Below are 111,205 nucleotides of genomic sequence, written 5' to 3' on the forward strand. Positions count from 1 at the left end.
TCCTTTCTAAGGAGACCGGGCATCGGACAGCGTCTTCGGACGCAGTAGGCGATGCCAGTGGCTTTCGAGCCACGTCAGGTCAACCAGGTCAACGTTTCCGAGTCACAATCTAGCTACTTACTTCGGGCTTGCTGTTTGGTTTTGAAGGACTGAGTCGAAAGCGACTTGGCTCTTTGAGAATGAAGGACGCTGTAGGGTTTGCCGACGCGGTAGCCCCCTGGGCCTATAGCTCAGCTGGCTAGAGCGCGCGCCTGATAAGCGCGAGGTCGGTGGTTCAAGTCCACCTAGGCCCACCATTTCCCCTCCAGGAGGAGGGAAGCGGTGACGCGCACCAGCATGGTAGAATGGCCGTGGGCAAGTTTCCCGGGGCTGTAGCTCAGCTGGGAGAGCGCCAGCTTTGCAAGCTGGATGTCGTCGGTTCGAACCCGATCAGCTCCACACAAGTTTTCCCTGAAGCAGTAGAGGGAAGCGTTCTTTGACAAGTGCATACGAAGGGTAAGTTCAATTTCTGCTGAGAGAAGTTCTCGCAGAGGCCCTGACGAAGTACCCAAGCCAACGTCGTGAGGCGAAGGTGAGGGGAAGGAAAGTCAGGTGCCCAATCAAGCGTAAGTAACAAAGAAGTCTTCCAGGCTTGCTGCGAAGAGCAGGAGTCTGGGCCTTGGTTTCGAGTTTCGACAATCCGCCGGGAGGCGGGCGTGAAAACAAGAGATTAGGGCAAGTAAGCTACTAAGGGCGTGCGGTGGATGCCTAGGTGCCAAGAGGCGATGAAGGACGCGGGTGGCTGCGAAAAGCTCCGGGGAGCTGTCAACCGAGCGTTGATCCGGAGGTGTCCGAATGGGGAAACCCAGCGCTGTGAATAGCGGCGTTACCTTCCACTGAATACATAGGTGGAATGGAGCTAACCAGGGGAAGTGAAACATCTCAGTACCCTGAGGAAGAGAAAACAACGAGTGATTCCCAAAGTAGTGGCGAGCGAAATGGGAGAAGCCCAAACCGCAACCACGCAAGTGGTGGCGGGGTAGTGGGTCCACGGTAGGACTTTGACTTGCTAGCGGAAGCTTCTGGAAAGAGGCACCAAAGAGCGTGATAGTCGCGTACGCGAAAGCGGGTTGGAGCTGAGTGGGGTACCCAAGTAGGGCGGGACACGTGCAATCCTGCCTGAATCAGCCGGGACCATCCGGTAAGGCTAAATACTCCTTGGCGACCGATAGTGAACTAGTACCGCGAGGGAAAGGTGAAAAGAACCCCGGTGAGGGGAGTCCAAAGAACCTGAAACCGCATGTCTACAAGCAGTTCGAGCACTACGGGGCAACCCAGTGCGAGAGCGTACCTTTTGCATCATGATTCGGCGACTTAATATACGTAGCGAGGCTAAGCCGTTAGGTGGAGCCGTAGCGAAAGCGAGTCCGAACAGGGCGAATAGTTGCGTGTATTATAACCCGAAGCGGGGTGATCTACACATGGCCAGGTTGAAGTGCGGGTAACACCGCATGGAGGACCGAACTCGTGAAAGTTGAAAATTTCTGAGATGAGCTGTGTGTAGGGGTGAAAGGCCAATCAAACTCCGTGATAGCTGGTTCTCCCCGAAAGATATTTAGGTATCGGCTCGGGCAATTCAATACCGGAGGTAGAGCACTGGAACGGCTAGGGGTCTCACCAGATTACCAAACCGTACCAAACTCCGAATGCCGGTAATTGTTATCCCGGGACGCAGTCAGTGGGTGATAACGTCCATTGGCAAGAGGGGAATAACCCAGACCGACAGCTAAGGCCCCCAAATCTAGTCTAAGTGAACACTAGAAAGGATGTGGCAGGTCATTGACAACCAGGAGGTTGGCTTAGAAGCAGCCATCCTTTAAAGAAAGCGTAATAGCTCACTGGTCAAGACAGGCCGCGCCGAAAATGTAACGGGGCTCAAGACTAGTGCCGAAGCTTCGGGTCACACGTAAAGCGTGTGGCGGTAGGGGAGCGTCCCAGTTGCAGCGAAGGTCGACTGAAAAGGCGGCTGGAGCGGCTGGGAGTGCTGATGCCGAAATGAGTAGCGATAAAGGGGGTGAGAAACCCCCTCGCCGTAAGCCCAAGGTTTCCTGGGTCAAGTTAATCTTCCCAGGGTTAGCCGGAACCTAAGCCGAGGCCGAAAGGCGTAGGTGATGGAAAGCGGGTTAATATTCCTGCGCCATCTTGTGAGCGTTGAACTAAGGGAGGACGGAGAAAGCTAGGCGAGCTGACCGGTGGTTGTGTCAGTCTAAAGGTGTAGGGGTGTCGCGTACGAATAAAGGCGCGGCAGCCATCCCCGAGACCCGATGGCGCCCCGTCAGGGGTAAGTCGCTGATGCTCTGCTTCCAAGAAAAGTCCCGTAGGGAGCTTACAGGGTGTCCGTACCGTAAACCGACACAGGTGGGCGAGGAGAAAATCCTAAGGCGCTTGAGAGAACTCTCCTCCAAGGAACTAGGCAAATTTCCACCGTAACTTCGGAAGAAGGTGGGCCTCTGGTAGGTGTAGGCGTACAGCCGAAGCCGAGAGAGGTTGCAGAGAAATGGCGGTAGCGACTGTTTACCAAAAACACAGGACTCTGCGAAGGCGACAAGCCGACGTATAGGGTCTGACTCCTGCCCGGTGCTGGAAGGTTAAGGGGATTCGTCAGCCGCAAGGTGAAGCGATGATCCGAAGCCCCAGTAAACGGCGGCCGTAACTATAACGGTCCTAAGGTAGCGAAATTCCTTGTCGGGTAAGTTCCGACCTGCACGAATGGAGTAACGACTTCCGCGCTGTCTCGGAGAGGGACTCAGCGAAATTGAAATAGCTGTGCCGATGCAGTTTACCCGCAGCAAGACGGAAAGACCCCGTGAACCTTTACTATAACTTGACAGTGACACTAGGGATTGACTGTGTAGGATAGGTGGGAGCCTTTGAAGCCGGGCCGCTAGGTTCGGTGGAGGCAACGGTGAAATACCACCCTGTTGATTTCTGGTGTCTAACCATGTCCCGTCAGCCGGGACTGGGACACTGTCTGGTGGGTAGTTTGACTGGGGCGGTCGCCTCCCAAAAAGTAACGGAGGCGCGCGATGGTTCCCTCAGCCCGATTGGAAACCGGGCGTCGAGTGCAATGGCATAAGGGAGCTTGACTGCGAGACGGACACGTCGAGCAGGTGCGAAAGCAGGTCATAGTGATCCGGTGGTCCTGAATGGAAGGGCCATCGCTCAACGGATAAAAGGTACTCCGGGGATAACAGGCTTATCTCCCCCAAGAGTTCACATCGACGGGGAGGTTTGGCACCTCGATGTCGGCTCATCGCATCCTGGGGCTGGAGCAGGTCCCAAGGGTTTGGCTGTTCGCCAATTAAAGCGGTACGCGAGCTGGGTTCAAAACGTCGTGAGACAGTTTGGTCCCTATCTGCTGTGGGCGTAGGATACTTGAGAGGCTCTGACCTTAGTACGAGAGGACCGGGTTGGAGGCACCGCTGGTGTACCAGTTGTCTCGCCAGAGGCATCGCTGGGTAGCCATGTGCCGATTGGATAACCGCTGAAAGCATCTAAGCGGGAAACCGACCTCAAGACCAGGTATCCCGGGCGCAAGCCCCTGAAGACCCGTCGAAGACTACGACGTTGATAGGCCGGGTGTGTAAGCGTGGTAACACGTTCAGCTAACCGGTACTAATTGGTCGTGAGGCTTACTTCCCCCATTCTCTTGCATGCCCCCTCGTGGGGAGTAAGGGACTCGGGGCCAAGGCCGAGGCTCGAGTGCGACGCGCACTCGCCTGGAAGACTTGAAACGCACAGCGAGACTTCGCTCAGCAATTGAAACTTACCCTTTGTATGCACTGTCGCTTGTTTTCCGGTGGCTATGTCGGAGGGGTCCCACCCGTTCCCATCCCGAACACGGAAGTTAAGCCCTCCAGAGCCGATGGTACTTCGCGGGAAACCGCGCGGGAGAGTAGGTCGCTGCCGGATTCTTTTTGAGAAGCCCTCGCGTGTCCCTTTGCGGACGCGCGGGGGCTTTCGCTTTTTGTGGGCCTCAACGCGTCCGCCGCGCCTGGCGCCACCGCTGCAGCCGGCGCACCCCGCCCCAGGCCAGCGCCCCCGCCACCCCCGTCAGCACCACCAGGTGCTCGGCGTGCGCGGCGCCCTTCGCCACCGCGTCCACGCTGTGCGAGAAGGCGTAGCCCAGCCCTACCGCCAGCGGCACGCTGAGGCATAGCGCCAGCCCGTCCCACAGCAGGAAGTGCCGCGGCCGCATGCCTTGCACCGCCGCCAGCACGAAGACGGCGCCTCGCAGCACCGAGAGGAAGCGCCCCACGAAGACGCACCGCCCTCCGTGCCGCGCGTACAGCCGCGCCAGTTGCTCCCGGCGCGCGGGCGGTAAAAGCCTCTTCAGCCGCGGACTCTCATACAGCGCCGGCCCCAGCCTGCGCGCGGTGAGGAAGAGGGCCATGTCCCCGCAGAGGACGCCGCCCATTCCTACCGCCAGCGCCAGCGCCACAGGCAGCACATCCCGGTGCACGAGGATGCCCAGGGAGAGCAGCACCAGGTCCTCCGGGATGGGGACTCCCAGTCCTCCAGCCACCAGGGCCGCGAAGAGCAGGGCCGCTGAGCCATGTGTGAGCAACCAGGGGAGTGGACCTGCGGCCATGGCGTATCCCTCCCGGGCGTCATGCCGGGCCTTCAGGGCGGCCCGGAGGCAACGCGCTGCGCTCCTGCCGGAAGAGCAGGACTTCGCGGGTGATGATTTGAACGGTGGCCACCACGGGCACCGCCACCACCGCGCCGACGATGCCCGCGAGCTCGGCGCAGAACAGCACGGACAGCAGCACGAGCAGCGGATTGACGTGCACCGTGCGTCTGAAGATGAGCGGCGCCAGGACGTTGCCCTCGAGCTGGCCGTACAGCAGGAAGTAGACGAGCGCGACCACCGCCACCCAGGTGCCCTGGGTGGCCCACGTCAGCAGCGTGATGAAGCCGCCCGCGATGAGGGGCCCCACGTAGGGGACCAGGCTGGAGAACCCGCTGGCGATGCCCAGCGCCAGGAAGTACGGCAGCCCCAGGATGGCCAGCATCCCCGTCGTCAGGGTCGCGTTGATGGTGCAGATGAGGGCAAGCCCCGAGAGGTAGCCCCCCGTGGCGCTGTACACGTTGCGGAGGACTCGCACGTACCGCATCCGGTGCTGGGGCCCCGCCAGGGCCAGCCCCGTGCGAATCAGGTCTCCTCCGAATGTCAGCATGAACACGACGAGGAAGAAGACGGTGAGGGCTGAGGCCACCAGCCCCACGGCACCTCCGATGGCGCGCACGAGCAGCTCGGGCAGGGCTCCCGTGGCGAGCCCCGGCGTTGCCTCTTCGAGCCTGCGTTTCCAGCCGAGCGCTTTCAGGCGCTCGCTCATCACGCGGAAGGGCCGTGAGCTCCGCAGTTCTTCCATGAGCTGGGGCCACTGACGCACCAGGGCGTCCAGTTGGTCCGCGGCGGCGGGAATCACGAGCAATGCGAGGGCGGCGACCACGGCGAGGAGCGCCGTCATCATCAACGCGATGGCCGGCAGCCGGGGCAGCCGCTTCCGCGTCAGCCACGCGACCCCGTGCTCCAGGGCCAGCGCCATGATGATGGCGATGCCCGTCAGGGTGAGCGCCACCCGCGTCTTCACCACCAGGGTGACGAGCGCGACCACCCCGAGCACGGAGGCGCAGACGGTGAATACCGTCGTGGGGGTGACCTGGGAGCGTTGTCGCCTGCCGTCGCGCTCCGTCACTACCGCCCCCGCTCGAGCCCCGTGCCGCTCCTCCCGACGTGCCCACCCTTCCCGGGACAGGCGACCCGTCCTCGCGTCCAGGGCCGGTGCGGACCTGGAACGAAAAGGCGTCTCAGCGTCGGGGCCGTGCTGGACCGGGGGCAGGAGGACTGCCGCGGACGCGCCTCGCGCTCCATGACGAGAGGCGAGGCGGTCGCCGTCAGGGGCGCTCGGTGCTTCAGTTCCGCGACGGGTAGATGCCTTCCAGCGCGATGATGAAGTTGATGCAGAGGAAGGGCGACATGTTGTTGTGCGGCTGGGAGCCACCCGCGGCCCCGATGGCCGCAGGGTTCATCGTTCCGTCAATGGGAGCGGCCCGGTAGTTGAGGATGGTCGCGTTGTTATCCGCCGCGAGCACGGTCCCCACCGGGGTCTCTGTGTCGCCTTGCTGGCTGCTCACGTTCAGCGAGTGGTTATGCGCCGGCATCTGGTTCGCTAGCAGGGTCACTGTCTCCGAGCCGCCCTGCTCACCCAGCGTCCGCGGCGACAGCCCGGGGCCTTGTCCCGGCTGCATGGGGTACCGGCCTCGCAGGTCCGGCAGGGCGAAGGTGGTCTGCCCGTTGCCTCCATAGGTCGTGCCCAGGATGGAGAAGAGCGCCGTGTTCTGGGCGATGGAGAGCAGCTGTCCCTGGCAGAAAGCCCAGCCCCGCGGAGGGAAGTTGCCTGCGAACATCATGATTTGACCGATGAAGGGCTCTGACACGTGCGTCTACCTTTCGAGAAGAGAGCTGCATGAAACGGGAACCGCGACGGTTTCATGAGCAAAGGTCCGGCCAGTGCTCTCCGCGTGCGTGTTTCATGTGCGTGTGACAGCGGGATGCAGTGAAACGTGAGGCGCGGTGGCTGAATGTCTCGGTGTGTCACGCGCCGCGATGCGTCCGAACCCGACGCGGGTGCGTTCAGTCCTGACGCTCGCCTCCTGCGTGCCGGTGAAACGCGGATGCGTCCGGCCCCGACGCTCGCGTCGTTGCGTGCTGGCGAAACGCGGATGCGTCCGCCTCGTACGCCAGGGCGCTATTTCGTGAGGGTCCCTCCACGAGAAAATGCGCCGGGTTGGCGCTGAACCTTCTGGGTTGCCCTCGGGCTGCGCGGAGTGGCGTGAGGCTTGCTCAGAGGCCCGTGGCATGACGTTTCACCACGAGGAGAGCGGCAGATGACGCACGTGAACTGGCGACGCCCGCTGTATCAAAAGTGGTTTCAGGCGATGCCCCTGACGGCACTGCTGGTGCTGTCGGCTTGTGAGGAGGGCACGCCGGGACCGCAGGGGCCGCAAGGTCCTGCCGGTCCCGCGGGGGCTCAAGGGCCACAAGGTGAGCAGGGGCCACAAGGTCCTGCTGGCCCTCAGGGGGAGCCCGGCGCCATGGGGCCTCAGGGCCCCCAAGGCGAGCCCGGTCCCGCGGGGACGCCGGGTGGTCCCGAGGGCCCGCCGGGCCTGACGGCGCTGGTGCGCACCGCGGCGGAGCCCTCGGGTGAGAACTGTGCCCAGGCGGGCGTCGTCATCGAGACGGGCCTCGACCTCAACCGCAATGGCGAGCTGGAGGATGCGGAGGTCGACGCGGCACTGACCCGCTACGTGTGTAACGGGAGTCAGGGCCTGGTGGGCCCCGCCGGGCCACAGGGCCCTGTGGGGCCGCAGGGCCTCCGTGGCGAGCAGGGTGTGCAGGGCCCGGCAGGGCCGCAGGGTGAACAAGGTGTCCAGGGCGAGCAGGGCCCGGTCGGCCCCGCGGGAGCAACGGGACCTGCCGGTCCGGCCGGCCCGCAGGGCCCCACCGGTCAGCAGGGCCCGGTCGGCCCCGCTGGCGCCATGGGTCCGCAGGGCCCGGTTGGCCTGGGAACGGTGATGCGGACCACGGCGGAGTCGGCGGGCGGCAACTGCGCAACCGGGGGCGTGCGACTGGAGACGGGCGTTGACGCCAACAGCAACGGCACGCTCGACGCGGGCGAGGAGAACCTCTCGCTCACCCGCTTCATCTGCAACGGGCCCCAGGGACCTCAGGGCGTCCAGGGCCCCGCGGGCGCGACGGGACCTGCCGGACCGCAGGGCGCCACGGGGCCGAGTGGCCCGAGCGGGCCGCAAGGCCCGCAGGGGCCGACGGGGGCAGTGGGCGCGTACGGTGACGGGTCGGGCGGGTCCTTGACCATCCCCAGTGGAACCACCATGGACCTGACCACGCTCCCTGGCTACAACTCGTTGGCCGGCCGGCACCACCTTCAGTTCACGAACGTCACCATCGACGGCACGTTGATCGTCCCGAGTGGCACGGTCATCCGGGCCACCGGTGACGTCACCATCAGCGGCACGGTCATCGTGGACCAGAGCGCCGAGGACACCGGAAATGGACCGGCGGAGGCGGGTGTGGCGCGTGCGGCCGCGGCCGAGCCCCAGGGTGGACGTGGGCTCCAGCCGCTCCAGGCCGCGCAGCTCCTGAGGCCCGGTGGCCAGGGGGGCGGCTCAGGTGCCAAGCAGATGGGGTTGTCCGGGGGCGATGGCGGTGGCTCCCTGGTCATCCTCTCGCAGGGCACGCTCCGCGTTACGGCCATCGGCGCCATCAACGCCAACGGTGACCCGGGTGGGGGGGGCGCCAACCTTCCCGGCTCGGGTGGTGGCGCGGGGGGCGTGGTCGTCCTGGTGGGCAAGGCCGCCGTCACGGTGCAGGGCTTCGTCCGAGCGGTGGGCGGCAACGGGGGGCCGGGCAACAACCAGGGCGGTGCGGGCAAGGGCGGTGGTGGCGGCGGTGGCGGTGGCATCGTCCATCTCCTCTCCTCCACGACGCCCGTCGTGACGGGCGGCATCCTCGTGAACCCCGGGGCCGCGGGCACCACGGCGAATCCCACGGGCGCCAGTCAGGCCATCACCGCGGGCGGTGGCGGAGGTGCGTGCGGTGGAAACGGTGGCTCGGGTGGTGGCGGGCTGCTGTCCGCGCCGCAGGTGCCCGAGGCGGGGGCTGCCGGATACGACCTGAGGACCGTCACGCCCACGCCGGAGAACGTGTTCCTGTAGGTCAGCGCGGTTTGGGGGGATGCGACGGCTCGCGGGCAATCGGCTCGCGGGCCGTTCGTGTTTTCAGGCGCATGGCGCGGGCTTCCACGCCATGGACACGTAGGGGTCGGCCGTCTCTTCGGCGGAGACGGCGTCCACCTCGAAGCCCAGGCGTTCGTACAGCCTGCGCGCGGGGTTGGTTCGCAGGACTCGCAACCGCAGGGGGATGCCTGCCTTCGCGGCCTCGTCCTGTATGCGGCGCAGCAGCCAGGTTCCCGCGCCGCTGCCGCGATGTTGGGGCAGCAGGGCGATGTCCACCACGCGCCACTCCGCGGCGCTTCTGGCGACGAGGAGACGGCCCGCGGGCTGTCCGTGGATGCACACCACCTGGTGGTCGGCGCCGGGATGGCGGGCCGCCCAGTCATGGGATTGCGCCATCCACTGCATGCGCAGGAAGGCGTCGCGCTGGGCAGGCGCCCAGCCCCACGCGGCGAGCTCGGGCTCTCGCGTGCTGGCGTACAGCGCGAAGAGGAAGGGTTCGTCCGAGGGCGTCACGGCACGCAGGTCGATGGACACAGTGGCCGCGAGCATGGCGCTCCGGGCGATGACGCGTCCACCACCCGACGCGCAGGCGCCGCACCGTCATCCGCCCAACGGCGGATGCAAGCAGCCGTAAATCCAGACGTCCTGGTCTTCGTGGTCAGACGTCAGACCCGGATGAGATTTTCGCAAGCAGGTCCCGAAGGAGCCACGCCATGAAGAAGACGCGAGACGAAGCCCCACTCCTCCAGGAAGCCGGTGAGATGGAGACGCGGTGGCGCGGCCTCGCCGCCCGGTTGATGGAGCTGGGGGACGATGCGATGGACGCGCAGCTGCTCGTGGCCTTCCGGGCCGCTCGCGAGGAGGGCGCGGTGCCTCCGGATGCAGGCTTCTTCCTCGTGGCCCACATCCTCACCTCCATGGCGGACGAGGCGATTGCCGAGGTGCCGCGGGTGTGCCGGCTGGCGCTGGAGCTGGAGCTGATGGAGCGCGAGTACGGCGTGGAGCAGGGGGCCTGGCTCAGCGGAGAGGAGACGCCCCCCGAGGACTGGGAGGCGCTCCGCGCGGCGTATGAAGCCGCCTGCGACGAAGCGCGCGCCACCTTCTTCACCGCCTACGGTGAAGAGGAGATGGCCCGGCTCTACCTGGATGACCGATTCACCTTTCACCGCCGCTTCGAGAGCGGGCGCCGCTTCTTCCACGGCCTGCCCATGCTGCCCGAGCATTTGCACTGACTCTCAGTTCTCGATTTCTCTCATTCAGATGATGTGAGTCGCGGACCGCGCATCCCCGGTGGAATGTTGCGGTCACAAAGTGTGAATTAGCAGGACTTCAAGGTAGCTCAACAGCCCGTTGGTGATGCCCCTTGCGTCGCCCTGGCGTTTTCCGCCCGCACACCCTATTTCGGCGCCCACTTCCGGGTGGCGGGAGCGGTGGCGGGGAAGAAGTCAATGCATACCATCGGTGTGAAGACTCGAAACTCCAAGGCGAGTCTTCAGCAGCTTCGCTGCTCGGCGGCGCGCGTCTCTGGTTGAAGTCCCCTCCAAGGACCCGGGGCCGCGCGCCGCCGCTCTTTTTTCCGCCGGGCGACGGGTTGGGGAGGTGGGGCGGTCTTCGGTGGGGTGGAGCGCTAGATTCGCGCGCCATGACGACCGACTCCGCCAGCCGCCTCCTCGACCTGCTCTGGGAGCGATACGCCGCGGAGGTGCCCTATGCGCGCACCTTCGTGCAGCTCTCCGGGGGCAGCTTCCGTAACGATCATGTCGCGCTTCGCTCCCTGGCCCGGCCCGGTGGCGGCATCGCGCTCTTCTCCCAGCCCTTCGAGCGGCTCGGGTGGAAGGCCGCGGGCGCGTACACCTTCCCCGATGCGCACCTGTCCGCCATCTACCTGTCACATCCGGCCGGGCTGCCTCGCGTCTTCATCTCCGAGTTGAAGCAGGAGGAGCTGTCGCCCCGCGCCCGCGAGCTGCTGGCCGCGCTGCCCGAGGACCCGCCTCCTCCCGAGGACGTGGAGGCGCTCGCCGCGTGGTTCTCCGCGCCCGCGACGCCGCCGGACGAGGCCGCGTTGCTGGCGCTGGAGAAGGAGTCCCAGTACGGCGCCTGGCTGCTCGCCTTCGGCCGGAAGGTGAATCACTTCACCGGCTCGGTGGATGACGTGGAGGTGTGGCAGCGGCGCATGCGCGAGGCCGGTGTGCCCATGAAGGCGGACATCGAGGGGGCAGCCGGCACGTCGCTGCGGCAGACGGCCACGCAGGCCGCGCCCCTGCCCGTGCAGCTCAAGGGCGGTGGCACCCGCTCCTGGCCCTACGCCTACTTCGAGATTGCCCAGCGCTCGCCGGGCTTCGATGGCTTCCTGGGGCCCCAGGCCCGCGCGCTCTTCGACATGACGAAGCGAGGCGGATAGTTCGGGTCAGCCGTCGCGGCGCGGCCCGGTGGGCTCGGGCTCGCCGCGAGGGGCAATCAGCGCGTTGAGCACGTGGTCGCGCCACTGGCCGTTGATGAGCAGCAGCTCGCGCGCGTAGCCCTCCACCTGGAAGCCCAGGCGCTTCAGCACGGCGGCGCTCCGCACATTCTCCGGCAGGTGGTTGGCCTGGATGCGGTGCAGGCCCATGACGGTGAAGGCGTAGTCGCAGAGCGCGCGCAGCGCCTCCGTCATCAGTCCCTGCCCCTCGTAGCGATGGTCCAGGCCATAGCCCAGGTCGGCGGACTGCAGGGGGCCTCGCCGGATGTTGGTGAGCGACGCGTTGCCGATGATGGGCGCGAGCTGGAACGGCTGGCCCCGGGGCAGGAGGAACACCCGCAGCGACAGGTCGAGCCGGAAGTCCTCGCGGTCCTGCGCCAGCCGCGTGCGCCAGTATGTCACCGAGAAGAAGTTGGCGGGGCGCGCGGGCGTCACACCGGCGACGTGCTCCCGGTTCGCCTCATGGTAGGCGAGCACCCGCCACGCGGCATCGGGTGGCAGCTGCACCAGGTGCAGGCGCTCGGTGGTGAGCAGGCTGGGGACGGCGTCTGAGCCCATGGCGGCCGGCATTCAACCCCGGCGCCCGCTGGATTTCAGCGGGCAGGTCGCGTGTCACCTTCCTCGGCCGGGCTCGGGGCCTGGACGCCGCTGCCGCCCACGGCCTCGTCGCCTCGCGAGACGATGATTTCCACCCGCCGGTTGTTGGCGCGCCCTTCGGGCGTGCTGTTGTTCGCGATGGGACGGTACTCGCCCAGGCCGCGAACCTCGATGCGGTCGCGGCTCACGCCCTGGCTGACGAGGAACTCACGCACGCGCTCCGCGCGCTCATAGGACAGCGCTTCGTTCATGGCGTCCGAGCCCAGCGAGTCCGTGTGGCCCTCGATGACCAGGGCGCTGTCGGACGCCTTCAGCGCGGTGGCGACCTCGGTCAGCCGCTCGCGCGCCGCGGGCAGCAGGTCCACCGCGTTGGACGCGAAGAGCACCTGTCCGGAGAGCGTCAGCACCAGCCCTCGCGGCTCCTCGCGCACCTTCACGTCACGCGTCGTCGACTCCAGGCGCGTCAGGGCCTCCGTGGCGCGCTGCTCCGCCTCGAGCCGGGCCTGGCGTTCGCGCTCCAGCTCCCGCTCCGCCTGGCGGCGCGCTTCCTGCTCCGCCTCCAGCTCCGCGGTGCGCTGGAGCAGCTCGTGGCTCTCCTGCGCGAGGCGCTGCGACTCGGCCTCGGCGCGCAGCCGGCGCTGCTCTTCCTCCTGGCGCCGTGTGGCCTCCCCGGAGAGACGCTGGGTCTCCGACCGCTGCTGCTGAGCCAGGCTTCGCAGTCGCTCCGCCTCCAGCTGGCGGCGTTGGGCATCCCGTCGCAGTCGCTCCGCCTCCTGCTGCTGCGCCTGGGCCTGCTGCTGGGCCGCCAGCCGCAGGCGTTCAGCCTCCTGCTGCTGCGTCAGCGCCAGCTGCCGAGCCTGCTGTTGCTGCCGCAGGGCCGTCAGCCGCTCGCGCTCCGCCTGCGCGAGCTGCTGCCGTGCCGCGTCCAGCTCCGCCTGGGAGCGCTGCCACTGAAGTGCCTGGGCCTGGCGCAGCGCGGCCTGGGCCTCGGCCTGCCGCCGCGCGGCCAGGTCCGCGGTGCCGCGCGCTTCGGCAATCTCCGCCTTGCGCAGTGCCACGTAGGACAGTGAGCGCGTGCGGGGGGAGTCCTCGCTGCGGTCGTACTCCCGCTCGGCTTCCAGCAGGGCGTCGCGCGCCTCCGCCACGTCCCGGGGACGCACGCGGCCCTGCGGACTGGTGGAGACCTCCTGGTACGCCGCGCGCGCGTTGAGGAGCTCCTGCGGTGGAGGTGCGTGCGCGCAGCCTACGGCCACCAGCGCCGTGGCCACCGCGAGGGCCTTCCATCCATGCTTCAGCATGTCTCGCTCTCCTCTCGAGGTTGTCGGCTCATGGGAGGGCCCGGCGCAGCGACTCCGCCTGGGCGGCGGTGCGCGCGGCCTCTCGCTCCAGCGGCACGGCCCGGGCCAGCGCGTGCGCCAGCTCCGCGTCCGCGGCGGCCTGCCTGAAGCGCAGCTCCGCGGCCTCCTCCTCACCCTCCACCCACAGCCGCTCCGCGTCGGCCAGTTGCTGACGCGCGAACTCCAGGTGAAGGGCGGCTTCGGGGACACGCGCCGCGCCAGCGCCTTCGGCGGCCCGCAGCGACGCCTCGGCCTGGACGCGCTGCTCGTTCGTCGCGGGAAGCACCTGCCGCCCGGCACATCCCATCATCGTCAGGCCCAGCAGCACCGCCAGCAGCTTGGGGCGCATGGTCTCCTCCTCAAGACGCTCAGGACGTGGACGCGCGACACCGCGCCCAGCCCAAGAGGTGAGGCCGCGCTGACAGGCCGGCAATCCAACCGTGGAAGGGCTGCCCGAAGAGCGGCCGGGCAGCCACGCGAGCGCGGCATTCCGGCCCGTGGGGATTGACCACGCAGACCGTGCCGCGAGGCTGGCCCGGGGCCCTCGCCAGGAGGTAGACAGGGCCCATGCGCCTCCACCTGGTCGATGGCACGTACGAGCTCTACCGCGCCCACTTCTCGCCCCGGCCGGGCCACGTCTCACCCCAAGGGCAGGACGTGAAGGCCACGGTGGGGCTGCTGTCCTCGCTGCTGGCGCTGCTCCACGACGCGGACGAGGCGGTGACGCACGTGGCGGTGGCCTTCGACAACCCCATCCGCTCGTTCCGCAACGCGCTGTTCGACGGCTACAAGAGCGACGAGGGCGTGCCGCCCGAGCTGCACGCGCAGTTCGACCTGGCGGAGGAGGCCGTGCGCGCGCTCGGCGTCACCGCGTGGTCCATGAAGGAGCAGGAAGCGGATGACGCACTGTCCACGGCGGCGGCCCGCTGGGCGGATGAGGTGGAGCAGGTGCGGCTGCTCACCCCGGACAAGGATTTGGGCCAGTGCGTGCGCGGCAGCCGCGTGGTGCAGGTGGACCGGCGGCAGGAGAAGGTGCTCGACGAGGAGGCGGTGCGCGCGAAGCTGGGCGTCCCGCCCGCGAGCGTGCCGGACCTGCTGGCGTTGATGGGCGACGCGGCCGACGGCATCCCCGGGCTGCCGGGCTTCGGAGAGAAGGGCGCGTCGGCGCTGCTGAGCGCGCATGGCCACCTGGAAGACATCCCCGCGGACGCGGCCGAGTGGAAGGTGCGTCCCCGCGGGGCCGAGAAGCTGGCCGCGACGCTGCGCGAGCACCGCGAGGCCGCGCTGCTCTACCGGCGGTTGGCCACGCTGGTGACGGATGCGCCGCTGCCAGGCACCGCGTCGCTGGCGGACCTGGAATGGAAGGGCGTGCCGGCCAGCGCCTACGAGGCCTTCTGCGACCGGCTGGGGCTCACGTCGCTCAAGCGCCGTCCCAAGCGCTGGGCGCCTTGAAGCGCCGCTACCCCGTGGCCTCGCCGCCGTCCGCGCGCACGGGCAGGGCCGTGGGCGCATGGCGGGGCAGCCGCACGGTGAAGGTGGTGCCGGACGCCTCGGAGGAGCGCGCCTCCACCGTGCCGCCATGGGCCACGACGATGCTGCGCACGATGTAGAGCCCCAGGCCGATGCTCCGCCGGCCGTGGTCCTCCGGGCGCACCGTGGCCCGCTCCAGCGGCTCGAAGATGCGTGACTGCCGCTCCGGCGGAATGGGAGGGCCCTGGTTGTGGACCTCCAGCACCACGCCGTCCTCGTCGCCCCGGGACGTCACCCGGACGGGCGTCCCGGGTGGGCTGTACTGCAGGGCATTGCCCACCAGGTTGCCGATGAGCTGCGCCAGCCGGTCCGGGTCCCAGGTCCCCATGCCGCTGCCGCTGCGCTCCATCTCCAGGTGCCGCTCGGGCCAGCCGGCGTGCACCTCGTCCAGCACCGAGCGGACGACCTCGTGCAGGTCCATGGGCTGCGGATACACAGGGAGCCCCGTGCCCTGACGCGCCCGGGTGAAGTCCAGCAGGTCGCGAATCATCCGCGTCGCGCGGTCCGCCGAGTTGCGGATGCGCTGAGCCTGCCGCTCCTGGCGCTCGTCCAGGGCGCCGCGCTGGAGCATCATCGACACCGCCAGGGTGATGGCGCTCAGCGGGTTGCGCAGGTCGTGGCTGACGATGCCGATGAGCTGTCGCTCGAAGTCGGCGCGCGCGCGCATCTCCTCCGCGCGCTCCGACTCCCTTCGCCGCGCATCCACGGCGTCGGTGACCTCCACCGCGAACAGGATGACGGCCGTCACCTGCCCGCTGGCGTCCAGCATCGGCTGGTACATGAAGTCGAAGTAGCTCTCCGTCAGCGCCGCGCCCGGCGCCTGGGCGATGCGCACGGGCAGCTCCCGGGCGCTGAAGGGCTCGCCCGTGGCGAACACCGAGTCCAGCAGCTCTAGGACGCCCTGGCCCTCCAGCTCCGGCAGGGCGTCTCGGAGCGTGTGCCCCACCAGCGGACGCTGACCGAAGCGCTGCCGCAGCCGTGCGTTGGCCACCACGCAGCGCTGGTCCGGCGCGCTCAGCACGCCGAGGAGCGCGGGCACCTGCTCGAAGAGCGTGGCGAGCAGGGTGCTCTGCCGGTCCGACTCCTCCCGGGCGCTGCGCTCCAGCTCCAGCAGCCGCGTCCGGGCGGCTTCCGCCTGCTGGTCCTCGGTGATGTCCTGCATCGCGCCGACGACCTGGATGGCCCGGTCGCTGGCGTCGCGGATGATGTGGCAGCGGTCCGCCACGTAGGCCCAGGTGCCGTCGCCGCGCTGGAAGCGGTAGGTGTCCTGCCACTCGTGCACGGAGCCGTCCAGGGTGGCCTTCAGCCCCGCGACGACGCGCGCGCGGTCCTCGGGGTGGAGGCGCTCCTCCCACCAGCGGCGCTCGTCCCGGATGGTGCCGGAGGCATAGCCGAACACCTCGTGGAGGCCGGTGGTCCAGTCCATGAGGCCCGTGCGCGGGTCCCACTCCCACACCGCGTCGCGCGTGGCTCGCGCCGCCAGCCGGAAGCGCAGCTCGCTGCGCCAGGCGCGCTCCTCGGCGGCCTGGACCTCCGTCAGCGTGCCTTCCAGCAGCCGGCGTCGCGCGCGTTCCTCTTCCAGCGCCTTGCGCCGCGTGCGCTCCCACTGCGCCAGGGTCTGGACGCGCGCGGCGAGCTCCACCGGGCGGAAGGGCTTGAACACATAGTCGTTGGCCCCCGCGGACAGTCCCTCCACCACGGACTCCGCGAGCGTGTTGCCGGTAATCAGCAGCACCGGGACGTGCTGCGTGGCGGGGTTGCTCCGGATGAAGCGGCAGACCTCCAGCCCGGACATGCCGGGCATGTACCAGTCCAGCACGAGCACTTCGGGAGAAGGCCCCTGGGTCAGCGCCTCCAGGAGCGATGCGCCATCCAGGAAGCCGGTGACCTGGCAGCCGGGCTCCAGCGCGCGGCAGATGGCCTGGGTCTCTACCGGGCTGTCGTCGAGCACCCAGACCACGGGGGGCGACGGTGCGACGAGGGGGGCGGATGGCACGGGTGGCCGTGGCTCTAGCAACCGCCTCTTGCCCAGGTCAAATCTTCCAGGGCAGGTGGAGCGTGTGGCCCTTGCCTCCCTGTTCGCCTTCCGTCAGACGGAGAGAACGGCTCGCACGGCGAGTCCGCATGAACCTGGTCGCGACCGGCGGTAGAAGGAAAGTCATGCCCGTAGAACTGAAGATGCCTTCGGATGATGACTGGGTGCCAAGCCCGGAAGACCTGCCCTACCAGCGACTGGGGGGAATGGAGGCGGCCAAGGCCCTGGCCGAGGCCTTCTATGACGCCATGGACGCCCATGAGCCGGAACTGGCGCGCCTGCACGAACTGGACGAGCAGGGCCGGGTGAACCGCGGGACGCGGGAGCGCTTCGGCCTGTTCCTCGCCGGCTGGCTGGGGGGACCCCAGGACTACACGGAGCGCCACGGCCACCCCCGGCTGCGCATGCGGCATGGCCACCTGCCCGTCGGAATCGCCATGCGTGATGCGTGGCTGCGCTCCATGCAGCGAGCCATGGACGCGCGCGGCATCACCGGCGGGCTGCGGCGTTTCCTCGATCAGCGCTTCGCCCACGTGGCGGACTTCCTGCGCAACGTCGAGGAGTGAGCCCCGCGGCGGGCACGGCCGGTGGGCATGCGGGCGGCGAGGGCGGGGAGATGTCCTTCACGCCGCAAGCAATTCCCCGGAGCGACAGCGGGGTGAATGACGGGGCGGTATCCGGTGGCCACACTGACGTTATCCCGCCGGGGATGAGAACCGTACGAGGAGGTCTCCACATGAAGCGCGTGTTGATGCCGCTCCGCCGGAGCGTGCTGGTGATGGGGGTCCTGCTAGGGGCGGGCGCGGCGGTGGCCGAGCCCAAGCAGGACGCCATCAACCTGAAGATTGCGTTCCAGTCGTTCAACCTGGAGATGACGCCGCAGTCGGTGACGGGGGCGGACTTCCAGATGGCGCGCTCGCCGGGGATGCTGAAGGGCCGGGCGCTGCGAGGGGACTTCACGCTGACGTTGAAGGACGGGCTCGTGGAGGGGGCCCTGGGCGGCGCGCCCGTGAATGTGAAGGTGACGCGGGAAGGGGACGCCATCGTGGCCAAGGGCGGCTTTGGCGGACGCCCGGTGAACCTGAAGCTGAGCCCCAGCGAGCTGACCGTCTACGTCCGCGACTGCACCTACCGGCTGAAGGCGGAGGACTCGAACCGCTTCTACACGGGCCGCAGGAGCTGCGACCGGGCCATGACGCCGGGGTCCGAAGTCTGGCTGCCAGACGAGTTCCTCGCGGCGAGCCCCGAGGAGAAGGTCGCCATCCTGTTCCTCGCGCTGTGAGCGCGGACGCGGCGCGGGTGGGGCCCGGGCTCCCTCACCCGCGCTGACGTGGCAGCCGCACCGTGAAGGTGGAGCCCACATCCAGCTCGCTGTCCACGGTGATGTCGCCGCCCATGGCTTCGACCATCTGCCGGACAATCCAGAGCCCCAGGCCGACCCCCTCGTAGGCGCGGCCGGCCGCGGCGCGCTCGAAGCGGTGGAAGAGGTGGGGCAGGCGCTCGGGCGCGATGCCGATGCCTCCGTCGCGCACGTCCAGGCGCACGTGCGCGGCGGTGCCCGTCAGCTCGACGTGGACGGGGTTGCCCCGCCCGTACTTCAGCGCGTTGGACAGCAGGTTGGTGAGCACCTGGTCCAGGCGCAGCCGGTCCCAGTGGCCCTGGCTGTCCGGGGACAGCGTCAGCGTCAGGCGGGAGCCGGAGCTCGCGAGCTCGGGTTCGAAGCGCTCCGCCACCTCTCGCACCAGCGCCTCCAGGTCCATGGGCTCCGGACGCAGCTCCAACTTCCCCGCGTGGATGCGGGACACGTCCAGCAGGGTGTCGATGAGGAGGGCCTGCCGCTTCGTCAGCCGGCCCATCAGGTCCACGCCGCGCTGAATGCGCTCCCGGGGTGGGGCGTCGCCGGAGCGCTCGAGCAGGGCGCGCAGGTTGTGCAGCTGGAGCTGGAGCGCGCTGACGGGTGACTTCAGCTCGTGGCTGGCGATGGCGAGGAGCTCCTCGCGCGCGCGGATGGTGTGAAGCGCCTCCTGGTAGCGCCGCGCGTGGTCCAGGGCGAGCGCGGCCCGGCGGGCGAGCTCGCTCGCCATCGTCACATCCCTGGCGTCATATGCGCGCTCACGGGTGGTGAACGCGAGCGCGCCCAGCGGCTGGCCCCGCCGTCCCAGCGGCACGCACAGCCAGGAGGGGGGGCCCCGGTGCAGCTCCGCCTCGCCGGAGGCGATGACGCGTGAAACCACGGCGTACGCCGGCGTCCGTGGCTCCCCGTCGAGGTCGGCCACGCGCGCGTCCAGCCCCGAGGCGACGACGCACCGGACCCGGCCTTCCGCGTCCTCCAGGTACACGCGACAGGACTCGGCGTGGGCGGGCACGGCCAGCCGCGCCAGGTGCTCCAGCGTGGCGTCCTGCTCCAGGCTGGCGCCGAGCACGTCACCCGCCTCGGACAGGAGGCGTCGGAAGGCGTCGTTCCGCCGCCGCTCGGTGAGGTCCACCAGCATGCCCAGGCACTGCGCCGGGCCGGACGCCGAGGGCACCCGCGACGTCCACAGCTCCACGTGCAGGGGCGTGCCGTCGCGCCGGTGGAGCGCGAGCTCCAGGCCCGGCGGCGTCTGCCCTTGCGACACCTCTTCGAGGTGCCGGTGGAAGGCCTCCCATTGGATGTCGGGGACCCAGGGCACGCGGCGGCCGAGCACCTCGTCCTGGGGCCACCCGAACAGCCGCTCGGCGGCGGGATTCCACAGCCGCACCGTGCCATCCAGGTCCAGCAGGTGGATGGCCACGGGGGAGGCCTGGAGGATGGCTTCCAGCAACGCTGGACCTCGTGCTCCGGACCACCGGGCCTCTGCCTGACCGAGCGCCGCCACCGTCGTCATCGCGTCCCCCCACTCATTCACTCAAGGGAGCATGGCTGGAACCATCCGAGGAGCGTCCGCGCGGGCAGGTTCTCCGGGGGGCGTGGCTGGCGAACATCCGCGCCCTGGCATGGTGCGTTCCGGACGCACTCCCCGCCCTGGCGCCCTGTGACGCCGAGGCGGGGGCGAGTCAGGCCCACAGGGGAGCACTCGCGGGGCAACGCCGTGGCCGTTGCTCCGGGCCCGCTTTCAGCTAAAGCGGGGCTTGTGAAAGCGACCACCACCGGAGTGCCGGGCGGCGAAGAGGCCAGACACGGCCCGGACACCTTCAAACGCTCGGCGCTGCTGGCCCTCGGGGCCCTGGGCATCGTTTATGGCGACATCGGAACGAGCCCGCTGTACGCGCTGCGCGAGTGCTTCACGGGGCCACACGGCATTCCCCCCACCCCGGCGAACGTGCTGGGGGTGCTGTCGCTCATCTTCTGGTCGCTCATCACCATCGTGTCGGTGAAGTACCTGCTGTTCGTGATGAAGGCGGACAACCGGGGCGAGGGCGGCATCCTGGCGATGATGGCGCTGGTGATGCAGCGCCAGCGCGGGCAGCCGTCGCACCGTTCGCGGCCGGTGCTGATAACGCTGGGCATCTTCGGCGCGGCGCTCCTCTATGGCGACGGCATCATCACGCCGGCCATCACCGTGCTCAGCGCGGTGGAGGGCCTGCACGTCGCCACGTCCGTCTTCGACCCCTACGTCATCCCCATTGCCCTGGTCATCCTGGTGGGGCTCTTCCTGGTGCAGCGGCACGGCACCGCGGACATCGGCGCCGTCTTCGGGCCCCTCATGTGCGTGTGGTTCCTCACGCTGGCAGGGCTGGGCGTGAAGGAGCTGGTCCACAACCCGGCGGTGCTGGGGGCCTTGTCGCCCTGGCATGCGGTGCAGCTGTTCCAGCACAACCACCTGCACGGCTTCCTGGTGCTGGGCGGTGTGTTCCTGGTGGTGACGGGCTGCGAGGCGCTCTACGCGGACATGGGCCACTTCGGCCGCAAGCCCATCCAGCTCGCCTGGTTCTCCATGGTGCTGCCGGCGTTGATGCTCAACTACCTGGGGCAGGGGGCGCTGCTGCTGCGCGACGCGAGCGCCGCGCGCAACCCCTTCTTCCTGCTGGCGCCCTCCTGGATGCTGTACCCGCTGGTGGCGCTGGCCACGGTGGCGGGTGTCATCGCCTCGCAGGCGCTCATCTCCGGTGTGTTCTCGCTGACGCGCCAGGCGATGCAGCTGGGGTACAGCCCGCGCATGGAGGTGGTGCACACCTCGGCGGAGGAGATGGGGCAAATCTATCTGCCCGGCCTCAACTGGGCGCTGCTGGTGGGCGTGGTGGCGCTGGTGCTCGGCTTCCGCTCCTCCAGCGCGCTGGCGTCGGCCTATGGCATCGCCGTGTCCACGGCGATGGTCATCACCACGTGCATGGCCTACGTCGTCGCCCGGGAGCTGTGGAACGTGCGGCGGTGGGTGGCGGTTCCGGTGGTCGGGCTGTTCCTGGTGGTGGAGCTGGCCTTCTTCGGCGCCAACGCGGTGAAGGTGGCGGACGGTGGCTGGTTCCCGCTGCTGATGGCCGTCGTCGTGTTCACGCTGATGACGACGTGGAAGCGGGGGCGCGACATCCTGGCGGCCAAGCTGCGCGCGACCAGCATCCCCCTGAAGCAGCTGCTCGACAGCTTCGGAGACCACCCGCCCGTGCGGGTGCCGGGCACGGCCATCTTCATGACGGGCAACGCGGAAGGCACGCCGCCGGCGCTGCTGCACAACCTCAAGCACAACAAGGTGCTGCACGAGCAGGTGGTGCTGTTGACCATCCTCTCCGAGGAGCTGCCGCACGTGCCACCCGCCGAGCGCGTGGAGGTGGAGCCGCTGGAGCAGGGCTTCGTGCGGGTGGTGGCGCGCTACGGCTTCATGGAGAACCCGGGCATCCCCGACGTGCTGAAGCGCTGCCGCGAGAAGGGGCTCCAGTTCCAGCTGATGGGCACCAGCTTCTTCCTGGGACGGGAGACGCTGATTCCCACCAAGCGCCCGGGCATGGCCGTGTGGCGCGAGTCGCTGTTCGCCTGGATGAGCCGCAACGCGCGCAGCGCCACCTCCTACTTCCGCATCCCCCCCAACCGGGTGGTGGAGCTGGGCGCGCAGGTGGAGTTGTAGCGCCGCGAACGCCCAAGGCAGGGCGGGTGGGCTTCGCCCCATATCCGTCCTTGACTCTTTGCGTTGAATGGGGTTTTTGCGACCTGGGCTGCGCCTCCCTGCCACACTTGTGCCCGAATTTACCTTTCGGGCGTAAAATTACGGCAGGACGCAACAATTCGGACCGTATGCCGAAAATCATTTTCGTCCGGCGGAATTAATCCTCCGCGGACGGAGCGAAGCTCGGTATCACGCAAACCGGTGTCCCCCGACACCCCTCGTCCGAAACCAGGTCAGTCCCATGCTCGACATTGCGCCCGCGTCCGCGAACTCCGCTGTTGCCCCTGCTTCCGCCTGGGCTCCGCCGGGGCCGACGCTGCAGACGCTGACGGGCCTGGCGCCGCACACGGTGCTGACGCACGCGGACCTCTACCCGCGCATCTGCGTGCGCGACCCGTACTTCGCCCTCAAGGACGTGACGGTGATGGGGGAGGGGGAGGTGGTGGCGCGCATCCCCGTGCAGCAGGACCCGGACGCGGAGGCGGGCCCCATCGGCCTGGGCGAGGCGGGGCGGCACCTGGCCATCCTGGGCTCGTGCGCGTCCGCGCTGATGGCGGCCAAGGACGGGCAGCACTTCTACCTGGCGTGCGGCGCGCGCGGGCAGTGGCTGCGCCCCGAGCCCATGACCCGCGCCACGGATTTGCTGTGGGGGCTGGCGAAGGCGGAGTTCACCGGCCGCCGCACGGCCACGGCGCGCACCCTGCTGTCGCTGCCGGACGGCACGCCCTTCTTCCGGCTGGAGGTGGACTACAACGTGCTGTCGGCCGCGGCCTTCACGCGCCTGTTCGGTGAGGCGCGGGTGGACATGCGCCGCGAGCCGCGCCGCGACGACGGCGTGCAGCGCTCTCCCGAGGAGTGGGCGAAGCTGCGGCAGAACCCCTACAGCAAGCCGCTGGCGCTGCGCGACTGGCGGCCGGACGGCGAGAGCCTGTCGGCCACGCTGGGGCCGGTGACGGCGGAGATGTGCAAGGGGCACTTCGCGCTGCACCCGGTGATGCCGGTGGCGGTGGTGGCCAGCGGCATGACGCGCGTGGCGACCACGCTGCTGCGCCGGCTGGAGGGCGCGCCCTGGGCCCGTTGTGTCGCCAGGAGCGTGCGCCTGTCGGCGGACAGCCTGGCCTACGCGGGCCAGACGGTGACCTTCGGTGCGCACCGCCGCTCGCACGACGGCGACGCGCATGCCTTCACCTGCCAGGCCTCGGTGGGCGAGCGCGTCGTCGCCGAGCTGGACGTCACCTATACCCGCGTGGACTGAGCGCGGGCGCCGGCTCCCACTGGATGTCGTAATCCGCGCTGTCGATGCCTCGCGGCGTCGCCCGCGCGGTGCCGCGCAGGCCCAGGACCTTCAACGCGCCGGTGAGGATGCCCTCGTGGTAGGCGGGCGGCAGCATGTCCCGGCGCACGTGCAGGGTGCCGGAGCAGGGGCCGGTGGGGACGTACTCGCGGCTGCCGTAGCTGACGGCCGCGCTGTAGCCCATCTGCGCTCCGGCGAAGAGCTTGTGCGGGTCCCCCCGGGAGATGATGCCGAAGATGAGCATGCCCGGCCCCGAGGAGAAGCGCGCCACGTCCCGCTCGCCGCAGGCGTGGAAGACGGCGTCCTCGGCGCCCAGCAGGGACTCGAGCGCGTCCGCCGCTCGGTAGAGCAGCGTCAGGAAGTCGCGTGCCGGGTACGTGAGCAGGTCCGAGTACGCCGCGGTGAGCGCGCCCTCGCGCACCGCTTCCAGCGCCGCCAGCCCGGCCCGCTGCTGCACCAGGCCGAGCACCGACTTGAAGAACAGGCCGCGCACCGAGTCACCGGGTTGCGCGGCGGCGATGCGGGCCGCGAGCTCCGTCTTGTTGGACGGCATGGGGCGACTCCTCACACCTCGTCGAGCAGCACCGGGGCGAAGCCCGCGGCATCACACGAGGCCAGCACATAGCGTACGCCGCCGCGCTCGCCCGTGAATCCGGCGGCGATGCCGGCCGCGTGCAGGTGGCCATAGACGCACACCTTCGGCTGGAAGGCTTCGATGGGCCCGCTGAAGGCGGTGGACTTCTCGTTCGCGTACACCGGCGGGAAGTGCACCGCCACCACGCGCACCAGGGGCGAGGGGCTGGCCGCCTCCTTCTTCTTGGCGTCCTCGATGGACGCCGTCAGCCGGCGCGTCTCGCGCTCCACGTAGCCGGTGTCCGCCGCCTCGTCGCCCATCTCTCCGCCGGGCATGGGGGGCGCCTCGGGCGCGGTCCACAGGCGGCTGCCCGCAATCACCCAAGGGCCCATGACGACGGCGTTGTTGTGGAGGAAGCCCTCCAGGGTGCGGAACGGCTCCAGCAGCTTGCGCAGCTTGGAGGCGGAGTCGCCCCACCAGTAGTCATGGTTGCCGCGCACCAGCACCTTGCGGCCCGGGCGCGCGTCCAGCCATGCCAGGTCGTCCATCACCTCGTGCGCCCGCGTGGCCCAGGAGATGTCTCCGGCGACGATGACCACGTCTTCCGGGGCCACCCGCTCGTCCCAGGCCCGCTGCAGCGGCAGCGGGTGCTCGTTCCACCCGAAGCGGTGCATGTCCTTCTGTCGCGTGGAGGGTAGGTGGGTGTCGCCGATTCCGAAGAGCCGCATGGCCCCCTCATAGCGGAAGCCCTCGCCCCTGTCGGCCCCTGCGTCCCCGTCCTGGCGTCCGCATCCCTCCCGGCCGACAACGTGTGTGTCCGGTGTCCCGCCAAAAAGCGAGAAGCGCTGGAATGAGAGTAAAGAATATTTACGTATGGCTGTCTCGAAACGCGCCAGTGCGACATGGGCTGGCCAGTTCTGGGGCTGGAATACGCAGGCATACATGTCGGGTCTGCCTGATTCCAAGGGGTTGGAGTGTCGCCTCGCGGTGTCGGCGGCGGATTTCTTGACGGGAGGGTGGTGCATGGATGCTCCACCTGCGTCTCCGGAAATGAAGTGTTCCCTGGGAAGGCACGGCTGGCATGCATGGTGCTGGTGGGCCGCTCCCTGCGCCGCTCCCGAGGACGGGAGCGACCGTGGAGCTGCTGACCCCCCTTCAAGGAGTTTCCATGCACGTGTTGCGCAAGACGTTCGCGGCGACGGCCGCGGCCATGGCCCTGTCCGCCTGTGGCCCCCAGCCCGAAGCGTCTCCGGAAGAGACGGCCCCTGAGTCGCAGGTTCCCGCGGGCGTGGCGGACGACGCCGCCCGCGCCGTGGCCGACGCGGCCCGCCGCACGCCCAACGAGCTGGACGCGCTGTTCGCCAAGGCGGCGGCGGAGTTCAACGTCCCGGCGAGCCTGCTCAAGGCCATCTCCTACGCGGAGACGCGCTGGGAGCACGTCAAGGGTGAGGAGGAGTTCGAGGGCCGTCCGGCGGCCTTCGGTCTGCTGGCCCTGCGCGGCCAGCACATCACCGACGGCGCGGCCCTGGCGGGCGTGTCCGCGGACGCGGTGCGTGACGAGCCGCTGGCCAACCTGCGCGCGGGCGCCGCGCTGCTGTCGAAGTTCGCGGACGAGGCGGGCATCGACCGCCAGGACCTGGGCGCGTGGGCTCCGGTGGTCGTGCGCCTGACGGACATCTCCGACCCGGACATCCAGGCGCACTACGTCCACAACGACGTGTACGCGGTGCTGCGCGAGGGCGCCGGCGCGTTCACGCCGGCGGGCAAGGTGGCGGTGTCGCTGGAGGCCACCCCCGTCGAGGCGAAGTTCGCCCTGCCGAAGATGCAGGCCCTGGCGGCCGGTCCCGACTACGCGGCCTCCATCTGGCGCCCGTCGCCCAACTACAACGCGCGGCCCTCCGGCATGGGCCAGCAGATGGTCATCATCCACACCTGCGAGGGTGGTTACTCCGGGTGCTGGAGCTGGCTGACCAACTCCTCCGCGGGCGTGAGCGCGCACTACGTGGTCAACGAGAGCGGCACCGAGGTGTCCCAGCTCGTGCGTGAGACGAGCCGCGCCTGGCACGTGGGCGCTGCCTACCGCAGCAGCCTCAACGGCGGCGTCAAGTCGAACCTCAACGGCCGGTCGACGAACGACTTCTCCATCGGCATCGAGCACGGCGGCTACGCCAGCTCGGCCTCGTTCTCCACGGGGATGATCAACACCTCCGCCAGGCTGACGTGCGACATCACCCGGGACCGGGGCATCCCCCGCGACAGCTACCACATCGTGGCGCACGCCCGGCTGCAGCCGGAGAACCGCACGGACCCGGGCCGCAACTGGCCGTGGACCACCTACATCAACCAGATTCGCAGCTACTGTGGTGACGGCGGCGGCACGAACCCCGTCATCGTCGTGGACAGCAACAACGCCAACAACGACTCGAGCAAGGGCTACATCGCGGTGCCGTCGACCTGGGCGCGTGGCACCAGCGCGGGCTACTACGGCAACGACTACTACTTCGCCTCCACGCAGCCCATCTCCGAGCCGGCCGTGTTCCACTTCCACATGCCGTCGGCGGGCCGCCGGACCATCCAGGCCTGGTGGGTGCAGGGCACCAACCGCTCTCCCGCGGCGCCCTTCATCATCACCCACACGGGTGGCAACAGCACGGTGACGGTGAACCAGCAGACCAACGGCAGCAGGTGGGTCACCCTGGGCACCTACGACTTCGCCGCGGGCTGGAACAAGGTGCAGCTGAGCCGCTGGGCCAGCGAGGGCTACGTCGTCATGGCGGACGCCATCCGGATTCAGTGAGGTGATGATGCGGGGCCTTGAACGGCTTCAGCGTTCCTGGCCGTGGCGGGCGCGGTGTCTGACCGCGCTCGCCGTGCTCGGTGTCGGGTGCTCCGGCCGGTGTGGCGGGACGTCCGGCGCCGGGCCGCTGTCTCAGGAGGAGGCTCGCGCCATTCCGGGCGTGGTCATCTTCTTGTCGGAGCGGGCAGGGCAGAAGGATGTCTGGAAGGTGAGTCCAGACGGGGTGGAGACGCAGGTGACGCGCGGCGAGGAGGACGAGTATCCCGGTCCCGTGTCGCCGGACGGCACGTCACTGCTCATCATCTCCGCGACGGAGGAGGGTGGGCTGCACCGCCAGCAGATGCGCGTGCTGCCGCTGGATGGCAAGGGCCCGGCGGTGCCGCTGCACCCGCCCCGGGCGCGGGCGCGCAATGCGAGCTGGGCGCCGGACGGCACCTGGCTGGTGGCCGAGTCCGACGCCCAGGGCTTCAGCGACGTGGTGCGCCTGGAGCCCCGCGAGGGCGTGCCCGAGGTGCGCCTCACGCAGGTGCCGCAGGGCTGCTTCGAGCCGGCGGTGTCTCCGGATGGCAAGGAGGTGGCCTTCGTGTGCAGCCGCGAGGGCGACCCCGAGGTCTACGTGGTGAACGCGGACGGAAGCGGTGAGCGCCGACTCACCTTCTTCCACCATGAGGACCGCACGCCGAAGTGGAGCCCGGACGGGAAGTGGCTCGTCATCGTCAGCGACCGGGAGCGCAAGGACCGGCTGTACTTCCTCCGTCCGGATGGCTCGGACCTGCGCGCCGTGTCAGGTGACTCCTTCGCTGGCGACGAGCGCGAGGCCGCCTGGAGCCCGGATGGGCAGCGGCTGGCCTACGTGAGCCGCCTGCCGGATGGGAACACCCGCATCTGGGTGGTGCCGGTGACGGGCGGCGCGCCGGTGGCGCTGACGGACGGCAAGCACCGGGACGACATGCCCGCGTGGAGCCCGGACGGGAAGTACCTGGCGTTCGTGTCCGAGCGCCAGGGCGACACGGACGTGTACCTGATGCGCGCGGACGGCTCCGGGCAGACGCGGCTCACGAGCGCGAAGGGGGCGGACTGGCTGCCTCGCTGGACGGCGACGCGCTGAGGGCGGAGCCGCCTGTCGCCGCCGGGGCCGAGCTGCCCGGTGGCGGCAGCGGACGCTCACCGGGGGGCTCCACCGGCAGGCAGAAGCTGAAGGTGGAGCCCTTGCCGGGCTCGCTCTCCACCCAGATGCGTCCGCCATGGGCCTCGATGATGAGGCGGCTGATGTAGAGCCCCAGGCCCAGGCCCTTCGCGTCCATCACCCCGCTCTTCCGCGTGCGGTAGTACTTGTCGAAGACGTGCGCGGCGTCCTCCGGTGTCAGGCCGGCCCCCCGGTCCGTCACGGACACCACCACCTGCCCCTGCTCGAGCCAGGCGCGCACGATGATGGGCTGCCCGTCCGGGCTGTACTTGGCGGCGTTGCTCAGCAGGTTGGCGCACACCCGCTCCAGCCGCGCCGCGTCCACCCAGACCGGGGGGAGCGGGCCCTGGACCTCCAGGTGGAAGCGCTCGCGGGCGTCGGGGGGCACGTCGCGCTCCATCACCCCCTCGAGGAAGTGCACCAGGTCCCGAGGCTCGCGCCGCAGCGTCTCCCGCTGGGACTCCAGCCGCGAGCCCTCCAGGAGTTCTTCAATCATGGCGCTCATCCAGACCACGCTGCGCTGGATGGACTCCGTCATCGCTTCCTCCCGCTCGAGGTCTCGCTTGTGCAGGGCGCGCTTGAGCTGCTCGACGCGCAGGCTGATGGTGTGGAGCGGGTTGCGCAGGTCGTGCGAGATGAGGCTGACGTACTCCTCCCGCAGTCGCTCCAGCTCGTGGCGCGTCGTCAGGTCCTGCATGGTGCAGACGACACCGCGCACCCCGCCGCCGGGGCCATAGACGGGCGCCGCCGTCACCAGCACGGGCACCCGCTGCCCGTCAGGACGCGCGATGAGGAGCTCTTCGGGGCCTACGAGCTGGCCCGTGTTCAGCGCGCGGACGATGGGCAGTTCCTCGCTCCGGACCGGCTTGCCGTCGGGCGTGAGCAGGACCTGCAGGTACCAGCTCTGCTCCAGGTTCCGGATGGGGCGCCCGAGCAGCTGCTCCGTCACGAGATTGGCCACCAGCTCATCATGGTCGGGCTCGAAGAAGAGGATGCCCACGGGCGTATGGTCCAGCAGCGCCTGGACCTGGCTGCGCTGCAGCTCCGCCTCCTCGCGGGCCCGCTGCACGCGGGCGAGGAACCGCTCCCGCTCCGTCACGTCCCGGAGGACGGCGAGCGTGCCCACCCCATCCGGGCCTGAAAAGGGGCTCAGCCGGACCTCCAGCGATACCTGGCTGCCGTCCTTGCGCTGACCGCTGATGGCTCGCTCGCCGTGCAGGGGCGCCAGGCCTTGGCCACCGAAGAGTCCCTCGGGCACCAGCACTTCGACTTCGCGGCCCAGCAGCTCCTCACGGCGGTAGCCGAAGACCCGCTCCGCCTCCGCGTTGACGAAGCGCAGCAGCCCTTGCGCATCCACGGTCAGCAGCGGGGCGGGCGTCGTCTCCAGCAATCCCCGGTAGCGGGCCTCGGAGGCCTCCAGCGCCAGGAGCGCCTGCTGGCGCCGGGTCTCGATGGCGTCCAGGGCCCGTCCGGACAGGAGCACGAGGGCCGTGCCGCCCACGCTGACGAAGGTGGCGAAGATGGGGAGCTTCGCCTCCAGGTTGATGGCCTTTATCTCGTAGAGGAGCATCAGCGCGATGCCCAGCAGCGACGGGCCGAGCAGCGCCATGGGTACCAGCCGGCGCGCGACGAAGCCGCCGAGCGAGTCGCGGGTGATGCGGCTCACCAGGCCCAGCTCCGGCCGCGCGCAGAGCGTCCCCATCCCCATCAGCGTCATCGTCAGCGCGGTGGGCAGGCCCATGCTGCGCTCGGCGAGGAAGGGCAGGGTGCCCACCACCAGCAAGGGGCCCATCAGCAGGCCGTTGAGGCCCAGGGTCGAGCTCACCAGTGACAGCGAGACCAGCGTGTCCCGGAGACGGACGTGCCGAGGGGTGCCCAGGAGCGCGAGGGCCAGGCCCAGCAACGTCATGCAGGTGGCGGTGAGGGGCGACGGCCGGGGCAGTGACGAGAACTGCTCGTCGAGCAGGCGCAGCATCACGTGCTCCAGCCCCGCATCCCAGCCAGTCACGTCGCGGACGAGGCTCAGCGCGCCGATGACCAGCATCACGAGCGCACCGGCGATGGCCAGGGCCTCCCGGTGGCGGAAGGGACGCGACGTCAGGCGCAGGCCGAGCGAGGCGCCGCCGAACACCATGGCCACGCCCGTCGTCGGCGTCAGGGGGATGCCGGCCACGCCGGGCCTCAACATCTCCACATCCAGCGCCCAGCCCACGAGGTACAGGCAGCCCACGAGAGGAGCCCCCAGCGCGGCGAGCCATGAAATCCCACGGGCCATGGCCGCGCTGCGACGCTGAGGTCTCCAGCACTCGTTCATCGTGGCGTCCCCCCAGGAACGCACAGGCGCTCTCCCGCGACACACCGCTCCGAGGCCCCCGGTCGCGACGCTCCAGCCACAGATGCGTCAGGCCCCTGCCTGCCGGCATCGACCGAGAGTGCGGCAGGGTGGACAGGGAGGGACGATTGGGGGCACCACCAGACATCTGGCTCGGGCCTCAGGTGCCTTCCACGGAACATGGGGCCGACCACCGCCTGGGGCACCAGGCCCCGAGCAGTCGTGTCGCGAGCGGATGGCGCGGCGCTGACTAGGGAGGCGGGTAGAGGCCGGGATGGAGGGTGAGCACCAGCCCCCATCCCGGGGCCACGCCGACGTTGCGCGGGACGTAGCCCTCCAGGCCCTCGACGGACAGGAGGAAGGTGTCCGCGTCCAGGCCCGAGTGGACGTAGACGAACAGGCCGTCCGGCCCGGTCCCCGCCTGGCCTGCGGTGCTGAAGTCCGCGGAGGGGTAGTAGATGCGTCCAGCCAGGTCCTCGCGGTCAGGGGCCACCTTCGCGCCCGCGACGGGCAGGCCGGCCGCGTCCACCACGCGGCCCAGCACGAAGCCCGCGTCACGCAGCGTGCCCGCCTGGTTGGCGGTGTGCCCCCGGATGGTGCCCTCGCCTACCGCGACGCTGAGCGCGTTGTGGAAGGCCTCCGGCAGGGCCCACACGCGGACGTCGATGAGGTCGGTGCGGGGACGCGCGCCCGTGAAGGCGGCGTCGTAGACGACGGTATGCGCGCGCACGAGCCCGGCGGCCTCCACGCCGGCGACGAGGCTCAGGTGCATCTCCCGCACGGGCACGTCGCTGATGGTGAAGGTCCCATCCTCGGACACCGGCGAGGTGCCGAAGGTGGCGTTGGGGTCGTTGACCGCCAGCCGCAAGGGCTCGGCGAGGGTGAGGGGCGCCGCCGCCAGTGACGGTGTCGAAAGCCCGCGGGCCTCGAGCAGCCTCCGGGCCTCGGGCAGCAGGTCCACGCTGCCGCTCACGCCGATGCGGAGGTTGTCCAGGTCCACGGTCTCGGCGTCCTCGGTCTGGACGCCGGGGTCGGGTGTGGAGTCGCCAGGGCCGCAGCCCGGTGAAAGTCCCAGCAGGACACATGAGAGCATCAGGAGAGGACGCTTCATCGAGGGCAAGCTCCTCACGGCCCCGCGGAGCGGCAATCCACGCCCCCGCGGTTCGTCCCCTGGTCGACGCCGCGATGACGCCTGCCATGGGCTCCGAGCGCGATGTGCTGTCCGAAAAACGTCAACGCCGCGCCCCGGAGTGGGACGCGGCGTCGTTCACGATGCGGCGAGCTGTCGTCGCGGTGCTCAGCGCCAGCGGCCGTTGCCGCTGGAGGAACCCGAGCGTCCGGGCGGAGGCGAGCCGGAGCCCGAGGATGACTTCCCGCCGCCGCTGCTGCCACCGCGGCCCCAGCCTCCGCCGGAGCTGGACCCCGAGCTGCTGCTGCCGGAGCTGCTGTTCCCGCGTCCCCACCCACCGCTCGAGCTGGAGCGGGAGCCAGAGCCGCTGGAGCTGCTGCCACTCGAGCTGCTGCCGCTGTTGCTGCTGGAGCCGTTGCTGCTCCCCCAGCGGTTGCCGCTGGGGTTCTTGTCGTCATCATCCCGCGACGTGTTGCTGCGCGCGGGGCGCCCCGCGGGCGGGCTGTTCCGGCCGCTTCCGGAGTTGCTGCTGGACGAGCCGCTGAAGGACCGGCCCGGAGGCGGAGCGCTGCTGCTGGGGCGGGTGTTGCCGGGACGGGTGTTGCCGGGGCGGTTTCCCCAGCTGCCGTTCGAGCTGTGGCCCTGGCTGCGCGAAGGCTGCGTGCTCCACTGCCTTCCCCCCGGCGGAGACCGCGTGCCGCCGTAGGTGTTGCCAGGCATGCCGGGACGGGCGGGGCGCGTCGCCGGACGCACGTAGCCGTAGCCCGCCGAAGCGCTGTGCGTGCGGCTCCACACGTAGCCGCGGTTGCGCTCGTACCGGTAGAGGTTGCCCACCGTCGGGTAGTAGTCGTGGGAGTGGCGCCCGCGCAGGTTGCAGATGCCGCCGTGCGCGTGGGGGTGGTCGTTCCAGTACCAGACCACCGAGGGACCCTGGTAGTAGTACGCGTTGTCCGAGTAGACGTAGTACGTCGTGGTCGGCTGGTATTCGTGGACGTGGACGTGCGAGTACGGGCACCAGCCGCCGCCATAGTCGTCAGGGATGGGGTGGTCGCTCGAGTAGCTGTACTCGATGACATCCACGGGCACGTGATGCGCCGGGCCGTGGACGTGGGCGACACAGCCAGTGCCCATCATCAGGGCAATCGGAACGGCGAGGGCAAGCAGGCGGCGCATGTGATGATTCTCCTGGGCGGGAGTGGACTGGCGAGACGTCCACCTTGCGGCCACACGAGGGAGACGGACGGGCCTGGAGAAAATTCACGCCCGGATCCACGCGGCTTCCGGATGCCCGCCGCCACCACGATAGCGCCGCCGTCCGCTGGTGGACACTTCCGGGGTGGTGTAGGGGGAGATGTGCGTGCTGCCCGTCCAGAGCGAGGCGCCGCACGAGGGGAGACGCACCATGTCGGAGATTGAGTCCGGAGCGGGCGCGAGCTGTCCGCTTCATCCGGAGTTCCAGGCGGTGAGCACCTGCTCTCGCTGCGGCAACTTCATGTGCCGCACGTGCGGCGAGGGTGGCTCGCAAGCCTGGTGTCCGGCCTGCCGTGAGCGCGCAGGCGTGGGGCAGTCGTTCGCGCTGACCCGGGAGAACTGGAGCATCTCCGGGCTGCTGGAGCTGTCGTGGGCCGGCTTCAAGCGCGAGTGGGTGATGCTCTGCGTGGGCGTGCTCATCGTCCTGGCCGCATCGTTCGCGGGGCAGGTCTTCTCGCAGATCTTCTCGCTCATCGGTGGCGCGGTGGACAACCTCGCCGTCACCATCCTGGCCGTCGTCCTGGGGATGGTCGCGTCCTACGTCATCCAGGGCGCCGTGACGCTGGGCTTCTTGCGGATGAGCATGGACGTGCTCAACGGTCAGCGCGCGGAGCTGGGGCGGGTGTTCAGCCAGTTCGGCAAGGTGCTGCCCTACCTGGGCGCGCTGCTGCTCTCCTTCGTGCTCATCGTCCCGCTGCTGGTGCTCATCGTCGTGGGCGCGGTGGGCGCGGGCCTGGCGACGGGCACCGTGTCCTATGAGCAGCTGACGGCGCTGGCGGACCTGACGGGGGGAGAGCTGGACGCGGCCGTGCGCTCCCTGGCGCCCGGCTTCGCGGTGATGGGCGTCACGGCCCTCGCGCTCTACATCTTCCCGGGCGCGTGGCTGCTCACGCCGCTGGTCCTGATGCAGCCCGAAATGGCCCGGACCGAGTCGCCCGGCGCGGTGGAGACGCTGCGCCGCTGCTTCGTCTACGCGAAGGGCCAGCGGCTGGCCATCGTGGGGACGTTGTTGCTGGGCGGCGTGATGCTGACCGCGGGTGTCTTCGCCTGCTGCGTGGGCTGGATTCCCGCCCTGGGCCTCTTCCAGTTGATGCTGGCCGGGCTCCACCTGGCGCTCAGCAACGGCGCCGAGGAGGCCTGAGCCGCGGTCCACGCGGGGCCCGCCGCGCACGGTGCGCGGCGCCCCGGGACGCGCGAGGCCTCAGTGCACGACGCGGTCGGGAGAGCCCGAGCGGGGCACGGACACCTTGCCCAGGCACGCGAGGATGTGCTCGCGGTACTCGGCCAGCTCGCGCAGGCCGCACAGCATCCACCGGCCGCCGATGACGAGCGTGGGCACGCCGCGCACGCCGCGGTTGGACGCGTCGCGGTGCTCGTCGAGGATGAGGCGCCGCGTCTCCTCCGAGCGGAAGGCGGCGGAGAACTCGTTCATCGCCAGGCCCACGCGCGAGGCCAGCTCGAAGACGACGTCCGTGCGGGACACGTTGACGCCCTGCTCCAGCGCCGCGCGCTGCATGGCCCGGGCGAGGAACGCGCGGGCCTGTGGACCCTGGAGCCGCGCCGCCTCGAGCGCCGCCAGCGCCGGCACGCTGGTGCGCGGCGGATCTCCGCCGAGCCACAGGTCCGTCGACAGCAGGCGCGCGGCGGCGTCCGGCTCGCGCTGCGCGCGCTCGACTTCCTCCACCAGCGCGCGTTGTTCTCGCGCGGTGGGCAGGACGTCGTGAACACGCAGGGGATAGGGCCTGACGCTCCAGCGAACGGCGTCGCCCAGCTCCTGTCGCAAGACCTCCAGGCGGAGGTCGGCGAGGTAGCACCAGGCACACAGCACGTCCTGGTAGACGGTGATCTGCAGCGGCTTGTGCAGCGTTTTCATTTGAGGGCCGCCAGATTAGAGGGCCACCCGTGTCGCTGCCAACTCCTCAAGACCCACGGGCCGCGGATGCATTCCTGAGTTCCTGAGGAGCATGCAAGGTGCCTTGCCCCGGCTGCGTGTTCGCTCGGAAGCAGGCAAGCAACCTCACGCGACCGGGTTCACGCTCACCCGGTGCGCTTCGCCGCGGCATATGCCAGCGCGTGGTCGACGATGGCCCCCGCGATGTCCCTGCCGGTGGCGCGCTCCAGGCCCTCGAAGCCGGGGCTGGAGTTGATTTCCATCAGCCGGGGGCCCGCGCGGCCCTCCAGCATGTCCACGCCCGCGACCTCCAGGCCCACGATGCGTGCGGCCCGCACAGCGGCTTCCACGTACTGCGAGGACAGCTCGATGGCCTGCCCTTCGCCGCCGCGGTGGATGTTGGAGCGGAACTCGCCCGTCTTCGCCTTGCGGCGCATGGCGCCCACCACGCGGTCGCCCACCACGAGCGCCCGCACGTCCCGTCCCTCGCTCTCCGCGACGAACTCCTGGAGCACGATTTCCTGCCCCAGGTCCCAGAAGGTGTCGAGGATGGTCTGCACCTCCGGCAGCGTGTGGGCAATCATCACGCCCACGCCCTGGGTCCCCTTGATGAGCTTGATGATGACGGGCAGTCCGTTGACCTCCTCCACCAGCCGGCGCACGTTGCTGCGGTCGTGCGCCATGACGGTGCGAGGGATGTCCAGCCCGGAGCGCGACAGGTACTGCAGGGCGCGCAGCTTGTCGCGGCTGCGCGCGATGGACGTGGGCGGGTTGAGCACCGGCACGCCCATCATCTCGAAGTGGTTCACCACCGCGAGCCCGTAGGCGGTGATGGACGCGCCGATGCGCGGCACCACCACGTCCACGCCGCGCACCTCCACACCGCGGTACGTCATGCGCGGTGCGTCTTGCGCGAGCAGGAGGCAGCAACGCAGCGTGTCCAGCACCAGCGGGCGGTGGCCCCGCTCGCGGATGGCGGCCACCAGCCGCCGCGTCGAATACAGGGAGCGCTTGCGCGACAGGACGACCACCGTCCGCTTCGCACGCCCTCGGCGCGGGGGCCGCTCGGGATGCTCGGGTGCCTGGGGCCCGGGCAGGGCCGGGGCCTTCTTCGGCTTCACTTTTCGCGAGGGCATGGACGGGGCGCGAGAGCCTATCACGGACGCCCGCGAGAGGCGGGCCTCGTGGGGGGCGTTTGCTATCTTCGCGCGCAGATGAGTGCTCCCCCCCTGCACCCCGACGACATCCACACCAGTCCCGGCGACGTCGGACAAGACCTGAACCCCTCTCCGTTGCTGAGTGAGACACTCGTGGTGGACCCCCGCACCACGGTGAAGCTCCACAAGTGCCGCCTGTCCGTGTCCTCGGGGCCGGACACTGGCCGCTCCGTGGTGAGCGAGAAGGAGCGCCTGCGCTGCGGCGCGCATCCCGGCAACGACCTGGTGCTGGTGGAGGACCGCACCGCCAGCCGTCACCACTTCGAAATCCAATTCACGGAGCGTGGCTACCTGCTGGTGGACCTGGGCTCCACCAACGGCACCTTCCTGGACGGCCGCCGCATCGAGCGGGCCTACCTGTCACCGGGCTCGCAGATTCGCGCCGGCTCCTCGCTGCTGACCTTCGCGCCGCTGGACGAGGAGGTCACCATCGAGCCCGACCGCGAGGGCGAGCTGTGCGGCATGGTGGGGCAGAGCGTGAAGATGCGGCAGATATTCGGCCTCATCAAGAAGATCGCCCCCATGGACGTGTCCGTCATCATCCAGGGCGAGACGGGCACGGGGAAGGAGCTGGTGGCGCGCGCCATCCACGAGCTGTCCGGCCGCGCGAAGGGGCCCCTGGAGGTGCTGGACTGCGGCGCCATTCCGCCCAACCTCATCGAGAGCGAGCTGTTCGGCCACGAGAAGGGCGCCTTCACCGGCGCGGTGAGCGGGCGGCCCGGCGCCTTCGAGCGCGCGCACGGCGGCACCATCTTCCTGGACGAGCTGGGCGAGCTGCGGCTCGACCTGCAGCCCAAGCTGCTGCGCGTGCTGGAGAACCACGAGGTGCGGCGCGTGGGCGGCAACGACGTCATCGAGGTGGACTGCCGCGTCATCGCCGCCACCAACCGCGACCTGATGAAGGAGATTCAGGGCGGCGGCTTCCGCGAGGACCTCTACTTCCGCCTCTCCGTCATCACCATCCAGCTTCCGCCGCTGCGCCAGCGCCGGGATGACATCCCGCTCATTCTCAAGCGCGCGCTCGCGGACCCGGAGGTCGTCGGCAAGCACGGCAAGAAGCGCTTCTCCGCGGAGGCCCTGGGCCTGCTGATGTCCTATTCGTGGCCCGGAAACGTTCGCGAGCTGATGAACGTGTTGTCTCACGTGCTCACCTTCAGTGAGGGCGAGGAGATTCAACCCGTGCACCTGCCCCCCCGCGTGCGAGGCCAGGTCCGCGAGGGCCCGCTGCCCTTCAACGAGCACCTCTCCTTCAAGGACGCCAAGGAGCAGCTGCTGGAGAACTTCGAGCGCGAGTACGTCACCAGCGTTTTGACGCGCTGCGAAGGGAACCTGTCTCGCGCCGCCCGTGAGAGCGGGCTCCATCGGAAGTCAATTGAACGGCTGGTGAAGAAATACCAGCTGGATACAAAGGGGATGAAGTCGCGCTAGCCCCAGGTCCGAGCAACCGGGCGGTGTAACTCGGTTGTTTCAGTCCAGAAAAACGCGCTTGTCGCAAAGCCGTGTTCTCCTGGGCTCGATGCGCCGAACGCCCCGTCAAGTTGACGTATGTCCGATCGCGGCAGAATCCCCGGAACATACGCTCGCCATGAATTCACAGCGTCCGAGCCGCGGGAGGCAGTCCGGCCAGGCGATGGTGGAGGCGGCTCTGTCGCTTCCGCTCGTCGTGTTCCTGGTGTTGGGCACGCTCCAGCTCTTCTTGATGCTCCAGGCGCGCGTGCTGGCGCAGTACGCGGCCTTCCGGGCGACGCGTGCGGGCAGCGTCGCCCACGGCGAGTGCGAGCGGATGACCCACGCGGCCATCCTCTCGCTGTTGCCCTCGTTCCACTCCTTCGTCGGCATGCAGGTGCCGCAGGTCGGCGGTGAGCACGGCGGCGGCTTCGGCGCGCCCGAGCGGCTGGCGGCGGCCTTCGCGGCGCGGCGGGGGAATCGCTACCAGCCCGGGCTGGACGGTGTGCACACCGGCAGCATCGTGTGGATCAACCGCAGCCTGGCCGGCGGCGGCGTGGAGAGCCCGCAGGACCGCGGCTTCGACGACCCCGGTCACCTGCGGCGCCTGGAGGTGCGGCTCATCTACTGGTACCCCATGCGCATCCCGTTCGCGAACTGGGTGATGTCGCGGATGTTCCTCGCGCAGCTGGGCATCCAGGACTACACGGACGCCAACCCGCTGATACTCGCCGAGCGCCGGGCGAACTGGGGCACGGGTGAGTTCAGCGACCCCTACGAGCTCGCCGGCGACGTCCGCACCGAGCTGGCCGACCGCGTGGCCCGCCGCGAGTACGTGTTCCCGATTGAAACCAGCTTCACCATGCGAATGATGACGCCCGTCAAGGCGCGCCACTTCGCTTCCATGGACTGCCCCCGATGAAGCGCTCCCATTCTAGAGGCCAGACGCTGGTCCTGTTCGCCCTGGGCACGCTGCTCATGGTGCTGATGGTGACGCTGACGCTGTCCTTCACCATGAAGGTGCGTGAGCGCATCGAGGCCCAGACGGTGGCGGACGCCGCCGCCTTCTCCAACGCGGTGGCCACCGCGCGCACCTTCAACAACATCGCCATCATCAACCGCGTGCAGATTGCGCACGCGGTGGCGCAGGCGGGCGCGGCCAGCCTGGTGAGCTGGGCCAGCCTCTACCGCGCGCAGCTCAACGCCGCGCGCGGCGGCTACAGCGACTGGGAGTGGCCCTACCAGCTCAACGTCATCACCGGCTGCCCGTGCGCCTGGAAGAGCTCGTCCTGCCGTCGGCGCTGCCGCTGTGGCAACAAGGGCCTGCGCGACCTGAACCGCCTCCAGCGGGACCTGCGCACCGAGGACCAGCGCGTCGACGCCGTGTTCCAGGCATATGAGCCCATGTTCGCGCTCCAGATGCGCGGGCACCAGCTGGCGCAGAACGCGCTCTACCTCGCCCAGCAGCAGAACTACCAGGAGCTGAAGGACGCGGTGGACTCGCAGCGGTTCGCCAACCAGATTCTGTCCAACATCAACCCCGGCGCGAACCCCACCGATGCCGCGTGGCAGGTGCCTCCCATTGGCGGCGTCAACAACGATGAGCTCACCGGCGGGCTGGCCTGCACGAGCGGCGGCGCCGTGTGCGACGTGCCGGCCACGGTGCAGCACGCGGTGAACGCCGCCATGGGCAGCCGCGGCTTCCACTTCGTCACGTGGCGGCAGGACATGGACTACGTCGCGCACCTGGCGAACCTGGCGTGGGTCGTGCCGCCGCCGGACATGGTGCTGGTGGAGGTGGCGACGCAGGGCACGACGCACTTCGGCAAGAAGGGGCGGCAAATGCCGATGTTGCCGCCCTTCGCGCCCGCCATCACCGCCGAGGACGAGGGCAGCATCCTCTACCTCTACAATCACATTGCCAATGGCGGCGGCCCGCCGTGCCCCTCCGCCGTGGGCGGCACCGAGAGCGTCGAGGCGAGCCTGGTGACCTCGGGTGGCTTCATGCCCACGCCAGAGCACCGGTGGACGGGAGGCAGCGACCCCAGTCCCCGGATGCGGCACATGCTGATGCCCTGCATGAACCCGGTGTCGAGCTGCCCGGGCATCTGGCCGCTGTTCCTGGACTACAACCTGACCCAGTTGCTGGACGGCGGCGACAACAACTACGGCCAGCCCAAGAACTTCGCGGTGGTGCAGCGCAACCTGCGCACGCGCAGCCTGGACCCGTGGGACTACTCGTTCCGCTTCCGCTTCGAGCGGGGCAGCACCGGCACCCAGTTCGACAACCGCAGCTTCCAGATGGCGGATGGGACGCCCAACGATGTCCAGACGGCCATGGCCACGGGCATCGCCTACTTCCACCGCGGCCACAGCGTGGCGTTCCACCACTGGAGCGAGCCGCCCAACCTGCTCAATCCCTACTGGCGGGCCACGCTGGTGGCGGCGGACACGGATGAGTCCGGGCTCGACGATGCCGAGGAGACGCTCGGAATCAGCGCGCCGGCGGCCGCCCGGACGCTGCGGGCCCTGCGTGATGTGGGCTACAGGGGAATCCAATGATGAAGAAGACCCTTCGCGCCAGGCGGGCACGGGGCCAGTCGCTGGTCGAGGCGGCCCTGGGTGTCACGCTCTTCGTCACCGTCATCGCCTTCGGCATCCACTTCGCCGAGGTGGGCTTCCTGTCGTTGAAGGTGCAGGAGGCCGCCATCTCCGCGCTCTGGGACGGCACGCACGGGCAGATGCACTTCATCCCCGTGAACTACGACCCTGCGGGCGACTCCATGGATGATGCCGCGGAGGACGCGCAGGCGCGCTACGCGGACTTCAACGGCCTGTCGGCCACGGCGGGCGCGAGCATCACCCAGGCCCTGACCCGGGGCGACAACATGCGCGTCTCGTGTGAGATGGGCGTGGGTGTCGACTGGGGCGGCGCGGTGGTCACCCGGGCGGCGTATCGCGACAACGGAGGCACGGCGTGCCGCGCGTCCGCCAACCTGAGCGCGTGGCGCTTCCCCCGCTCGTTCCTCGACCAGGGCGAGGCGGGACTCTACCAGCAGCGGAACCTGGAGGATTCGCTCGCCAGCCTCCAGGTCTGCGCGGTGGGGCGTCCGGTGGGCGGCAACTGCCAGGGCAGCTACTCCATGCTCATCGACGACTGGGGCCTGGCCGGGGAGCTCGAGTCCGCCACCTGCAACATCCTCATGCAGGACCAGCTCCTGCCCTGCACCAACGCGCCGTACCACGCCACGGTGTTCAGCATCTACGCGCCCACGGTGCTCGCCATCCCGGGCGCGGCCAGCATGCTCGCCGAGCAGGCGCTCTTCTGGAACCCGCTGCCGCCCACGGCCCTGGCCATGGTGGGATTGGGCATGAAGGAGCGCACGATGTGGATCAGCGCCGCGGGCGAGGACGTCATCAACTTCAACCAGTTCCCCACCTTGATGGACCCCATCAACATGGGCATCTGGGGAACCTCGCCGGGCTCGGCGCTGGGTGGCATCACCACGGCGCCCTACGCGGCGGCCCACCTCCAGCGCTTCAGCAAGGGCGCTTGCTTCCTTGGAAAGGATTGCGACTGAGATGATTCGCTTCTCTGGTTGGATTCGACTCGCCCTGGTGTCGGCGGTGCTGTCGTCCCCGGCGGCGCTGGCGGGGCGGACCGAGTGTGAGGCGGACTGTGGCGGCAAGGCCGGGTCGACGCTGGCGGAGTGCACGGCCCGGTGCCCGAACAATGGCCGGGACGCAGCCTGCGCCTCGCGCTGTACCAGGAAGTTCCAGGAGCAGTTCGCGGCGTGTTCGAAGCGCTGCCCGCCCCGGGACAACATCGAGTCGCCTCGCAAGACGAGCACGCGCCCGCAGCCGCAGGAGTTCGATGTCCCAGCCGAGGACGTGGTCGTCGAGTAGCCAACGGGCCGGCGCGAGGGGGCGGCCACCATCGTGGAGTGACGGATGAAGCAGGTGCTGCAGGGGCTCCTGGCGGGAGCGCTGGTGTTGACGGCCACGGAGGTCCGCGCCCAGCGCCTGCCCTTCACATGGGACGTGCCCAAGGTGGTGGCGGTGGTGGACGTGCCTGGCACCATCATCTCCGAGGGCGTGCCGGTGCGGATGACCGCCGTGCTGAGCGCGGAGAAGCCCGAAATCATCGGGCAGCACCTGGTGTCGCGCTTCCAGGCCTGGGAGCTTCACGTGCCCAAGCCGTCGATGCAGCCGCAGCTGCTGCGCGAGACGATGATTACCGCGCTCGACACCAAGCAGTTCATCTCCTACACGGCCATCATCCAAGCCAACCCGGACGGCACCACCACCGTGTACATGGGTGAGGCGAACCTGGGGCAGGGACGGCAGGCTCAGGCGGCGGTAGCACCGGTGTTCCCCGGCGCGTCGGATACGGTGAAGGCCGAGGCCGAGTCGTCGCGCACCCTCACGTACGCCGTGGACGCCACCCAGGCGGAGGTGGAGGACTTCTACCGGACCGAGCTGGGCAAGCTGGGCTTCCGCGAAGAGGAGCCGCGTTTCTTCCGCTCGTCGAACGAGGAGCTCAAGCTGTCCTTCTCTCCCACGAAGGAGGGCAAGCTGGCGGTGGTGGTGGTGCGCAGGACGGTCGCCCAGGAGCCCACGAGTCCCACCGCGGATTGAAGACCCAGACGGGGCGTGTTACGGCCGCTGTCGACATGAGCGACACGCCCCCGAAGGAGAAGGACTTCAAGGATTCCGTCAACCTGCCTCGCACGGAGTTCCCCATGAAGGGGAACCTGGCGCAGCTCGAGCCTCGGATGCTCGGCTGGTGGGCGGAGCGGGGCATCTGGGGGAAGATTCTGGAGCAGAACGCGGGCGCCGAGCCCTTCGTCCTGCCCGACGGTCCGCCCTACGCGAACGGCCACCTGCACGCGGGCCACGCGCTCAACAAGATCCTCAAGGACATCGTGGTGAAGTACCGGAACATGTCCGGCCGCCGGTGTGAGTTCATCCCCGGCTGGGACACGCACGGCCTTCCCATCGAGCAGGCCGTGGAGAAGCGGCTGAAGGACAAGAAGATCGACAAGCGCACGCTGTCTCGCGACGCCTTCCTGGAGGCGTGCCGCGCCTATGCGCTGGAGTTCGTCGACATCCAGAAGGCCGAGTTCCAGCGCCTGGGCGTCTTCGGCTCGTGGGAGCAGCCGTACAAGACGCTCGACTTCGCCTTCGAGGCGCAGGAAATCAGGGAGCTGGCCACCTTCGCGAAGCGCGGCATGCTCTACCGCCGCAAGAAGCCGGTGTACTGGTGCTTGTACGACCAGACGGCGCTGGCCGAGGCGGAGGTGGAGTACGAGAACCACACCTCGCCGTCCGTGTACGTGGCCTTCCAGGCCGGTGCGGAGCTGGTGGAGCGGGTGCCCGCGCTGAAGGGCAAGGACGTGGCCTTCGTCATCTGGACGACCACGCCCTGGACGCTGCCGTCGAACCTGGCCGTCGCCGTCAACCCCGAGTTCGAGTACGTCTTCTACCAGCTCGGCGAGCGCGTCATCTGCGTGGCCCGGGAGCTGTTGCCCAAGGTGCTGGCGGAGGTGAAGGCGGACGAGCTGGCGGTGAAGCACGTGGAGCTGCCCGGCGGTGAGGTCTCCGCGGCGGCGCTGGTGGACCCCTCGCGCATCCTCGCGTACGCGCGCGGCGAGGAGCTGGAGCACCTGACGTACCAGCACCCGTTCTACGAGCGCCGCGGTCGCGTCATCCTGGGCGAGCACGTGACGCTGGATGCCGGTACGGGCCTGGTGCACACCGCGCCGGGGCACGGCCAGGAGGACTACGAGGTCGGCCTGAAGTACGGGCTGGACATCTACAACCCCGTGCGTCCGGACGGCCGCTACGACGACTCGGTGGGGCCGGTGCTGGAAGGCCGGCGCGTGTTCGAGGCGAACCCGGTCGTCATCCAGCTGCTGGTGGAGAGGGGCGCGCTGCTCAATGGCGCCACGGACACGGTGGCGCACACGTATCCGCACTGCTGGCGCTGCCGCAACCCGGTCATCCTGAGCGCGACGTACCAGTGGTTCATCCCCATGGACGCGCCGTTCCACGGGACGCAGACGTTCCGGCAGGTGGTGCTGGAGCAGGTGGACCAGGTGCAGTGGGTGCCCTCGTGGGGGCACAGCCGCATCCGCGGCATGCTGGAGACGCGGCCGGACTGGACCATCAGCCGGCAGCGGACGTGGGGCGTGCCCATCTGCATCGCCTACTGCGAGGGCTGCGAGGAGGCGGTGGTGTCGCCCGAGTTGATGGAGCGGGTGGCCGCGGCGGTGGAGAAGGAGGGCGTGGGCGTGTGGTACCGCACGCCGGTGAAGGACTTCCTGGGCGCGGACTTCCAGTGCCCGCGCTGCGGCAAGGGCGAGTTCCGCCGCGAGACGGACATCCTCGACGTGTGGTTCGACTCGGCGTGCATGTTCTCCGCGGTGCTGGAGAAGCGGCAGCGGATTCCAGCGGACCTCTTCCTGGAGGGCAGCGATCAGCACCGCGGCTGGTTCCATTCGTCCATGCTGGTGGCGGTGGGCACGCGCGACGTGTCGCCGTACAAGGCGTGTCTCACGCACGGCTTCGTGGTGGATGGCCAGGGCGAGAAGATGTCCAAGAGCCGCGGCAACGTGGTGGCGCCGGACAAGGTCATCCAGCAGTACGGCGCGGAGGTGCTGCGGCTGTGGGTGGCGGCCAGCGACTACCGCAACGACGTGCGCCTGTCGGACCAGATTCTCAAGGGCCTGTCGGAAGGCTACCGGAAGATTCGCAACACCATCCGCTACGCGCTGAGCAACCTCTACGACTTCGACCCGGCGAAGCACGCGGTGCCGGAGGCGGAGCTGCTGCCGCTGGACCGCTGGGCGCTGGGGCGCCTGGCGGAGGTGGTGGCGCGGGTGCGCAAGGCGTACGAGGACTACGAGTTCCACCTCGTCTACGCCACGGTGGTGGACTTCGTCGCCGGTGACTTGTCGGCGGTGTACTTCGACATCCTCAAGGACCGGCTCTACACGTGGCGCGCGGACGGGCAGCCCCGGCGCGGCGCGCAGACGGTGCTGTACGAGGTGGCCTCGGTGCTGCTGCGCCTCCTGGCGCCGGTGATGAGCTTCACGGCGGAGGAGGCGTGGCAGACGCTGCCGGGCAAGCCGGCGGAGAGCGTCTTCCTGGGCGGCTTCCCGACGGCGACGGCGAAGCTCGAGCCCGCGCTGGCCGAGCGCTACGCGAAGCTGTTCGCGGTGCGCGGCGCGGTGCAGGGCGTGCTGGAGGCGGCGCGGCGGGACAAGCGCATCGGCTCGTCGCTGGAGGCGCGGGTGGTGCTGACGGCGGAGGGCGCGGCGCGCGACTTCCTCCAGGCGCACCTGGCCGAGCTTCCGGGCCTCTTCATCACCAGCCAGGTGGAGCTGGCGGACGTGAAGGGCGACCAGGCCCAGGTGCTGGAGGTGGCGCAGGCCTTCGGCGAAGGCGTCCTCGTGACGGCCGAGGTGCTCCCGGCGCATGGCGCGAAGTGCCCGCGCTGCTGGACGTACTCGGAAGCGGTGGGGCAGGGCGGCGAGGTGTGCCTGAAGTGCCGCGACGCGCTGGCGGCCTGACGGGCCTCGCTGGCGGGCCCCTCCCCGGCGGATGTTGCCGGGGAGGGCATCACTTCAGGTGACGGCCGCGCTCAGTTCGCGCACTCGGGAATCTCCCGGTCGATGGCCGACTGGGAGTTGCAGTCCAGCACGCTGGCGAGCCCCGTCCGGGGCTCCACCATGATGAGGCTACGCGCCCGGCCTGACGTGAAGTCGAAGCGGAGGTTGCCCGGGGCCGCGGCATCCATCGCGACCACGTCATCGAGCGAGTCCCGCATGCAGCCCAGGTTGCCCGGGCGCACGGGGCGGCCGTTGCCGGGCAGGTAGCAGAGGCCGTGAATCGCCGCGGCGTTCATGGTGCGAGGAATGGCAATCTCCTCGCCCGTCTGGCTGCAGCACTCCGGGTCGGTACGGCAGGTGGTGTTCTCACAGTCCGCCGAGGGACAGCTCGCGTTGTCCCAGGTGTTGTCGCACGTGAGCTGCTCCCAGCGCGCAATCGTGCGCCGGGTGCCATCGCCCTGGTCCACGTTCTCGTCCACGACGATGCGGACGGGCTGGTTGCTGGAGATGGCGCGCTGCCGGGCTCGGAGCGTGGCAGCCCAGAGCTCGCGCGTGGCCTCGTTCTCGCGCTGGCGCTCGACCGGCGTCTGGATGCCCACCAGCGCCGCCGACAGCAGAACGGCGGCGATGGCCAGGGTGACCATCATCTCCAGCAAGGTGATTCCGCGTGAGTGCTTCATGTTCACATCCCCACCGGGATGGGCAACAGCCCTCCCGCGGCGAAGTTCCGGAGCATGACCCGGAAGGTGAAGGTGCGCCGCTTGTAGCCGTCCTCCGGAAACTCTTCAGCGTCCACGCCAATGGGCGCGTCCGGGTCGAAGGCCTCCCGGTCCTGCCTCGGCGTGCGGACCACCAGCGTGACCTCCACCTCGCGGATGCGCTGCCTCAGCCGGAGCCTCAGGTCTTCATCGTTCGCGGGAGGGGCCACCTCCGAGGGGTGTTGGTCGATGGCGCACGTGGTCCTCGTGCAGGCATCGAGCGCCGGAAGGCCCGCGTCGTCGTCCGGGAACCACCGGAAGCCGAGCGGAGGCGCGTGGCTCATGACACCCAGCCGGACCTTGAGGCGCTCGACGTCCCGGCTCAGCACCACCCAATCCGCGGCGCCGTGGCCCAGGTACTCCAGCGTGGGCGTGCCACTGGCCCAGTTCACCCGGTAGGCCGAGCTCTGCGCCTGCATGACGCGCCAGGACTCCCGGTCGGGGTTGGGGAGGTTCCAGAGGCCATCGTCCGGGTTGCCGCAAGGGCCCACGGTCGTGGTCTCGGTGCCGGTGCCCACGTCCGCCGTGAGCCGGTTGCTGCCCGTGTCCACGTTGGCGACGCGCAGATGGCAGGCCAGGTTCCGGTTGGGGTTCACGACGAAGGCAGGAGTCGCCGTCGCGGCGGCGGGCTGGAGCCGGGAGGAGGGGTTCGGGACGGTGCAGAACCCCTGTGGGCCATCCCGCACGCTGACGTCGCCACCACAGGGGGCCAGCGTCACCATGCCGCGGGTATCGCCCCAGTGAATCTGCAGCACGTCCGACGCGAACTCCTCGAGGTGCCCCGCCGGTGGCAGGGCGAAGCCGTTGTCCGCGGGGAAGGGGCGCGTCGCATCCGCCACCCTCAGATCCGGCTCCGTCCATACCTGGACGGCCGTCTGCGTGCGCGTGTCGCTGAAGACGATGGGCGCGTTGCCCATCCCCGCTCCTGCGCGCTGCAGGTCCGCGGAAATCAGCTCCATGACCACCCGGCCGGTGGTCTGGGCCATCATCGTCTGTTCTTCGAACTGGGCGCGACGCTGCATCTGCATGGCCGCGACCAGACCGGCGCCGAGCACGACGAGGCCAATGGCGCTCGCAATCATCACCTCGAGCAGCGTGAAGCCACGTGCTGCCCGAGCTCGAGTCCGCGTCAGAGAAGACCTCACGGCGCCATCCTCGTCTGGAGCATCACCACCTGCCGGTCGCTGCGCTCCGGCTCGCGCCAGCTCACGGTGACGCGGACGTGGGCGAGGCTCCCCGCCGTGCCGACCTGGCCGGGAATGAGGTCCCGCGTCAGGTCCGCCGGGACGGTCGAGCCCGGTTCGATGGTACCGAGCTGGGAGGGAACATCCACGTCCACGGCGACCTCGAACTCCCGCGCGATGACCTCGGGGTTGGGAGGTGGCGTGTTGCTCAGCGCCCCCGCGGCCGTCTGGTAGAGGGTGTAGGTCGTGTCCTGGCCCACGAGGTTGGAGCACGGCGGCTCCACCGCGCAGCCCATCAGCGTGAGGTTCTCGAGCGCCTGCTCGGCGATGAGCTGGGCCTGCGTGGCGGTGAGGCTGCGGCGGTTGGAGTAGCTCGTGCGAGTCACCACCATCATCGCCGCCGCGATGCCCATCAACAGGATGGCCATGGTCGCCAGCACCTCCAGCAGCGTGATGCCTCGGTGCTGGCGCATCTTCAGAACCTTCACTGCTGAATCCTCCCGTCCGGGCTCGGCGAGTAGATGAGCAGCTTCGAGCGAGCCGTTCCGCCCTCGGCATCGCCGGTGTTCCAGCGGCCGTTGCCCTTGATCTTGATCTCACCCAGCGCGGTGGGAACGATGAGGTGCCCGTCATGCACCAGCGGCGCGTTCACGCCATGGCCGCCGAGCGACGCGCTGGTCATGCCGGGGTCGCCATCGCCATCTGGCAGCTGTCCCGACTCGTAGTACCGGCCGCTCTCGTCCTCGCTCAGGTTGCAGATGTCCGCGGCGGCGCCCACGGCCGTGGTCGCGAAGACCTTGTCACCCGCCAGCGTCACGCCGCCCCACACCGCCTGCCCGGGGTCCAGCTGCCGCACCCACAGCGGCTCCAGCAGCTCGCACTCGTTCCTGCCGGAGGGGTCGGTGTCCTCGTAGGCCAGCAGGTGGTAGATGTAGCTGTCCTTGTCCTCCGGGCCGTCGGAGAACTCGTCCGGGTTGTCACCCGTGCCGAAGTAGAAGCGCACCACGGGCGTGCCGGTGTTGCGGACGACGTTCACGGCGATGTTGGAGTGGATCTGCTGGAAGATGGGGTCCTGGTCCTGCGCCGCGTCATCGTGAGTGGCCAGGGCGAGGGGGGCGCTGGCGACCTTGCAGGCCTTCACCTTGCGGCCCAGCGGCGCGCCCGTGTCCACCTGGTCCAGGTTGACGCGGTAGACGCTGCCCGCCGTGGTGGGCACGTACAGGACGTCGTAGTTGCCATCACGGTCGAGGTCGACCAGGGCCGTCTCCGCCGCGATGCCGGAGCCCTGGTCCAGGGTGATGATGCCCGCCCTGTCACCCGTGCTGTATTCGAGCGGCTGCCCTGTCTTCATGTCGATGAGGTAGAGGGCGCCGGCGCGGTCCGGCGACGAAGGCACGAAGTCCGTGCCCACGATGGCCGTCCACTTCCCTTCCGTCTGCGTGCCCCAGGTCAGCCGGCCAATCGACGGCGCGTGGCTGGAGCCGGAGTTGTCCGGGAAGTTCACGGTGGGGTCCGCCACCTTCGCCGAGGAGAACGCGAAGTCGATGGCCGGGTCCCTCAGGTTGAACTCCCAGAGCGGCAGCGGGTACCAGCTGTCCTCGGGGTTCGTGATGTCGAGCGCGACGACGGCGGGGCTGTTCTTGCCCGAGGCGCTGACCAGGACCGTCTTCGCACCCTGCGTCCTCGAGGCGGTGGGCGACGGCGTCCACGCGGGCTGTCCCGAGAGGCCGAAGTCCACGTTGGCGATGCTCGGTGAGGCATCCATGGAAGGCCGGGCCAGGTTGCCCGAACCATTGAAGCGCACATACGTGTTGCGGTAGCGCTCCAGCAGCATGCGGGGCATGTACGTGAACAGCTCCGTGCCCGAGCCGTAGTTGCGGGGAGTGATGTTGCCCGAGACGCAGGCCGCGGTGGGCTCGAAGAAGCCACGGACCTGCGTGCCCGGCGCGCACTCATCCTGGGTGGAGTTGCGGAAGGCGCCCGCGTCGAAGGCGTGCAGGTAGCCGCTCATGGTGCCCACGTAGGCCACGGTGGGCCGCGTGGAGAGCGGCTCCATGAAGTTGCGGCGGTACATGTCCCGCTCACCCGCCCGCGCGTTCTGGGCCCAGCCGTCGAGGTACGGCGGCACGCTGACGGCGACAGTGGACATGTTGATGCCGCCCAGCGCCCAGGGCCGACGCTGGTTGGACGGCCCGGGGGCATAGTGGTCCTCCCAGCCGTACAGCCATTCCCGCAGGAAGTTGCGGTCGTTCGTGACGCCCGTCACCCGCTTGTCGGGGGGAGCGCCGGTGGGCGTACCGCACTTGCCATCGTTGTTGAGGTCGTACAGGTAACGCCCGTTCTGCTCCAGGTCGCAGAGCTCGTCCGGGAAGAGGATGCTGTCCTCATCGTTGTCCGCCATCTCGTCGGAGAGGGTGCTGCGGGTACCCGACGCGCTCATCGTGTAGAGCTTGCGGCTCATCGGGTCATGCCCGCTGCCATTGGTCCCGAAGGTGAGCGCCATCACCCGGCCCGCGTCCCAGCGGAACTCGCCGGTGGTGACGGTGGGATCCTCCGGGTCATAGAGCGTGCTGAGATAGAGCCGTCCGCGGACGGTGAAGTCCTTGTTGCCGTCGTAGGCGCGGGTGCTGGCCGCGGGCATTCCGCTGGTCGGCCAGGTTCCGGCCCGACCCCAGGCGCTGCCCGGCGTCTCGTTCACGCCCCAGACGATGACATTGCCCAGCGTGGACGGTGAGGCGCGCGAGTAGCTGCCAGCGCGGACGGCCTGGTAGCCCACCTCGACGTCGTCGATGATGGGGCGGCACTGCTCGTTGGGGCTGGTGATGTCCACCTTCCAGCAGAGCTGGGAGCCCGTGAAACCCATGGCCAGGATGTCCAGCTCGACCTCTTGGGTGGGCGGCTCCGTGTCCGGGAAGTGCACCGGGAACCAGGTGGGAGTCTCCGGGTTGGGGACGCACTCCATCTCCCCCGTCTCCGGATTGGGCTCACAGACGCGGCAGTTGACCGCCAGCGAATAGGTGATGGTGGGCTCGGGGCCATCCTCCGGCGTGCACGCGCCCGGGTAGTCCTCGGAGAAGCAGGGCGGCCCTCCGTCGCAGGTGCGCGGATGGGGCGCGAAGTCGTCCTGCCGCTTGAAGCGCACCTTGGTGATGACGAAGTCATTGGCGATGTCCGGCGAGATGTCGCCGGACACCGTGGCCGAACGCGTGCTTCCGCCGTTCTGCTTGTTGATGACGAACACCACGTCGTTGAAGTCACGGTCACCGCCGCCCGGGATGTCCTCGAAGCCCAGAATCCAGCGGAACGGGTCCGTGGAGGGGGCACCCACGATGACGTGAGGCATGGGGTTGCGAACGCCCGGAGGCCGAGGAATCGTCACCTTCTCCATGGGCATGACGAGGTTGCCGTAGAGCTCGTCGTTCGCGAGGCGGTACAGCGTGGTGCCCCACTCAGTGATGGGACCATCCAGCCAGCCGCAGTAGTACTCGTTGGTGCCCGTGACCCGGCACGCCTGGCCCGGCGTGCTGGCGGGATTGTCGCGGTTGCAGCCTTCCAGGTACCGGCAGCCAATGTTTCGCTCGGCGACAATCGTGCCGCCCTCGGGGTTCTGGTCCAGGTTCCACGCCGATTTGGAGAAGAAGACGTTGATGGACGTCCGCAGGTGCAGCGCGCACCGGCCATCCGGATCCTGCTTCAGGCAGGGGTAGACGTAGCCTTCGTTGGGGCCGTGGTTGCTTTCATAGTAGACGATGAGGAAGAAGATGACTTCCTTGCCACCTTCAATCATCCCCATGTCTACAGTCCGGTCATAGGGCGTGATGCCATTGTCCGGGTTGTTGCTGCGCAGCAGGCCGCGTGGGTCATACGCGGATACGTCGTAGTCCGGAATGCCTTCGGACCAGTCGCCTTCATCCCTCACCGGCGCGAGGTTCCGGTGGGTCTCGAAGCCATCGTCATCATCGGCGAGCAGGAAGACCATCCGCCCCAACCCCATGTTGCCGTTGGCGTCCGAGGGGGGCTCCAGCAGGTTGGGAATCTGGGGAAAGAGTCCCCGGTCCGAAAACTGATTGGCTTTGTTGTTGAAGTTGATGTTGCCCGAGGCGAAGTGGCCCACCAAGTCAGTACGGTTCCACTCGCTACCCAGCCCCGGTCGGGCATCGGCGAGGTCGACGTTCGGCTCGAATGCGTTGCCACAGCTGCCGTTCATCGCCAGCTCTGGCTGGTTGTACGTCTCGCCGCCCGAAGTGAAATTCCGCGTGCAGCGCCGGGGGAGGCTGCCGATGTACGGACGCGCCTTGGCGCCGGACCGGGGCGCGAGGTTGAACATGTCCTCGTGCAGGTCGAAGATGCCGTTGGAGTTGGTGTCCAGCAAGTTGCCGTTGGCGTCGACGTACCCGCGGTCTCGCAGGTCGTCCATGTAGACGTAGCCGAGCGAGTGCGCGGCTCCGGCGGACTCGTACACGTAGCTGATGGTGACGTTCTGGTCGAACGGGAACTCGATGAACTCCGAGTTCAGCGCCGTGCGGTTCGTGTTGAGCTGGAGTCGAGCCGGGTTGTCCTCCGTGATCAGCATGGTCGAGTCCTGGATCTCCAGGCTCTCGTCAGAGAACTCGGGCTGCTTGTTCTGGTCGAGCTGGTCTTCGCACAGCTGGGCGGGAGTCTCCGGTTCCGGAGGCGCCGCGGCGTGGGCGAGCGGCGCGGCCAGCAGGGCGAACGCGGCGAGCGTCTGGGTGAGGGTGCGCATCACTTCTTCCCCTGGGAGCGGCGGGACGGGTCATTCGCCTTGCGCAGCTGCTGCGCCCGGCGGGCGGCGAGGTCCTGTTTGAGCTGCTGACGCAGCAGCTCCTCGCGCGAAGGCGGCGGCGGGTGGAGGCTGTGCGCCAGGTAGCTGAGGAGCAGGTCCCGGTCAGTCGCGGGCAGCAGCCGCGTGTCGCAGGTCGTCTTCGGCTTGACCTGGTTGGGAGCCGCAATCCACGTGCGCAGTTGTTCGGGCGTGCGCTTGGGAATCAACGGGCCCAGGTCGGTGCCCCGGCCGCGCTTCTCGGTAGGGAGGGGCTTCGCCGCCTGGGCGCGCTTGCCCTTGCCCTTGCTCTGGCCCTGCGGCGTGACGGTGTGGCAGCGGGCGCAGGCCTTCTCGAAGGCGAGCTTGCCTTCATCCGCGGCGCCAGCGGCCAGTCCTGGCAGGAGCAGGAGTGACAACAGAGAAAGTCGTTTCATGGGCGTGCTCAGCTCAAGGAGGGGAACCAAGGGTCACGACATCGGCGAGGACGTCCGACACCTCATCCGAGTTGCTGTAGGTGTTGTCGGAGCCACCGCCGGTCATGACGGTGCCGGGGCTGTTGACGGCGTGCGCGTTCTCGTTGGTGATGAGCGCCTGGATGACGGCGCGCGTGGGGCGGCTGCCCGCGGGGCCGACCACCTCGCCAATGGCGATGAGCCAGACCTGCTTGTTGTCGTCGATGGTGCCGGACTGGGTGCCGTCCTCGTCGTCCCGGACGAACACGCGGTAGCGGACGTTCTCCTGGCGGGGGAAGGCGGCATACGCCTCACCCGAGGGGCTCTGACGCTCCGCGGGCGACAGGTCCGCTTCATTGATGGCCAGGGAGTTCCAGGTCCCCGGGCCGCCTGGCCCCGGAAGCACTTCGAAGTAGGGCCGGTCTCCGCCTTCCAGGCCGGGCTCGTTGACCTGCGCCATGCCTTGAAGCGCGACGCTATAGGTCTCCTCCACGCCCAGCCGCAGGCGCATGGCCTCGCGCGCTTCCGCCAGCCCCGCCTGCGCCGCGAAGTACGCCTCCTTGTAGCGTCGGCTGTCGCCCTGGACGTCCGCCTCGCGGCTCACGACGCCGTAGCTGAGGAGCACCGCCAGGGTGACCATCGTGACGACGCCCATGGCGAGCAGCAGCGTGAAGCCACCTTGCCGCCGTCGGGCTGTGGGACGTTGCACCATGTCGCGGGTCTCCCTTGGACTTCGGCCCTTGAGGGCGATGCCAGTGTTGTGAACCACGCAAATGGCGTGCCTGGCCGGCGGCACTGTAACCGTCCGGAACTCGTGGGCAACGTTTGGCTTGCACTTCAGGGCTGGGTCTGGCGCGACTTCGCAAGAGTTGCGGAGTTGCAATTACTTGCGGGGTTTCCGTTACGCGCCAGTGGCTTCGTGAGTTCCGACTCTCGGAGCGAGGCTCGGCGCCTAGGAGGCGCGCTCGAGCTCTCGCAGCCGGTCCACCAGCGCCTGCATCCGTTGATGGTGCGTGCCGGCCCAGAAGACGCGCTGGCAGCCGGGACACTGCTGGAAGCGCGAGTGCCGCTCCGCGACACGCTCGGGGACGCGCTCGCGCACCTCGTCGGGCTCGGCGGGGGCCAGCGCGGCGTTGCAGGCCACGCAGCGTGAGAACGGGCGCATGCGAGACGTCAGCCCGTAGCGGCGCACCACCTCCACCAGCTGTTCCGCCGGGTCCGTCGAGCGGGGGAAGTAGCCGCGCAGGACTTCGCCTCGCTTGAGCACGCCCACGTCGCGCGAGAGGAGCACGCGGTCCTCGTCATGCGAGAGGCGCGCGAGCTCGGCGTCCTCGAAGTCGTTGCGCCACAGGGCGTCGAAGCCCAGCATCCGCAGGAAGCCGACGAGCCGCCCCAGGCCCACGTCGAGCACGAAGCGGGGCGCGTCCTGGAGGGGCGGCCCCACCCGGAGGCCGGGCGGCACGTCCACGGAGGCGGGATAGACATCCACGCGGGTGCCCGGCTGGACCCGGTGCGCGAAGTCCACGGCCTCGCCATCCACCTGCACCACCTCCACTTCCGGGTGTGGTGGGCCCAGGGACTCGATGAGGTCCTTCACCGACGGGGTGCCTTGCAGGGGATGGGTGAACGCCTGGTTCCGGCGCGAGGGAGGCAGGAAGTCATTCAGTGCGCCGTGGAAGCGCATCGTCACCAGGGCCTTCGCCTGTTCCATGCTCCATTCCTCTCAAGGCCTTTGTCGCATCCCGCCAGTGGGCTCGGAGCCCCTTTTTGCGACGGACGTGCCGGGACCGAAGGACTCGGAGTGGGGATTTGACGCAACTGCGAAAATAAAATCGTTCAGTCACGCCATAAGTCACGGGACTGTCACTTTCGGAGTTCCTATACTGCCGCGGCCGTCGGCCCCGGGTGTGGCAGGCGACGCTCCCCTCTTCCTCCGAGTCCGACAGCATGAAGAAGACGCTCACCTCCCTCCTGTGCGCGGCGCTTTCGCTCACCCTCCTCACCTTGTCGTGTGGAGAGGGCAGCAACCCGCCCCGGGTTCCCGTGCCGCTCGAGGATGGTGGGGTGCTCTGGAAGGAGTGCACCCCGGAGCGCGCCGCGGAGGACTGCTCCCAGGGGGAGGCCTGTCTCTTCGTCCAGGCGCATGACGGCTACCTCTGCGTGAGGGCCTGTGATCCGCAGACGGCCTGCGAGCACCCGGAGGCGGCCTGCTGCGCGGCGGCCGAGGACGGTAGCGAGGGCGGCTACTGCGTCCCCCGCGACGCCTGCGAGTCCACCGACGCTGGCTCCGAGGATGGGGGCTCCGACGACGCGGGCGTGGACGGCGGCGGGACGGAGGAGACCGACAGCGGCGTCCCGTCCGATGCGGGCACGTCCGACGAGGACGGTGGCACGAAGGAAGAGGACGACGCGGGCACCGACGCGGGGACGGATGCCGGAACCGACGCGGGAACGGATGCCGGAACCGACGCGGGCTTCACCAACATCCGGGTGATGGCGTCCAACCTCAGCAGTGGCAACTACCAGTCGTATGACCCGGGGCACGGCATCCGGCTCATCCGGGGCGTGGACCCCGACATCGTCCTGATGCAGGAGTTCAACTACGAGGACAACTCGACCGCGGACATCACCTCGCTGGTGAACCAGATTGCACCGGGCTTCTACTGGTCCCGCGAGACGGGCGCGCAGATTCCCAACGGCGTCATCAGCCGCTGGCCCATCATCGAGTCCGGCCAGTGGCCCGACCCCCGCGTGTCCAACCGGGACTTCGCCTGGGCGCGCATCGACATCCCGGGGCCCAAGGACCTCTGGGCGGTGAGCGTGCACCTGCTGACCTCCAGCGCGAGCAACCGCAACGCCGAGGCGCAGGCCATCGTCAACCAGGTCCGCTCCCAGATTCCCGACGACGACTACCTCGTCATCGGCGGCGACCTGAACACGGACAGCTTCAACGAGGCCTGCTTCAGCACCTTCCGGCAGGTGGTGACGACCGCGGGCCCGCACCCGGCGGACCAGAACGGCAACACGGGCACCAACCGCAACCGCAACAAGCCCTACGACCAGATTCTCGTGGACCAGGACCTGCGCCAGTACCAGCAGGCGACCGTCATCGGCTCCAGCACCTTCCCCAACGGGCTGGTGCTCGACAGCCGCGTCTACCGGCCGCTGTCGGAGATTGCCCCGGTGCAGTCGGGTGACAGCAACGCCACCAACATGCAGCACATGGGCGTGGTGAAGGACTTCCTCGTCCCCAACTTCTGATGCGCGGGGGCGCGCGGCGGCGGAGGGCTGCCGCCGCGGGCCCTCAGAAGCTCCACTTGTGCTTGTTGCGCTCGATGAAGCGGGCCACCGGCGGAATCCGGGCAATGAGCGGCGTGAGCACGAACACGGCGGCCAGCCGCAGGGGCTTCACCACCTGGGACGCCGCATAGGCGGCCGCCCAGCTGCCCGCCTTCTCTCCCGTGCTGCTGGGCTGGAAGCCGAACTGGATGGCCGCGTAGAAGCCGACAATCACCAGCCCGAAGATGAGGTAGTTCACCACCAGCGCCAGCGGTCCGTACTCGAGCATCAGGTTCTTGAAGCGGGCCATCAGCGAGGGCTTCGCGGGCTTCATCGCGGCCTCGGTGGGTGGGGGCGTGTCGGAGACTGAGGGATTCACGTCGGGCTCAACAGGCGGCATGGTGACACCATGCCCCAAACCGATGCTGGCCGGGAAACAGAGCGGACAGGCGGAGGAGGGGCGCGCGGGCTCTCCGAGTTGTCAGGAATCCTGAACGCGGGTTAGACGTGGGGCAGCGACATGAAAACCTCCCTTCGCCTCCTCATCCTCGTGGCGGTCACCGTGCTTGCCGCGGATCAGGTGACCAAGTACCTGGCCGTCTCCCGGCTGACGAATGCCCTGGACGGACGGGAGGGCCTGGCGCGGGTGACGGGCTACTTCACCGAGCAGAACCTGGACAACCACCCGCTTCCCGAGGACGGGAAGTTCACGGTGACGCGGCCCTATCGCTTCATCGAGGACTACTGGCACTTCCGCTACGTGGAGAACCCGGGAGCGGCCTGGGGCATGTTCGCGAGCCTGCCCGAGGGGGCACGGCGCATCTTCTTCCACGTGGTGAGCGTGGTGGCGCTGGGCTTCATCTTCACGATGTACCGGCGCACCGAGCCGGACCAGCGGATGGTCCGGGTGGCCCTGGCGCTCATTACGGGCGGCGCGCTCGGCAACTTCATGGACCGGCTGCTGCGCGGCTACGTCATCGACTTCATCGACTGGCACTGGCGCAACCAGCCAGGGATGCGCTGGCCCACCTTCAACGTGGCGGACGCGGCCATCTGCGTGGGCGTGGCCTTCATGCTGCTGGACTCGCTCAAGGTTCGCCGTCCGGACCCCGTACCGGCGTCGCTGGCGGAGAGCCCCAATCCGTGACGGATGGGCGGCGGCTGGTGTAAGTCCCGGCTCGTGCCGCGCAAATACATCATCCTCATCGCCGTCGCGCTCGGCGTCATCGTGCTCGACCAGTGGACGAAGTACCTCGTCGTCCGCGAGCTGACCACGCAGATGGATGGCAAGGAGACCCTGGGCGAGCGCCTGGGGGCGATGTACTCCTCGCCTCCGCCGCAGGGCTTCAACGGGCTGCACTACCAGCCCCGCCGCCACATCGAGGTGTCGGAGTCCTTCTTCCGCATCCGCTACGCGGAGAACCCCGGCGCCGCGTGGGGCATGTTCCGCAGCCTGCCGCCCGAGACGCGCGGGCCGCTCTTCCACGTGGTGAGCATCGCCGCGGTGCTCCTCATCGCCTTCTACTTCCGCAAGCTGACCGGCACGGACCCGGAGGAGAAGTGGGCGCTGTGGGGGCTGCCGCTTGTGCTGGGCGGCGCGCTGGGCAACTACATCGACCGCATCGCCCGGGCCTTCGTCATCGACTTCCTGGAGGCCCACTGGTTCGACAAGGCGGCCTGGCCCTCGTTCAACGTCGCCGACGCCGCCATCTGCGTCGGCGTGGGCATGCTCCTGGTGGACAGCTTCGTCCGCAAGGAGAAGCCCGCCCAGGCCCCTTCCAAGGCGTAGCCCGCCGCACCCGGCCAGGCAGCCGGGCGGCCTCGCGGGTGGGCATGCGCGTCGTGTCGCCCGCGCAGGCAGGGTAGCCTTCGCGCTCACCGCCCTCTCGCGAGGTCTCCGTGCTCCCCGTCCTCGTCCACCTCTCCTTCACCTCGCTCTGGTCGCAGGTCCTGCTGTACGCCGTCGCGGCCGTCGTGGTGGGGTACGTCACCGTCAACGGCTGGCGCGGCGCCGAGGGCGCGCTGGATGCCAGCACGGGCCTCCGGGCCCCGGCCTCCACCCAGGACCGGCTGCTGCGCGCGGCGGGCTATGGCCTCGTGGGTGCCGTGCTGGCCTGGTTCGGTCTGCAGTACTCGCTGCCGGCCGGTGCCTTTCCCGGCGCGAAGGGCGAGGGCATCCCCCTGCACACCTATGGCCTGCTGCTGGCGCTCGGCTTCACCACCGCGGTGTCGGTGGCGGGGCGGCTGGCGCAGGACGAATGGCGCCGGCTGGAGCTGAAGGACGGCGTGTGGGTGGACGTGGAGGGCCCCACGAAGCGCGAGCAGGTCATGGACATGACCGTCTGGATTCTGCTCGGCGGCATCGGCGGGAGCCGGCTGCTCTTCGTGCTGGTGAACTGGCAGGACTACGCGCGCGACTGGACGCAGGCGTTCTCCCTGGGCGGGGGGCTCGTCTTCTACGGTGGGCTCATTGGAGCGTCCGCGGCGGCCTTCCTCTTCGCGCGCATGCACGGAATCGACTTCCTCCGGCTCGCCGACGTCTGCATCCCCACCGTGTCGCTGGGACAGTGCCTGGGCCGACTGGGCTGCTTCAGTGCGGGTTGCTGCTGGGGGGACGTGGCGCCCGCCCACGCGGCCACCGCGGTGCACTTTCCCGGAAGCGGTGTGGCGCAGGACCTCTTCGGTCGCCTGGGCCAGTCGTCCAGCCTGGCGTACACATCTCAGCTCCAGGACTCACGCTACGTGGTGGAGGCCACCGGTGAAATCTTTCACCACGCGGCCCCTGGCGCGGTCCGCATCTCCGACTGGGTCGCGCAGCAGGGTTACACGCTGGGGGTGTACCCGACCCAGCTCTTCGAGTCCGTGGGTCAGCTGGTGCTCTTCGTGGGGCTGCTGTACGCCCGGCGCTTCCGCCGCTTCCATGGGCACGTCCTGGCCCTGTGGCTGATGGCGTACGCGGTGCTGCGCAGCACGGTGGAGCTGTTCCGGGGGGACGTGGAGCGAGGCACGCTGCACGGCCTGCTGCAGGCGCTGGGCGCGCCGGACCTGGCGGCGGCGGTGCCGCTGGAGGCGTGGTACAATGTCTCCACCAGTCAGTTCATCTCGCTGTGCATGTTCGCCTTTGGCGCGGTGCTGCTCGCCCAGAAGGGGCGTCGCCGGGGAAGCGAGGCGGCGAGCCTGGGGCCCACCCCCTCGGCTGCGTGAGGTTGAATCGCGCGGGCCTCTTGGGGACACTCTGAGGAGTCATGCCGCCCCCCGACGCCCGACAGTCCGCCTCCAAGAGCTTCGCGCAGAAGAGCTCCACCGGTAAGTCCACGCCGGCCGACCCGGGCTCCAGTGAGGCCGTCCTTCAGGAGTGCGAGGCCCTGGAAGCGGAGATCGCAGTCCTCCGCAACCTCTACGAGCAGTACTTCCTGGGCAACGAGCGTCAGGCGCCCACGCGCGCCCACGAGGACCTCAAGAAGCGGATGAACAAGCTGAAGAGCGCGTTCATCCGCAGCACCTCGGCCAAGTTCCGCGTCGCGGGCCTGCACAACAAGTTCCTCACGTACGAGCGGCTCTGGGCGCGCACGCTCCAGGAAATCGAAGCGGGCACGTACCGCAGGGATGTCTTCAAGGCCCGCCGCCGCGCGGAGAGCCGCAAGGCCTCCTCCGCCAGCGAGGGCGGCCAGAAGGGCGTCATCGAGCTGCCCGAGGACATCTCCGACATGGACTTCGAGGAGGTGGAGGAGCTGATCCGCCCCCGCCCCGTGAACGAGCCGAAGGTGGCCGAGAGCTACCTCCAGGCCCTGGGCGGCACGCCGGCGCAGGGCACGTCCGCCGTGGCCCCGGCGAAGACGCCAGCGGTCGCGCCGCTGACGCCCGCGGTTGCACCGCTCACGCCCGCGGTGGGGGGCACGCCGCACCGGGGCACGCCCGCCGTGGCACCCCTCTCGGGCATTCCTTCCGTGGCACCCGTGGCGGGCACGCCGCCACGCGGCCTGCCCTCCGTGACGGCCGCCGTTGGTGGCACGCCCGCCAGGGGCACGCCGGTGGCTCCGCCGGGCATGGCCGCGAAGGCGCCTGGAAGCACGCCTCCGCCGTCGGGCACCGCGGCTGCGGGAAGCATGCCTCCGACCGCGCGGCCCGTGACGTCTGGCGGCACGCCGCCCACTGGGCGTCCAGCGGTCGGAAGCGCGGGAAGCGCGCCTGCCGCCTCGCGACCGGCTGCGACGGGCGCCTCGTCCGCGGCGCGGCCTGCTTCGATGCCTCCGGCGTCCCGGCCTCCCGCCGCGGCAGGCTCGGGCGGAATGTCGGACGACAAGCTGCGCGCCGTCTACGACGCGTACGTCACCGCGAAGCGCCGCTGCCAGGAGGACACGTCGAAGCTGTCCTACGAATCGGTGGCGGCCACGCTGCGCAAGCAGGTGCCGGAGCTGCTCAAGCAGCACAACGCGAAGGCGGTGGAGTTCAAGGTCGTCATCAAGGATGGCAAGGCCTCGCTCAAGGCCGTGCCGAAGTAGGTGACGCACCGTACAGCGGCTCACCCGGTGGACGTCGTTGGCTGGACGCGGGTGTGGGCGTGCGCCCTTCCGGGGCCGACCTGCTCCCAGCGGCTCCAGTGTCGGCATTCGTCGCCTGCTGAAAAAACGACTGCCTCCGCTGCCTGAGCGGGTTGTCGCTCCAGGGGGCCCTCCCTAGCTTGCGTTTCGCTCAAGCGGCCGGTGGTCGGCGCGAGACACTGCGGGAGGCGACGTGGGGATTCGGCGGAAGTGGCTCGGGCTGTTCGCGGGGGCGGGGCTCTTGCTGGGAACCGGGTGCATGTCTCCCTCGCAGGAGGCCCAGGAGCGCCTGGCGGTGCTGGAAGCCGAAGGCAAGGCCATGGACGAGGTGCTCGACTCCGTCGAGGAGCGGCTGCTGGGCAATCAGGCCATGCTCCAGACGTGGCAGGAGCTTGGCCGCCGTCACCGGGAGGTGACGCAGCTGCATTGCGAGTCGTCGAACCCGCACATGGTCGCGATGATGAAGCACTACAAGAAGCTGGAGGACCGCGCGCGTCAGCTCCGGCGCCGCCGTGGCGGCGTGGCGGCGGTGGACACGTCGGTGCTGACCTCCGGCAAGGCGCCTCGCGGCAACAACTGACGGCGCTCAGATGCTGAGCCGCTCGCGGAAGCGCTGGGACTGGCGGCGGGACATCTCCACCTCGCGGCCACCGCGCAGGCGTGCCACCAGGGTGCCGCTCGGGCCGGGCTCCAGGGCCTCGATGAAGTCCAGGTTGATGAGGTGCTGGCGGCTGGCGCGGAAGAAGCGCGCCGGGTCCAGCCGCTCCTCCAGATAGCTCAATGAGCGCAGCAGCAGCGGCTCATGGCCGTCCAGCGTCAGCCGCGCATAGTTGCCCTCGGACGTGATGAGGGGCACCTGCGCGAGCTGCACCAGCCAGCAGCGCTCGCCGTCCTTCACGAACACCCGCTCCAGGGGCGTGCCAGGAGGCGGCGTGGGGCCGGAGGGCGCGGGGGCCACACGGCGGCGCTGACGAACGCGCTCCAGCGCGGTGGCGAGCCGCTCTGGCTCGATGGGCTTGAGCAGGAAGTCGAGCGCGTTCACCTCGAAGGCGCGCACGGCGTGCGCGTCATACGCGGTGGTGAAGACGACGTCGGGAGGCTCCTCCAGCCGCTCGAGCACGTCGAAGCCCGTGCCACCTGGCATCTGGATGTCGAGCAGCAGCAGGTCGGGGGACAGGGCGTCGACCTGTCGGCAGGCCTCGTCCACATGGGTGGCCTCGCCCACGATTTCCACGTCCGGGAAGGCCGCGAGCAGGCGGCGAAGCTCGGCGCGGGCCAGTCTCTCGTCATCGGCGATGAGGGCTCTCATGACAGGGGCAGGGGAATGCGGACACGCGCGGTGGTCAAGGCCGGCAAGGTGCGGTCCAGGTGAAGGGAGGCGTCCGCGCCGCACAGGAGGCGCAGCCGCTCGCTCGCGTTGTGGAGGCCCACGCCGCTGCCGTCCACGGGGCGCGCGGCGGGCGTGGCCGTATTGGAGACCTCGAGCAGCAGCACGCCTTCCTGGATGCGCGCGGACACGGCCACCTCGCCGCCTTCCGGCATCTGCGCCACGCCGTGCTTGATGGCGTTCTCCACCAGCGTCTGCATCAGCATGGCGGGCACGGACATGCCAAGCGTGGCCGGCTCCACGTCCTCGCGCACGCGCAGGCGGCTCTCCAGCCGCACGCCCTCCAGCTCCAGGTAGTCACGGACCACCTGGAGCTCCTGGGCCAGAGGGACGGTCTCCTTCTCGCGGGAGGAGAGCGCGTAGCGCAGCAGCGTGGACAGCCGTGTCACCACTTCCTGGGCGCGGGCCGGGTCCTCGGAGATGAGGGCACGCACGCTGTTGAGGCAGTTGAAGAGGAAGTGTGGCTGGAGCTGTGACTTGAGGAAGCGAAGCTCCGAGGCCTTCGCCGCTGCTTCCAGCTTCCAGCGCTCCACCTCGGCCGTCCGCGCGTGCTCCACCGCGTGAATCGTGAAGTAGAGCAGCAGCCACAGCGACATCAGCACCGTCCAGACGAAGCCGCTGATGAAGAAGGCTGCCAGTGAGGCCTGCGCCAATGTGTAGAGGCGCAGCAGGTACACGCTCAGCCCGAGGAGGGCCACGTTCTGCGCGAGCCCCAGCCCCACGGCGGTGACGAGCACGCGCGGGGCCAGCTGGGCGACAGGCAATCGTGCCCACGCGCGCAGGGGAAGCCAGGTGCGGCCCAGGTGGGTGATGAGGACGCCACAAAGGCAGAACACCCACAAAGGCGCCAGGCCGCCCGGCGTGCGGGCCGGAGCCATCAGCGTCAGCACGGAGTTGATGAGCGCGTAGAGCCCCCATCCTCCGAGCTGGCAGGCCACATAGGCCCAGGTTCGCGTGAGCGAAGGCTTCATCGATGCGGCTCCCACGGCAGGCGGCGCGACTCCAGCACACTCAGGGGTGCGGCTCCACCTGGGCCACGGACGCATGGGCGCCGAGGAAGCCGTCCAGCTCCCGGTAGAAGCCCTCCGGGTCGTCCCACATGATGAAGTGACGGGCGGTGTCGTGCATGACGACGCGCGCGGTGGAGAGCGTGGCGTACTGGCCGTTGTACACGGCCTCGACGGTCTCTCGTGGCAGATGGCCCTTCAAGGCAATCCACGAACCCAGGACCAGCGTGGGCGCGGTGATGCGCGGCAGCAGGGGCCGCAGGTCCGTGGTCATCAGGTCGTACGCCGCCTGGGCGACGGTCTCATTGTCAGACTGTGTTCCCCAGCGGAAGCCGACGTCCTGCCTGGCGCCGTCGGTGATGTAGCGCTGCATCGTCTGCCGCAGCGCCTCGTCGCGTTGGGCGACGGACTGCGTGCGCATCTGCGTGCGCATCTGGTCTGCATAGGGGCGGCTGCTCTCCACGGTGGCGCCGGGATGCATGGCCGCGGGGAGGAAGGGCAGGCTGTCCACCACCACCACGCCGCCGACGCGCTCGGGGACGTCCGCGGCCACCGCGAGCGCCAGCACGCCGCCCAGGCTGTGGCCCACGAGGATGGGCTTCTCGAGACCTTGCTCGCGCAGGTACTCCGCGATGGCGCGGCGCTGGGTCTCGAGGAAGGGCGCCTGGATGGCCGGCTGTCCCGCGAAGCCGGCCAGGGTGAGGACGTGGCTGTCGTACCGGCCGCCGAGGTGCGCGACCGTCTCGCTCCAGACCTCGCCCGACGAGGCGAGACCGGGGATGAACACCACTGGCCGCCCCTTGCCGCTGCGCTCGACATGGAACGGCGCCGGAGCGTTGGAGGTGGAGGTCTCGGAGGACTCCGCGTCAGCGGAAGGTGCTGCTCCGGACGTGGTGGCGCAGCCGGAGAGCAGGGACAGGACGAAGAGCGACGACAGGACGCGGTGACGAAGCATGTGGGACTCCCGGGTCGAAGCAGGTGAGCGACGCGGGAAGGAAGGTACGCCCCGGCGGTGCACGGGCTCTGGATACTCCATGGGCGGTTCAGGTCGGGGATGAGCGGCGTCCGGCTGGGACGACTGGCTTGCGTCTGGACGCTTCGGGCAGGCTGGACGGCATGTCCGCGCCGCCGCTACCCGAGCCACTGCCGTCCGCTGCCCCCATGCCCGAGCAGCCGGGCGCTTCCGCACAGGAGGACACCTCCTTCGCGGAGTACCTGTTGTGCAAGCTGCTGGCCGAGCAAGGCTTCACCCCGAGCACGTTTCCCGAGGCAGCCGAGCTGGAGGCGGCCTCGGACGCGGTGCTCACCTATTCAGACGGGATGGCCGCCATCGCCGTCTGCGTCGTGGACCGCGAGCGGCAGCCTTCGCGTGTCTTCGGCCTGGACACCGCGAGCCTGGAGCGCATCGGCAAGGACTGCCTGCGGTACTCGGGCACGGTGAATGGGGCGAAGCTGCCCGTGGGCATCCAGGTCATCGAAGTCGGTGACGCGCCCCTCTCCGCGGAGGACCGGAAGCGGCTCGATGCCCTTCGTCTGGGGGCATTCAACAAGGTGCACCTGCACGCGATGCACGTGGACACGCGGGCGGGGACGGTGTGGGCCAATACCTGGCGCCGCGCGAAGGTGTCACCGCGCTATGTGCGCCAGCTCCTGTCGGCGCCTCGCCGCCTGGAGGTGCTGGAGGAGCTGGCCGAGCCGCCCCACCGGACACCCCTGCTCACGCCCCTGCTCCTGGTGGCGATGGCGCTGGGCTTCGCGGCGGAGCACTTCCTGGGCGTGGGCGAGGCCGGCGAAGGGCTGCTCGCGCCCGGGGTGCAGACGCTGGTGGCGCTGGGGGGCGTGAATGCGGGCCTCGTGGTGGAGGGAGGCCAGTGGTGGCGCCTGCTGACGGCGCCGCTGCTACATGGTGATGTCTTCCACCTGGCGCTCAATGGCTTGTGCCTGTGGTTCGTGGGGCACTCCCTGGAGCTGCTGTTGGGGCGCGCATGGCTGGGCCTGCTGCTGCTGGTGGGCGCGCTGGGCGGAGGGGCTTTGTCGATGGCCTTCAACGATGCCTCGGTGGTGTCGGTGGGCGCATCCGGGGTGCTCATGGCCCTGCTCGGCGCGATGCTCGCGGTGAGCAGGCGGTTTCCTCCAGGTCAGACGCAGACACAGCTGCGCATGCTCTCGCTCCAGATGCTGGTGCCCTCGCTGATTCCCGTCGCCATGACGCGCATGGGTGGGGCCATTGATTTCGCGGCGCACCTGGGGGGCGCGCTCGCGGGCGGCGCGGTGGGCCTGTGGCTGACACGGGTGTGGCCGCGCAAGGCGCCGGAGCCACCCGCGGCGGCGCCGCTGGGCGTGCTGGGGTGGGTGGCCGTGGCGGCGCTGGTGGTGAGCGTGGGCCTCGCCTGGCAGTACCGGCAGGTCTCCGCGTTGGCGCTGGACCTGATTCCGGAGGAAGCGCTTCCGACCACCCACGCGGAGGGGATGCGACAGGCGACGGACCTGCAGGCGCGCTACCCGAGAGACCCGCGCGCCCACCTCTTCCAGGCCATGGCGCAGGCGGAGGCGGGAAACCTGCCCGCGGCGGAGACAGCGCTGCGCGTGGCACTCGCGGAGAAGGACATCCTGGAGCACTACTTCACGGGGACGCAGCTGCCGCTCATCCTTCACGAGGAGCTGGCGAGCGTGCTGCTGCAGCAGGGACGCGAGGGCGAGGCGAGGACTGTGATTGCGCCCTTCTGCGCGCCTGGAGAGGACGGGCAACTGCCGCGGAGACTTGTCGAGCGGGGGCTGTGCCCGATGACGCCGTGAGGCGTGCTCAGCCTCGTCTCAGGAGCCACGCGCGTGCGGAGCGGTCCAGCGCGGCGACGGCGCGGAGGAAGAGGTCGGGAGACAGCCTGCGGAGGCGCCAGCCCCAGCGGGCGTCCGCCATGGGCACGGTGTAGAGGCTCCGGGCGTCCACCGCCTTCAGCAGCTTGCGCGCGATGACGTCCGGCCCGATCCGGGCGGTGCCCGTCATCCGGACGGCGAGCGTGCGCAGCGACTCATCGGTATAGCGACCCGCGCTGGCGATGTTGGTGCGGAAGAAGCTGGGGCACGCCACGGTGACGCCGATGCCCGAGGCCTTCAGCTCCGCGTGGAGCGTCTCGGAGAGCGCAATCACGCCGGCCTTGGACACGTTATATGCGGCGAGGTCGGGCACGTACACGAGCCCCGCGGCCGAGGCGATGTTCAGGATGTGCCCGGAGCCCTGCTGGCGCAGGCGGGGCACGAAGACATGGCAGCCGTGGATGACGCCCCACAGGTTGATGTCGAGCACGCGCTTCCACTCCGCGAGTGGAAGCGTGCCCACGGCGCCCGCGCTGACGACCCCCGCGTTGTTGACGAGGAGGTCCACGCCGCCGAAGGCCTGCTCGGCGGCATCGGCCAGGGCTTCGACCTGGGCCGCGTCGGTGACGTCGCAGACGTGGACGTGCGCCTCGCCGCCCGCTCGCCTGACGCGCAGCGCCGTGTCTTCGGCGGAGGCGGCATCGATGTCGGCCACGAGCACGCGGGCCTTCCGGAGGCCGAGCTCCTCACACAGCGCGCGTCCCAGACCGCCGCCGGCTCCGGTGACCACGGCTCTCGGATGGGATGGAAGGCTCATGCGCGTCGTCGAAGCTCCTCGCGAACCTCCATGAGGATGCACCCCAGCATGTTCCTTCCACTGCCATCTCCGCCATCACCCTTGCATGTCGCTCGGCTTCCAGTTGTTGCGACACTCCGTGGGTGTTCTGCCGTTCGGCCGGTGGCAGGCAACACCGGGTGCTCCATGACACACCTGACATCCCTGTCCCGAATTCGCGCACGCCGGTGCTCCAGCCGTTCCAGACACCAGGCAGGCGAGCGTCGCGTCAGTGACGACGCGGTCGAATCCGGGTAGAACCGCCGCCGTGAGACGCGCCTGGTGCGGAGCGTTCGCCGCCATCGCGGTGGGCCTCTTTGGATGCAATGACCTGGAAGTCTGTGGCTCGACGGCCAGTGACATCACACGCGACGGCGGCGAGCCCTATCGCTGTATCACGTCCGAGGACTGCCCGCGCACCTCGCGCGTCAACGTCTGCGTCACGGATGTCTCCCCGGCAGAGGTCTGCGTCCGCTGTCAGGACACGAAGTGCGTCACCGTGACGCCGGAGGCTTGCGACTGATGAGGTCCCTGCGGCTCGCGCTCGCCGTGCTGTCCCTGGCCGCCACCGGGTGCCGGGACAAGCCCGCGGACCACCTCCAGCGGGCCCGTGATGCCATCTTCGAGAAGCGCCCCGACGAGGCGCTCGTCGAGTATCGCAAGGCCTTCGATGCGCTTCGCCACGACTCGTCGCCGGAAGCCCTCGTCCTGCGCGCACGCGCCCTCAAGGGGGCCGCGGACGTCTACTGGCTGGAGCAGCGGAAGGTGAAGGAAGCGGTGGGCGTCTACCGCGAGCTCATCCAGCAGTGCCCCGAGTCCCCCGAGGCGCTTGAGGCCCGCATCATCCTCGCGGACCTGCTGCGCGTGCACTACCGCGACCTGCGCGGCGCCATCGACCAGCTCACCGCCGCGCTCAAGCTCAACCCGCCGCAGGGCGCGGAGCTGCACTACCTGGTGACGAAGCTCTACTTCGAGCTGGGCGACTACCAGCAATGCGAGCTGGAGACCCGCCGCGTCATGGAGCGCTTCCCGACCAGCGCGTTCGTGGATGACGCCCTCTACCTCCAGGCCCAGGCCATCGCGATGATGGAGGGCCGCCGCCAGGAGGCCTCGCGCACCTTCGCGGACCTGCGCACCCGCTTCCCGGACTCCGAGCTCGCGCCGCACGCCCTCTTCGAGATGGGCAAGCTGCGCGCCGACGCCGGAGAGAACGAGAAGGCCATCGAGACGTGGGTGGAGGCGCTGAAGACGCACCCCGACCCCGCGCTCGTGCAGGACTACATCGCGCGCGCCCGGCGGCGCATCGCCAACACCACCGCCACGGGCGTGGGGAAGCGCGAAGTCGCTTTCGACCGCGTCCGTCCAGCGCGCACGTCGCTGGAGGCCGTGGGCGGCAGGCCCGAGGAAGCCGCGCACGAGCACGACTGACGCGCCGACCCCCGCCTGGCCTACGCGGGGGTGTCCAGCGTCGCTTCCAGCAGGCGCGCAGGCGCTGAGCCGTCCTCCGACACCGCCAGCAGCAGCACCTGGACGCGGCCCCGCTCCACCCGGGCATCCACGCCGGTAAGCACCACGGTGCCCGCCGGCGCATCCAGGAACAGCGGCGAGCCATCCGGCGCCAGCATGCCCACGACGGAGCCGCCCACGGTCGTCGCCGCGCTTCCAGCGGTGGCCGTGAAGACGAGGCGGCCTTCGGGCAGCGGCGAGGCGGCAGTGAAGGCCAGCCGCATGCCCCCGGCCTGGCCCAGCTCCCAGCGGCGCGTCATGCGCACCACGTCCGGCCCCAGCGCGCCGGCCTCCAGGCCTCGCAGCACGCGTTCGGCGTCCAGGTCCACCAGGGCGTCCGTTCCCCCGTCTCCGCTCCCGCGCTGGAGCAGCCGCAGCAGTCCGCCTGTCTGCGCAGCCCCTGCGATGCAAAGCGGCCCGAGCTCCCGGGAGAGCTGGGTGTACAGCGCCGTGCAGTCCACGGGCCGGGCGTCGCCCGCCAGCGCGCCATCCGCGCCCAGGGGGACCACGGCGCCGCGCCTGCGGCCCTCGGCGCGGCCTGAAGGCAGCATCAGCAGCGCGCCGTGGGGTGCTCCATTGAACGGGCCCGTCCGGCAGGGCACCTCCAGGTCGGGCGTCGACGACTTGAGCGACACGGGCGCCTCGGGCTGGTGGTTGGCGGAGAGCTCCACCCCATGTCCGGGAGCATCTGCCTGGAGGGGGAAGGCGGCCAGGTGCAGCGGCTCATCCGCGACGACGTAGAGCCAGTCGCCCACGCGCACCAGGCCGCTGGCCGTGGCGACATGTGACGGGCGTCCAGGCGCGACGGGCGCCTCCAGGTCGAGGGTGCGCCGCACAGTGAGGTGAATCATGGCCGTGCCTCCCGTGAAGCCGTGGCCTCACGGGCCCCGGCGCTTCAGAGCAGCGTACCGCGCAGGAGCAGGCTGGCGACGGTGAAGTAGATGACGACGCCGCTAACGTCCACCAGTGTGGCAACGAAGGGGGCGGACGCGCTCGCGGGGTCGAAGCCGCAGCGCCGCAGCACCAGGGGCAGCATGGAGCCCGCAAGCGTGCCGAACGTCACCACGCCCAGCACGGACAGGGCGACGGTGATGCCCAGCACGAGCGCGTGTTCGCCATAGACGCCGGAGATGGAGTTCCAGATGAGGATGCGCGCCAGGCCCACCACGCCCAGCACCAGCCCCAGCACCAGGCCGGAGAGCAGCTCGCGGCGGGCCACGCGCCACCAGTCCTTCAGGCGCATCTCCCCCAGCGCGAGCGAGCGGATGATGAGCGTGGACGCCTGGCTGCCGGAGTTGCCACCCGAGGAGATGATGAGCGGCACGAAGAGGCTCAGCACCACGGCGGTGGCGATTTCGTCCTCGAAGCTGCTCATCGCGGTGGCGGTGAGCATCTGTCCCAGGAAGAGCACCAGCAGCCAGCCGATGCGCTTCTTGAGCATGCCGAAGAAGCCGACCTCGAAGTAGGGCGCCTCCAGGGCCTCCATACCGCCGGCCTTCTGGATGTCCTCGGTGGCCTCCTCCTGCACGACGTCGACGATGTCGTCCACCGTCACGATGCCCTTCATCCGCTGCTGGGCGTCGAGCACGGGCAGGGCCATGAAGCCGTGCTCCGTGAAGAGGCGGCTCACGGCCTCCTGGTCGGTGTCCTCGGAGACGGTGATGACGTCGCGCTGCATGACGTCCGCCACCCGCTTGTCACTGGCGGCCTGGAACAGCTGGCGCAGGGACAGCACGCCTTGCAGGTGCTGCTCGGCGTCGAGCACGTAGGCGTAATAGACGGTCTCCACCCGCTCGCGGGCCTGCTTGCGCAGGTAGCCGATGGCCTCGTCGATGGTCATGTCCGGCCGCACGCGGGCGAAGCGCGGGTTCATCAGACCGCCGGCGTCGTCCTCCGCGTAGGCCAGCAGCACATTGACCTCGCGCCGGCTGGCATCGTCGAGCTGCGACAGGATGGAGTCCGCCTGTTCGGGCTCCACGGCCTGGACCAGGTCGGCGAGGTCGTCCGGGGGCAGCAGCCGGACCCAGGTCCGCCGCTCGGCGGGGTGCAGGTGGAGGATGAGCTCCGCCTGCTCACGTGCCGACAGGGCCAGGAAGAAGTCGTCCGCCACCGAGGCGGGGAGCAGCCGGAAGCCCTCCAGCCGCTCGTCGATGGAGAGCACGGGCCAGGCCTCGTGCAGTTCCTCCATGGAGAGCGGAGCGCTCTGGGGGCTTTCCATCATGAGGGCTCACCTCCGGGCGTGTCGGGTGGAGCGCGTGGTGCCGCGACGCGCCGGCCTCTCTACACCCACGGAGCGGGCATCGCGAGAGGCAGGCAGGCGACATTTCGCGCTTTTCTTCCGTGTGTGCCCCAACGGTCCCCTTATTTCAACGACGACGCGCCTCGTTCGTAGACCCGGGTGCCGTTGATGCCGAGCCCCACGTCCGCCTCCCAATAGAAGCCGGGGGAGATGGTGCGCAGCCCGGAGGCCAGGTCCACGTTGCCGGGGAGCAGCTCCAGGCCCAGGGGGCCCGGCGCCTGGGGCACCACGGGCACCGCAGCGGCTCGGGACTGGCGCCACTGGAGGAAGGGCAGGGCGAAGCCGGGGCGGAGGGGCGCGCTCACCAGCTCGATAGGCGAATCCACCATCAAGGTGCCCCGCTCGGTCAATACGCCGTTCTCCGCCGCCCACCGGTAGAGCGTCTGTCCGGGCTGGGGCAGGAAGGCGTTGTCCACGCGCGTCCAGACCGCGCCGTCCTCGATGCCCGCCGGCACGCCCGGCAATGACTGGCACGGTGCCTCCGAGGTGACGAAGCCCCCAGTCGGGCCCACCTGGAAGGCGCACGCGCGGCTGTTCGGCTCCGGCGTCATCTGGACGACCAGGGCCGTGTCGGGACCCGCGCGCACGAGCAGGCCCAGCACCAGGTCCACCCCGAAGGGCAGCTGATTGACGAAGCCCCAGGGTGTCGGCGCGGCGCCGGTGACCACGCCCTCCGGCGTGAAGGTGAAGCGGTGCAGGTGCTGCGAGTCGAGCACCCACAGCTCGTCCTCGGTGGCGAGCCGGCTCTGGATGACCGTCACCGTGTCGCGTTGACCGAGCAGGAGCGAGCCGGTGAGCTCGAGCGCCGAGCCGGTGTCGACGAAGCGGCGCACCCGGTCCCCGCCCACCACCCAGACGACGTTGCCCGCGACCGCCACGTCCAGTGGACCGAGGGTGTCGCCGAGCCGGGTCGTGTCTCCACCTGAGCCGTGTATCGCCACACCGTCACAGAGCCAGGTGCCGTGCGTGGTGCGGTCCAGCTGGGTGCAGCGGGGCAGCGCGAGTCCGGTCGGGCCACCTCCGGTCCACGCGCCTGTCACATAGGCACCGAACTGCTGGAGGCTTCCCACGGGGGAGAAGGCGACACGGACGTGATACCGGCCGGTCGTCGTTGGCGTGAACCGGACGGAGGCGGATTGCCCGTTCTCGGAGAGGGTGGCCTCGGAGGCGATGACGAGGTTGTGAGGGTCGAACACCTCCGAAGCGACGCTGTCGGGGAGCTGGGGGATGTCGGTGCCTTCGCACGAGAGGCGCAGGCTGGGTTGGACCCGGAGGTCCGCGGAGTGCCCCAGGGAGAGCAGGGGCACCCCTTGCCCCACGCCTCCAGGCAGCGGTGGGATGCCGCAGTCATCCGCGTCGCTCGCACAGCCGGAGAAGGAGAGCGCCGCGGACACCGCGAGCAGGCAGGGGACGGTCTTCATCGCGAGGGGGGCCGCCCGGGTGACCTCGGCCAGGGGGAGGCGGCACATGCTCCAGGCGCTTTCTACCCCATTCACAGGCAGGGGCGCTGGTGGGCGTCGCCGCGGTGTCAGGTCTCGCGTTTCCCGCGCGTCCTATTTCACAGAAAGGAGCGGTGACATGACGACGATGAACCTGACGAGCCCGATGAATCCCGACACCTTGAACGACACTGTCATCGGCATCGGCGTGCTCTCGCCCGTCGCCCTGGCCCCCGCTCCCGTGCTGCCCCGCCTACCCGTTGGCGGTCGTAGGCCCGGACTCTGACGCCGCACGCCCGTCCATCGACGTGGCGTGGCAGGCCAGAGGCCGGGCTCCCCAGCGGGAACCCGGCCTTTGCCGTTTCAGGGCCGGTGCAGCACGCGCGGTTGTGGCCGAGAGGTAAGGCCCCTGGTCGCCATCCAGGTGAATGCGGGTTCGAATCCCGTCGACCGCTTTTCGGCAATCACCCTTGCCGTCATCGAAGCACGCCGCGGTAGCCCAACTGGTAGAGGCGCTGCACTCAGAATGCAGAGGGTGCGGGTTCGAATCCCGCCCGCGGCATGGTTGTTTTCGGGACGTAGCTCAGCCTGGACAAGAGCGCGCGCTTGGGGTGCGCGAGGTCGCTGGTTCAAATCCAGTCGTCCCGACTCCGGCTATCCAGCCATTGGTGTACAGAGCTCCACGAGCACTCCGTTGAGGTCTCTCACGTAGGCCACCGTCTGCCCCCAGGGCTTCTGCTTGGGCGCTTGCGTGGCCTGGGCGCCCGCATCCACCGCACGCGCATACGCGCCGGCCACGTCGGGCGTGACGAGCGCCACCTCCACGGCGGAGGCCTCGTCGTTCGGACGGAGATGCCGTATCGAGAACCCGTGCTCCTTCGCGGCTCCTTCCTCGACGAAGGCGAGCGCGGTGGTGCCTGTCTCCATCTCCGCGTAGGTGCCGGTCTCGTGGACGAAGCGCCGCGCCAGGCCAAAGGCCTTCTCGTAGAAGGCGACGGTGGCGCTCACGTCCCGCACGTAGAAGATGATGTAGCCGAGCTTCATGGTGGCTCCTGTCAGTCAGGTGAAGGACTGCGGGGACCGTCGTCCCATGGGGCCCGGGCGCCTGTCTTGAAGGAATCGGACGTGGCTCAGCCCAGGAGTGCGGTGGGCGACACGCCGGCCAGCTCCCGGACTTCACGTGACAGATGGGCCTGGTCGGCATACCCGCAATCGAGCGCCAGGGTGCTCAGGGCCACGTCACCGCCAGCGCGCAGGCACGACACCGCTCGCTGGAAGCGCAGCACCCGGGCCAGCAGCTTCGGAGGGACGCCCGCGGCATCCAGGATGTCCCGATGCAGGGTGCGCTCGCTCACGCCGAGCGACCGTGCCAGCTCGGCCATCCGCACCTGTCCCGCCGAAGCATGAAGCCGACTCAGGGCCAGGACAGTACGGGCGTTGGCGCCTTCCCGGAACGCGGCCCATCTTCGGGCAATGGTGTGCTGGAGCAGGGCCATGGCGTGCCTCGCGGAGTCACAGGCCGCCATCCGCTCCTGAAGCTCGGCGAGGGCGGGGGCACAGTCCATGACGGAGACGTTGTGCCCGCAGAGCTCACGGGGGCTGACGCCCAGCAGCGCTTGCGCCCACCCCGGCCTGAGCCGGACACCCAGGCTCACCGCGCCGGGGGCGAGGTCGACGAGGATGAAGCGCTTCATGGGGCCGACGACGGCCAGCCGTGGAGCGCTGAGCCACACGGGACCCGGGGACTGCTGGAAGTCGAAGATGAGGTCCGTGCAGCCATCCGGCAGCACGCGGTGCTGCCGAGGCAGCGGGGCGCTGAGTGCCGGGCGGTGGGGCACCCAGAACTGCCAGAACGCGTCCACCGCGTCCGCCAGCGGGCCGGGTGGTGTCCACTGCGTGTAGCCCTGCGGTTGAACGTCCTCCGTCATCACACCACTGCTCCCGCAACGTGCGCTCCCTGTCGGGCACTGGGGCTCAACCGGGTCATCCGGGATGGCGCCTTCGACGATGCGCCCGATAGACAAGCTGCGCCTGATTCTGGACCTGGATGAGACGCGGGTCCACGCCAGTGATGCTCCGCTGGCGCGGAAGCAGGCAAGGACGCTGGAGAAGCGGAACGGGCGCAGTCAGGCGCTGTGCCCTGGCGCGTCGTTCTCCGGGTTCGCTCCGGGATGCGATTGGATCGCAGCACGGCCGTCTACCGTGTGAACAGGGTTCGATTCCCTGTCGGAGCGCTCACCCGAGGTGGCGCCCATGAACACCGTCCCCACCGAGTCCGAGCCCGAAGACCTCTTCGACGGCATCGCTTCTTTCTGACAGCGCGGACTCCATGTCCGCTGTCCCACGTTGTTCCCGGTCCTGTAGCTCAGTGGATGAGAGCACTCGGTTGCGAACCGAGAGGCCGCAGGTTCGACTCCTGCCAGGACCACTTCCCTCAACCCCGCGCAGCGTCTCGGGAATCTCCCTGGAGGCGTCTGCGCGTTGAGCCACCTCCTCCGAGTTCCGCACCACCGGCGCACCATGCGGGCCGCCCACGGCCAGCGGGAGCACCTGCGCAAGAGGCTCCTCGGTCGGCTGGAAGCTCAGTTGCGCCAGGCCCGCGCGCATGTCGTCCACATCGAGGTGGCCATAGACGCCGGCCGTGATCGTGGGCGAGGAGTGCCCGAGGATGCGCTGCACCACCGCCAGCGGCACCCGCGCCTTGAGCAGCAGGGTTGCCGTGGTGTGGCGCAGGTCGTGGAAGCGGATGGCGCGCGGCTTGGGCGAGGGCCACAGCATGAAGCCGCAGCCCGCCTTGGAGCAGCGGCGCACCTCGGATGAGGTCGCGTGCTCGACGCGTCCACAGCGGCGGCACTTGTGGGCCCACCCATCGACAAGCTGGGCGCGGCTCATCGCGGACCGGAGCAGCGGGGCAAGGTCCACGTTCAGGGAGTGCATCGAGCCATCCGGACGAGGGAACACCAGCCCCGAGGGGCTCTCCCGCATCGCCTGGGCGAGGTAGGGCCGCAGTTCGTGGTGGATGGGGACGAGTCGGGCCCGCCCGCCCTTCGTGGTGCCCGCCTTCCAACTCCTCGTGACGAGGATTTCCCCCTGCTCAAGGTCCACGTCCACCTTCTGGAGAGCCACCAGTTCGCCGCGCCGCATCCCGGTATAGACGGCAGTGGCGAACAGGCACCGCCACTCAGGGGGCACCTGGGCGAGTACCGGCCCCACCTCCTCGGCCTTGAGGTAGGACGGGGCGCGCTTGGGCACCTTGCGCCGAGGGACGGCATCCACGGGGCTGGCGCCCTTCCAGAGCCCGCGCTGGATGGCTTTAGAGAAGACGGTCTGCGCGAAGCCGCGCAGGTTGTTGACCGACTTGGGCGACAGGTCGGCGGCTGCGGAGAGCGCCTCATCAATGCGAGCCGTGGTCACCTCGGGGAGCGCCAACGCGCCCAGGCGGGGCCGAAGGTGCTTCTCGGCCGCGAGCCGGTCCCCCTGGGAGCGAAGCTGCCCGGCGAAGTTCTGCGCGTACCAGTCGAGCAGTTCCCCGAAGGTGAGGGAGACGGGGACCTCGATGGGCTCCAGCCCGAGGCGCTGGAACTCGGCCTTGCGCTCCAACTCGCGTGCGAGTTCCTGGGCTGCGAGCTTCGTGGCGCAGTTGGTTCGACGCTGCACCCACCGGCCCGCCCCGTTTTTCCACTTCACCACCCAGGAACCATCGCGCTTGAAGATGCTGGCCATGGTCAAACCCCCTTGAGGCGAATCCGCTTCGAGCCGAAGCGGGCGAACACTTCCAGATTGCCCCCGAGCGCCTCGACGTAGCGCCGGAGCGTGGAAACCCGGTGGCCCGTCCGGCGCTCCGCCTTGGAAAGCTCGGACTGGTCCATTCCGGCTGCGGCGGCCAGCTCAACCTGAGTGAGGCCACGGAGCCGCCGGAGATCGGCAAGCGTGAGCACTTCCGGAGCGGTGCGCTTGGAGCGCGGGCGAGGTGAAGTCCCCATGGACACGAACATGCACTTAACCTCCTAGCGGCGCAACAGGGTGACGGACCCACGGGGAACTCGGTGGCGCTCAAGGAACGTGCGGATTTCCTCGGGCCGGAACCGGAGCGCCGCGCCGATGCGCACGCAGGGAAGCCGTCCCGCTTCGGCCTCCTTGTAGACCCACGAGGTGGACATGGAGAGGAAGCGGGCAACGTCCTGCACCCGCCAGAGCGGTTCGGGGTGGCTGCTCATGGCTCCTGCTCCGTAGCCGTGCCCGGGGCGAGGGTGCACCCGCGCCCTTCCCACTTGAGTTCGCCCCGTTCTTCCATCGCGTTGATGGCCCGGAAAGCAACCTGCCGTCTCCCACCCACCATCTTGGCCAACTGCGCTTTGTTGAGAGGGGTAGTCGCGGAGGCGAGCACCCGCCGTACCTGTTGCTCCTTGTCCTGCGCGGCTGTCTCGGTCACGTCCTCGATGGTCACAGTGCCATCGGCAAGGGAGAGCGTGAACTGGTGGCGCTGCGCTGTTTCCCCATCACGCCCCTTCGCCACCTGCGCCACGAAGGAGACAAGCCCCGAGTGACGTGGCGTGTCCTCTCGCGTGAGGTTCACCTGCATGTCCGCCCACCCCGACAGCACAGTGCTTCCCCTTGCCGCGTGGATGGGTGGCCCCTCGCCGCGCTCGCCCGCCTTCGAGGTGTGGTGCACCAGCACGATGAGCGCACGCGGGTTGATGGTGGCGAGAGACTGGATGTGCTCCTTCGCCTGGTTCACGGCTTCGGTGTCATTCTCATTCCCGAGAAACATCGAGGAGAACGGGTCGAGAACCAGGACAGGCGCCTCGTGGGCGCACAGGTGCGTGGCGATTTGCTCGCGTATCGCAGCGTCCTCAAGCCGCACCCCCTTACGGTGGGCGATGTGCACGAGGGCATCCGGGAGGAAGCAAAGGGCCGTGAAGCGGTCGAACATGCTGCGCGGCCGCCCCTCCTCGAACACTAAGAAGGAGTGCCGCCCAACTTCCGCCGCCTTCTTGGCGATGACGAGCGCGAGGTACGTCTTGCCCACTCCTGGCGCGGCCACGATGAGGAGGTTGCCGGAGTCTGGAACCACCTCCTCAATGAGCCAGGAGAGGGGCGGCAGATCCCTGGTGCGAGCAAGGAAGTCCGCGAGAGGCTCGAAGAGGGGCGGAACGGTTCCGACGGTTCCCGGCGGTTCCGGGAACCGGTTCCCAGTTCCCGCCCCTATAGGCGGAACCGGAACCGACTTGCGGCGATGAGTCATGGCTGCGAGCACTTCCTCATCCGGGCGGCCGGAGGCATCGTCTCCGCTCATCGCTCGCCCTCCTGGCGGGACGAGAAGTCCACCCGCTCGACCGTGACTCCTACAGGGAGCGCCTCGCGAACCTGGAGTGCGTAGCGGTCTCCTGCTTCGTCTCCATCGGTTGCGACCCAGCAGGGAACTCGTGTGGGCCAAGCCGAGAGGGAACGGAAGGCGTTCACGCTCCCAGCCACCATGCCGAGCACTGCCCAGCGCCGCCCGTAACGGCAGGCGACTTGCGCGAGTTTGATCGTGTCCGTGAGCCCCTCGGTCACCACCACGGCTTCGAGCGCAGCCAGAGTCTCCGCGCCCCGCACTGCCCGGAGGAACTCCCGGCCCCGGCCATCGGCAAAGAGCGTTCCCGCGTAGGAGAACCCTCGCGGGTTGCGCGTCTTGTCCTTCGCCGGAAGGCCCGCCCGGATGGCGCGTGCCTGGATTGAGGCCACGTTTCCATCAGGCTCGAAGGCGAGGAGCGCGAGCCGGTACACCTCCGGTGGGTAAGGCCACCACGTCGGGTATGGGTAGCGCTCGGGCGGCGGAAGGATGCGCGCAAGCTCGCGGGTCTCCGGCATGGTGAGCCATCCCATGTCGAAGCCGCGCGTCGAGAGGTAGACGCGGACCGCTCCGGTCCAAGATGGGTCAAGGCCGGAGGGGACCGCATCCAGCGGAAAGCTCGCGCGCCAGAGGGATTCAAGCTCGGCTTTCGGGGGGCGCAGGGCGCGTGATGGCGCCATGGGCTGCATACGCAAGGGCGACGCGAGAGAAACCGCCAGGCCATCCGCCAACGCTGCGCGCACCGGCGTCCAGTCCCTCGGCCTGGGGTTCTGAGCGATGACCCATGCGGCGAGCGTCACAGCGTCGCCGTGAGCGTCGCACTCGTGGCAGCGCCAGCCGCGCCCATCCGGCGTGAGGCCGACGGCACCGCGTTTGTCACGGCGTGAAGGGTGACGGTTCGCCGCCCCGCAGGCGGGACACGGCCTGATGAATGCCCCGCGTGGCCCACGCCTGCCAACTTCCAGGCCGAGCCCACGCGCGACTGCTTCAACGCCCCGCTCTCGCACCTCGGAGAACCAGTTTGGGAGGGCGAGGCTCACGAACGGCCTCCCCGCGCGCGCGACTCGCCGATGAGCATCGCGATATCGCCCGCGCGCCATGCGGTGATGCGAGGCCCGAGTTTGACCGGTTGAGGGAAACGACCCGAGCGAACCCCCGCCCACCATGTGGAACGGCTGACGGGGATGAGCTTGAGGATCGCCGGGAGCCTGAGAAGACCGGGAAGTGTTTCTGCGTCCGACACCGATTGCCTCCGTGCTGTGAAAAGCAGGGCAATCGTGAGTCGTCCGGCCTGTTGATTACGTGGGGACGGCTGGCGGATTCGTGGAGGGGTTGTCCCCCCTCAATTCATTGGTCAGTTGGTCAGCGCCCCCGAGTTGTTCGGCCCGAGGATGCGCTTGCCTTCGCTCGCTCCAGTGCCTTCTTCCATTTTTCAAGGCGCTGCTCCCAGGCGGAGTCTCGGGCATCCGGGGCATGCGGCAACTGGCTGCCGTGCGCTACCTCCAAGAGTGCCGCGATGGTCTTCGTGATGGACCATCCTTCTTTTGAAGACACTGTGACGAGGTAGCGGGCAATTGCCGTTGTCTCCTTCGCATTGCTTCCCGTGATTTCACCTCTCGGCCTGATTCGGTTGGCCTCCTTCAGAAGTTCGTCTCCCTCACGGAGCCAAGGCTCCAGCCGTTCAAGCAAGGCGCGCACTGCGGCAGGCCCCACAGGCGCATTCTCCAGTTCCTCCCACGAATCTTCGAGCTGCTCACGCAGGGACGCTGGATACGGCCCGGTTCCTTCGCTCTCGATGGCCCGCGACGCCTTGACGGTGTTCTTGAGGGCGCGCAGTTCGGGCCCGAGCGCTTTCAAGCTCTCCCAGAGAGCCACAGTCTCGCGTAGGCGCGTTGGGCGATGGACCTTCCGCCGGAGTTCTCGCAGTACCGCCGCGCATCGTGCATCGCCGAGGCGGCGCTTGCATTCGGCCAGCGCCGCTTCTGCGCTCGCCCATGGTGGAGTCTTTCGCTTCTTCCTTCCCATGTACGCCCCGGGTACTCCCCAGAAGATGGAAGGGGCGTGGACTGCCACGTCTGGGGACCGTGGCCGACTGGCCAAGCGTGCCCACGCGGCGCTCTTCTATCGCGACTGGCCGCTGTCAGCCGATGCCCAGACCGGAGGCTTTCCCGCTGGGCGAGGCAGCAACAGCCGGATAACCACCGCTACGCCCTGGGGGGAACTGGCCTCGAACTCACTGAGCCAACGCTCCGCCGAGGTCATGTCGTCGTCCTCATACAGTTCCACCACGGCCAGGGAGGGCGCATCCCGGCTTGCGCGACGCTCCAGGGCTTCGATTCGGGAACGCAGCTTTACCGCGCGCACGCCAGTCCTCCCGCGCGGGGAGAGCCCTCGTTCCTGGCTGCGGCTTCGAGCTTGGCGAGGCGTTCCTCCAACTCGGTGCCCTGGATGATGCCGGCGAGTACCGAGTACCCGTAGATGAGCGCCCGTGCCTTGCTGGCCTCCATGGTTCCGTCTTCCAGCGCGCGGAGGCAGTCGGCGAGCCCGGTCTTGATGTTCCCGAGGCTCGCCAGCCGTCGCCGACGCTGCCGGGGGGAGGGGGGTGGGGGCGTATCCAGGTTTTCACTCATGATTACGGCTCCTTACGTCCCTCCGGCACTGCACCGAAGGGCCGATTCCAGCCCCCAACCGAGGGCTTAGGGCCCCTGGGTGGCTCGACGCTGGCCTGCTCACTTGCTGGTGTTCTCCTCATCAGAATCCGGGAACAGCTCACGGAGTGGCACCTTGAACGCCACGGACGCGGCTACCAGCGTGGCCACCGTGACGTTTGCGCCCCCCTGCTCCATCTTGATGATGTGCTTCGGGTGAACGCCGATCGCTTCGGCGGCCTGCTCCTGAGTGAGGCCCCGCTCAAGCCGGAGCTGCCGGAGCCGTTCTCCGAGGCGCCGTAGCTCTCGCTTGATGGCGCGGGCTGTCGGGCCTCGCGTCCAGACCTCGGAACGACCGCGCTTGGTGGGAGTCTTCCCTGTGGGCACGGCGCCGGCTTATCCAAGGTCGTTCTTGAGCTACACAGTTCATGAACTACATGGCTCATGGTACCTTCGATCGGAGGTAGCTCTTGAGCTACCAGCGCAGCAGGCGCCAACCGACGAAAAGGACGGCCTACATGACCGAAGAGAACGGATTCAGCACTGCCCCACTGGTGGTTAGCGTCGACTTGGAACTTGCCACCGTGACGGGAGCTACGCGGGGGGCTCAACTCCTCGCGGATCTCATGGCCAACAAGGCGCTAGACGGCGCACACGAGAGAGAGGCTCCCTCGGGCATCTTCTCCATCCTGGCCCTGGTAACGGAACGTCTTGGGCAACTGCGGCGCGTGATTCGCAACGAGGAGAGCCCCGCCCATTTGTGGGCCCCGCACAACGCGGTGGAGGACCCAACGACAAGCGGCGAGTGCTCCGGGGACATCGTCCTGTTCGCCTCGGGCCCTCTACGGCTTCCCCTGGTCATGTGGAGTGCCCAGGGAGGCGAAGCCCAAGAGGAAGCCAAGGAGAGCGCGCGCAAGGGGCGCAAGGGCACGAGCAAGCGGGCGCGCGGACCCGCTCCCGAGTCCTCCGAGGTCTCCCAGAGTGAGAGCCCGAGGGAATCCGCGCCGTCTGCTCCCGCGTCCTCTGACTCGACTTTCGCCCTTTTGGGGCGAGGGAGCGCGCGCGGAGGTCTACGCCGCGCGCCCTTGGGAGGGCGTGGCACGGGAGGCAGCGCGTAAGTTGGCGCGAAGTCGACGCGGCGAGTGCCAGCGGGTACGGGCCAGGGTGGATTGAGCCAGGCGCAAGACATCCTCGAAGCTGACAGTGGTCTTGGTGGTGTACCAGGGCCGCAGAGGTAGCTTCAGCTGCTGCCAACTGGTGGCCAGTTCCATGTACCAGAGGACGAGCAGGGTGTAGCTCAAGCCTGCGAAGGGCGCGGTGCGCAGCACGGCCAGGCGGCGGCGGGCTCGCGAGTCGGCGAAGCCGAGCAGCTGCTTCAAGTCCCGGAAGAGCACTTCAATGCTCCACCTGAAAGCATACCTTTCCACCACCTGGAGGGCGGTGAGGGAGGCGTCGGTGCAGAAAAAGACTCGCAGGGGCCGGCTGCCGCCCGTCATCCGTACGATGACGATTTTGAGCATCCGCGCTCCGGCCGCGCTCTTCCACCGAGCCACCAATTCCTTGCAGTCCACCTGTCGCGACTGGCCGTAGAGAAAGGCCGTCATCCGCTGCCAAGGCAGCGCGCCATCTCGTGCGAGGGCCTCGGGCTTGGGCACCGGCACGTCTCGCGTCAGCCACCGGCCCGTCTTCGGCGAGCGGCAGCGCTGCGTGCGCGGGCGAGTCAGCACGGCGTCTGGGCGCATGGCGCCGACGAAGATGAGTCGTTGCGGCAAGCCCTCGAGCACGGTGCTGCATGAGTAGGCCTCGTCAGCGGCGAGTTCCAGGCAACCGGTGGGCAGCCAGGCGAGGACACGCTCCACCAGCTCTCGGCCCAACTGCGTCTTCTTCCGGTGCCGCAGGCCCTTCTTCTGGCACTCGGCCTGGGTGCGGTAGAGCCGGAAGAGGACGGGCAGCGCCCAGGGGCGCGAAGCAAAGGGGACGTGCACCAGCACCGCGAGCGTCACCCAGACGTGGCCGAAGCAGAAGACATGCACGGCCCGGCTGGAGCGCACCGCATCCAGGTGGCTGCCCAGGCCGAAAACCTTCGGCCCTTTGTGGCTGCACAGGGTGTCGTCGAGGACCAGCCGCACGGGCCCCAGGGCCGCCAGCTTCAGAAGTAGCAGTCGGCCTACCTCGTCCGCACTCCAGCGAGCCCGCGAGAAGAAGCGATGGAAGGCCGCATGGTGCTGCACGCCCGCGACGCCCGAGGCCACCAGCGCCCCGGTGACCGCGTGCGTGCCGCCACAGCTCACCCAGCCGGCGAACAGGACCAGGAAGCGCAGGAACGAGGGCTCAGTAAATGCCGGCCGAACCAGCTGCAAGACTTGCAACAGTGCATACAACTGGGAGGCGGCCATCGGGAGACCTCGAAGGTGCTGGAGGAGGCGTGTCTTGCCGGACACCTCACTCAGCTGGCCTCGATGGCCGCTCTTCTCCTACCCTCAGCCCGTCCTACCCTCGCCCCCTTGCTTGGGCCACACAGCCCAAAAGGGCGAAAGTCGAGTCTGACCCGGAGCATCAGAACGGGTGACGAGGGGTCGATGAGCACAGATGCTCCATCGGTCTCTGCTTCAAGAGCCTGGGGGCTCCGGAAGCCATGGGTAGCCCAACCATGTCCCGGAGCGTAGCCTATTAGGGGCCGGCGAGCTTGGAGGCTCGCCAAAGCGGCTAAGTACGCTAGGGCACGCCGATGGCTCCCTCCGACGGGATAGGCGACAAGCCCAATACCGGAGGAGGGCTTTATCCGTCCGCCACGTTGCACTGCAACATCCGCTCCCAGTTCTGGCGCCCCCTCCTGCCTGATGCTAAGCAGCCCTACAGAGGTGGACATGGCACTTTTTACTAGCCTAGGCCTGAAAAACTACCGCGGATTCCGAAACCTTTCGGTGCCCGATCTGACGCGCATCAATCTGTTCGTTGGGACAAATAACTCCGGCAAAACTTCTTTTCTCGAAGCGGTCGAGCTACTAGCGGCAAGTCCCAACCTGATGGCGATCAGCCGCAGTGCAAACAGGCGCGGCGAGTACATTCTGCAGCAAGGTGAGGAACGTTCATCGCCTGAAGTTGACATCAGCCATCTGTTCCATGGCCACACGTTCACTGAAGGCTCAGCGTTCGCCCTATCCGGTGAGCGCGACACACGAGTCACCTTCGAATGCGCGGTAGTTGCAACTTCACTTGGAGAGCGGTCGTCTCAACAGGCCCTCCCCCTTCCGGAGACGCTTGAATCGACCCCATCGGAAGATCTAGCACTCCTCCTCACGTTTGATGGCAGGCAAGAGATCCTGCCGCTGACTCCATCTGGAGGCCTGCCTCGTGCGCCGTCTGTCTACCGTCGCGCAGTAGGCCAACCTTCACCGGAGCAAACTACTCCCCCAACGCCTGTAACCTTCCTCACAACGGAATCTCTTGAAGCATTTCGACTTGCCAAACTTTGGGATTCAATTGTCCTTACTCAAGACGAAGAGAAAGTAATCAGCGCTCTGCGAATTATCGAACCATCTGTCGAGCGAATCGCATTTCTTACGGGCGACACGCCTCGATACGCATCGTTAGGAGCCATTGTAATCAAGCTGGCAGGACTCGCTGAACGAGTTCCACTTGGCAGCATGGGCGATGGAATCCGTCGGCTTCTTGCCTTGACGATGGCACTCGCTCGCTCTGAGCGCGGCTATTTTCTTATCGATGAGATCGACACGGGTCTTCACCACTCCGTGATGCTTGAAATGTGGCGTCTCGTTATCGGCATGGCTTCCACTCTTGATATTCAGGTCTTTGCAACGACCCACAGCCTTGACTGCGTTAGAAGTCTTGCATGGCTTGTCTCGGAAGAGCCGGATCTTTGCTCTGACTTGGTCAGTCTGCATCGGCTCTCCAGAGGAGGCGACACAACGGTTCGATACTCAGCACAAGAGTTAACGATTGCCGCCCATCAGCACATCGAGGTCCGCTAGATGCGTGATTCTGCACATCGCCTATTCGTTGAGGGTACTGACGACCAATGGACGATCATCAATCTCACCAAGCGCCACGGCATAGACTGGGACGACAAGAAGGGGCCGAAGGAACTCCCTTTGGTACAGAACACGGGCGGAATCGATCAATTGCTCGAAACCGCTCCGGTGGCCATCAAGTCTTATGCCCGCGTTGGTGTTGTGCTTGATGCCGACTCCAGTCTTCAAGGCCGGTGGTCGGAGATGTCGAAGAAAATATCGAGCATAGGGATCAGTCTTCCCAAGGAACCCGAACCGAACGGCACGATTATGCCTGGCATCCTCCCTGACTCTTTATTTGGGATTTGGGTGATGCCCGACAACCGTGGAGCAGGTATTCTTGAGGATTTCCTCTCGCGCCTTGTGCCAACTGGAGATCAGTGCTGGAATTTTTCTATTGGGGCAACGGACCAAGCTAGACTTCACGGAGCTTCTTTCAAGGACACTGCCCTTGTGAAGGCCCGCATACACGCGTGGTTGGCTTGGCAAGAGGCACCCGGGCGGCCGCTAGGTGCTGCAATCGATGCCGCTTACTTCAATCACAATGGCCCTGAGGCACAGGCATTCGTTGGGTGGTTCCGCCGGCTATTTCTGAAAGCTGGGAATTGAGCTTGGACCGTCTATAGAACCGGGAACCACCGGCAACGCGTCAGCGACGCCCTCGGGCGATGAGCGTCTCCAGCGACGCGGCCGGGATGCGGATGGACCGCCCAACCCACACCCGCTCCAGTTCCCCGCGTTCGAGGAGCACGTAGACGGTGGCCCGGCACACGACCAACTCCTCCGCCACCTCACGCACCGTGAGCAGCGGCAGGGCCACCAGACGTACCATGTTCCGCACCACTGGCGCACCACGGCGAGTCGAAACCGTGGAAACGGTGCCAACTGGCGCCGCCCCCGCGCCCTGGGAAGCCTCAGTCCTTTCCGCAGGTTGCGCGCCAGTGCCAGGGCCTGCGATCCCCTGCCAACCGGCCCCACCCCGGCTCCTCCACCGTCGCGGCAAAGGCGGGGCTCTCCTCTTCCAGCCCCGGCTCCGCCCCTGCTTGAGAGAACGAGCAGCGGCATCTGGTCCACGGACTGCTCGTGCTTCGTCTGCCGCCGGGCCAGCAACCCGTTGAGGATGGGGACCAGGAACTGGCTCACCGCGAGCGCGATGAGGGCGGTCTCAATCGAGGGGGGATGCAGGGCGAAAAGGGGCGGTGTTCCCCGGAAGCCAGGGACGGGTAGAGTCCCGGGCATGAGCCCGAACGACGCCACCGCCGAAGCACTAATTGGGTCCGAGTGGACCGAGAACAGCGCTGCCACCGGAGAGGGCACCGCCGGCCAGACCATCTGGAAGGTGGTTGCCTCCACCGGGGCCACTGTCGACATTCCGGAAAAGGACAGAATCCTCACCGTCAAGCTTATGGCTGACGGCCGCGCCCCCCGGGTCGTCACGATGCGTGACTTGAGGGCCAAGTATGCGCCTTTCAAGGATAAGGACGACGCCGAGAGCTGACCTCGGTGGTGCAGGCGCAGGGCGTAGTCAGCGCCCGCCTCGCCGGGAGGTCCGCGCCGTCGGGGGCGGCAGGGGGCACTCGAAGCGGACTGGGCGCCCATCCTCAAGGACGCACGTCACCCAACACAACCTTCGAGCGGGCCGCCGGCGATGACGTCGAGGCAGCCGTGGATGAGGCCGAGCACGCCCACCGTACAGGAGTCGTCAGCCTCACGCGCGACCTGGACTAAGGGCAGGGCGAGAGGAGCGGCGTTCCCCGAAAGACAGGGATGGGTAGAGTCCCGGGCATGAGTTCACTCAACGAAGCCACGCAGCTGTACGTCGGGTCCCGATGGGTCGAGAATTCCGCTCCTGCGGGCGGTCCCTGGACGGTGACGGACATCGACTTGAAGGGCGTCGATGTGCCCGGCAAGGGAAGAGTCCACCACCTCACGCTCGCGCGCGGACCGGACGAGTCCCGCCGAATCACCACGGCCACCCTGATGGCCAGCTACACGCAGGCGCCAGAAGACGCGAAGGCGTGACACGGCGCCGAATCCCCTTGCCAACGGCAATGCCAATCGTAAGGAGCCAGTGCCAATAGGAAGGATGAGGGCACTGTTGCGGGCGGGGATCGGCCCGGGGCACTGCGGGGGAAGAGGGCTGCTGGAGGGGGCCTTCAAGCCGATGCGCCTTTCCGGTGGATCGACCATGCAGCCCCCTTCAGGCACACCCCTGCCAACGCTGTGCTCCCGAGAGGGCTCGGCCGCTGGCTGGCGTGCCTTGGCTACGGCTGGAGTGCGTTCACCCCCACCACGCGTTCTGGGGCGGCCCTCGCGCAGGGGCCAGGTGCGCACTCGCCGTGGGCAACCCCAGGTGCTCCACAATCGCGCTCACCCATCCTGCTCCCTTCACGTACGCCAAGACCCTTAGTGTTGCTGAGCACGGTGGTTGAGGGAGTGCGGCTGGTCGGGCAGCGCCGCCTCCTGACGGGGTTGCTGCGCCGCGTCCACAGGCGCGGCAGACTCCCCCTCCGCGCCAATACCCCTGAATGGAATCAGTCGGGATGGCTTTGCGGCGTTTACGACCTACACCGCCCTCTCCTGCCTCAGCGTCTCCCGTGCCTCCCGTTCGCGTTTGAGGGCGGTCATCCGTCGCCACAGATCTTCAAGGCGGAAGTCCGGAGTTACCGGCTCGTAGCTAGCGAGGAAAAGCTTGTAGTGTGTGTCAAGCTGCGCGGCCATGTGGTCATCCAGTTGTCTCCACCCGTCGCGCTGCTTGCGTATCGACGCGCGAAGGCGGCTCACCTCGTCTTCGCTCATCGGTAAGGACGATTTGGCATCACGATCGATCTCTCGTAGCCGATCCTCCGCACTTTCCCACATGAGCTGCACCTCCCAATGTGAGTCGCCGCACCTGCGCAACGCATAGAGGCTATTGGACTCAACTGGGGGCCAGTCGAAGACGCGGTACTCGTATAGCAGCGCCATCTCGACGAAATCGAACTCCCACGTGTCGGCAAACACGTCTTGGCGCTTGTGGATCGTCATGCGCCGGAGGTCCATCGCGCGCTGGAATCTCTTGGTGCGCATAGCGCGCCAAGCCCACCAGACCGCCCACAGCGCAGCGAACCCAAGTGTGATTTCCACGCCTGCTCCCTCCGCCTTTCGTCGCGCGCAGATTTCCAGCGCTGTCGACGGGCGGTCAGCCTTTCGCACCGCGCCGGGCTAGGTCAACGGAGCCACGCGAGCATGACGCCCTCGGAACGCGGTCCACGCCTGACGAGATGATGAGAACTCGACCGGTTCCGGTTCCCGCTATAGGGCCAGGAACTGGGAACCAGCGGCCCAAGCATCAGCGCCGTCCCCGCGCGAGGAGCGCCTCCAGTGACGCGGCCGGGATGCGGATGGAGTTCCCGATCCACACCCGTTCCAATTCCCCACGTTCGAGGAGCGCGTAGACGGTGGCCCGGCAGACGGCCAACTCCTCCGCCACCTCGCGCACCGTGAGCATCGGCGGGGCCACCGGCCGCACCATGTTCCGCACCACCGGCGCACCACGGCCAGTCGAAGCAGTGGAAACAGTGCCAACCGGCACCACCCTCGCTGCCTGGGGAGCGCCAATCCCTTCCGTAGGTTGCGAGCCGGTGACAGAGGCTGCGAACTCCTGCCAACCCGCCCCACCCCGGTTGCGAACCGAGAGGCCGCAGGTTCGACTCCTGCCAGGACCACTTCTTGACCGGCTTGTCACGTCGGGTTGGCCACGACCTCCGTCGGTGGTGCGCGTTGCCTTCAGCCCAGCGGCGACTCGGAGGTGATGATGCCGTCCATGTCCGCGTAGACGTAGTGGCCGGGACGGAAGACGACTCCGGCGAAGCGGACCTCCACGTCGCGCTGGCCTTCGTTGCGCTTGAGGCTCTTGAGCGGATGGGTGCCCAGCGCCTTGACGCCAATGCGCATGCGGCTCACGTCTTCCGCGTCGCGGATGCAGCCATTCACGACCACGCCCGCCCAGCCGTTCTGCTGGGCGAGCAGGGCCAGCTGGTCTCCCACGAGCGCGCAGCGGCGGCTGCCCCCACCGTCCACCACCAGCACCCGGCCCTGGCCGGGCTCCTCCAGGGCCTTGCGCACGAGGGAGTTGTCCTCGGGCGCGCGCACCGTGCTGATGGGACCGGCGAAGGTCCGGACACCGCCGTAGTCGTGAAACCCGGGCTCGGCAATCTGGAACTGCGCCGAGCCCGCGTGGGCATCGCAGAGGTCGGCCGTCTTGAAGCTCGTGAACGCGCTCATGGCCGCGAGCCTTCTCAGGCCTCGCGAGCGGACGCAACGTCCAGGGCGCGGAGGTCCTCCGGCGTCAGTTGCAACGTGAACGCACCCAGCAGCTCCTGCGTCTGGCTGGCGGATGTCGCGCTCGCGATGGGGGCCGCGATGGTGGGCTGGGCGGCCAGCCACGCGAGCGCGACCTGGGCGAACGTCGCGCCCGGGTGCCGGCGAGTGACAGCTTCCATCGCGTCAATCACCGCCCACCCGCGCGCGTTGCCGTATTGCTTCAGCACGCCCTCGGCGCGAGCTGACTTCGGAGGCGGCTGGCCCTGGCGGTACTTGCCCGTCAGGAAGCCCGACGCCAACGCGAAGTAGGGCGCCACCACGAGCCCTTCCCGCTCGCAGATTTCCCGGAGGGAGGCCTCGTAGGCCTTGCGCTCGACGAGGTTGTAGTGCGGTTGCAGCACCGTGTACCGGGAGAGGCCGTCGCGCTTGGATACCTCCAGCGACTCGGTGAGCCGCTGCGGGGAATGATTGCTCGCGCCCAGCGCGCGGACCTTGCCGGCGCGCACCAGCGCGTCGAAGGCCGCCATCGTCTCCTCCACCGGCGTCTCCGGGTCCTCATAGTGCGCGTAGTAGAGGTCGATGACGTCCACCTGCAGCCGGCGCAGCGAGGCCTCCACGCTGCGCTGGATGTGCTCGCGGCCCAGGCCCTTGCCCAGCTCGGTCTGTGAGCCCACCTTGGTCGCGATGACGACGCGCTCTCGGGCGCCGCGCGACTTCATCCACTTGCCGATGAGCGTCTCCGACTCGCCGCCCCGGTTGCCCGGAGCCCAGCTCGAATAGACGTCCGCGGTGTCGATGAAGTTGCCGCCGCCTTCGAGGTAGGCATCGAGCACCGCGAACGAGGTCGCCTCGTCGGCGGTCCAACCGAAGACATTCCCACCCAGGCACAGCGGGGACACCTGGAGGCCCGTCGTACCGAGCGCCTTGCGTGCTTCGAGCTTCATCTGGGGCATGGCTTGTTTCTCCCGTAGCCGGCGTACCTAACTGGGCCCGGGGATGGGTGCAGGTCAAAATGTCCCTGCGGGGATTCGGGAGTCGCCGCTGAAACAATCCAATTTAGTCAGATTTGGCGAGAAGGCGGTTTCTTCCGTCGTGCCGGGGAGTGTCCATAATGCGTCGGCGACGGCACGAAGAAGCGGGGAGCATGGGGGCGGGCGTGCGAGGACACGAGCTGTCTCGTGCCACATGTTATGGAACGCGCCATGAACCACGCTCACAGTCAGGCCCTCTTCGCTCGCGCGCAGGCACGCATCCCCGGCGGAGTGAATTCTCCGGTGCGCGCCTTCCGAGGCGTTGGCGGTGACCCGGTCTTCTTCCGTGAAGGCGCTGGCGCCTGGCTCACGGATGTGGACGGCAACCGCTACGTCGACCTCGTGGGGAGCTGGGGGCCGCTCATCCTGGGCCACGCGTATCCGCCCATCGTGGACGCCATCATCGACGCCGCCCGCCGGGGCTCGTCCTACGGCGCGCCACATGCCGGCGAGGTCGAGTTCGCGGAGCTCATCTGCGCCACCATGCCCGCGGTGGAGATGGTGCGGCTGGTCTCCAGCGGGACCGAGGCCACGGTGGCCGCCATCCGCGTCGCGCGTGGCTTCACCGGCCGCGAGCACATCCTCAAGTTCGAGGGTTGCTTCCACGGCGCCGGCGACCCGTTCCTGGTGAAGGCGGGCAGCGGCGTGGAGACGCTGGGCCTGCCTGACTCGCCGGGCGTGCCGTCGGCGCTGGCGAAGCTCACGCTCACCGCGCCCTTCAACGACCTGGCGGCCGTGGAGCGCATCTTCGAGGAGAAGGGCAAGGACATCGCCTGCGCCATCATCGAGCCGGTGGTGGGCAACATGGGGGTGCTGGTCCCCAAGCCGGGCTACCTCGAAGGCCTGCAGGCGCTCTGCCGGAGGCACGGCGTGCTGCTGGTGCTGGACGAGGTGATGACGGGCTTCCGGCTGTCGCGTGGCGGCGCGCAGGAGCTGTACGGCCTCGAGCCGGACCTCACCACCATGGCCAAGGTGATTGGCGGCGGCATGCCGCTGGGTGCGTACGGCGGCCGTCGCGACATCATGGAGAAGGTGGCGCCCGCGGGGCCGGTGTACCAGTCCGGCACGCTGTCGGGAAACCCGGTGGCGGTGGCCGCGGGCCTGGCGTGCCTCAAGGCCCTGGCCGCGCCTGGCACCTATGCGCGGCTGGAGGAGGTGAGCCGCATGCTGGAGGTCGGGCTGCTCGCCGAGGCGCGGGCCGCCGATGTCCCCGTCACCATCAACCGCGTGGGCAGCATGCTCACCGTGTTCTTCACCGGCGAGCCCGTCTACGACTACACCAGCGCGAAGAAGGCGGACACGGCGCGCTTCGGCCAGTTCTTCCACGCCATGCTGAACGAGGGCGTCTACCTGCCGCCCAGCCAGTTCGAGGCGGCGTTCGTATCGCTGGCCATTGGCGAGCCGGAAGTCGCACACGTGCTCGCGGCGGCGAGAAAGGCCTTCCGTTCGCTTGGCAAGACCGGTTGAGCCCGCGCCCCTCGAGGGGCCCGTTCGCTTCGGTCCCTATACCCTCGTGCGCCGCATCGGCGCCGGGGGCATGGGAGAGGTGTTCCTCGCGCGCGAGGAGGCGCCTCGCCGTGCCTGCGTGGTGAAGAAGGTCCTCCCGCAGCTCATGGCGAGCCCCCAGTTCGCGGGCCGCTTCCGGGACGAGGCCCGCGTGGTGGTGCGGCTGCATCACCCGAACATCGCCCGCGTGTACGCGATGGGGGAGGTGGAAGGGCAGCTCTACCTGTCCATGGAGTACGTGCAGGGCAAGACGCTCAGCCGGCTGACGTACCGGCTGAGGCAGCTCGGCCGGACGCTGCCGCTGGGCATCATGCTCCTGCTGGGCCAGCGGCTCTGCGAGGGCCTGGCCTATGCGCACGACGCGACGGACGAGTCCGGCCACCCGCTGCACCTGGTGCACCGGGACCTGTCGCCGGCGAACGTGTGCATCAGCTACGCGGGCGAGGTGAAGATCATCGACTTCGGCGCGGCGCAGTCCACGCTGAAGGAGCAGCAGACGGCGCCTCGGGTGGTGATCGGGAACCTGACGTACATGGCACCGGAGCAGGCGCGGAAGCGCTTCGTGGACCGGCGCGCGGACGTGTACGCGGTGGGCGCGCTGCTGTGGGAGTTGTTCGCGTGGAAGCCACTGGCGCAGCGGGGAGACCCGGTGGAGCGATGGCGGCGCGCGGCCTATCCGCAGTGGGAGCCGGCGGGACACTTCCGACAAGGCGTACCGTCCAGCGTGGACGCGTTCCTGATGCGCGCGCTCGCTTCCGAGCCCGACAACCGGTTCCCGGACGCGGGGGCCATGGGCGCGGAGCTGGCGAGGCTGAAGGCGAAGCTGGCGCCGAATGTGACCGATGCGGACCTCGCCCGGCTCATCTCGGGGGCCTTCCCCCGGGAGAAGAAGGCGGAGGAGCTCGTGCTCCGGGAGTTGCTGCGCGAGGAGCGCTCCCGCTCCCTCACCGAGCCCGAGGTGGCGGCGGTGCTCGTGCCTCCCACGGCGCTGGCGTTCGAGCATGGGGGCATCGAGGCCCCCGAGGACTTCGTTCCGGGCGAGCGTGCCGATGCCTCACCCGCGGTGGTAACGAGCGAGGACGGGGCACGGCCTCGACCTGCGGCGCAGGACGACCCGGCAGAGGCGATGGGCGTCACGGCGCGAGGTCCGGATGCGCGGACGCAGGCGGCGTCGGGCGCTTCGCGAGGAGCACACGCCACCCGGTTGTATGGCACGGAGGATGAGGCGACGGTGGTGGATGCCGGCGCTTCTCGTGGACATCGGAGCCATGCATCGGGGGAGCGCGCCGACGCTGCGGAGGCTCGCGGTGGCGTCAGCGGCGGGGGCTCAGGCGCCGCTCCTCCGGAGCAGGGCAGCTCCGCGAGCTCGTACGGAGACGAGGACGAGGAGTCCACCGTCGTGCAGCCGGGGCGCGGCGGCGCGGCAAGAGCGCACAGGGCTTCAGACGAAAGGGCAGCCGTCGCTCAGGCCGGGCGCGGGGGCGCGGTGAGCTCTCACGGTGATGGGGGCTCAGAGGAGTCCACCGTCGTGCAGCCGGGGCGCGGCGGCGCGGCGAGCGCTCACGGTGATGGGGGCTCAGAGGAGTCCACCGTCGTTCAGCCGAGACGCAGTGGTGGCGCGGTGTCTCCCTCCGAGTCGATGCATGCGCAACCCGAGCCCGCTGGCACTCCGCGCCGTGGGACCTCCTCCGTTGGTGCCAGCACGACACACGCCACGAGCGACGCTCGCGGCGGAGCGGTGGACCAGTCCGCACAGGTGGGTGCCGGAGACACGGCGGCCACCGAAGCCGTTGACGCCGCGAAGTTGATGGTCGCGCTCGAACGCGCCGAAGCGGCCCGAGCGCCGTCGCGCGGCGCCGCCGCATCCGAGGATGTCACCGTGACGGAGGTGAGCCCCGCGAGGGCTCAGCCACCTGCCGCGCCATTGCGCCGCGCCACCCGCGAGACGCAGGTGGGCTTCGGCGTGGACATCTCGCAGGCGGTGGATGCGGCGGCGGTGGAGGCGCGTCGGTTGGAGTTGGTGCGCGCCATCACCGGCGACGACGAGGTTCCCGTCATGGAGGCGGAGAGTCCCTCCGGAACGTGGCTCCGCGGCAGACGCGCCTGGCTTGCCGCGGGACTGTTCACGGGCGCCTGTGCCCTGGGGCTCGCGCTGGCGTGGGCGCTGGCCTGATGCCCAGGCCGGAAGTCAGCTTCCCGAAGGCAGCCGGTAGCTGAAGCCCAGGCCGATGGTGGCGGTGTCAATCCAGTTGCTGGTGAAGCCGTCGCCAATCTCGTCCTCGTTGTCGTCCGACGTGCCGCGCGCGCCGCCGCCCAGGTAGCGCAGGTTGAGGAATGCCTCGACGCTGTCGGTGATGCGCACGCCTCCGCGCAGGGACGCATCCAGCAGCGCGCCGGTGGTGTTGGAGTCACTGTCACCATTGATGATGGCCGTCGGTGCGTAGCTCCCGTCCGCCTCGAAGCCCGCCCACCAGCCGCCGCCCAGGCCCCACCGTCCGCGCACCTTGAGCAGTGGCACCGGCCCCACGTCGCGCGCGGTGCGGCGCAGCGTGCCGTCCGCGGAGGTGAAGACGTAGCTCGCGTTGCGCAGCTGCAGTGACACGCCCACGGACAGCTCCCCGTCTGGCCCGGACAGCAGGTCGTACAGGTAGCTGGCCCGGTAGAACGGGAAGCTGTAGCGCACGTCCAGCGGCGTGCCCGCGGGGAAGTCGAGCGCGTCGATGCGCACGTCCCGCTGGAGCACCACCTCCGTGTTGATGGCCAGCGGCTGGTAGAGAAACACCACCGTGTGCCGCCCCTTCAAGGTCAGCTCCGCGGACAGGCGCATGAAGTTGTAGAGGTTGCCGAGGGGAATTGCGCCCCGGACGCATGAGCTTCGAATGCGTTACCAGCCTTCGTGCGCCACGGAGGCGGGAGTGTCCAGCGGGAGATAGAGCCGGAACGTGGTGCCCTGGCCTGGTTGGGACTCCATGTCCACCCGGCCCTGGTGGGACTCGATGATGCGCTTCACCACGGCCAGCCCCAGCCCCGTGCCCTTGGCCTTGGTGGTGAAGAAGGGCTCGAAGATGCGCGCCCGCACGTCGGGGGAGATGCCCGGTCCGCTGTCGGCGAACTGCACCTCGACCTCGGGCGTCCCCGGGGCGCGCCGGACGCTCGCGCGCAGGACTCCCCCCTGGGGCATGGCCTGCACCGCGTTGATGGCGAGGTTGAGGAAGGCCTGGCGCATCATCCGCTCGTCCACGGTCACAGAGGGGACGTCGTCCGCCAGGTCCATCTCCACGCGCACCTGGCCCGGCGCTTCCGCCAGGGCACCTCGCACCGCGTCCTCGACCAGGGGGGACAGGGGCACGGCGTAGGGGTGCGGCGCGGGCGGCCTCGCGAAGGTGAGCAGGTCCGCGACGATGCGGTTGAGCCGGTCCGACTCCTCGCCGACGATGTCCAGCAGCGGCACCGCCGCGCTGTCCGGCCCGACGATGCGGCGGATGGTCGCCACCGAGTTGAATATGGCGCCCAGCGGATTGCGCACCTCGTGGGCCACCACCGCGGACAGCTCGCCCAGCGCGGCCAGCCGCTCGCGGCGCACCAGCTGGGCCTGCGTCCGCGCCAGCTCCACGTAGCTGGCTTGCAGGTCCTCCACCAGCCGCGCGCCCTCGCGGGCCAGCGCGAGCTGGTTGGCGATGGCGCTGGCCCGCTCCACCTCCGCCGATGTGAAGCGCCGGGGCCGCCGCGTCTCCACCGCCATCATCACACCCATGGGGCGCTCGTGGACCACCAGCGGCAGCACCAGGAAGGCCCGCGCGTCGGGGAGGAGCCGGACCTCCTCGTTGACGCGCAGGTCGGAGCTGGTGTCCTCCACCATCACCACCTCGCGCGCGTGGAACGCCATGGACGCGAGGGATGTGTCGGCCGGGATAAGCGGCAGCGTCCGTCCGAGCAGCTCCGCGTGCTCGCCCATCATCGCGCGCAGCTGGAGCCGCTCGCCCGAGCTATCCGGCAGGAACACATAGGCATCCTGCGTGTCCACGATGCGCGCCAGGCTGGTGACGCCGATGTGCAGCAGCTTGTCCAGCTCCAGCGTGGCCGCCAGGGCCTTGGCCACCTCGTGCAGCAGCGCGAGGTCCTCCGCGCGGCCACGCAGCTCGTGCAGCAGCCGGTGGGACTCGATGGCCGCGCCGAAGTGGCTGCCCATGGCCTGCAACGTCTCCCGCTCCAGCGGCGTCAGGGGCCGGCGCCGGCGGAAGAGGGCCGTCAGGGTGCCCACGCCCCGGGAGCGCACGCGCAGCGGTACGATGACCACGGAGCGGAAGCCCTGCCTGCGCAGCGCCTCGCTCAGGTCGTCCGGAAAGGACTCCACCTCGCGCTCCAGCGGCACGCCCTCGCGCTGCGCCTGCGTGCACAGCCCGTTGGCGTGCCACCGCCGCGTGAAGTCCTCCGGGCCTTCGCCCTCCAGCCCCCGAGAGTAGGCGAGCTCCACCTCGCCGTCCCCCGCGGGCAGGAGCACCGTCACCGCGTCGCAGCCCAGGAGGTCCGCGATCTCGTCCGTGCCCGGTGCGAAGAGCGCCTGGGGGTGGGGCGCGGACGCCGTCACGGAGGCCAGCCGGTTGAGCGCCGCCAGCGCGGTGTTCTGCGCCGACAGCCGGGAGATGGTGAGCGCCGCGTCCAGCGCGGCGGACACCTGCGCGCCGAACAGCCGCACCGGCGGCTGCTCTTCCTCGCGCAGCCAGTCCGCCATCAGCGCGAGCATCGCCCGGGGCTGGCCCTCCACGTCGATGCGCACCGCGATGGCGCGCGTCTGTCCGGCCCGCTGGAGCCCCTGTCGCACCAGCACGCCTCGGGCCCCCCGGAGGAAGCGCTCGGCCTCCTGGGGGAGCTCATTCGAGAAGGCCGCGCCGTCTCGCCAGGCGCGCTTCAGCAGCGGAGCCCACTGGCCCACGATATCGCGCACCCAGCGCCCGCTCAGGGAGGCCGCGTCCGGTGGCACCATGTCCGGGGGCACGAAGGTCTGTCCCAGCCGGACCCCGAGGTGCTCGGGGGAGAGCCAGGCGCAGGCCAGTCCCAGCTCCTCCACACCGGAGAACATCCGCCGGAGCACCTCCGCCTCGGTGCGCAGCGAAGGGAGGCTGGCCCCCAGCTCGGCCAGCCGCTGGAGCACGTTGCGGCGCCGGGTTCGCGCCGACACGTCGCGCACCAGCACCACCCACTCCGCGCCGCTCGGGATGACGGTCAGCTCCACCCGCCGCTCGCCCTCGGGCGTGCGCAGCATCGTCTCGTAGGTGGTGGGAACGGGCTCGCCGCGCCTGCGGCGGGCATGGCGGGTGTCCAGCTCGGCCGCGCTCGCCGTCGACGCCAGCAGCGTGGCCGCTTCGCCCAGCACCGCTTCGCGCGGGCGCCCCGACATCGTCACCAGCGCCTCGTTCACATAGACGAAGCGGCCGTCACGGATGACACAGACACCCACGGACATGGACTCGAAGGGGCCGTAGGCAGCCCCAGGGGCGGCGGCGGTTTTCACGGCAGCCTGACTCTTCCACTCCGGACTGGTGGTGAGAAATCGGCCGCCCGTCACTTCGCCCACCATCCCACAACCCGGAGGTCCGCCTGGGGCCTACACAGAGGAGGGGCCCGGCCGCGCAGGGCAGCCAGGCCCCAGGTGACAACGCCGGGAGCGCGCCCGGACGGCCTCAGGCCGGGGAGGCCGAGTTGGACTCCGCGCTCCGGTGATGGACCTTCGTATACAGGCCGATGAGCTCGGCCTCGCCCAGGATGTGGCCTTCCATGGCCTCCCGGAGCTGGGTACGGGAGGCGCGGCCCAGGTCCGGAAGGACGGTGTCCAGCGCGTACAGGCGGAAGAAGTACCGGTGCATGCCAATGGGCGGCATGGGGCCACCGTAGCCCTGGCGGCGGAAGTCGTTCAGCCCCTGCCGGGTACCTTCCGGGAGCACGTCCGGTGTGGCGCCTTCGGGCAGGCCCTGGGCGGAGGGCGGGATGTTGTAGACGACCCAGTGGGAGAAGGTCATCTGGGGGCTGCGCGGGTCTGGCGCGTCAGGGTCCTCCACGATGAGGGCCAGGCTCTTCGTCCCGGCCGGCATGCCCGTCCATTGGAGGGGCGGGGAGATGTCCTCACCCTCACCGGTGTAGGCAATGGGGATGAGGTCGCCGTCCTTGAAGCGGGGGGACGTGAGCTCGAGCGGCTTCGGCATGGAGTCCTCCAGGTGTGATGAAGCGTGTCTGGAGCAAGCTGGCGACGCGGACTCCCGGGCGCCGAGGAGGGGGAGGGGCACCGCCTGGCCGGTCGCCACCGGAGCGATGGGGCGGGCTTCACCCTCCGTGCGCGGCGCCAGGCCCCCGGAGGGACACCCGGGCAGACCCCCAGAGGGGGCGCGCATCCCCACTAGGCGTTGGGCGGCCAGGGGCGGCCTCGTGCGGGGCAGATCGACGATAGCTGAGCTTGCCGATGCGGCAATCGTGACTGGCGCCAGGGGGCCCGCCGCCCATGGTACCGGTTGCGTGTGCTGCGTGTTCGGTGTTAAGCGGCGCCCGCGCGTAGAGGGTCGGGTCTGGCGGGGTTGGAAAACCGAGGGTTTCCCGGGGTTTGGGGAGGCGTCCGAATGGAAGTGAAGGAGCCTCGGAAGCCGGGTGGTTCGGACGGAAGCGAGCTGGGTGAGACAGCCCGGCAGATGCGGGCGGCGCAACCCTACGTCGCGGCGGTGTGGAAGCTGGTGGGCGGAGCGGTGGTGGGCGTGCTGGGCGGCTACTGGCTGGACAGGTGGTTGGGGACGGGGCCCTGGCTGATGGTGGTGATGAGCCTGGTGGGTATCTGCGTGGGCTTCTATGGATTCCTCCATGAGATGGCCCGGCTGGGGAAACGGAAGTGACGGCGCAGGGCGGAGGTAGGGCGGACTCCTTCCGGAGTCATGCGGCGCTGGCGAGCGGCGTGGCGGTCGTGGGGCTGGCGCTTGCGGCGCTGATGCCGCAGGTGGTGGAAGACCGGGTGTCGGCGCTGTGGGGTGTGGGGCTGGCGGCGGTGACGGGCGCGGTGGCGCTGGTGCTGAAGCGGCGGGCGGTGCGGCAGGACCTCAACGCCGCGCTGAAGGTGGTCGGCGTGATTTTTGGCCTTCGGGCCGTGGGCGTGTTGGCGGGGCTGTTGGGCGTGGTGTCGCGGGGACTGGCGGCGGTGCCGTTCATCGCCGGCTTCTTCGGCGTCTACTTCGCGCTGCAGTGGATTGAAGTGAGCTACGTGATGGCCGCGTCGAAGGAATCGGCGGGCGGAGACGAGTGATGCGCAAGGCAATGGTGCTGTTCGCCAGTCTGTTCGCTGCCACGGCGTGGGCCGCGGGGTCCGCCGGAGGGGAGCAGGGCGGAGACGACGTGCCGGGGTACATCCTCCACCACGTCGTCGACTCGCCCTACCTGGAGATCGAGGTCCCGCTCAGCAGCCCCATCCACGCGGCGGACCTGCCCCAGATTCTGATTCCGTTCAGCGAAGGCGCGTGCACGCCCCGGATGACGGACCACGGGCAGGAGATTCCGGGCCTGATGGAAGGCTGCCTGGACCTGTCCATCACGAAGCACACCATCATGATGTGGCTGGCCGCGCTGCTGCTCCTGGGCACCCTGTTCATCTGGGGCAACCGCGACAAGACGAAGCTGGTGCCGCGCGGCGCGGGCGCCAACCTCATCGAGATGCTGGTGCTGTTCGTCCGGGACGAGCTGGCCATCAAGAACATCGGCAAGGAGGAGGGCCCCCGGTACGTGCCCTACCTGCTCACCGCGTTCTTCTTCATCCTCTTCATGAACCTGCTGGGCCTGGTGCCCTGGATGGCGACCGCCACCGGCAACCTGGCCGTCACCGCGTCCCTGGCGGTGTGCACCTTCATCGTCACCCAGGTGGCCGGCATCCGCGCGGCGGGCCTGGGCGGCTACCTGAAGCACCTGACGGGCGGCGTGCACCCGGCGCTGTGGTTCATCATGATTCCGGTGGAGGTGCTGGGCCTGTTCACCAAGCCCTTCGCCCTCACGATGCGTCTGTTCGCCAACATGCTGGCGGGCCACATCGTCCTCTTCTTCCTCCTGGGCCTCATCTTCATCCTCGGCCACCCGGCGGTGGCGGCGGTGAGCGTGCCCTTCGCCTTCGCCATCTATCTGCTCGAGCTGTTCGTGGCCTTCGTGCAGGCCTACGTCTTCACGATGCTGTCGGCGCTGTTCATCGGCATGAGCGTGGCGATGGGCCACCACGACCACGGGCACGCCGAGGGCCACGGCCACTCGGAGACGGGCCCCAGCCACGACCACGGCAAGGCCCACATGCTGGGCGGGTAGCCCGCGGGCTTTGTGTATGAGTTAGCGGGGCGCTGGAGTCGGGCGCCCCGGTCGAAGACCCGGCGGTTCGAAAGGCCGTCGGAGGTAGTCCTCAAGGGACCTCACGACCCCCCCACAAGCGGGTCCACGCTACGAAAGAAGAAGTGCCACCATGACCAACCTCGCTCTTGCCTTCCTCGCCGCCGGTCTGGGTGCCGGTCTCGCCATCATCGGTGCCGCGCTCGGCATCGGTAAGCTGGCCGCCGCCGCCATGGACGCCACGGGCCGTCAGCCGGCCGCGGGCGGTGACATCCGCACCACGATGATCATCGCGGCGGCCCTTATCGAAGGCGCCACGCTGTTCGCGCTGGTCGTCTGCATCCTGCTCGCCACCAAGAGCTAAGGCGAGCGCAGGTCGAGTCATTGTCGGAAGGTCGCCGGTGCCCGTAGGGAAGTTCACCTCGGGCGCCGGCCGCTCCGGCCGCAGCAACCGAAGTCTTCGCAGCCTCCCTCCCTCACGCTGGACATCCCGCCATGTTCCTGCCCTCTGTCCTCGCCGCCAGTAACCTCGTGAAGGTCCAACCGGGCCTCATTTTCTGGACCCTCGTCACCTTCGTCATCGTCGCCATCGTCCTGAAGGCGAAGGCGTGGGGCCCCATCCTCTCGCTGGTGGAGGAGCGCGAGAAGCAGATTGCCAGCGCCATCGAGAGCGCCAAGCGTGAGCGCGCCGAGGCGGAGAAGTTGCTGGCCGACCAGAAGACGGCCATCGCCGAGGCCCGCCGCGAGGCCGCGGAGATGATGCGCCGCAACACGCAGGAGATGGAGAAGTTCCGCGAGGAGCTCATGGCCAAGAGCCGCAAGGAGGCCGAGGAGCTCAAGCTGAGCGCGCGTCGCGAGATTGACGAGCAGAAGGCGAAGGCCATCGCCGAGGTCCGCTCCATGGCGGTCGACCTGGCCATGGAAGTGGCCGGCAAGCTCATCAGCGAGCGCATGGACGACAGCAAGCAGCGCGCGCTGGCCGAGCAGTTCGTGCAGGGCCTGCCGCTGGGCGGCTCCAGCACCACCGGCGCGGTTCGCCGCACGGCCTAATCCCCTTCTGGGGAAGCGCGCCCCCCGGTGCGCGTGTTCCAGGGAATCACCATGGGTCTTTCCATCGGCATCGTCGGGCTTCCCAACGTCGGCAAGTCCACCCTGTTCAACGCGCTGTCGGCCGCGGGCGCGCAGGCGGCCAACTATCCCTTCTGCACCATCGAGCCCAACGTGGGCGTGGTGCCCGTGCCGGATGACCGCCTGGACAAGCTGGCGGCGCTCATCAAGCCGCTGAAGAAGGTGCCCACCTCGCTGGAGTTCGTGGACATCGCCGGCCTGGTGCGCGGCGCGTCCAAGGGCGAGGGCCTGGGCAACCAGTTCCTGGGCAACATCCGCCAGGTCGACGCCGTGCTCCACGTGCTGCGCTGCTTCGAGGACGACAACGTCACCCACGTCGAGGGCGGGGTGAATCCGGTGCGGGACCGGGACGTGGTCGACACGGAGCTGTGCCTCAAGGACCTGGAGACGGTGGACAAGCGCCGCGAGCGCACCCAGAAGAACACCAAGGTGGGTGGCAAGGTCGGTGACGAGGCCAAGGCCGAGCTGGCGCTGCTGGACCGCATCAAGGCGGGCCTGGACAACGGCGTCACCGTGCGCGCCCAGAAGCTGAACGAGGAAGAGCGCGCCGTCATCCGCGACCTGTTCCTGCTCACCGACAAGCCCGTGCTGTACGTGGCGAACATCGGCGAGGGGGAGCTGGGCAAGGAGGACGCCAACCCCCACGTCGCCGCCGTCCGGGAGATGGCCGCGAAGGAGGGCGCCGAGGTCGTGGTGCTCGCCGCGGCGCTGGAGTCCGAAATCCAGCAGCTTCCGGAGTCGGAGCGCCCGGGCTTCCTGGAGAGCGTGGGCCTGACCGAGCCCGGCCTGCACAAGGTGGTGCGCGCGGGCTACAAGCTCCTGGGCCTGTGGACGTACTTCACCGTGGGCGAGCAGGAGTGCCGCGCGTGGACCATCCTCAAGGGCTACAAGGCTCCGCAGGCGGCCGGCGTCATCCACTCCGACTTCGAGCGCGGCTTCATCAAGGCCGAGGTGATGCGCTGGGAGGACCTGGTGAAGCTGGGCAGCGAGTCCGCCGTGAAGGAGAAGGGCATGCTGCGCGTGGAGGGCAAGGAGTACGTCGTCCAGGACGGCGACTGCATGCACTTCCGCTTCAACGTGTGACGTTCGTTCGTCGCGCGGCCGTCATCGCGGGCGCAGTGCTTCCGGGCCGGGAGGTCCGGAGGCGGCGCCCGCGAGCCGTTTCAGGGGCTTGCTCCCAGGGCGCTCAGAGGCCGCGCGGTCCGCTCAGCACGGTGTAGACCCAGATGCCCACGGCGATGAGCGCCAGCACCGTGGTGAAGGTCGCCGTGCGCCGCATGCGGGGGCGCTCCTCCACCGGGTGGCGCGAGGCGAAGAGCCACATGCCGCCCACGCGCAGGACGAGGAACAGGCCGAGCAGGATGGGGCCAATCACCTGCCAGCCCGAGGGACGCATCAGCACCACCGCCCACGAGGCGAGGAAGGCGATGTTGCCCAGCAGCGAGGCGATGGCGAAACGAGGATAGGCGCGTCGAGTGTCCACGGCGCTGGAGTTTCTCCGCGCGGGGTCGGGTCTCCAACGACAGACTTCCGTGGGTGCGTGGCACGCGACAGTGGCGGCGTCGCGAGGCGCCAGCATCCGAGTGGACCTCTCAGCCCGTCCCCGGGGGGTTCGCCTCCACGTAGCGGGCTCGGGGCCGCAGCAGGTGGCCCTGTTCGCGCTGCTCCAGGACATGGGCCACCCAGCCCGCCGCGCGGCCCACGGCGAACAGTGCCGCCCCCGCGCCCGGTGGAAGGCCCAGCGCTCCGGCGAGCATCACCAGCCCGAAGTCCACCGTGGGCGGGGGATGGCCCGCCGCACGCATCGTTTCCAGCACGGCCGTGGCCACGCGGACGCTGGTGGCTTCGGGCCGGATGGCCTGCGCTGCCTCCACCAGGGGAGGCGTTCGCGGGTCCCCGTCCGGGTAGAGCTGATGCCCGAAGCCCGTCACCGACTCGCCGCGGCGCAGCCGCTCGTGGATGACGTCCGAAGCCCGCTCGGGCCGCCCCACCTCCGCGAGCAGGGCCTCCACCCGGTCGCAGGCGCCGCCGTGCCTGGGACCGGAGAGCGCGGCCAGCGCGGCGCTCAGGCACGCGTAGAGGTCCGCGCCGGACGAGGCCGCCACGCGCGCGGCGAACGTGGACACGTTGAGCTCGTGGTCGGCGCACAGCACGAGTGCGCGATTGAGCAGCTCCGGCGCGCGCTTCACCCGGGTGTTCCAGGCGCAGGCCAGCGCGTGCGCCACCGTGGGCTCCTTCAGGGCGCGCACCACCCGCGCGGGCGCGTGCGCCACGCAGACCCAGGCGGCCAGGTGACGCAACAGGCTCCGGGCACGAGCCCGCTCCTGCTCGGGCGGTGAGGCGAAGCGGACCACGTCCCGCGCGGCCAGGAGTGGCACCAGGGCGGCCAGCGCGGCGACCGGAGGCGTCCCGCGCGACAGCAGCTTCGCCAGCTCGGGTGGTGGAAACGAGGGCTCTGGTGAGGGCCACCGGGAGGGCGTCACGGGCAGCGTGCCCGTCCACAGCAGCTCCGCCACGTCCTCGAAGTGGCGTCCCTCCACCGCGAGCGTCACCGCCGAGTGGTGGCCCCGGTACGCGAGCCCCTCCGCGCCCACGCGCGACACCGACGAATCGATGACGGGCTCGCCCCACCGCAAGGCGCCCGAGGCCACGGCGGCATGGCCGGCCCGCGCGTCGTGCCGCGCCTTGAGGCGCTCCAGGTCGGAGCGGACGTAGCGGTTCTCCTTGGTGCCTCGCTCTGGCACGCAGCGCACCAGCCCCCGGCTCACGTAGGTGTAGAGCGTGGCCCGCTTCACCCCGAGGAGCGCGGCGGCCTGCGCCGCGGGCAGCAACTCCTCTTCAGGTCGATGGTCGAATCGAGATTGAGAGCGTCCGCCTCTGGGCCTACTCATGTCTCACGCGCCTCCGGGAATCGCATTCTCGACTCGACTGGACGTTCTGTCGATGTGTGGCCAGGGGCCCGCCGCCGCGCGTGTTCGCGGGAGGAGTCTGTCATGCAGGTGGACTTCGGACGCACGTCCACGGATTACGTGCAGCACCGGGCGGGCTTCCCGGAGGCCTTCTTCAAGCGGCTCGACCGGGAAGGTCTCCTTCGCCCCGGGCTCCGGGTGGTCGACCTGGGGACGGGCACGGGCACGGTGGCCCGCGGGCTCGCGCAGCGTGGCGCCAGGGTGACGGGGCTGGACATCTCGGCGGAGATGCTGGACGCGGCCCGCGAGCTCGCCACGGAGGCGAAGCTGCGCATCGACTTCCGACGGGCCCGCGCGGAGGACACCGGCCTGCCCTCGGGCGCCTTCGACCTGGTGGTCGCGGGCCAGTGCTGGCACTGGTTCGACCGTCCCGCCGCGGCGCGTGAAGCCATCCGGTTGTTGGTTCCCGGAGGGCGCCTGGTCATCGCCCACTTCGACTGGCTGCCGTTGCCTGGCAACGTGGTGGAGGCCACCGAGTGGCTCATCTCGTGCTTCAATCCGGGGCCTTCCGCGTCCGTCGCGCCCCTGAGCCAGTCCTCCGGTGTCTATCCTCCGTGGTTCCGCGACGTCGCGGAGGCGGGGTTCACGCAGTTGGAGTCGTTCTCGTTCGACGTCTCCGTGCCGTACTCCCACAGGGCCTGGCGGGGACGCATCCGCGCGAGCGCGAAGGTGGGCGCGTCCATGCCCCCGGAGACCGTGGCGCGGTTCGACGCCGTGTTGGCGCAGTTGCTCACGGAGAGCTTCCCCGCGGATCCCCTCGGCATTCCCCACCGCGTCTTCGCGCTGCTCGCGACGCGGCCTTGAACAGGAGTCCTGCCCATGTCCTCGCATCCTCACGTCGTCCACGAGCCCGAGCTTCCCTGGACCGAAGTCACGCAAGGGCCTCGGGTGCAGTACCGCCGCAAACAGCTGGGGGCCGCCGCGAAGGGGCGCAAGCTGGGATGCAGCTTGATGGAGCTGCCACCTGGCAAGCACGCGTGGCCGCGCCACTACCACCTGGCCAACGAGGAGGCCTACTACATCCTGTCCGGCACGGGGCGGCTGCGCCTGGGTGAGGACACCCTGGCGGTGAAGGCCGGGGACTACGTGGCGCTGCCCGTGGGGGCTGGTGGCGCGCATCAGCTCCTGAACGACGGTGACGCGCCCCTGCGCTACCTCGCCTTCTCCACCATGCTGGAGCCGGATGTCATGGTGTACCCGGACTCGGAGAAGGTGGTCATCTCCGCGGGCAGTGCCCCCGGGGGCGACAAGGCCGCCCGCACCCTGTTCACCACGCTGCCGCTGTCCGCGGAGGTGGACTACTGGAGCGGCGAGGAGCGATAGGCTCACGGGCCGAGATGGCCCCACTGCTCGACGTGCTCTCCCGGGAGCGACTCCTCAAGGACCGCGATGCCGCCGCGGCGCTGTTGCCGCGCGGCGAGCCTCCGCATGTGTCCATGCTGCGCCTCTGCGATGCCGGGCTGCTCGAAGGGGGCCTGTCCGTGGGCTACGGCGTGCGCGCCGACGAGCTGGTGGGCCCGCTCACCACCGCCATGGGCGGCGCGGCCCGCCGCTTCAAGGTCGTGGATGTTCGCGAGCGTCCCGTGCTGGAGCTGCACGTGATGGCCGGTGACGTGACGGAGCGCTGGGAGGTGGAGGACCTGTCCGCGCTCGTGCACAACCTCAACAGCCTCTATCGCGATGCGCCGGACGTGCGCGCGGTGGCCGAGCTGGGGGAGTGGGAGGACGCAATCCAGCTCTGGTGTGTGGACAAGCGCGCCCTGCCGCGGCTGGCGCGTCAGTCCTTCTTCGCTCCGCGCAACGTCCGGGCGCTGATGACGCCCGGCGGCGAGTGAGGCCCGGGCCGGACCCGTACTCGCGGTAGACCCGGATTCTGAGGCAGCATGCGGGGGCATGCGTTTCGTCTGGTCCTGCCTGCTCGTGTTGCTCCCGGCGTTCCCCGCGTCGGCGGAGCTGGATTCCTTCGGCCTGGGCACGGGGCGCGATGGGGCGCTCTCCGTGACGACGGAGGGCCACGTCATCAACGCCGCCGCGCCGCTGACTGCCTCCGTCGCCGTGGGCGACGACAGGGCCCGGGTGGAGGGCGTTGCCGGGTTCTCCGCAGGCATGCTGGTGCTGCTCCACCAGTCGGCGGGGCCCGCGGACGCCATTGTCACCAGTGACGGCGGCACGTTGGAGCTCCGGCAGGTGGGCCACTGGGAGCTGGCGCGCGTGGCCTCGGTGTCGCGCGAGCCGTTCGAGCTGCGGTTCTCCGCGCCGCTGGTGCACGCCTACGCCGCGCCCGGCGCGCAGGTGGTCTCCGTGCCCGAGTACACGGGCGTCTCCGTGGCCGCGGGCGGCTCGGTGGTGGCTCGCCCGTGGGATGGGCGGAGCGGTGGCATCGTGGCCTTCCTCGCCACGGACAGCGTGACGAACCAGGGCCTCATCAGCGCGGCAGGCGCGGGCTTCCGGGGCGGACCCTTCGTCAACCACGCGGAGCTCTACGGCTGCACCGACCTGGACATGTCTCCCGAGGCAGGCGGTGCCTCCAAGGGCGAGGGGTTGCGGACGGGCCGCTTCGGCACCGCGTCGGGGCGGGGCTCCGTGGCCGGTGAGGGCGGCGGCGGTAACTGCCACAACGCCGGCGGCGGTGGCGGCGGAAACGGCGGCCGGGGCGGTATCGGCGGTCGTACCACGGAAGCGGACCTGATGCGGGACGTGGGCGGTCTCGGCGGAGCGCCCGCGAAGTACTCGCTGGCCGAGAGGTTCATCTTCGGAAGTGGTGGAGGCGCGGGTGAGGGCAATGACGGCCAGGGCTCGGACGGGGGCGCCGGCGGTGGGGCCGTGCTCATCCGGGCGCGGACATTCGCGGGGACCGGGCGAATCACCGCGGATGGCCGCGCCGCCAGCGACACGCCGGGCGACGACGGGGCGGGCGGTGGCGGCGCCGGTGGCTCCCTCATCCTGCGCGCGCAGGAGACATTGGGCTGTGGCGGCGCGTGGGCCGCGGGCGGCCGCGGCGGCAATGTGAGTGCCCCGGACTGGGTGATGGGGCCGGGCGGGGGTGGTGGTGGTGGGAGCGTGCTGCTGCAAGGGACGACGACGCCGTGTCCCACGGTGGTGACGGGCGGCGCTGCTGGAATGCTCTCGGCGCCGGATGGCGGCACGCATGGCGCGGAGCGCGGAAGCTCGGGCTTCGTCGAGCAGTTCCTCACGGCGTATCGCACGCCCACGCGGCCGTCCATCATCTCGCCCGCGTTCGGTGCCGTGGGCCTGCCGGACCGTCCGCGCTTCGAGGGCATGGCGGACCCGGGTGTCCGGGTGCTCGTGTTCGTCGATGGTGTCGAGCGGCTCCAGGTGGGCGCCGGGGCGGATGGCCGGTTCACGGGGGGCATCGCTCCGCATCAGGCCCCGCTCGCCATCGGCACGCACACGGTTCACGTGGTGTCGGAGACGCTGGGGGCCTACAGCGAGCCCTCCGCCCCGGTGTCGTTCTCGGTCGCGGCCACCTTGGAAGACGGCGGCGTGGTGGTGGAGCCCATCCTGGTGATTCCCCAGGATGGGGAGACGGTGGGCACCACGCCGCTGTTCGCCGGCGTCGCGCCCAACGGGCCGATGGTGGGCATCGAGGTGGACAACGGCGCGGAGGTGCTCGTCCCCGTCGATGGCGCGGGCCGCTTCCGCTACCAGTGGCCGTCCGAGTCGCCGCTGGCGCCGGGGCCGCACTTCGTCACCGTCCATTCGCACAACGAGGCAGGGGAGAGCGGGCCGTACTCGCAGCCCATCCGGTTTGATTCCCAGGTCATCGGCGGCGAAGGTGACGCGGGGACGTCCGAGCCGGATGCGGGCACCCCATCTGGAGACGGTGGAGCCGATGGCGGCGTCACGACGCCGGAAGGCGGCTGGCCCGTGCTGGTGGTGCCCGAGGAAGGGGAGGCGGTGGATGCCACGCCCCTCTTCGCGGGCGCGGCCACCCCCGGGGCCTCGGTGGTCATCGAGGTGGATGGCAGCGAAATCGCGACGGTGACGGCGGATGCCACCGGCGCTTTCCGCTACCAGGTGCCCTTCGAGCAGGCGCTGAGCGTGGGCGCCCACAGCGTCGCGGCCGAGGAGCACCTCGTCACCTCGAGCCGCGAGCCCGCGCGCTCGCTCGTCACCGGCTTCGAGGTGCGAGGCCCCGAGGCGCTCGATGTGGGCTGCGGCTGCGGAGCCTCACCGGCTGGCGTGGTGGGCGCCTGGGCGCTGCTGGTGGGGCTGGCGGGCCTGACGCGACGGCGGCGCGGCTGACGGAGGCTCCTGACCCCGCGCGAGGGGCTCGCGTCATGACCGGGAGGCCGCGAATGGGCGGCGCACCCGGTGCGTTGGGCCGGAAGCGTCAGTCGTCGCCCAGCAGGCCGCCCAGGCCGACGCCCCCCAGCACGCTGCCTTCCCCGGTCGAGCCACCCGGGCCGGCGGCGGAGAGGATGCGGCCCGCGAGCCGGCTGAAGGGGAGCGACTGGAGCCACACCTTACCCGGGCCGCGCAGCGTGGCGAAGAAGAGGCCCTCGCCGCCGAAGAAGGCCGTCTTGATGCCGCTCACCATCTGGATGTCGTAGTCCACGGTGGGTTGGAACGCGACGATGCAGCCGGTGTCCACGCGCAGCAGCTCGCCGGGGCCCAGGGTGCGCTCGTGCAGCGTGCCGCCCGCGTGGATGAAGGCGAGCCCATCTCCCTGGAGCCGCTGCATGATGAAGCCCTCGCCGCCGAACAGGCCGGTGCCCAGCTTCTTCTGGAAGGCGATGCCCAGCGACACGCCCTTGGCCGCCGCGAGGAAGCTGTCCTTCTGGGCAATCAGCTCGCCGCCGAGCTCGCTCAGATTCACGGGGATGATCTTCCCCGGGTAGGGCGCGGCGAAGGACACCTTGCGCTTGCCGCGACCGCTCTTGTTCTGGAAGACGGTGGTGAAGAGCGACTCGCCCGTCAGCAGGCGCTTGCCCGCGCCGAGCAACGAGCCGAAGAAGCCGCCTGACTGCTGCGAGCCGTCACCGAAGATGGTCTCCATCTCGATGCCGTCCTCCATGTACATGAGGGTACCGGCCTCGGCGACCGCGGCTTCTCCCGGGTCCAGCTCCACCTCGACGAACTGCAGGTCCTCGCCGTAGATGTGGAAGTCCACTTCGTGCATGCGTGCCATGGATGCGCTCCGTCGTGAGGAAACGGAGCGCACCATAGCCGTCCCGTCGCGAGGCTACCGCGACAGAATCAGGGCCAGCGTGGCCACGAGGCGGGCGTCGTCGTTCCCGATGGCGGGCGGAATCGACAGCGACACGGGGTTCTCCAGCCCGGCGAGGCACGAGCGCCAGCCCTGGTAACGGCCCTCCTCGGAGGCGGTGAGCTGGTAGCTGCAGCGGCCCACGTCGCCCGTGAAGGTCTGCGGCGTCACCCGGAAGTCGGTGAGCTGTCCGCCGAACGTGCCCTTGGCCCGCAGGGCGCCTTCCTCCTGCGTCATCTTCAAGTCCACGGGACCGCTGCCGTAGATGCCGCGAATGCGCGCGTCGTCCAGCGTGACGTTGATGGGACGCCCGAAGGCTCGGCCCCGCAGCGCATCGCCACCGAAGCCGAGCTGCAGGTCGGGGCTGGAGATGTCGCGGTCGGTGACCCTCGCGTTGAGCGCGACCCTGGGCGTTCGCAGGTCCAGGTACTGGACGGGCGGCTGGGCCACGGCCGCGCCCGCCGTGAGCAGGGCGACCGTGAAGATATGTGAAGTTCTCATGTGTTCAACGTAGCTGGCTCGCCAACCCGCCGCTTGCGTCTTAGGAGTCATGCAAGCGCGAGGCGGCACCCAGTCCGGTGGGCGGACGGGTTGCCGGCAGCGGCCGGTGGCCGCCGTTATGTCCCCGCGCTCCAGGTGCCGTCCTCGTCGGTGCCAGTAAGAAGGAGGTTGTCGTTCGTGGCGGAGCTGACCCCAGGCATGGAGCAGGAAGCCCGGCCCAGGATGCCCCTGGCGCTGGTGTTGCGGTGGTTGATGTCACTGGGGGGCATCCTCGCGCTGATGGGCGGGTTGCACGCGTACATCGCCGCGCGCCTGTTCGTGAGCCCGCTGCTGCCCATGCCGTGGCCGCTGCTGGGATGGGTGCTGGTGTTGCTGCTCTTCGTGTCGCTGCCGGTGGGCATGGCCGCGTCGCGGCGCGAGCCGACCTTCTGGACGCAGGCGCTCCAGTGGACGTCGTATGTGTGGCTGGGGGCCTTCGGCATCCTGCTCAGCGCGGTGGTGGCCGCGGACCTGGTGGGGCTGGTCCTGTCGTGGACGGGCGTGGTGACGGACACGCTGGCGCTGGCGCGGGGCAAGGCCCTGGCGGCGGTGGGCGTGACGGTGCCGGCGGTGGTGTATGCCTTCATCACCGCGCGGGGCCGGGCGAAGGTGGAGCGGCTGACCGTGCCGGTGGCCGGGCTGGCGCCCGGGCTCAGCGGCTTGAAGGTGGTGCAGATTTCGGACATCCATGTGGGCCCCACGCTGGACGGCCGCTGGCTGCGGCGCGTGGTGGAGCAGGTGAACGCGCTCCAGCCGGACGTGGTGGCGGTGACGGGCGACCTCGTGGACGGCACCGTGGACGCGCTGCGGGACGAAGTGAAGCCGCTGGCCGGGCTGCGTGCGTCGCTGGGTGTCTTCTACGTCACGGGCAACCACGAGTACTACCATGGGGGGCCCGCCTGGGCGGCGGAGGTGGCGCGCCTGGGCCTCACCGTCCTCCAGAACGAGCACCGGGTGGTGGAGCGCGACGGCGCGCGGCTCACCATCGCGGGGGTGACGGACCATGACGCCGGCCACATCATTCCCTCCCACGCCAGCCGCCCGGAGCTGGCGCTGCACGGGGCGCCGCAGGGTGTGCCGCGTCTCTTGCTGGCGCACCAGCCGCGCACGGCCCTGCGGGTGGCGGAGTCCGGGGTGATGGTGGACCTGCAGCTTTCCGGTCACACGCACGGCGGGCAGGTGTTTCCCTTCATGTTCTTCATCAAGTTGCAGCAGCCGGTGGTGCGCGGTCTGGCCACCATCGCCGGGGTGCGTGTCTATACCCACCGGGGGACAGGCTACTGGGGCCCGCCGCTTCGTCTGGGACCCGCGCCTGAGATTGCGGAGCTGACCCTGGTGCCCGCCCCGGGGTAATTGCACACCATGTGCATCTGTTGAGCGTTTGCCTAGACTCCGTGGCTTTCCTTGCTGAAGAGGGTCACTCTCCTGGATCTGGCAACGCTCAACAAGCTGCTCGCGGTTGGTGTGCAGAACGGTGCATCGGACATCCACTTCCGGCCGGGGGACCCGCCCATCTACCGGGTCAATGGCGCGCTCCGGCCCTTGAAGATGGAAAAGCTTCACGCGGACCACACACGACAGGTGGCATTCCATGTCGTGTCGGACCCCGCGGTGAAGAAGCAAATCGATACGCTTCAGGAGTGCGACGCCTCCTACAGCCTGCCGGGCGTGGCGCGCTTCCGGGTGAACATCTACCGGCAGCGGGGCTCGCTGGCGTGCATCCTGCGCATCATCCCGGATGAAATCCCAACCATCGACGGGCTGGGATTGCCGCAGGTGCTGAAGAAGATTGCCGCGAACGAGCGCGGGCTGGTGCTGGTGACGGGCGCGACGGGCTCGGGGAAGAGCTCCACGCTGGCGGCGATGATCGACCACATCAATCGCACGGAGAACCTGCACGTCCTCACCATCGAGGACCCCATCGAGTTCATCTACAAGAACATCAAGTCCTCCATCTCCCAGCGGGAGATTGGTCCGGACACGCAGAGCTTCGCGATTGCCCTGCGCGCGGCGCTGCGCCAGGACCCGGACGTCATCCTGGTAGGCGAGATGCGCGACACGGAGACCATCGACATCGCGCTCAAGGCGTCGGAGACGGGCCACCTGGTGCTCTCCACGGTGCATACGACGGATGCGTCGCGGACCATCAACCGCCTGGTGTCGGTGTTCCCCGCGGAAGAGCAGACGATGGTGCGCATGCGCCTGGCGGACTCGCTCAAGGCCACGGTGTCGCAGCGCCTGCTGCCCCGGGCCAGCGGCAAGGGCCGCACGGTGGCGCTGGAAATCATGGTGCAGACGAAGACGGTGGAGCAGTACATCCGCGACGACCGCGCCAACGAGCTGAAGGACGTCATCGAGAAGGGCCGCGACATGTTCGGCATGCAGTCCTTCGACCAGCACCTGACGCAGCTCTACCGCGAGGGGCTCATCACCCTGGAGACGGCGCAGAGCGCGGCCTCCAACCCGGCCGACTTCCAGCGCGCGCTCGAGTTCGAGTGAGCGCCACGGGCCGCCGCCTTGCCCGGTGGGGCAGGGCGCGCTTCATGTCAGCGTAGGACGCCCGAGGCGTAGGCCGGCGGTGTAGATTCCGCGCCACTGCGAGGGGACTGCCGATGTTGACGTTCGAGGTGGATGCCGTCGAGGAGGCCTCGACGCCTCCCGTTACCGCGCCGTTGGGGACGTTCGTGAAGGACGCGCTCTGGATGGCGCCCGGCCCGGACACGCGGGTGCTGGAAACCCAGGGCGTGCATCCGTTACTGGCCGCAGTCCACACGGCCTTCGCAGAGCATCGGCCGCTGGTGCTCTCACCGGACGTCATCTGGCTCACGATGGCGCAGGGCGTGGCGCAGCACATCCGGTTGAACGCGGAGGCCCTCCAAGGCCGCCTCGTCCGGCATGAGGGCCGCAAGAAGCTGACCGTCGAGGTGGACCGGTTTCCGACGACTGACGCGGAGTTCCATTGGCTGTTGCTTTCGTTCCGCTTCCAGCTCCGCGAGGCCCTGGGCCCCGGGCTGCCCCGGTTGCTGTCGTGTGATTTCTCCACCAGCACCGACATCGAGCGCATGGCCGGAGACGTGGTGCTGATGGACGCCATGTCGCCGTACTTCGACTTTGAGATGCTGTGTGTCTGCGGCATCCCCCGAATCACCCTGTTGGGAACGCCCGAGGACTGGCGGGCCATCCGCCGCCGCATCGACGTCATCCAGGAGCTGGACCTGGCGTGGTGGACGTCTTCCCTGGTGCCCATCGCGGACGCCTTCGTGAGCGCGGCCGAAGGGAACCCCGACCGTGAGT

General features: G+C 69.1%; 101 protein-coding genes, 6 tRNA genes, 3 rRNA genes and 1 pseudogene (2 of these 111 running past the window's edge). 56 read left to right on the plus strand and 55 right to left on the minus strand.

From position 1 onward, the window contains the following. From VZL07_RS16015 to rrf, 5 genes are all read left to right on the plus strand, one after another. A 16S ribosomal RNA gene (locus tag VZL07_RS16015) occupies positions 1–6 on the plus strand (it extends 1,532 nt beyond the left edge of the window). Positions 7–219: 213 nt separating this feature from the next. Then, positions 220–296 (plus strand) — tRNA-Ile (locus VZL07_RS16020). A gap of 69 nt (positions 297–365) precedes the next feature. Next, positions 366–438: transfer RNA gene (locus VZL07_RS16025), tRNA-Ala, on the plus strand. Positions 439–716: 278 nt separating this feature from the next. After that, positions 717–3,679: ribosomal RNA gene (locus VZL07_RS16030) — 23S ribosomal RNA — on the plus strand. A gap of 155 nt (positions 3,680–3,834) precedes the next feature. Continuing rightward, a 5S ribosomal RNA gene (gene rrf, locus VZL07_RS16035) occupies positions 3,835–3,951 on the plus strand. Together the 16S, 23S and 5S rRNA genes with 2 tRNA genes alongside form the textbook arrangement of a ribosomal RNA operon. A 64-nt stretch (positions 3,952–4,015) precedes the next feature. On the opposite strand, the gene VZL07_RS16040 is transcribed toward rrf, so the two are convergent. From VZL07_RS16040 to VZL07_RS16050, 3 genes are all read right to left on the minus strand, one after another. Then, complete coding sequence (locus VZL07_RS16040) at positions 4,016–4,630, minus strand: DedA family protein (protein ID WP_426756412.1); 615 nt, start codon at positions 4,628–4,630, stop codon at positions 4,016–4,018. Between the two features lie 19 nt (positions 4,631–4,649). Beyond that, positions 4,650–5,741: an AI-2E family transporter gene (locus tag VZL07_RS16045; RefSeq protein WP_426756413.1), complete on the minus strand. Its 1,092-nt coding sequence runs from the start codon at positions 5,739–5,741 to the stop codon at positions 4,650–4,652. A gap of 217 nt (positions 5,742–5,958) precedes the next feature. After that, positions 5,959–6,483, minus strand: coding sequence for a phage tail protein (locus VZL07_RS16050; RefSeq protein WP_426756414.1), 525 nt, complete (start codon positions 6,481–6,483; stop codon positions 5,959–5,961). A 657-nt stretch (positions 6,484–7,140) separates the two neighbouring features. Here VZL07_RS16050 and VZL07_RS16055 point away from each other — a divergent pair. Beyond that, positions 7,141–8,781, plus strand: a complete 1,641-nt coding sequence (locus VZL07_RS16055; protein ID WP_426756415.1) for a DUF7151 family protein — start codon at positions 7,141–7,143, stop codon at positions 8,779–8,781. Between the two features lie 63 nt (positions 8,782–8,844). On the opposite strand, the gene VZL07_RS16060 is transcribed toward VZL07_RS16055, so the two are convergent. Beyond that, entirely contained in the window at positions 8,845–9,351 is a 507-nt protein-coding gene (locus tag VZL07_RS16060) for an N-acetyltransferase family protein (RefSeq protein ID WP_426756416.1), read from the minus strand. A 164-nt stretch (positions 9,352–9,515) separates the two neighbouring features. Here VZL07_RS16060 and VZL07_RS16065 point away from each other — a divergent pair, with 164 nt between their 5' ends. After that, positions 9,516–10,034 (plus strand): hypothetical protein, encoded by a 519-nt coding sequence (locus VZL07_RS16065; RefSeq protein ID WP_426756417.1) that lies wholly within the window; start codon positions 9,516–9,518, stop codon positions 10,032–10,034. A 410-nt stretch (positions 10,035–10,444) separates the two neighbouring features. Next, positions 10,445–11,203: a DUF1338 domain-containing protein gene (locus VZL07_RS16070; protein WP_426756418.1), complete on the plus strand. Its 759-nt coding sequence runs from the start codon at positions 10,445–10,447 to the stop codon at positions 11,201–11,203. Positions 11,204–11,209: 6 nt separating this feature from the next. On the opposite strand, the gene VZL07_RS16075 is transcribed toward VZL07_RS16070, so the two are convergent. Genes VZL07_RS16075 through VZL07_RS16085 form a run of 3 tightly spaced genes read right to left on the minus strand, consistent with a single transcriptional unit; the run spans position 11,210 to position 13,543 of the window. After that, positions 11,210–11,818, minus strand: coding sequence for a GNAT family N-acetyltransferase (locus tag VZL07_RS16075; protein ID WP_426756419.1), 609 nt, complete (start codon positions 11,816–11,818; stop codon positions 11,210–11,212). 35 nt (positions 11,819–11,853) lie between these two features. Continuing rightward, a complete protein-coding gene (locus VZL07_RS16080; RefSeq protein WP_426756420.1) occupies positions 11,854–13,155 on the minus strand; it encodes an OmpA family protein in 1,302 nt (433 codons plus the stop codon). 28 nt (positions 13,156–13,183) lie between these two features. Then, positions 13,184–13,543 (minus strand): DUF4398 domain-containing protein, encoded by a 360-nt coding sequence (locus VZL07_RS16085; RefSeq protein ID WP_426756421.1) that lies wholly within the window; start codon positions 13,541–13,543, stop codon positions 13,184–13,186. A gap of 218 nt (positions 13,544–13,761) precedes the next feature. On the opposite strand from VZL07_RS16085, the gene VZL07_RS16090 reads away from it, so the two are divergent. Then, complete coding sequence (locus VZL07_RS16090; RefSeq protein WP_426756422.1) at positions 13,762–14,646, plus strand: 5'-3' exonuclease; 885 nt, start codon at positions 13,762–13,764, stop codon at positions 14,644–14,646. A gap of 7 nt (positions 14,647–14,653) precedes the next feature. Here the strand turns inward: VZL07_RS16090 and VZL07_RS16095 are convergent, their stop codons facing one another. Further along, a complete protein-coding gene (locus tag VZL07_RS16095; RefSeq protein ID WP_426756423.1) occupies positions 14,654–16,720 on the minus strand; it encodes a hybrid sensor histidine kinase/response regulator in 2,067 nt (688 codons plus the stop codon). A gap of 164 nt (positions 16,721–16,884) precedes the next feature. Here VZL07_RS16095 and VZL07_RS16100 point away from each other — a divergent pair, with 164 nt between their 5' ends. Together VZL07_RS16100 and VZL07_RS16105 are read left to right on the plus strand one after the other, a co-directional pair. Beyond that, positions 16,885–17,325 (plus strand): group II truncated hemoglobin, encoded by a 441-nt coding sequence (locus VZL07_RS16100; protein WP_426756424.1) that lies wholly within the window; start codon positions 16,885–16,887, stop codon positions 17,323–17,325. A 170-nt stretch (positions 17,326–17,495) separates the two neighbouring features. Further along, positions 17,496–18,041: a hypothetical protein gene (locus VZL07_RS16105; protein WP_426756425.1), complete on the plus strand. Its 546-nt coding sequence runs from the start codon at positions 17,496–17,498 to the stop codon at positions 18,039–18,041. Positions 18,042–18,075: 34 nt separating this feature from the next. On the opposite strand, the gene VZL07_RS16110 is transcribed toward VZL07_RS16105, so the two are convergent. After that, positions 18,076–19,626, minus strand: coding sequence for an ATP-binding protein (locus VZL07_RS16110; protein ID WP_426756426.1), 1,551 nt, complete (start codon positions 19,624–19,626; stop codon positions 18,076–18,078). A 204-nt stretch (positions 19,627–19,830) separates the two neighbouring features. Between VZL07_RS16110 and VZL07_RS16115 the strand changes: the two genes are divergently transcribed. Both VZL07_RS16115 and VZL07_RS16120 read left to right on the plus strand, forming a co-directional pair. Further along, complete coding sequence (locus tag VZL07_RS16115; protein ID WP_426756427.1) at positions 19,831–21,798, plus strand: potassium transporter Kup; 1,968 nt, start codon at positions 19,831–19,833, stop codon at positions 21,796–21,798. Positions 21,799–22,078: 280 nt separating this feature from the next. Further along, entirely contained in the window at positions 22,079–23,092 is a 1,014-nt protein-coding gene (locus VZL07_RS16120; RefSeq protein ID WP_426756428.1) for a hypothetical protein, read from the plus strand. Here VZL07_RS16120 and VZL07_RS16125 read toward each other — a convergent pair. Next, positions 23,070–23,684: a TIGR02265 family protein gene (locus VZL07_RS16125; protein ID WP_426756429.1), complete on the minus strand. Its 615-nt coding sequence runs from the start codon at positions 23,682–23,684 to the stop codon at positions 23,070–23,072. The two genes, VZL07_RS16120 and VZL07_RS16125, sit on opposite strands and share 23 nt — an antisense overlap. Positions 23,685–23,695: 11 nt before the next feature. Further along, positions 23,696–24,433: a metallophosphoesterase gene (locus VZL07_RS16130; protein WP_426756430.1), complete on the minus strand. Its 738-nt coding sequence runs from the start codon at positions 24,431–24,433 to the stop codon at positions 23,696–23,698. Between the two features lie 440 nt (positions 24,434–24,873). Here VZL07_RS16130 and VZL07_RS16135 point away from each other — a divergent pair, with 440 nt between their 5' ends. Both VZL07_RS16135 and VZL07_RS16140 read left to right on the plus strand, forming a co-directional pair. Then, entirely contained in the window at positions 24,874–26,502 is a 1,629-nt protein-coding gene (locus VZL07_RS16135; protein ID WP_426756431.1) for an N-acetylmuramoyl-L-alanine amidase, read from the plus strand. Positions 26,503–26,509: 7 nt separating this feature from the next. Next, positions 26,510–27,610, plus strand: a complete 1,101-nt coding sequence (locus VZL07_RS16140; protein WP_426757299.1) for a TolB family protein — start codon at positions 26,510–26,512, stop codon at positions 27,608–27,610. Here VZL07_RS16140 and VZL07_RS16145 read toward each other — a convergent pair. From VZL07_RS16145 to VZL07_RS16155, 3 genes are all read right to left on the minus strand, one after another. Continuing rightward, positions 27,558–29,963 carry a PAS domain-containing sensor histidine kinase gene (locus VZL07_RS16145; RefSeq protein WP_426756432.1) on the minus strand — a complete coding sequence of 802 codons (2,406 nt, stop codon included), beginning with the start codon at positions 29,961–29,963 and terminating at the stop codon, positions 27,558–27,560. The genes VZL07_RS16140 and VZL07_RS16145 overlap by 53 nt on opposite strands. A 307-nt stretch (positions 29,964–30,270) precedes the next feature. Continuing rightward, positions 30,271–31,131: a carboxypeptidase regulatory-like domain-containing protein gene (locus tag VZL07_RS16150; protein WP_426756433.1), complete on the minus strand. Its 861-nt coding sequence runs from the start codon at positions 31,129–31,131 to the stop codon at positions 30,271–30,273. A 186-nt stretch (positions 31,132–31,317) separates the two neighbouring features. Beyond that, on the minus strand, positions 31,318–32,322 hold the full coding sequence (locus VZL07_RS16155; RefSeq protein WP_426756434.1) for a hypothetical protein: 1,005 nt from the start codon (positions 32,320–32,322) through the stop codon (positions 31,318–31,320). 229 nt (positions 32,323–32,551) lie between these two features. Here VZL07_RS16155 and VZL07_RS16160 point away from each other — a divergent pair, with 229 nt between their 5' ends. Continuing rightward, on the plus strand, positions 32,552–33,541 hold the full coding sequence (locus tag VZL07_RS16160; RefSeq protein ID WP_426756435.1) for a hypothetical protein: 990 nt from the start codon (positions 32,552–32,554) through the stop codon (positions 33,539–33,541). Positions 33,542–33,601: 60 nt separating this feature from the next. Here VZL07_RS16160 and VZL07_RS16165 read toward each other — a convergent pair whose 3' ends face one another. After that, complete coding sequence (locus VZL07_RS16165) at positions 33,602–34,273, minus strand: DsbA family oxidoreductase (protein WP_426756436.1); 672 nt, start codon at positions 34,271–34,273, stop codon at positions 33,602–33,604. 164 nt (positions 34,274–34,437) lie between these two features. Then, positions 34,438–35,427, minus strand: coding sequence for an ATP-grasp domain-containing protein (locus tag VZL07_RS16170; RefSeq protein ID WP_426756437.1), 990 nt, complete (start codon positions 35,425–35,427; stop codon positions 34,438–34,440). Between the two features lie 78 nt (positions 35,428–35,505). Between VZL07_RS16170 and VZL07_RS16175 the strand changes: the two genes are divergently transcribed. The 7 genes from VZL07_RS16175 to ileS all read left to right on the plus strand — a co-directional run bounded on the left by VZL07_RS16175 (position 35,506) and on the right by ileS (position 44,528). After that, positions 35,506–36,936: a sigma 54-interacting transcriptional regulator gene (locus VZL07_RS16175; RefSeq protein ID WP_426756438.1), complete on the plus strand. Its 1,431-nt coding sequence runs from the start codon at positions 35,506–35,508 to the stop codon at positions 36,934–36,936. A gap of 157 nt (positions 36,937–37,093) precedes the next feature. Continuing rightward, the gene (locus tag VZL07_RS16180; RefSeq protein ID WP_426756439.1) at positions 37,094–37,876 is read left to right on the plus strand and encodes a TadE/TadG family type IV pilus assembly protein; all 783 of its coding nucleotides are present in this window, start codon (positions 37,094–37,096) and stop codon (positions 37,874–37,876) included. Beyond that, entirely contained in the window at positions 37,873–39,516 is a 1,644-nt protein-coding gene (locus VZL07_RS16185; RefSeq protein WP_426756440.1) for a Tad domain-containing protein, read from the plus strand. The genes VZL07_RS16180 and VZL07_RS16185 overlap by 4 nt, the downstream gene beginning before the upstream one ends. Further along, entirely contained in the window at positions 39,516–40,535 is a 1,020-nt protein-coding gene (locus VZL07_RS16190) for a pilus assembly protein (protein WP_426757300.1), read from the plus strand. The genes VZL07_RS16185 and VZL07_RS16190 overlap by 1 nt, the downstream gene beginning before the upstream one ends. Before the next feature lies 1 nt (position 40,536). Further along, on the plus strand, positions 40,537–40,860 hold the full coding sequence (locus tag VZL07_RS16195; protein WP_426756441.1) for a hypothetical protein: 324 nt from the start codon (positions 40,537–40,539) through the stop codon (positions 40,858–40,860). Between the two features lie 45 nt (positions 40,861–40,905). Continuing rightward, positions 40,906–41,592, plus strand: a complete 687-nt coding sequence (locus VZL07_RS16200) for a hypothetical protein (RefSeq protein ID WP_426756442.1) — start codon at positions 40,906–40,908, stop codon at positions 41,590–41,592. A gap of 35 nt (positions 41,593–41,627) precedes the next feature. Further along, positions 41,628–44,528 carry an isoleucine--tRNA ligase gene (ileS, locus tag VZL07_RS16205; protein ID WP_426756443.1) on the plus strand — a complete coding sequence of 967 codons (2,901 nt, stop codon included), beginning with the start codon at positions 41,628–41,630 and terminating at the stop codon, positions 44,526–44,528. A gap of 71 nt (positions 44,529–44,599) precedes the next feature. On the opposite strand, the gene VZL07_RS16210 is transcribed toward ileS, so the two are convergent. The 7 genes from VZL07_RS16210 to VZL07_RS16240 form a co-directional block, all read right to left on the minus strand. After that, the gene (locus VZL07_RS16210) at positions 44,600–45,247 is read right to left on the minus strand and encodes a pilus assembly FimT family protein (RefSeq protein ID WP_426756444.1); all 648 of its coding nucleotides are present in this window, start codon (positions 45,245–45,247) and stop codon (positions 44,600–44,602) included. A 2-nt stretch (positions 45,248–45,249) separates the two neighbouring features. Next, positions 45,250–46,470 carry a PilW family protein gene (locus VZL07_RS16215; RefSeq protein ID WP_426756445.1) on the minus strand — a complete coding sequence of 407 codons (1,221 nt, stop codon included), beginning with the start codon at positions 46,468–46,470 and terminating at the stop codon, positions 45,250–45,252. After that, positions 46,467–46,997 (minus strand): type IV pilus modification PilV family protein, encoded by a 531-nt coding sequence (locus VZL07_RS16220; RefSeq protein WP_426756446.1) that lies wholly within the window; start codon positions 46,995–46,997, stop codon positions 46,467–46,469. Before VZL07_RS16220 ends, VZL07_RS16215 begins: the two co-directional genes overlap by 4 nt. After that, complete coding sequence (locus tag VZL07_RS16225) at positions 46,994–51,253, minus strand: DUF4114 domain-containing protein (protein ID WP_426756447.1); 4,260 nt, start codon at positions 51,251–51,253, stop codon at positions 46,994–46,996. Before VZL07_RS16225 ends, VZL07_RS16220 begins: the two co-directional genes overlap by 4 nt. Continuing rightward, a complete protein-coding gene (locus VZL07_RS16230) occupies positions 51,253–51,726 on the minus strand; it encodes a c-type cytochrome (protein ID WP_426756448.1) in 474 nt (157 codons plus the stop codon). Before VZL07_RS16230 ends, VZL07_RS16225 begins: the two co-directional genes overlap by 1 nt. 13 nt (positions 51,727–51,739) lie before the next feature. Further along, a complete protein-coding gene (locus VZL07_RS16235; protein WP_426756449.1) occupies positions 51,740–52,456 on the minus strand; it encodes a hypothetical protein in 717 nt (238 codons plus the stop codon). A 240-nt stretch (positions 52,457–52,696) separates the two neighbouring features. Next, the gene (locus tag VZL07_RS16240) at positions 52,697–53,455 is read right to left on the minus strand and encodes a Mut7-C RNAse domain-containing protein (RefSeq protein WP_426756450.1); all 759 of its coding nucleotides are present in this window, start codon (positions 53,453–53,455) and stop codon (positions 52,697–52,699) included. Positions 53,456–53,691: 236 nt separating this feature from the next. Between VZL07_RS16240 and VZL07_RS16245 the strand changes: the two genes are divergently transcribed. After that, complete coding sequence (locus VZL07_RS16245) at positions 53,692–55,005, plus strand: endonuclease/exonuclease/phosphatase family protein (protein ID WP_426756451.1); 1,314 nt, start codon at positions 53,692–53,694, stop codon at positions 55,003–55,005. Between the two features lie 43 nt (positions 55,006–55,048). On the opposite strand, the gene VZL07_RS16250 is transcribed toward VZL07_RS16245, so the two are convergent. Further along, positions 55,049–55,402 carry a hypothetical protein gene (locus VZL07_RS16250; protein ID WP_426756452.1) on the minus strand — a complete coding sequence of 118 codons (354 nt, stop codon included), beginning with the start codon at positions 55,400–55,402 and terminating at the stop codon, positions 55,049–55,051. Between the two features lie 141 nt (positions 55,403–55,543). On the opposite strand from VZL07_RS16250, the gene lspA (VZL07_RS16255) reads away from it, so the two are divergent. The 5 genes from lspA (VZL07_RS16255) (at position 55,544) to VZL07_RS16275 (ending at position 60,144) form a co-directional block, all read left to right on the plus strand. Continuing rightward, complete coding sequence (gene lspA / locus VZL07_RS16255; protein ID WP_426756453.1) at positions 55,544–56,170, plus strand: signal peptidase II; 627 nt, start codon at positions 55,544–55,546, stop codon at positions 56,168–56,170. Positions 56,171–56,203: 33 nt separating this feature from the next. Continuing rightward, the gene (gene lspA, locus VZL07_RS16260; RefSeq protein WP_426756454.1) at positions 56,204–56,812 is read left to right on the plus strand and encodes a signal peptidase II; all 609 of its coding nucleotides are present in this window, start codon (positions 56,204–56,206) and stop codon (positions 56,810–56,812) included. Between the two features lie 110 nt (positions 56,813–56,922). Next, positions 56,923–58,227 (plus strand): prolipoprotein diacylglyceryl transferase, encoded by a 1,305-nt coding sequence (locus tag VZL07_RS16265; protein WP_426756455.1) that lies wholly within the window; start codon positions 56,923–56,925, stop codon positions 58,225–58,227. A 41-nt stretch (positions 58,228–58,268) separates the two neighbouring features. After that, the gene (locus VZL07_RS16270) at positions 58,269–59,525 is read left to right on the plus strand and encodes an MXAN_5187 C-terminal domain-containing protein (protein WP_426756456.1); all 1,257 of its coding nucleotides are present in this window, start codon (positions 58,269–58,271) and stop codon (positions 59,523–59,525) included. A gap of 298 nt (positions 59,526–59,823) precedes the next feature. Next, positions 59,824–60,144 carry a hypothetical protein gene (locus VZL07_RS16275; protein ID WP_426756457.1) on the plus strand — a complete coding sequence of 107 codons (321 nt, stop codon included), beginning with the start codon at positions 59,824–59,826 and terminating at the stop codon, positions 60,142–60,144. A 6-nt stretch (positions 60,145–60,150) separates the two neighbouring features. Here VZL07_RS16275 and VZL07_RS16280 read toward each other — a convergent pair whose 3' ends face one another. The 3 genes from VZL07_RS16280 to VZL07_RS16290 are packed head-to-tail and all read right to left on the minus strand — an operon-like array spanning position 60,151 to position 62,913. Beyond that, on the minus strand, positions 60,151–60,873 hold the full coding sequence (locus VZL07_RS16280; RefSeq protein ID WP_426756458.1) for a LytR/AlgR family response regulator transcription factor: 723 nt from the start codon (positions 60,871–60,873) through the stop codon (positions 60,151–60,153). Next, complete coding sequence (locus VZL07_RS16285) at positions 60,870–61,922, minus strand: sensor histidine kinase (protein ID WP_426756459.1); 1,053 nt, start codon at positions 61,920–61,922, stop codon at positions 60,870–60,872. Before VZL07_RS16285 ends, VZL07_RS16280 begins: the two co-directional genes overlap by 4 nt. A 40-nt stretch (positions 61,923–61,962) precedes the next feature. Beyond that, positions 61,963–62,913, minus strand: coding sequence for an alpha/beta fold hydrolase (locus VZL07_RS16290; protein WP_426756460.1), 951 nt, complete (start codon positions 62,911–62,913; stop codon positions 61,963–61,965). Positions 62,914–63,041: 128 nt separating this feature from the next. Here VZL07_RS16290 and VZL07_RS16295 point away from each other — a divergent pair, with 128 nt between their 5' ends. Then, positions 63,042–64,754, plus strand: a complete 1,713-nt coding sequence (locus VZL07_RS16295; RefSeq protein WP_426756461.1) for a rhomboid family intramembrane serine protease — start codon at positions 63,042–63,044, stop codon at positions 64,752–64,754. Between the two features lie 7 nt (positions 64,755–64,761). On the opposite strand, the gene VZL07_RS16300 is transcribed toward VZL07_RS16295, so the two are convergent. Then, positions 64,762–65,589 carry an SDR family NAD(P)-dependent oxidoreductase gene (locus VZL07_RS16300; protein WP_426756462.1) on the minus strand — a complete coding sequence of 276 codons (828 nt, stop codon included), beginning with the start codon at positions 65,587–65,589 and terminating at the stop codon, positions 64,762–64,764. Positions 65,590–65,839: 250 nt separating this feature from the next. Between VZL07_RS16300 and VZL07_RS16305 the strand changes: the two genes are divergently transcribed. Beyond that, the gene (locus VZL07_RS16305; protein WP_426756463.1) at positions 65,840–66,130 is read left to right on the plus strand and encodes a hypothetical protein; all 291 of its coding nucleotides are present in this window, start codon (positions 65,840–65,842) and stop codon (positions 66,128–66,130) included. After that, complete coding sequence (locus VZL07_RS16310) at positions 66,130–67,035, plus strand: tetratricopeptide repeat protein (protein ID WP_426756464.1); 906 nt, start codon at positions 66,130–66,132, stop codon at positions 67,033–67,035. Before VZL07_RS16305 ends, VZL07_RS16310 begins: the two co-directional genes overlap by 1 nt. A gap of 20 nt (positions 67,036–67,055) precedes the next feature. On the opposite strand, the gene VZL07_RS16315 is transcribed toward VZL07_RS16310, so the two are convergent. The 3 genes from VZL07_RS16315 to VZL07_RS16325 form a co-directional block, all read right to left on the minus strand. Then, complete coding sequence (locus tag VZL07_RS16315) at positions 67,056–67,964, minus strand: DUF6929 family protein (RefSeq protein WP_426756465.1); 909 nt, start codon at positions 67,962–67,964, stop codon at positions 67,056–67,058. 44 nt (positions 67,965–68,008) lie between these two features. Next, on the minus strand, positions 68,009–69,334 hold the full coding sequence (mgtE, locus tag VZL07_RS16320) for a magnesium transporter (protein ID WP_426756466.1): 1,326 nt from the start codon (positions 69,332–69,334) through the stop codon (positions 68,009–68,011). Between the two features lie 140 nt (positions 69,335–69,474). Then, on the minus strand, positions 69,475–70,833 hold the full coding sequence (locus tag VZL07_RS16325) for a hypothetical protein (RefSeq protein WP_426756467.1): 1,359 nt from the start codon (positions 70,831–70,833) through the stop codon (positions 69,475–69,477). A gap of 157 nt (positions 70,834–70,990) precedes the next feature. Between VZL07_RS16325 and VZL07_RS16330 the strand changes: the two genes are divergently transcribed. The 4 genes from VZL07_RS16330 to VZL07_RS16345 all read left to right on the plus strand — a co-directional run bounded on the left by VZL07_RS16330 (position 70,991) and on the right by VZL07_RS16345 (position 71,499). Beyond that, positions 70,991–71,137, plus strand: a complete 147-nt coding sequence (locus tag VZL07_RS16330) for a hypothetical protein (protein WP_426756468.1) — start codon at positions 70,991–70,993, stop codon at positions 71,135–71,137. A 97-nt stretch (positions 71,138–71,234) separates the two neighbouring features. Continuing rightward, positions 71,235–71,306, plus strand: a tRNA-Gly gene (locus VZL07_RS16335). Between the two features lie 33 nt (positions 71,307–71,339). Then, positions 71,340–71,413: transfer RNA gene (locus tag VZL07_RS16340), tRNA-Leu, on the plus strand. 10 nt (positions 71,414–71,423) lie between these two features. Further along, a tRNA-Pro gene (locus tag VZL07_RS16345) sits at positions 71,424–71,499 on the plus strand. Positions 71,500–71,505: 6 nt separating this feature from the next. Here the strand turns inward: VZL07_RS16345 and VZL07_RS16350 are convergent. Both VZL07_RS16350 and VZL07_RS16355 read right to left on the minus strand, forming a co-directional pair. Beyond that, complete coding sequence (locus tag VZL07_RS16350; protein ID WP_426756469.1) at positions 71,506–71,895, minus strand: VOC family protein; 390 nt, start codon at positions 71,893–71,895, stop codon at positions 71,506–71,508. An 86-nt stretch (positions 71,896–71,981) separates the two neighbouring features. Then, entirely contained in the window at positions 71,982–72,779 is a 798-nt protein-coding gene (locus VZL07_RS16355; protein ID WP_426756470.1) for a DUF6597 domain-containing transcriptional factor, read from the minus strand. 426 nt (positions 72,780–73,205) lie between these two features. On the opposite strand from VZL07_RS16355, the gene VZL07_RS16360 reads away from it, so the two are divergent. Next, positions 73,206–73,279: transfer RNA gene (locus VZL07_RS16360), tRNA-Arg, on the plus strand. A 200-nt stretch (positions 73,280–73,479) separates the two neighbouring features. On the opposite strand, the pseudogene VZL07_RS16365 reads toward VZL07_RS16360, so the two are convergent. The 10 genes and pseudogenes from VZL07_RS16365 to VZL07_RS16410 form a co-directional block, all read right to left on the minus strand. Next, positions 73,480–74,574: pseudogene (locus VZL07_RS16365) on the minus strand (tyrosine-type recombinase/integrase); the annotation flags it as partial. Positions 74,575–74,576: 2 nt separating this feature from the next. Further along, on the minus strand, positions 74,577–74,846 hold the full coding sequence (locus tag VZL07_RS16370) for a helix-turn-helix domain-containing protein (protein ID WP_426756471.1): 270 nt from the start codon (positions 74,844–74,846) through the stop codon (positions 74,577–74,579). A gap of 12 nt (positions 74,847–74,858) precedes the next feature. Then, positions 74,859–75,068 (minus strand): helix-turn-helix domain-containing protein, encoded by a 210-nt coding sequence (locus VZL07_RS16375; protein ID WP_426756472.1) that lies wholly within the window; start codon positions 75,066–75,068, stop codon positions 74,859–74,861. Then, positions 75,065–76,147, minus strand: a complete 1,083-nt coding sequence (locus VZL07_RS16380) for an AAA family ATPase (RefSeq protein WP_426756473.1) — start codon at positions 76,145–76,147, stop codon at positions 75,065–75,067. The genes VZL07_RS16375 and VZL07_RS16380 overlap by 4 nt, the downstream gene beginning before the upstream one ends. Next, the gene (locus VZL07_RS16385; protein ID WP_426756474.1) at positions 76,144–76,704 is read right to left on the minus strand and encodes a toprim domain-containing protein; all 561 of its coding nucleotides are present in this window, start codon (positions 76,702–76,704) and stop codon (positions 76,144–76,146) included. Before VZL07_RS16385 ends, VZL07_RS16380 begins: the two co-directional genes overlap by 4 nt. 518 nt (positions 76,705–77,222) lie before the next feature. Then, complete coding sequence (locus VZL07_RS16390; protein ID WP_095956843.1) at positions 77,223–77,429, minus strand: helix-turn-helix transcriptional regulator; 207 nt, start codon at positions 77,427–77,429, stop codon at positions 77,223–77,225. Between the two features lie 119 nt (positions 77,430–77,548). Next, positions 77,549–78,211 (minus strand): hypothetical protein, encoded by a 663-nt coding sequence (locus VZL07_RS16395; RefSeq protein ID WP_426756475.1) that lies wholly within the window; start codon positions 78,209–78,211, stop codon positions 77,549–77,551. Positions 78,212–78,537: 326 nt separating this feature from the next. Then, complete coding sequence (locus VZL07_RS16400; RefSeq protein ID WP_426756476.1) at positions 78,538–78,816, minus strand: hypothetical protein; 279 nt, start codon at positions 78,814–78,816, stop codon at positions 78,538–78,540. 99 nt (positions 78,817–78,915) lie between these two features. Further along, positions 78,916–79,221 carry a helix-turn-helix domain-containing protein gene (locus VZL07_RS16405; protein ID WP_426756477.1) on the minus strand — a complete coding sequence of 102 codons (306 nt, stop codon included), beginning with the start codon at positions 79,219–79,221 and terminating at the stop codon, positions 78,916–78,918. 683 nt (positions 79,222–79,904) lie between these two features. Beyond that, the gene (locus VZL07_RS16410; protein WP_426749769.1) at positions 79,905–81,230 is read right to left on the minus strand and encodes an IS701 family transposase; all 1,326 of its coding nucleotides are present in this window, start codon (positions 81,228–81,230) and stop codon (positions 79,905–79,907) included. A gap of 471 nt (positions 81,231–81,701) precedes the next feature. On the opposite strand from VZL07_RS16410, the gene VZL07_RS16415 reads away from it, so the two are divergent. Both VZL07_RS16415 and VZL07_RS16420 read left to right on the plus strand, forming a co-directional pair. Further along, on the plus strand, positions 81,702–82,826 hold the full coding sequence (locus VZL07_RS16415) for an AAA family ATPase (RefSeq protein WP_426756478.1): 1,125 nt from the start codon (positions 81,702–81,704) through the stop codon (positions 82,824–82,826). Beyond that, positions 82,827–83,474 (plus strand): DUF3226 domain-containing protein, encoded by a 648-nt coding sequence (locus VZL07_RS16420; RefSeq protein WP_426756479.1) that lies wholly within the window; start codon positions 82,827–82,829, stop codon positions 83,472–83,474. Between the two features lie 40 nt (positions 83,475–83,514). Here VZL07_RS16420 and VZL07_RS16425 read toward each other — a convergent pair whose 3' ends face one another. After that, positions 83,515–83,697: a helix-turn-helix domain-containing protein gene (locus VZL07_RS16425; protein ID WP_426756480.1), complete on the minus strand. Its 183-nt coding sequence runs from the start codon at positions 83,695–83,697 to the stop codon at positions 83,515–83,517. 405 nt (positions 83,698–84,102) lie between these two features. Here VZL07_RS16425 and VZL07_RS16430 point away from each other — a divergent pair, with 405 nt between their 5' ends. Together VZL07_RS16430 and VZL07_RS16435 are read left to right on the plus strand one after the other, a co-directional pair. Beyond that, on the plus strand, positions 84,103–84,363 hold the full coding sequence (locus VZL07_RS16430; protein WP_426756481.1) for a hypothetical protein: 261 nt from the start codon (positions 84,103–84,105) through the stop codon (positions 84,361–84,363). A 287-nt stretch (positions 84,364–84,650) separates the two neighbouring features. Beyond that, a complete protein-coding gene (locus VZL07_RS16435; RefSeq protein ID WP_426756482.1) occupies positions 84,651–84,887 on the plus strand; it encodes a hypothetical protein in 237 nt (78 codons plus the stop codon). Between the two features lie 543 nt (positions 84,888–85,430). Here the strand turns inward: VZL07_RS16435 and VZL07_RS16440 are convergent. The 4 genes from VZL07_RS16440 to VZL07_RS16455 all read right to left on the minus strand — a co-directional run bounded on the left by VZL07_RS16440 (position 85,431) and on the right by VZL07_RS16455 (position 88,123). Next, on the minus strand, positions 85,431–85,991 hold the full coding sequence (locus VZL07_RS16440; protein WP_426756483.1) for a hypothetical protein: 561 nt from the start codon (positions 85,989–85,991) through the stop codon (positions 85,431–85,433). Between the two features lie 205 nt (positions 85,992–86,196). Then, complete coding sequence (locus VZL07_RS16445; RefSeq protein ID WP_426756484.1) at positions 86,197–86,379, minus strand: helix-turn-helix domain-containing protein; 183 nt, start codon at positions 86,377–86,379, stop codon at positions 86,197–86,199. Between the two features lie 254 nt (positions 86,380–86,633). Beyond that, a complete protein-coding gene (gene rraA / locus VZL07_RS16450) occupies positions 86,634–87,131 on the minus strand; it encodes a ribonuclease E activity regulator RraA (RefSeq protein ID WP_426756485.1) in 498 nt (165 codons plus the stop codon). A 14-nt stretch (positions 87,132–87,145) separates the two neighbouring features. Continuing rightward, the gene (locus VZL07_RS16455) at positions 87,146–88,123 is read right to left on the minus strand and encodes an aldo/keto reductase (protein WP_426756486.1); all 978 of its coding nucleotides are present in this window, start codon (positions 88,121–88,123) and stop codon (positions 87,146–87,148) included. 249 nt (positions 88,124–88,372) lie between these two features. Here VZL07_RS16455 and hemL point away from each other — a divergent pair, with 249 nt between their 5' ends. Then, complete coding sequence (hemL, locus tag VZL07_RS16460; RefSeq protein ID WP_426756487.1) at positions 88,373–89,668, plus strand: glutamate-1-semialdehyde 2,1-aminomutase; 1,296 nt, start codon at positions 88,373–88,375, stop codon at positions 89,666–89,668. Continuing rightward, entirely contained in the window at positions 89,652–91,880 is a 2,229-nt protein-coding gene (locus tag VZL07_RS16465) for a serine/threonine protein kinase (protein ID WP_426756488.1), read from the plus strand. The genes hemL and VZL07_RS16465 overlap by 17 nt, the downstream gene beginning before the upstream one ends. Positions 91,881–91,895: 15 nt before the next feature. Here VZL07_RS16465 and VZL07_RS16470 read toward each other — a convergent pair whose 3' ends face one another. From VZL07_RS16470 to VZL07_RS16480, 3 genes are all read right to left on the minus strand, one after another. Next, positions 91,896–92,534, minus strand: coding sequence for a hypothetical protein (locus VZL07_RS16470; protein WP_426756489.1), 639 nt, complete (start codon positions 92,532–92,534; stop codon positions 91,896–91,898). Between the two features lie 57 nt (positions 92,535–92,591). Continuing rightward, the gene (locus VZL07_RS16475) at positions 92,592–95,219 is read right to left on the minus strand and encodes an ATP-binding protein (RefSeq protein ID WP_426756490.1); all 2,628 of its coding nucleotides are present in this window, start codon (positions 95,217–95,219) and stop codon (positions 92,592–92,594) included. Positions 95,220–95,388: 169 nt separating this feature from the next. Further along, on the minus strand, positions 95,389–95,907 hold the full coding sequence (locus VZL07_RS16480) for a YbhB/YbcL family Raf kinase inhibitor-like protein (RefSeq protein WP_426756491.1): 519 nt from the start codon (positions 95,905–95,907) through the stop codon (positions 95,389–95,391). A gap of 408 nt (positions 95,908–96,315) precedes the next feature. Between VZL07_RS16480 and VZL07_RS16485 the strand changes: the two genes are divergently transcribed. From VZL07_RS16485 to ychF, 6 genes are all read left to right on the plus strand, one after another. Then, positions 96,316–96,582, plus strand: coding sequence for an AtpZ/AtpI family protein (locus tag VZL07_RS16485; protein ID WP_426756492.1), 267 nt, complete (start codon positions 96,316–96,318; stop codon positions 96,580–96,582). Then, positions 96,579–96,986: a hypothetical protein gene (locus VZL07_RS16490; protein WP_426756493.1), complete on the plus strand. Its 408-nt coding sequence runs from the start codon at positions 96,579–96,581 to the stop codon at positions 96,984–96,986. Before VZL07_RS16485 ends, VZL07_RS16490 begins: the two co-directional genes overlap by 4 nt. Continuing rightward, positions 96,986–98,026 (plus strand): F0F1 ATP synthase subunit A, encoded by a 1,041-nt coding sequence (gene atpB / locus VZL07_RS16495; RefSeq protein ID WP_426756494.1) that lies wholly within the window; start codon positions 96,986–96,988, stop codon positions 98,024–98,026. The genes VZL07_RS16490 and atpB overlap by 1 nt, the downstream gene beginning before the upstream one ends. 151 nt (positions 98,027–98,177) lie before the next feature. Continuing rightward, positions 98,178–98,408, plus strand: coding sequence for an ATP synthase F0 subunit C (locus VZL07_RS16500; RefSeq protein WP_426756495.1), 231 nt, complete (start codon positions 98,178–98,180; stop codon positions 98,406–98,408). A 131-nt stretch (positions 98,409–98,539) separates the two neighbouring features. Then, entirely contained in the window at positions 98,540–99,094 is a 555-nt protein-coding gene (gene atpF, locus VZL07_RS16505) for a F0F1 ATP synthase subunit B (protein WP_426756496.1), read from the plus strand. Between the two features lie 51 nt (positions 99,095–99,145). Then, positions 99,146–100,255, plus strand: coding sequence for a redox-regulated ATPase YchF (gene ychF / locus VZL07_RS16510; protein WP_426756497.1), 1,110 nt, complete (start codon positions 99,146–99,148; stop codon positions 100,253–100,255). 103 nt (positions 100,256–100,358) lie between these two features. Here ychF and VZL07_RS16515 read toward each other — a convergent pair whose 3' ends face one another. Next, a complete protein-coding gene (locus VZL07_RS16515) occupies positions 100,359–100,655 on the minus strand; it encodes a hypothetical protein (RefSeq protein ID WP_426756498.1) in 297 nt (98 codons plus the stop codon). Between the two features lie 109 nt (positions 100,656–100,764). After that, entirely contained in the window at positions 100,765–102,063 is a 1,299-nt protein-coding gene (locus tag VZL07_RS16520; protein ID WP_426756499.1) for a citrate synthase, read from the minus strand. 102 nt (positions 102,064–102,165) lie between these two features. Between VZL07_RS16520 and VZL07_RS16525 the strand changes: the two genes are divergently transcribed. From VZL07_RS16525 to agmC, 4 genes are read left to right on the plus strand one after another with little or no spacing between them, the layout of a single operon-like run. Beyond that, positions 102,166–102,945: a class I SAM-dependent methyltransferase gene (locus tag VZL07_RS16525; RefSeq protein WP_426756500.1), complete on the plus strand. Its 780-nt coding sequence runs from the start codon at positions 102,166–102,168 to the stop codon at positions 102,943–102,945. A 15-nt stretch (positions 102,946–102,960) separates the two neighbouring features. Beyond that, positions 102,961–103,464 (plus strand): cupin domain-containing protein, encoded by a 504-nt coding sequence (locus tag VZL07_RS16530; RefSeq protein WP_426756501.1) that lies wholly within the window; start codon positions 102,961–102,963, stop codon positions 103,462–103,464. A 14-nt stretch (positions 103,465–103,478) separates the two neighbouring features. Next, positions 103,479–103,976, plus strand: coding sequence for a hypothetical protein (locus tag VZL07_RS16535; protein ID WP_426756502.1), 498 nt, complete (start codon positions 103,479–103,481; stop codon positions 103,974–103,976). A 58-nt stretch (positions 103,977–104,034) separates the two neighbouring features. Continuing rightward, positions 104,035–106,407, plus strand: coding sequence for an adventurous gliding motility protein AgmC (gene agmC, locus VZL07_RS16540; protein WP_426756503.1), 2,373 nt, complete (start codon positions 104,035–104,037; stop codon positions 106,405–106,407). 88 nt (positions 106,408–106,495) lie between these two features. Here agmC and VZL07_RS16545 read toward each other — a convergent pair whose 3' ends face one another. After that, positions 106,496–107,293 (minus strand): TIGR00266 family protein, encoded by a 798-nt coding sequence (locus tag VZL07_RS16545; RefSeq protein ID WP_426756504.1) that lies wholly within the window; start codon positions 107,291–107,293, stop codon positions 106,496–106,498. 54 nt (positions 107,294–107,347) lie between these two features. Continuing rightward, positions 107,348–107,872, minus strand: coding sequence for a hypothetical protein (locus tag VZL07_RS16550; protein ID WP_426756505.1), 525 nt, complete (start codon positions 107,870–107,872; stop codon positions 107,348–107,350). 177 nt (positions 107,873–108,049) lie between these two features. Here VZL07_RS16550 and VZL07_RS16555 point away from each other — a divergent pair, with 177 nt between their 5' ends. From VZL07_RS16555 to VZL07_RS16565, 3 genes are all read left to right on the plus strand, one after another. Then, the gene (locus VZL07_RS16555) at positions 108,050–109,264 is read left to right on the plus strand and encodes a metallophosphoesterase (protein ID WP_426756506.1); all 1,215 of its coding nucleotides are present in this window, start codon (positions 108,050–108,052) and stop codon (positions 109,262–109,264) included. Positions 109,265–109,315: 51 nt separating this feature from the next. Next, the gene (locus VZL07_RS16560; RefSeq protein WP_426756507.1) at positions 109,316–110,410 is read left to right on the plus strand and encodes a type IV pilus twitching motility protein PilT; all 1,095 of its coding nucleotides are present in this window, start codon (positions 109,316–109,318) and stop codon (positions 110,408–110,410) included. Between the two features lie 113 nt (positions 110,411–110,523). Next, a protein-coding gene (locus tag VZL07_RS16565; RefSeq protein ID WP_426756508.1) for a DUF4419 domain-containing protein crosses the window boundary here: on the plus strand, positions 110,524–111,205 show its beginning. It continues 926 nt past the right edge of the window; the window shows 682 of its 1,608 coding nt (coding positions 1–682); the start codon lies at positions 110,524–110,526; the stop codon falls past the right edge of the window.

The sequence above is a fragment of the Pseudomyxococcus flavus genome (genome assembly GCF_050038885.1).
Lineage (GTDB): Bacteria > Myxococcota > Myxococcia > Myxococcales > Myxococcaceae > Myxococcus > Myxococcus flavus.

What these genes read in the sequence shown, in the direction of transcription:
- VZL07_RS16210 (WP_426756444.1), bottom strand. Translation starts at nt 45,247, where the DNA reads ATGAAGCACTCACGCGGAATCACCTTGCTGGAGATGATGGTCACCCTG.
- VZL07_RS16090 (WP_426756422.1), top strand. Translation starts at nt 13,762, where the DNA reads ATGCGCCTCCACCTGGTCGATGGCACGTACGAGCTCTACCGCGCCCAC.
- VZL07_RS16535 (WP_426756502.1), top strand. Translation starts at nt 103,479, where the DNA reads ATGGCCCCACTGCTCGACGTGCTCTCCCGGGAGCGACTCCTCAAGGAC.
- VZL07_RS16070 (WP_426756418.1), top strand. Translation starts at nt 10,445, where the DNA reads ATGACGACCGACTCCGCCAGCCGCCTCCTCGACCTGCTCTGGGAGCGA.
- agmC (WP_426756503.1), top strand. Translation starts at nt 104,035, where the DNA reads ATGCGTTTCGTCTGGTCCTGCCTGCTCGTGTTGCTCCCGGCGTTCCCC.
- VZL07_RS16270 (WP_426756456.1), top strand. Translation starts at nt 58,269, where the DNA reads ATGCCGCCCCCCGACGCCCGACAGTCCGCCTCCAAGAGCTTCGCGCAG.
- ychF (WP_426756497.1), top strand. Translation starts at nt 99,146, where the DNA reads ATGGGTCTTTCCATCGGCATCGTCGGGCTTCCCAACGTCGGCAAGTCC.
- VZL07_RS16485 (WP_426756492.1), top strand. Translation starts at nt 96,316, where the DNA reads ATGGAAGTGAAGGAGCCTCGGAAGCCGGGTGGTTCGGACGGAAGCGAG.
- VZL07_RS16300 (WP_426756462.1), bottom strand. Translation starts at nt 65,589, where the DNA reads ATGAGCCTTCCATCCCATCCGAGAGCCGTGGTCACCGGAGCCGGCGGC.
- VZL07_RS16180 (WP_426756439.1), top strand. Translation starts at nt 37,094, where the DNA reads ATGAATTCACAGCGTCCGAGCCGCGGGAGGCAGTCCGGCCAGGCGATG.
- VZL07_RS16155 (WP_426756434.1), bottom strand. Translation starts at nt 32,322, where the DNA reads ATGCGCCGCCTGCTTGCCCTCGCCGTTCCGATTGCCCTGATGATGGGC.
- VZL07_RS16055 (WP_426756415.1), top strand. Translation starts at nt 7,141, where the DNA reads ATGGGGCCTCAGGGCCCCCAAGGCGAGCCCGGTCCCGCGGGGACGCCG.
- ileS (WP_426756443.1), top strand. Translation starts at nt 41,628, where the DNA reads ATGAGCGACACGCCCCCGAAGGAGAAGGACTTCAAGGATTCCGTCAAC.
- VZL07_RS16140 (WP_426757299.1), top strand. Translation starts at nt 26,510, where the DNA reads ATGCGGGGCCTTGAACGGCTTCAGCGTTCCTGGCCGTGGCGGGCGCGG.
- lspA (WP_426756453.1), top strand. Translation starts at nt 55,544, where the DNA reads ATGAAAACCTCCCTTCGCCTCCTCATCCTCGTGGCGGTCACCGTGCTT.
- VZL07_RS16200 (WP_426756442.1), top strand. Translation starts at nt 40,906, where the DNA reads ATGAAGCAGGTGCTGCAGGGGCTCCTGGCGGGAGCGCTGGTGTTGACG.
- VZL07_RS16185 (WP_426756440.1), top strand. Translation starts at nt 37,873, where the DNA reads ATGAAGCGCTCCCATTCTAGAGGCCAGACGCTGGTCCTGTTCGCCCTG.
- VZL07_RS16385 (WP_426756474.1), bottom strand. Translation starts at nt 76,704, where the DNA reads ATGCCGGAGACCCGCGAGCTTGCGCGCATCCTTCCGCCGCCCGAGCGC.
- VZL07_RS16415 (WP_426756478.1), top strand. Translation starts at nt 81,702, where the DNA reads ATGGCACTTTTTACTAGCCTAGGCCTGAAAAACTACCGCGGATTCCGA.
- VZL07_RS16135 (WP_426756431.1), top strand. Translation starts at nt 24,874, where the DNA reads ATGCACGTGTTGCGCAAGACGTTCGCGGCGACGGCCGCGGCCATGGCC.
- VZL07_RS16355 (WP_426756470.1), bottom strand. Translation starts at nt 72,779, where the DNA reads ATGACGGAGGACGTTCAACCGCAGGGCTACACGCAGTGGACACCACCC.
- VZL07_RS16325 (WP_426756467.1), bottom strand. Translation starts at nt 70,833, where the DNA reads ATGAAGACCGTCCCCTGCCTGCTCGCGGTGTCCGCGGCGCTCTCCTTC.
- VZL07_RS16530 (WP_426756501.1), top strand. Translation starts at nt 102,961, where the DNA reads ATGTCCTCGCATCCTCACGTCGTCCACGAGCCCGAGCTTCCCTGGACC.
- VZL07_RS16380 (WP_426756473.1), bottom strand. Translation starts at nt 76,147, where the DNA reads ATGAGCGGAGACGATGCCTCCGGCCGCCCGGATGAGGAAGTGCTCGCA.
- VZL07_RS16145 (WP_426756432.1), bottom strand. Translation starts at nt 29,963, where the DNA reads ATGGCCCGTGGGATTTCATGGCTCGCCGCGCTGGGGGCTCCTCTCGTG.
- VZL07_RS16455 (WP_426756486.1), bottom strand. Translation starts at nt 88,123, where the DNA reads ATGCCCCAGATGAAGCTCGAAGCACGCAAGGCGCTCGGTACGACGGGC.
- VZL07_RS16370 (WP_426756471.1), bottom strand. Translation starts at nt 74,846, where the DNA reads ATGTTCGTGTCCATGGGGACTTCACCTCGCCCGCGCTCCAAGCGCACC.
- VZL07_RS16435 (WP_426756482.1), top strand. Translation starts at nt 84,651, where the DNA reads ATGAGTTCACTCAACGAAGCCACGCAGCTGTACGTCGGGTCCCGATGG.
- VZL07_RS16275 (WP_426756457.1), top strand. Translation starts at nt 59,824, where the DNA reads ATGTCTCCCTCGCAGGAGGCCCAGGAGCGCCTGGCGGTGCTGGAAGCC.
- VZL07_RS16080 (WP_426756420.1), bottom strand. Translation starts at nt 13,155, where the DNA reads ATGCTGAAGCATGGATGGAAGGCCCTCGCGGTGGCCACGGCGCTGGTG.
- VZL07_RS16100 (WP_426756424.1), top strand. Translation starts at nt 16,885, where the DNA reads ATGCCCGTAGAACTGAAGATGCCTTCGGATGATGACTGGGTGCCAAGC.
- VZL07_RS16170 (WP_426756437.1), bottom strand. Translation starts at nt 35,427, where the DNA reads ATGCCCTCGCGAAAAGTGAAGCCGAAGAAGGCCCCGGCCCTGCCCGGG.
- VZL07_RS16545 (WP_426756504.1), bottom strand. Translation starts at nt 107,293, where the DNA reads ATGGCACGCATGCACGAAGTGGACTTCCACATCTACGGCGAGGACCTG.
- VZL07_RS16150 (WP_426756433.1), bottom strand. Translation starts at nt 31,131, where the DNA reads ATGAAGCGTCCTCTCCTGATGCTCTCATGTGTCCTGCTGGGACTTTCA.
- VZL07_RS16120 (WP_426756428.1), top strand. Translation starts at nt 22,079, where the DNA reads ATGCTCGACATTGCGCCCGCGTCCGCGAACTCCGCTGTTGCCCCTGCT.
- VZL07_RS16525 (WP_426756500.1), top strand. Translation starts at nt 102,166, where the DNA reads ATGCAGGTGGACTTCGGACGCACGTCCACGGATTACGTGCAGCACCGG.
- VZL07_RS16480 (WP_426756491.1), bottom strand. Translation starts at nt 95,907, where the DNA reads ATGCCGAAGCCGCTCGAGCTCACGTCCCCCCGCTTCAAGGACGGCGAC.
- VZL07_RS16310 (WP_426756464.1), top strand. Translation starts at nt 66,130, where the DNA reads ATGAGGTCCCTGCGGCTCGCGCTCGCCGTGCTGTCCCTGGCCGCCACC.
- VZL07_RS16470 (WP_426756489.1), bottom strand. Translation starts at nt 92,534, where the DNA reads ATGCGCCTGTCCGCGGAGCTGACCTTGAAGGGGCGGCACACGGTGGTG.
- VZL07_RS16290 (WP_426756460.1), bottom strand. Translation starts at nt 62,913, where the DNA reads ATGCTTCGTCACCGCGTCCTGTCGTCGCTCTTCGTCCTGTCCCTGCTC.
- VZL07_RS16225 (WP_426756447.1), bottom strand. Translation starts at nt 51,253, where the DNA reads ATGCGCACCCTCACCCAGACGCTCGCCGCGTTCGCCCTGCTGGCCGCG.
- VZL07_RS16430 (WP_426756481.1), top strand. Translation starts at nt 84,103, where the DNA reads ATGAGCCCGAACGACGCCACCGCCGAAGCACTAATTGGGTCCGAGTGG.
- atpF (WP_426756496.1), top strand. Translation starts at nt 98,540, where the DNA reads ATGTTCCTGCCCTCTGTCCTCGCCGCCAGTAACCTCGTGAAGGTCCAA.
- VZL07_RS16105 (WP_426756425.1), top strand. Translation starts at nt 17,496, where the DNA reads ATGAAGCGCGTGTTGATGCCGCTCCGCCGGAGCGTGCTGGTGATGGGG.
- VZL07_RS16280 (WP_426756458.1), bottom strand. Translation starts at nt 60,873, where the DNA reads ATGAGAGCCCTCATCGCCGATGACGAGAGACTGGCCCGCGCCGAGCTT.
- VZL07_RS16550 (WP_426756505.1), bottom strand. Translation starts at nt 107,872, where the DNA reads ATGAGAACTTCACATATCTTCACGGTCGCCCTGCTCACGGCGGGCGCG.
- VZL07_RS16175 (WP_426756438.1), top strand. Translation starts at nt 35,506, where the DNA reads ATGAGTGCTCCCCCCCTGCACCCCGACGACATCCACACCAGTCCCGGC.
- VZL07_RS16075 (WP_426756419.1), bottom strand. Translation starts at nt 11,818, where the DNA reads ATGGGCTCAGACGCCGTCCCCAGCCTGCTCACCACCGAGCGCCTGCAC.
- VZL07_RS16195 (WP_426756441.1), top strand. Translation starts at nt 40,537, where the DNA reads ATGATTCGCTTCTCTGGTTGGATTCGACTCGCCCTGGTGTCGGCGGTG.
- VZL07_RS16500 (WP_426756495.1), top strand. Translation starts at nt 98,178, where the DNA reads ATGACCAACCTCGCTCTTGCCTTCCTCGCCGCCGGTCTGGGTGCCGGT.
- VZL07_RS16160 (WP_426756435.1), top strand. Translation starts at nt 32,552, where the DNA reads ATGTCGGAGATTGAGTCCGGAGCGGGCGCGAGCTGTCCGCTTCATCCG.
- VZL07_RS16085 (WP_426756421.1), bottom strand. Translation starts at nt 13,543, where the DNA reads ATGCGCCCCAAGCTGCTGGCGGTGCTGCTGGGCCTGACGATGATGGGA.
- VZL07_RS16425 (WP_426756480.1), bottom strand. Translation starts at nt 83,697, where the DNA reads ATGGTACGTCTGGTGGCCCTGCCGCTGCTCACGGTGCGTGAGGTGGCG.
- VZL07_RS16190 (WP_426757300.1), top strand. Translation starts at nt 39,516, where the DNA reads ATGAAGAAGACCCTTCGCGCCAGGCGGGCACGGGGCCAGTCGCTGGTC.
- VZL07_RS16285 (WP_426756459.1), bottom strand. Translation starts at nt 61,922, where the DNA reads ATGAAGCCTTCGCTCACGCGAACCTGGGCCTATGTGGCCTGCCAGCTC.
- VZL07_RS16375 (WP_426756472.1), bottom strand. Translation starts at nt 75,068, where the DNA reads ATGAGCAGCCACCCCGAACCGCTCTGGCGGGTGCAGGACGTTGCCCGC.
- atpB (WP_426756494.1), top strand. Translation starts at nt 96,986, where the DNA reads ATGCGCAAGGCAATGGTGCTGTTCGCCAGTCTGTTCGCTGCCACGGCG.
- hemL (WP_426756487.1), top strand. Translation starts at nt 88,373, where the DNA reads ATGAACCACGCTCACAGTCAGGCCCTCTTCGCTCGCGCGCAGGCACGC.
- VZL07_RS16230 (WP_426756448.1), bottom strand. Translation starts at nt 51,726, where the DNA reads ATGAAACGACTTTCTCTGTTGTCACTCCTGCTCCTGCCAGGACTGGCC.
- VZL07_RS16410 (WP_426749769.1), bottom strand. Translation starts at nt 81,230, where the DNA reads ATGGCCGCCTCCCAGTTGTATGCACTGTTGCAAGTCTTGCAGCTGGTT.
- VZL07_RS16400 (WP_426756476.1), bottom strand. Translation starts at nt 78,816, where the DNA reads ATGAGTGAAAACCTGGATACGCCCCCACCCCCCTCCCCCCGGCAGCGT.
- VZL07_RS16065 (WP_426756417.1), top strand. Translation starts at nt 9,516, where the DNA reads ATGAAGAAGACGCGAGACGAAGCCCCACTCCTCCAGGAAGCCGGTGAG.
- VZL07_RS16040 (WP_426756412.1), bottom strand. Translation starts at nt 4,630, where the DNA reads ATGGCCGCAGGTCCACTCCCCTGGTTGCTCACACATGGCTCAGCGGCC.
- mgtE (WP_426756466.1), bottom strand. Translation starts at nt 69,334, where the DNA reads ATGATGGAAAGCCCCCAGAGCGCTCCGCTCTCCATGGAGGAACTGCAC.
- VZL07_RS16060 (WP_426756416.1), bottom strand. Translation starts at nt 9,351, where the DNA reads ATGCTCGCGGCCACTGTGTCCATCGACCTGCGTGCCGTGACGCCCTCG.
- VZL07_RS16110 (WP_426756426.1), bottom strand. Translation starts at nt 19,626, where the DNA reads ATGACGACGGTGGCGGCGCTCGGTCAGGCAGAGGCCCGGTGGTCCGGA.
- VZL07_RS16350 (WP_426756469.1), bottom strand. Translation starts at nt 71,895, where the DNA reads ATGAAGCTCGGCTACATCATCTTCTACGTGCGGGACGTGAGCGCCACC.
- VZL07_RS16235 (WP_426756449.1), bottom strand. Translation starts at nt 52,456, where the DNA reads ATGGTGCAACGTCCCACAGCCCGACGGCGGCAAGGTGGCTTCACGCTG.
- VZL07_RS16245 (WP_426756451.1), top strand. Translation starts at nt 53,692, where the DNA reads ATGAAGAAGACGCTCACCTCCCTCCTGTGCGCGGCGCTTTCGCTCACC.
- VZL07_RS16395 (WP_426756475.1), bottom strand. Translation starts at nt 78,211, where the DNA reads ATGGGAAGGAAGAAGCGAAAGACTCCACCATGGGCGAGCGCAGAAGCG.
- VZL07_RS16240 (WP_426756450.1), bottom strand. Translation starts at nt 53,455, where the DNA reads ATGGAACAGGCGAAGGCCCTGGTGACGATGCGCTTCCACGGCGCACTG.
- VZL07_RS16520 (WP_426756499.1), bottom strand. Translation starts at nt 102,063, where the DNA reads ATGAGTAGGCCCAGAGGCGGACGCTCTCAATCTCGATTCGACCATCGA.
- VZL07_RS16165 (WP_426756436.1), bottom strand. Translation starts at nt 34,273, where the DNA reads ATGAAAACGCTGCACAAGCCGCTGCAGATCACCGTCTACCAGGACGTG.
- rraA (WP_426756485.1), bottom strand. Translation starts at nt 87,131, where the DNA reads ATGAGCGCGTTCACGAGCTTCAAGACGGCCGACCTCTGCGATGCCCAC.
- VZL07_RS16130 (WP_426756430.1), bottom strand. Translation starts at nt 24,433, where the DNA reads ATGCGGCTCTTCGGAATCGGCGACACCCACCTACCCTCCACGCGACAG.
- VZL07_RS16315 (WP_426756465.1), bottom strand. Translation starts at nt 67,964, where the DNA reads ATGATTCACCTCACTGTGCGGCGCACCCTCGACCTGGAGGCGCCCGTC.
- VZL07_RS16445 (WP_426756484.1), bottom strand. Translation starts at nt 86,379, where the DNA reads ATGGTGCGGCCGGTGGCCCCGCCGATGCTCACGGTGCGCGAGGTGGCG.
- VZL07_RS16125 (WP_426756429.1), bottom strand. Translation starts at nt 23,684, where the DNA reads ATGCCGTCCAACAAGACGGAGCTCGCGGCCCGCATCGCCGCCGCGCAA.
- VZL07_RS16330 (WP_426756468.1), top strand. Translation starts at nt 70,991, where the DNA reads ATGACGACGATGAACCTGACGAGCCCGATGAATCCCGACACCTTGAAC.
- VZL07_RS16420 (WP_426756479.1), top strand. Translation starts at nt 82,827, where the DNA reads ATGCGTGATTCTGCACATCGCCTATTCGTTGAGGGTACTGACGACCAA.